Annotated in this window: 88 protein-coding genes, 12 tRNA genes, 3 rRNA genes and 3 pseudogenes (2 of these 106 cut by a window edge); 21 read left to right on the top strand and 85 right to left on the bottom strand. The window is 39.9% G+C overall.

Translation table 11 applies throughout. The features are described 5' to 3' along the window. Together BK581_RS09545 and BK581_RS09550 are read right to left on the bottom strand one after the other, a co-directional pair. Positions 1-2,244, bottom strand: the 5' portion of a protein-coding gene (locus BK581_RS09545) for a glycoside hydrolase family 3 N-terminal domain-containing protein (RefSeq protein WP_078577960.1). The gene continues 633 nt to the left of window position 1, outside the view; only the first 2,244 of its 2,877 coding nucleotides appear in the window; its start codon is at positions 2,242-2,244; its stop codon lies beyond the left edge, outside the window. Between the two features lie 245 nt (positions 2,245-2,489). Next, the gene (locus BK581_RS09550) at positions 2,490-3,380 is read right to left on the bottom strand and encodes a LysR family transcriptional regulator (protein WP_078577961.1); all 891 of its coding nucleotides are present in this window, start codon (positions 3,378-3,380) and stop codon (positions 2,490-2,492) included. 222 nt (positions 3,381-3,602) lie between these two features. Between BK581_RS09550 and glf the strand changes: the two genes are divergently transcribed. After that, positions 3,603-4,706 (top strand): UDP-galactopyranose mutase, encoded by a 1,104-nt coding sequence (glf, locus tag BK581_RS09555; protein WP_078577962.1) that lies wholly within the window; start codon positions 3,603-3,605, stop codon positions 4,704-4,706. Positions 4,707-5,075: 369 nt separating this feature from the next. Here glf and BK581_RS09560 read toward each other — a convergent pair whose 3' ends face one another. The 5 genes from BK581_RS09560 to BK581_RS09580 all read right to left on the bottom strand — a co-directional run bounded on the left by BK581_RS09560 (position 5,076) and on the right by BK581_RS09580 (position 10,746). Continuing rightward, a complete protein-coding gene (locus BK581_RS09560; protein WP_211273955.1) occupies positions 5,076-6,584 on the bottom strand; it encodes a glycoside hydrolase family 32 protein in 1,509 nt (502 codons plus the stop codon). A 1-nt stretch (position 6,585) separates the two neighbouring features. Beyond that, a complete protein-coding gene (locus tag BK581_RS09565; RefSeq protein WP_078577964.1) occupies positions 6,586-7,428 on the bottom strand; it encodes a carbohydrate ABC transporter permease in 843 nt (280 codons plus the stop codon). Then, positions 7,428-8,303 (bottom strand): carbohydrate ABC transporter permease, encoded by an 876-nt coding sequence (locus BK581_RS09570; RefSeq protein ID WP_078577965.1) that lies wholly within the window; start codon positions 8,301-8,303, stop codon positions 7,428-7,430. The genes BK581_RS09565 and BK581_RS09570 overlap by 1 nt, the downstream gene beginning before the upstream one ends. A 66-nt stretch (positions 8,304-8,369) precedes the next feature. Beyond that, on the bottom strand, positions 8,370-9,650 hold the full coding sequence (locus BK581_RS09575; RefSeq protein ID WP_078577966.1) for an ABC transporter substrate-binding protein: 1,281 nt from the start codon (positions 9,648-9,650) through the stop codon (positions 8,370-8,372). Positions 9,651-9,777: 127 nt separating this feature from the next. After that, on the bottom strand, positions 9,778-10,746 hold the full coding sequence (locus BK581_RS09580; protein WP_078577967.1) for a LacI family DNA-binding transcriptional regulator: 969 nt from the start codon (positions 10,744-10,746) through the stop codon (positions 9,778-9,780). A gap of 483 nt (positions 10,747-11,229) precedes the next feature. Here BK581_RS09580 and BK581_RS09585 point away from each other — a divergent pair, with 483 nt between their 5' ends. After that, entirely contained in the window at positions 11,230-11,886 is a 657-nt protein-coding gene (locus BK581_RS09585; RefSeq protein ID WP_078577968.1) for a hypothetical protein, read from the top strand. 187 nt (positions 11,887-12,073) lie between these two features. On the opposite strand, the gene betB is transcribed toward BK581_RS09585, so the two are convergent. The 8 genes from betB to BK581_RS09625 all read right to left on the bottom strand — a co-directional run bounded on the left by betB (position 12,074) and on the right by BK581_RS09625 (position 23,863). Beyond that, positions 12,074-13,543, bottom strand: coding sequence for a betaine-aldehyde dehydrogenase (betB, locus tag BK581_RS09590; protein ID WP_078577969.1), 1,470 nt, complete (start codon positions 13,541-13,543; stop codon positions 12,074-12,076). Positions 13,544-13,657: 114 nt separating this feature from the next. Beyond that, positions 13,658-15,343, bottom strand: coding sequence for a choline dehydrogenase (gene betA, locus BK581_RS09595; protein ID WP_078577970.1), 1,686 nt, complete (start codon positions 15,341-15,343; stop codon positions 13,658-13,660). Positions 15,344-16,400: 1,057 nt separating this feature from the next. Continuing rightward, entirely contained in the window at positions 16,401-17,441 is a 1,041-nt protein-coding gene (locus BK581_RS09600) for an NAD(P)-dependent alcohol dehydrogenase (protein ID WP_078577971.1), read from the bottom strand. Between the two features lie 498 nt (positions 17,442-17,939). Beyond that, positions 17,940-19,196 (bottom strand): L-rhamnose isomerase, encoded by a 1,257-nt coding sequence (gene rhaA, locus BK581_RS09605; protein WP_078577972.1) that lies wholly within the window; start codon positions 19,194-19,196, stop codon positions 17,940-17,942. Positions 19,197-19,222: 26 nt separating this feature from the next. After that, the gene (gene rhaB, locus BK581_RS09610; RefSeq protein WP_078577973.1) at positions 19,223-20,632 is read right to left on the bottom strand and encodes a rhamnulokinase; all 1,410 of its coding nucleotides are present in this window, start codon (positions 20,630-20,632) and stop codon (positions 19,223-19,225) included. 152 nt (positions 20,633-20,784) lie between these two features. Continuing rightward, positions 20,785-21,762, bottom strand: coding sequence for an AraC family transcriptional regulator (locus tag BK581_RS09615; protein WP_078577974.1), 978 nt, complete (start codon positions 21,760-21,762; stop codon positions 20,785-20,787). A gap of 227 nt (positions 21,763-21,989) precedes the next feature. Next, the gene (locus tag BK581_RS09620; protein ID WP_078577975.1) at positions 21,990-22,676 is read right to left on the bottom strand and encodes a DUF421 domain-containing protein; all 687 of its coding nucleotides are present in this window, start codon (positions 22,674-22,676) and stop codon (positions 21,990-21,992) included. Positions 22,677-23,374: 698 nt separating this feature from the next. Next, positions 23,375-23,863, bottom strand: coding sequence for a hypothetical protein (locus tag BK581_RS09625; protein ID WP_078577976.1), 489 nt, complete (start codon positions 23,861-23,863; stop codon positions 23,375-23,377). 447 nt (positions 23,864-24,310) lie between these two features. Here BK581_RS09625 and BK581_RS09630 point away from each other — a divergent pair, with 447 nt between their 5' ends. The 7 genes from BK581_RS09630 to BK581_RS09660 all read left to right on the top strand — a co-directional run bounded on the left by BK581_RS09630 (position 24,311) and on the right by BK581_RS09660 (position 32,528). Then, positions 24,311-25,165: a MurR/RpiR family transcriptional regulator gene (locus tag BK581_RS09630; protein WP_078577977.1), complete on the top strand. Its 855-nt coding sequence runs from the start codon at positions 24,311-24,313 to the stop codon at positions 25,163-25,165. A gap of 151 nt (positions 25,166-25,316) precedes the next feature. Next, positions 25,317-26,204, top strand: coding sequence for an N-acetylmuramic acid 6-phosphate etherase (murQ, locus tag BK581_RS09635; RefSeq protein ID WP_078577978.1), 888 nt, complete (start codon positions 25,317-25,319; stop codon positions 26,202-26,204). Between the two features lie 20 nt (positions 26,205-26,224). Beyond that, positions 26,225-27,586 (top strand): PTS transporter subunit EIIC, encoded by a 1,362-nt coding sequence (locus BK581_RS09640; protein WP_078577979.1) that lies wholly within the window; start codon positions 26,225-26,227, stop codon positions 27,584-27,586. Between the two features lie 80 nt (positions 27,587-27,666). Continuing rightward, positions 27,667-28,779, top strand: coding sequence for a DUF871 domain-containing protein (locus tag BK581_RS09645; protein ID WP_078577980.1), 1,113 nt, complete (start codon positions 27,667-27,669; stop codon positions 28,777-28,779). A 655-nt stretch (positions 28,780-29,434) separates the two neighbouring features. Further along, positions 29,435-30,391, top strand: a complete 957-nt coding sequence (gene pfkA / locus BK581_RS09650) for a 6-phosphofructokinase (protein ID WP_078577981.1) — start codon at positions 29,435-29,437, stop codon at positions 30,389-30,391. A gap of 438 nt (positions 30,392-30,829) precedes the next feature. Next, positions 30,830-32,044, top strand: coding sequence for an L-lactate MFS transporter (locus BK581_RS09655; RefSeq protein ID WP_078577982.1), 1,215 nt, complete (start codon positions 30,830-30,832; stop codon positions 32,042-32,044). 109 nt (positions 32,045-32,153) lie between these two features. Continuing rightward, positions 32,154-32,528, top strand: a complete 375-nt coding sequence (locus BK581_RS09660) for a Na-translocating system protein MpsC family protein (protein ID WP_078577983.1) — start codon at positions 32,154-32,156, stop codon at positions 32,526-32,528. 52 nt (positions 32,529-32,580) lie between these two features. Here BK581_RS09660 and BK581_RS20575 read toward each other — a convergent pair. The 17 genes and pseudogenes from BK581_RS20575 to BK581_RS09740 form a co-directional block, all read right to left on the bottom strand. Next, positions 32,581-32,762 (bottom strand): annotated as a pseudogene (locus tag BK581_RS20575) (Fic family protein); the annotation flags it as partial. A gap of 354 nt (positions 32,763-33,116) precedes the next feature. Continuing rightward, positions 33,117-34,613 (bottom strand): ABC transporter substrate-binding protein, encoded by a 1,497-nt coding sequence (locus tag BK581_RS09670; protein WP_078577984.1) that lies wholly within the window; start codon positions 34,611-34,613, stop codon positions 33,117-33,119. A gap of 86 nt (positions 34,614-34,699) precedes the next feature. Next, on the bottom strand, positions 34,700-35,554 hold the full coding sequence (locus BK581_RS09675; RefSeq protein WP_078579907.1) for a carbohydrate ABC transporter permease: 855 nt from the start codon (positions 35,552-35,554) through the stop codon (positions 34,700-34,702). A 146-nt stretch (positions 35,555-35,700) separates the two neighbouring features. After that, complete coding sequence (locus BK581_RS09680; RefSeq protein WP_078577985.1) at positions 35,701-36,639, bottom strand: ABC transporter permease; 939 nt, start codon at positions 36,637-36,639, stop codon at positions 35,701-35,703. Positions 36,640-36,792: 153 nt separating this feature from the next. Then, positions 36,793-38,334, bottom strand: coding sequence for a response regulator transcription factor (locus tag BK581_RS09685; RefSeq protein ID WP_078577986.1), 1,542 nt, complete (start codon positions 38,332-38,334; stop codon positions 36,793-36,795). Between the two features lie 6 nt (positions 38,335-38,340). Continuing rightward, positions 38,341-40,077, bottom strand: a complete 1,737-nt coding sequence (locus BK581_RS09690; RefSeq protein WP_078577987.1) for a sensor histidine kinase — start codon at positions 40,075-40,077, stop codon at positions 38,341-38,343. Positions 40,078-40,144: 67 nt separating this feature from the next. Further along, complete coding sequence (locus tag BK581_RS09695) at positions 40,145-43,279, bottom strand: alpha-mannosidase (RefSeq protein ID WP_078577988.1); 3,135 nt, start codon at positions 43,277-43,279, stop codon at positions 40,145-40,147. After that, positions 43,269-44,606: a glycoside hydrolase family 125 protein gene (locus tag BK581_RS09700; protein WP_078577989.1), complete on the bottom strand. Its 1,338-nt coding sequence runs from the start codon at positions 44,604-44,606 to the stop codon at positions 43,269-43,271. Before BK581_RS09700 ends, BK581_RS09695 begins: the two co-directional genes overlap by 11 nt. A 39-nt stretch (positions 44,607-44,645) precedes the next feature. Next, positions 44,646-47,348, bottom strand: a complete 2,703-nt coding sequence (locus tag BK581_RS09705) for an alpha-mannosidase (protein ID WP_078577990.1) — start codon at positions 47,346-47,348, stop codon at positions 44,646-44,648. Further along, entirely contained in the window at positions 47,345-47,983 is a 639-nt protein-coding gene (locus tag BK581_RS09710; protein WP_245829204.1) for a YesL family protein, read from the bottom strand. The genes BK581_RS09705 and BK581_RS09710 overlap by 4 nt, the downstream gene beginning before the upstream one ends. After that, positions 47,976-48,878 carry an ROK family protein gene (locus tag BK581_RS09715; protein ID WP_078577992.1) on the bottom strand — a complete coding sequence of 301 codons (903 nt, stop codon included), beginning with the start codon at positions 48,876-48,878 and terminating at the stop codon, positions 47,976-47,978. The genes BK581_RS09710 and BK581_RS09715 overlap by 8 nt, the downstream gene beginning before the upstream one ends. 5 nt (positions 48,879-48,883) lie before the next feature. Continuing rightward, a complete protein-coding gene (locus BK581_RS09720; protein ID WP_078577993.1) occupies positions 48,884-50,266 on the bottom strand; it encodes a glycoside hydrolase family 1 protein in 1,383 nt (460 codons plus the stop codon). A 172-nt stretch (positions 50,267-50,438) separates the two neighbouring features. Further along, a complete protein-coding gene (locus BK581_RS09725; protein WP_078577994.1) occupies positions 50,439-53,096 on the bottom strand; it encodes an endo-beta-N-acetylglucosaminidase in 2,658 nt (885 codons plus the stop codon). A 432-nt stretch (positions 53,097-53,528) separates the two neighbouring features. Continuing rightward, a complete protein-coding gene (locus BK581_RS09730; RefSeq protein WP_078577995.1) occupies positions 53,529-53,726 on the bottom strand; it encodes a hypothetical protein in 198 nt (65 codons plus the stop codon). Positions 53,727-54,004: 278 nt separating this feature from the next. Continuing rightward, positions 54,005-54,097, bottom strand: a pseudogene (locus tag BK581_RS20580) (nucleotidyltransferase substrate binding protein); the annotation flags it as partial. A 403-nt stretch (positions 54,098-54,500) separates the two neighbouring features. Continuing rightward, positions 54,501-55,769, bottom strand: coding sequence for an SLC13 family permease (locus BK581_RS09735; RefSeq protein ID WP_078577996.1), 1,269 nt, complete (start codon positions 55,767-55,769; stop codon positions 54,501-54,503). Between the two features lie 306 nt (positions 55,770-56,075). Further along, the gene (locus tag BK581_RS09740) at positions 56,076-56,291 is read right to left on the bottom strand and encodes a hypothetical protein (RefSeq protein WP_078577997.1); all 216 of its coding nucleotides are present in this window, start codon (positions 56,289-56,291) and stop codon (positions 56,076-56,078) included. A gap of 39 nt (positions 56,292-56,330) precedes the next feature. Here BK581_RS09740 and BK581_RS09745 point away from each other — a divergent pair, with 39 nt between their 5' ends. After that, on the top strand, positions 56,331-56,633 hold the full coding sequence (locus BK581_RS09745) for a hypothetical protein (RefSeq protein WP_078577998.1): 303 nt from the start codon (positions 56,331-56,333) through the stop codon (positions 56,631-56,633). A 493-nt stretch (positions 56,634-57,126) separates the two neighbouring features. On the opposite strand, the gene groL is transcribed toward BK581_RS09745, so the two are convergent. Both groL and groES read right to left on the bottom strand, forming a co-directional pair. Next, on the bottom strand, positions 57,127-58,773 hold the full coding sequence (gene groL / locus BK581_RS09750; RefSeq protein ID WP_078577999.1) for a chaperonin GroEL: 1,647 nt from the start codon (positions 58,771-58,773) through the stop codon (positions 57,127-57,129). Positions 58,774-58,866: 93 nt separating this feature from the next. Further along, positions 58,867-59,151 (bottom strand): co-chaperone GroES, encoded by a 285-nt coding sequence (groES, locus tag BK581_RS09755; protein WP_078578000.1) that lies wholly within the window; start codon positions 59,149-59,151, stop codon positions 58,867-58,869. A gap of 439 nt (positions 59,152-59,590) precedes the next feature. Here groES and BK581_RS09760 point away from each other — a divergent pair, with 439 nt between their 5' ends. Both BK581_RS09760 and BK581_RS09765 read left to right on the top strand, forming a co-directional pair. Beyond that, a complete protein-coding gene (locus BK581_RS09760; RefSeq protein WP_078578001.1) occupies positions 59,591-60,319 on the top strand; it encodes a CPBP family intramembrane glutamic endopeptidase in 729 nt (242 codons plus the stop codon). After that, complete coding sequence (locus BK581_RS09765) at positions 60,316-60,516, top strand: YdiK family protein (RefSeq protein WP_078578002.1); 201 nt, start codon at positions 60,316-60,318, stop codon at positions 60,514-60,516. Before BK581_RS09760 ends, BK581_RS09765 begins: the two co-directional genes overlap by 4 nt. Before the next feature lie 190 nt (positions 60,517-60,706). Here BK581_RS09765 and BK581_RS09770 read toward each other — a convergent pair whose 3' ends face one another. The 3 genes from BK581_RS09770 to moaC all read right to left on the bottom strand — a co-directional run bounded on the left by BK581_RS09770 (position 60,707) and on the right by moaC (position 63,842). Then, positions 60,707-62,134 carry an MDR family MFS transporter gene (locus BK581_RS09770; RefSeq protein WP_078578003.1) on the bottom strand — a complete coding sequence of 476 codons (1,428 nt, stop codon included), beginning with the start codon at positions 62,132-62,134 and terminating at the stop codon, positions 60,707-60,709. A 506-nt stretch (positions 62,135-62,640) separates the two neighbouring features. Beyond that, positions 62,641-63,279, bottom strand: coding sequence for a redox-sensing transcriptional repressor Rex (locus BK581_RS09775; RefSeq protein WP_078578004.1), 639 nt, complete (start codon positions 63,277-63,279; stop codon positions 62,641-62,643). Between the two features lie 83 nt (positions 63,280-63,362). After that, positions 63,363-63,842: a cyclic pyranopterin monophosphate synthase MoaC gene (gene moaC / locus BK581_RS09780; RefSeq protein ID WP_078578005.1), complete on the bottom strand. Its 480-nt coding sequence runs from the start codon at positions 63,840-63,842 to the stop codon at positions 63,363-63,365. Between the two features lie 144 nt (positions 63,843-63,986). Here moaC and BK581_RS09785 point away from each other — a divergent pair, with 144 nt between their 5' ends. After that, complete coding sequence (locus tag BK581_RS09785; RefSeq protein ID WP_078578006.1) at positions 63,987-65,924, top strand: ABC-F family ATP-binding cassette domain-containing protein; 1,938 nt, start codon at positions 63,987-63,989, stop codon at positions 65,922-65,924. Between the two features lie 662 nt (positions 65,925-66,586). On the opposite strand, the gene tsaD is transcribed toward BK581_RS09785, so the two are convergent. From tsaD to BK581_RS09880, 19 genes are all read right to left on the bottom strand, one after another. Further along, positions 66,587-67,603, bottom strand: a complete 1,017-nt coding sequence (tsaD, locus tag BK581_RS09790) for a tRNA (adenosine(37)-N6)-threonylcarbamoyltransferase complex transferase subunit TsaD (protein WP_078579909.1) — start codon at positions 67,601-67,603, stop codon at positions 66,587-66,589. Beyond that, entirely contained in the window at positions 67,600-68,052 is a 453-nt protein-coding gene (rimI, locus tag BK581_RS09795; protein WP_078579908.1) for a ribosomal protein S18-alanine N-acetyltransferase, read from the bottom strand. Before rimI ends, tsaD begins: the two co-directional genes overlap by 4 nt. A gap of 20 nt (positions 68,053-68,072) precedes the next feature. Next, positions 68,073-68,771 (bottom strand): tRNA (adenosine(37)-N6)-threonylcarbamoyltransferase complex dimerization subunit type 1 TsaB, encoded by a 699-nt coding sequence (gene tsaB, locus BK581_RS09800; RefSeq protein WP_078578007.1) that lies wholly within the window; start codon positions 68,769-68,771, stop codon positions 68,073-68,075. Beyond that, the gene (gene tsaE, locus BK581_RS09805) at positions 68,768-69,229 is read right to left on the bottom strand and encodes a tRNA (adenosine(37)-N6)-threonylcarbamoyltransferase complex ATPase subunit type 1 TsaE (protein WP_078578008.1); all 462 of its coding nucleotides are present in this window, start codon (positions 69,227-69,229) and stop codon (positions 68,768-68,770) included. Before tsaE ends, tsaB begins: the two co-directional genes overlap by 4 nt. Positions 69,230-69,611: 382 nt before the next feature. Next, complete coding sequence (gene thiL, locus BK581_RS09810) at positions 69,612-70,595, bottom strand: thiamine-phosphate kinase (RefSeq protein WP_078578009.1); 984 nt, start codon at positions 70,593-70,595, stop codon at positions 69,612-69,614. A 109-nt stretch (positions 70,596-70,704) separates the two neighbouring features. After that, the gene (locus BK581_RS09815; RefSeq protein WP_078578010.1) at positions 70,705-71,829 is read right to left on the bottom strand and encodes a trans-sulfuration enzyme family protein; all 1,125 of its coding nucleotides are present in this window, start codon (positions 71,827-71,829) and stop codon (positions 70,705-70,707) included. A gap of 412 nt (positions 71,830-72,241) precedes the next feature. After that, a complete protein-coding gene (locus BK581_RS09820; RefSeq protein WP_078578011.1) occupies positions 72,242-73,639 on the bottom strand; it encodes a PAS domain-containing protein in 1,398 nt (465 codons plus the stop codon). A 294-nt stretch (positions 73,640-73,933) separates the two neighbouring features. Next, positions 73,934-75,373 carry an alanine/glycine:cation symporter family protein gene (locus tag BK581_RS09825; protein WP_078578012.1) on the bottom strand — a complete coding sequence of 480 codons (1,440 nt, stop codon included), beginning with the start codon at positions 75,371-75,373 and terminating at the stop codon, positions 73,934-73,936. Between the two features lie 908 nt (positions 75,374-76,281). After that, positions 76,282-76,398, bottom strand: a 5S ribosomal RNA gene (gene rrf, locus BK581_RS09830). An 81-nt stretch (positions 76,399-76,479) separates the two neighbouring features. After that, positions 76,480-79,418, bottom strand: a 23S ribosomal RNA gene (locus BK581_RS09835). Positions 79,419-79,731: 313 nt separating this feature from the next. After that, positions 79,732-79,807 (bottom strand) — tRNA-Ala (locus BK581_RS09840). 90 nt (positions 79,808-79,897) lie between these two features. Next, positions 79,898-79,974 (bottom strand) — tRNA-Ile (locus BK581_RS09845). A 114-nt stretch (positions 79,975-80,088) separates the two neighbouring features. Next, positions 80,089-81,655 (bottom strand): 16S ribosomal RNA (locus tag BK581_RS09850). Together the 16S, 23S and 5S rRNA genes with 5 tRNA genes alongside form the textbook arrangement of a ribosomal RNA operon. 205 nt (positions 81,656-81,860) lie before the next feature. Continuing rightward, positions 81,861-81,937, bottom strand: a tRNA-Ile gene (locus BK581_RS09855). A gap of 69 nt (positions 81,938-82,006) precedes the next feature. After that, positions 82,007-82,080 (bottom strand) — tRNA-Gly (locus BK581_RS09860). 115 nt (positions 82,081-82,195) lie between these two features. Next, positions 82,196-82,272, bottom strand: a tRNA-Pro gene (locus BK581_RS09865). Between the two features lie 501 nt (positions 82,273-82,773). Beyond that, positions 82,774-83,097, bottom strand: a complete 324-nt coding sequence (locus BK581_RS09870) for a hypothetical protein (RefSeq protein ID WP_078578013.1) — start codon at positions 83,095-83,097, stop codon at positions 82,774-82,776. Between the two features lie 179 nt (positions 83,098-83,276). After that, entirely contained in the window at positions 83,277-83,990 is a 714-nt protein-coding gene (locus tag BK581_RS09875; protein ID WP_078578014.1) for a DUF6060 domain-containing protein, read from the bottom strand. A gap of 114 nt (positions 83,991-84,104) precedes the next feature. Next, entirely contained in the window at positions 84,105-84,590 is a 486-nt protein-coding gene (locus BK581_RS09880) for a hypothetical protein (protein WP_078578015.1), read from the bottom strand. A gap of 391 nt (positions 84,591-84,981) precedes the next feature. Between BK581_RS09880 and BK581_RS20295 the strand changes: the two are divergent. Next, a pseudogene (locus BK581_RS20295) lies at positions 84,982-85,084 on the top strand (hypothetical protein); the annotation flags it as partial. Positions 85,085-85,246: 162 nt separating this feature from the next. On the opposite strand, the gene BK581_RS09885 reads toward BK581_RS20295, so the two are convergent. From BK581_RS09885 to BK581_RS09920, 8 genes are all read right to left on the bottom strand, one after another. Beyond that, positions 85,247-85,332 (bottom strand) — tRNA-Leu (locus tag BK581_RS09885). Positions 85,333-85,352: 20 nt separating this feature from the next. Then, a tRNA-Leu gene (locus BK581_RS09890) sits at positions 85,353-85,437 on the bottom strand. A 7-nt stretch (positions 85,438-85,444) separates the two neighbouring features. Next, positions 85,445-85,520: transfer RNA gene (locus BK581_RS09895), tRNA-Asp, on the bottom strand. A 10-nt stretch (positions 85,521-85,530) separates the two neighbouring features. Continuing rightward, positions 85,531-85,606 (bottom strand) — tRNA-Val (locus BK581_RS09900). 62 nt (positions 85,607-85,668) lie between these two features. Then, a tRNA-Glu gene (locus tag BK581_RS09905) sits at positions 85,669-85,743 on the bottom strand. Positions 85,744-85,759: 16 nt separating this feature from the next. After that, positions 85,760-85,850 (bottom strand) — tRNA-Ser (locus BK581_RS09910). A 4-nt stretch (positions 85,851-85,854) separates the two neighbouring features. Then, positions 85,855-85,929 (bottom strand) — tRNA-Asn (locus BK581_RS09915). A gap of 471 nt (positions 85,930-86,400) precedes the next feature. Then, complete coding sequence (locus BK581_RS09920; protein ID WP_078578016.1) at positions 86,401-86,874, bottom strand: SprT family protein; 474 nt, start codon at positions 86,872-86,874, stop codon at positions 86,401-86,403. Positions 86,875-87,085: 211 nt separating this feature from the next. On the opposite strand from BK581_RS09920, the gene cmpA reads away from it, so the two are divergent. Continuing rightward, the gene (cmpA, locus tag BK581_RS19840) at positions 87,086-87,205 is read left to right on the top strand and encodes a cortex morphogenetic protein CmpA (RefSeq protein WP_095995542.1); all 120 of its coding nucleotides are present in this window, start codon (positions 87,086-87,088) and stop codon (positions 87,203-87,205) included. Positions 87,206-87,603: 398 nt separating this feature from the next. On the opposite strand, the gene BK581_RS09925 is transcribed toward cmpA, so the two are convergent. The 15 genes from BK581_RS09925 to acpS form a co-directional block, all read right to left on the bottom strand. After that, the gene (locus tag BK581_RS09925) at positions 87,604-89,787 is read right to left on the bottom strand and encodes a Tex family protein (RefSeq protein WP_078578017.1); all 2,184 of its coding nucleotides are present in this window, start codon (positions 89,785-89,787) and stop codon (positions 87,604-87,606) included. Positions 89,788-90,020: 233 nt separating this feature from the next. Next, a complete protein-coding gene (locus BK581_RS09930) occupies positions 90,021-90,623 on the bottom strand; it encodes a SpoIIE family protein phosphatase (RefSeq protein WP_078578018.1) in 603 nt (200 codons plus the stop codon). After that, positions 90,623-91,432: an RNA polymerase sigma factor SigB gene (gene sigB, locus BK581_RS09935; protein ID WP_078578019.1), complete on the bottom strand. Its 810-nt coding sequence runs from the start codon at positions 91,430-91,432 to the stop codon at positions 90,623-90,625. The genes BK581_RS09930 and sigB overlap by 1 nt, the downstream gene beginning before the upstream one ends. Beyond that, positions 91,392-91,886 carry an anti-sigma B factor RsbW gene (rsbW, locus tag BK581_RS09940; protein WP_078578020.1) on the bottom strand — a complete coding sequence of 165 codons (495 nt, stop codon included), beginning with the start codon at positions 91,884-91,886 and terminating at the stop codon, positions 91,392-91,394. The genes sigB and rsbW overlap by 41 nt, the downstream gene beginning before the upstream one ends. A gap of 1 nt (position 91,887) precedes the next feature. Then, the gene (locus tag BK581_RS09945; protein WP_322788431.1) at positions 91,888-92,220 is read right to left on the bottom strand and encodes an STAS domain-containing protein; all 333 of its coding nucleotides are present in this window, start codon (positions 92,218-92,220) and stop codon (positions 91,888-91,890) included. A 62-nt stretch (positions 92,221-92,282) separates the two neighbouring features. Then, complete coding sequence (locus BK581_RS09950) at positions 92,283-93,296, bottom strand: PP2C family protein-serine/threonine phosphatase (protein ID WP_078578022.1); 1,014 nt, start codon at positions 93,294-93,296, stop codon at positions 92,283-92,285. Between the two features lie 13 nt (positions 93,297-93,309). Next, the gene (locus BK581_RS09955) at positions 93,310-93,711 is read right to left on the bottom strand and encodes an anti-sigma regulatory factor (RefSeq protein WP_078578023.1); all 402 of its coding nucleotides are present in this window, start codon (positions 93,709-93,711) and stop codon (positions 93,310-93,312) included. 3 nt (positions 93,712-93,714) lie between these two features. Then, the gene (locus BK581_RS09960; RefSeq protein ID WP_078578024.1) at positions 93,715-94,071 is read right to left on the bottom strand and encodes an STAS domain-containing protein; all 357 of its coding nucleotides are present in this window, start codon (positions 94,069-94,071) and stop codon (positions 93,715-93,717) included. A 14-nt stretch (positions 94,072-94,085) separates the two neighbouring features. Continuing rightward, entirely contained in the window at positions 94,086-94,910 is an 825-nt protein-coding gene (locus BK581_RS09965) for an RsbT co-antagonist protein RsbRA (RefSeq protein ID WP_078578025.1), read from the bottom strand. Positions 94,911-95,298: 388 nt separating this feature from the next. Further along, on the bottom strand, positions 95,299-95,649 hold the full coding sequence (locus tag BK581_RS09970) for a type II toxin-antitoxin system PemK/MazF family toxin (protein ID WP_078578026.1): 351 nt from the start codon (positions 95,647-95,649) through the stop codon (positions 95,299-95,301). Between the two features lie 5 nt (positions 95,650-95,654). Then, entirely contained in the window at positions 95,655-95,933 is a 279-nt protein-coding gene (locus tag BK581_RS09975; protein ID WP_078578027.1) for a CopG family ribbon-helix-helix protein, read from the bottom strand. 315 nt (positions 95,934-96,248) lie between these two features. Next, positions 96,249-97,424, bottom strand: a complete 1,176-nt coding sequence (gene alr, locus BK581_RS09980; protein ID WP_078578028.1) for an alanine racemase — start codon at positions 97,422-97,424, stop codon at positions 96,249-96,251. Positions 97,425-97,670: 246 nt separating this feature from the next. After that, positions 97,671-98,705, bottom strand: coding sequence for an outer membrane lipoprotein-sorting protein (locus BK581_RS09985; RefSeq protein ID WP_078578029.1), 1,035 nt, complete (start codon positions 98,703-98,705; stop codon positions 97,671-97,673). A gap of 52 nt (positions 98,706-98,757) precedes the next feature. After that, positions 98,758-100,287: an NAD(P)H-hydrate dehydratase gene (locus BK581_RS09990; RefSeq protein ID WP_169837653.1), complete on the bottom strand. Its 1,530-nt coding sequence runs from the start codon at positions 100,285-100,287 to the stop codon at positions 98,758-98,760. A gap of 79 nt (positions 100,288-100,366) precedes the next feature. Further along, positions 100,367-100,729 (bottom strand): holo-ACP synthase, encoded by a 363-nt coding sequence (gene acpS / locus BK581_RS09995; protein ID WP_078578031.1) that lies wholly within the window; start codon positions 100,727-100,729, stop codon positions 100,367-100,369. A gap of 318 nt (positions 100,730-101,047) precedes the next feature. On the opposite strand from acpS, the gene BK581_RS10000 reads away from it, so the two are divergent. Then, positions 101,048-101,803, top strand: a complete 756-nt coding sequence (locus BK581_RS10000; RefSeq protein WP_078578032.1) for a rhomboid family intramembrane serine protease — start codon at positions 101,048-101,050, stop codon at positions 101,801-101,803. 81 nt (positions 101,804-101,884) lie between these two features. Here BK581_RS10000 and BK581_RS10005 read toward each other — a convergent pair whose 3' ends face one another. The 3 genes from BK581_RS10005 to BK581_RS10015 form a co-directional block, all read right to left on the bottom strand. Next, positions 101,885-103,567: an ABC transporter permease gene (locus tag BK581_RS10005; RefSeq protein ID WP_078578033.1), complete on the bottom strand. Its 1,683-nt coding sequence runs from the start codon at positions 103,565-103,567 to the stop codon at positions 101,885-101,887. 23 nt (positions 103,568-103,590) lie between these two features. Then, complete coding sequence (locus BK581_RS10010) at positions 103,591-104,691, bottom strand: extracellular solute-binding protein (protein ID WP_078578034.1); 1,101 nt, start codon at positions 104,689-104,691, stop codon at positions 103,591-103,593. Between the two features lie 198 nt (positions 104,692-104,889). Then, complete coding sequence (locus tag BK581_RS10015) at positions 104,890-105,948, bottom strand: ABC transporter ATP-binding protein (protein ID WP_078578035.1); 1,059 nt, start codon at positions 105,946-105,948, stop codon at positions 104,890-104,892. Between the two features lie 470 nt (positions 105,949-106,418). Between BK581_RS10015 and BK581_RS19845 the strand changes: the two genes are divergently transcribed. From BK581_RS19845 to mgtE, 4 genes are all read left to right on the top strand, one after another. After that, positions 106,419-106,574, top strand: coding sequence for a cytochrome c oxidase subunit 2A (locus tag BK581_RS19845; RefSeq protein WP_095995543.1), 156 nt, complete (start codon positions 106,419-106,421; stop codon positions 106,572-106,574). A 19-nt stretch (positions 106,575-106,593) separates the two neighbouring features. Next, complete coding sequence (locus BK581_RS10020; RefSeq protein WP_078578036.1) at positions 106,594-107,061, top strand: cytochrome c oxidase subunit II; 468 nt, start codon at positions 106,594-106,596, stop codon at positions 107,059-107,061. Then, positions 107,061-108,761 carry a b(o/a)3-type cytochrome-c oxidase subunit 1 gene (locus tag BK581_RS10025; protein ID WP_078578037.1) on the top strand — a complete coding sequence of 567 codons (1,701 nt, stop codon included), beginning with the start codon at positions 107,061-107,063 and terminating at the stop codon, positions 108,759-108,761. The genes BK581_RS10020 and BK581_RS10025 overlap by 1 nt, the downstream gene beginning before the upstream one ends. A 630-nt stretch (positions 108,762-109,391) precedes the next feature. After that, on the top strand, positions 109,392-110,735 hold the full coding sequence (mgtE, locus tag BK581_RS10030; RefSeq protein ID WP_078578038.1) for a magnesium transporter: 1,344 nt from the start codon (positions 109,392-109,394) through the stop codon (positions 110,733-110,735). Between the two features lie 166 nt (positions 110,736-110,901). Here mgtE and BK581_RS10035 read toward each other — a convergent pair whose 3' ends face one another. The 3 genes from BK581_RS10035 to pruA form a co-directional block, all read right to left on the bottom strand. Continuing rightward, the gene (locus BK581_RS10035; RefSeq protein ID WP_078578039.1) at positions 110,902-111,807 is read right to left on the bottom strand and encodes a proline dehydrogenase family protein; all 906 of its coding nucleotides are present in this window, start codon (positions 111,805-111,807) and stop codon (positions 110,902-110,904) included. A 182-nt stretch (positions 111,808-111,989) separates the two neighbouring features. Next, a complete protein-coding gene (locus BK581_RS10040; RefSeq protein WP_078578040.1) occupies positions 111,990-113,183 on the bottom strand; it encodes an ornithine--oxo-acid transaminase in 1,194 nt (397 codons plus the stop codon). 14 nt (positions 113,184-113,197) lie between these two features. Beyond that, positions 113,198-114,748, bottom strand: coding sequence for an L-glutamate gamma-semialdehyde dehydrogenase (gene pruA / locus BK581_RS10045; RefSeq protein ID WP_078578041.1), 1,551 nt, complete (start codon positions 114,746-114,748; stop codon positions 113,198-113,200). A gap of 222 nt (positions 114,749-114,970) precedes the next feature. Between pruA and BK581_RS10050 the strand changes: the two genes are divergently transcribed. Continuing rightward, positions 114,971-115,343, top strand: partial view of a sigma-54 interaction domain-containing protein gene (locus BK581_RS10050; protein ID WP_078578042.1) — the beginning only. 1,025 nt of this gene lie beyond the right edge of the window; 373 of the gene's 1,398 nt are visible here — the first part of the coding sequence; its start codon is at positions 114,971-114,973; its stop codon lies beyond the right edge, outside the window.

Genomic DNA, 115,343 nt, shown 5'->3' on the forward strand with positions numbered 1-115,343 from the left:
CTTACCAGACAGATATGGGTCCTCTGAATAGTACTCAAAGTTTCTTCCAGCAAATGCTGTACGATGGATGTTCATGGCAGGACCATACCAACCAGTTACGCCATACGCTTGTGCTTCAGCGCCAATTGCTTCACCCATTGCTTCAGCAAGATCGATGTTCCAAGTTGATGCTAGCATCACTTCTGCGGGGAATGGGATTCCCGATAATGGTGAACCTGAAATGAAATTACTAATCCCTGCTGGCCCATCATAATCAACTGAAGCTGGTTTCCCAACAGAGGCAATCTCAGCTGTTCTATAGCCCCCGTGTATGACAACATCAACTAACTCATCAACCGATAATTGATCAAGTAAGGGCTCCCAACTTTCGTCATCATAGGCTACCTCTTTAAAATCTTGTAACATTAACCCGTTATCTACGCCAGTTGTTGGGGCAGTATCATGCGTGTCAGCCGGTACATCATAACGCTTGCTATTAACCATATCGACAAATTTTTGGTCAACTAATTTACCAACTACTTCTTTCGTACTTCCGTCTTCATCGGTAACTGTAAACATGACATTTTGGTCAATCTCATCAATATTAGCAAAGCCGTCGGCTCGTGAAAGATAGGTGTCGATACTTCCTTCACCAGTCACCTGTTCATCAAATTGATTCACAGCTATTTGCTCGTCAGTAGAACGCCCCGTCTCATCGTATACGATTTCTGAGAGCGTTTGAGAGGCGACATCAGCGATTTTTTCATGAGAATTATTCATCAACATTACCTGATATTCGCCTGCTTCAAGGACATACGCACCGTCAGAACTGAATGCTTTGTTATGGTCATATGCTGCCATATCTTCAACCGCAAATGAGACTGTTACAACCTCTGATTCCCCTGGTTCCAGTTCATCCGTTTTTCCAAATGCTGCTAGGTTTATTGATGAACGTTCAATATTACCTGTGTAGGGTGGCGAGTAATAAAGCTGTACAACTTCTTTACCTGCTACAGCGCCTGTATTTGTCACTTCTACATCAACTGACACCTCAGTATCATTCCATATGACGCTGTCAGCAACTACTTCTTGGTCAAACGTGGTATAGCTTAGTCCATATCCAAATGGATAAAGGACCTTTTCATCATAGTCAATGCTGCCCTCTTCAGCTGCCGTTTCATAATAACGATAGCCAACATAGATACCCTCTGTTAAATCAACATATTTTAAAGGGACTCCTTGATCATCTGAGGCCGTTGAATACGTGCCGTCAGCATTCTCAACCACATAATCAAAGTCACCAAAGTTAGTCGCTGCCGGGGCATCCTGAAGATCATAAGCATAAACATCAACTGTCCTTCCTGAAGGATTTAAATCTCCAACAAGGACTTCACCTAAAGAACCAAAGCCACTTTGTCCTGGTCCTGCAATATTGACAACACTCTTGATTTGGTTATAATCTTCAATCCAATCAAGTTCAAATGTATTTGCACTGTTTACCACAAGAATGATGTTATCAAAGTTCTCCGTGACAGCCTCTAGCATACCGAGTTCTCTATTCGTAAGTTCAAGGTAATGTTTGTTCGGATCTTGATCATCTTCAAAGCCAAACTTTTGACCAGTTGGTCCTTGAGGACTACCATTTGGGTCATACGTATCTTCTCCGAATAAACTTTGTGGCAAGTCAGCTCCTTCACCACCTGAACGCGCAATAAAAAGAACGGCTGTGTCAGAAAATTCTTTCGCCTGATCTATTAATGCATCTGTGTAAAAGTCTTCAGGCTTCGGCTCCGGAATCGTAAAATCTTGACCTTCTATACCTATTTCCGGCCTTTCCAATTCTGTTTCCACATAGGCATTATATAATTCTTCATTAATTTCGATGCCCGCTGCCTCTAACCCAGCTTTAGGTGTAATGGCAGTCGAGGCATCTGTCCCACCGGAACCAGCACCACCGTAAATTGGGTCTGTAAAGCTCCAGCCAAACACGTTTACCTTTGTGCCTTCAACAAATGGTAAAGCGCTTTCTTTGTTTTGTAAAAGAATAATACCCTCATCAGCTATTTTGGCAGCCACTTCTGTTGAGTGTTCACGTGCTGCCACTGCTTCACTACTGGTAATGTCAATCTCACTAAAGTATGCGGTAATAACGTCCGAATAGTAAGCAAGTGCACCGTTTACACCAATGGCTAAAACTAGCAAAAGACTTAATACTGAACTCCAAATAATCCGGAATTTTTTCTTACTCATTTTCTTCTTTCCCATCTCTCTTCCCCCCTGTTAATAAAACGATAACTTGCTGACTTTTGTAATGATTTTAGACAATATAAATAAGTCCCTCCTCCAAAATATAAACCGCTATCATTTCTGAACTAATCATGTAACCGTTTTTATGACAGCAAATTAAGCTTAACCTAAAATATATGAATCGAGTATCAACGAACTGTTAGGGGGGGGTAACTTTTAGTTTGTTATAATAGAAAAAGTCGATTTAGAGGTTTTATAACCTATTAAATCGACTTGGTTTTATCTGTTTTATCCTTTATATACTTTTTGAACAGCACAATCGCCTTTGATTGAATTCCCCTTTTTCTAGACACTAAATAAATATTTTGGGGGATTTTCTCTTTTAATCTAATTATTTTTAAATCCTTCTGCTTTAGTGATGCTTCGACGAAATCTACCGATATAGCAACAAATCCATTTAATTGGCACATGCGATGGGCTGTTATAATGCTTCCAAATTCATGGACAACGTTCGGTGTAAAGCCTCTATCCAAGCATTTAGCCACAAAGATATGATCTTTGCCTTTCCCGACCGACTTAACAACTAAAGGCTCTTCTTTAAGGTCATCAATGGAAATCTCATCTTTGTCTGCTAAACGGTGCTTATGGGAAACGACCACAACCGCTTCTCCTAATGCAAGTAATTCATGTTCGCAGTTCTCTATATCTTCATAATCGTTTACTAACCCAATATCCACATCTTCTTGAAACATTTGATGAAATGATGAGTCATCAGGTAACTCTTTTATTTTTATTTGAATGCCAAGATAACTATCAGAGAACTCATACAACATTTCCACAGGTATTAACGCTGTTGATGAATACGTGACAACAACATTTAGCGTCCCTTTTCTACCGCTTATAATACTGATTTCTTTTTTTAAATCTTCCATCAGATACACGATATGCTGAGATCGTGCATATAGCAATTCACCTGCTTCAGTCGGTTCCATACCACGGGGGCCTCGATCGAATAGTTCAGCCTCTAATTCTAATTCAAGTTGTTTAATCGTTTTACTTAAGCCTTGAGGGGTAATAAATAGTTCTTTAGCCGCAGAGTTGATACTATTCATCTGATAAACCTTGTTAAAATGTTGTAGCGCCTCTATATTCATAGCTTCACCTTTTGTTTCACTCTAATTGTAAATCTAAGTATAGCACTCTATTAAATCTATTTGCAATGGACCCTCTTATTCGATAAGTAGTTGTTTTAGGACATTTTCCCTTGTCCATTTATCCTATTCTTTATTATTCTTGATTACTTTGTTATAATGCTCCCATTAATACTTACCTGTAGCAACCATCCTATATTATCCAAATTAGTAAGGAGATTTATGATGTATGATTATCTCATTGTGGGAGCTGGATTATTCGGCTCAGTCTTTGCCTATGAAGCTAAAAAAAGAGGAAAGAAATGCTTAGTTATTGATAAACGTGCACATATTGGTGGTAATGTTTATACGGAGAAAATTGAAGGAATCAACGTACATAAATATGGGGCACACATCTTTCATACAAATAATAAAGAGATTTGGGACTATGTCAATCAATTCGCGGACTTTAATCGGTATACGAACTCGCCAATCGCTAATTTTAGAGGCGAGATTTATAATCTTCCTTTTAATATGAATACATTTAACACATTATGGGGCACCTCTACCCCTGATGAAGCAAAAGCGAAGATTGAGCAGCAAAAAATGGCTGCTGGCATTACGGAACCGACAAACCTAGAAGAACAAGCGATTTCCCTTGTTGGAACAGATATTTATGAAAAACTCATCAAAGGATACACCGAAAAACAATGGGGAAGGTCAGCAAAAGAATTACCTACCTTTATCATTAAACGGTTACCCGTTCGGTTTACCTACGACAACAATTACTTTAATGATCGTTTTCAAGGCATTCCAATTGGTGGTTATACTGCCATTTTCGAAAAAATGTTAGACGAGATTGATGTTAAATTAAATATTGATTTCTTTAAACAACGCGAAAAGCTAGAACGACTGGCTAACAAAGTTGTTTATACAGGTATGATTGACCAGTATTATGATTACAAATTTGGCGTTTTAGACTATAGAAGCTTACATTTTGAAACAAACGTATTAGATAACACGCCTAATTATCAAGGAAATGCGGTTGTGAACTATACGGATAAAGAAACACCTTATACAAGGATTATCGAACATAAACATTTTGAGTTTGGTACACAAGAAGAAACCGTCATTACGAAAGAGTTCCCATCTGAATGGCAGCCTGGTGACGAACCTTATTATCCAATTAATGACAACAAAAACAATGAGATATTCAAAAAATACAAAGCTTTAGCGGACAATGAATCACGTGTGATCTTTGGGGGCAGATTGGCCAACTACAAATACTTTGATATGCATCAAGTCATCGGAGCTGCCTTAACTAAAGTCGAAAAAGAATTTCCTTCATAAATAGTCATGACACCATCGTCGATTGACATGGTGTCTTTTTTCTCGCCAAAAAATTTTTTACAGATAACTGTCCGTAAAACTCCCGCCTGAAAATAGAGAGCAAAGATAAATCTATTTAGACTGGAGATAGCGGACGCTAATGTCCTTATTCACTAAACGTTCACTGGTCGAAGGTTCGTTTTATAAAAGATCGTTTTTGAGCAAGTGTCCTGCTAGATGATCTGCTCAAAGGGAGAAAATAAAGAATTTGGTAGCGTTAATTTTGTTGCGGCATAAAAAGGCACCTCCTATATACATTTATGGAGGCGCTGCGTGTTAGTAGGCGTTATTTGATGAAGCAATGACTATCTTCTTTTTCAAGGTGAAATCTCAAACCTCAATATCCCATTTTTCTATACGCGAAATGTGGATATCACCTTCAGCACACATGGCGATGCCATCTGATTTTTTAGTTGGGTAGATTGTTGAAGTCAGCGTATATTCCCCTTCATTGACAAACACTTCTACAGAAGCACGATCAAAATAAATCTCTAACTTTAAATGATGATTTTGCGGATTCAATTGAATAGCCCTTTGATAAACAGGCTCCGGTTCTTTTCCAATCAACGCCACACCACTTTGCTTACGATCCACCTTTAATAGACCAGAGTGACAATCATAGCTCAAAATCGTTTTCTCGTTCTCGTAACTTCTTAATTCTAAGTCAAAATGCTGCCCTTTTGCTACATCTATATCCAGTTCTAGTACGCCTACCTCACAGGAAAGTTCTGAAAGGTCTTTTTTCTCGTTTGATAATATTATGTCAGACATTTTGTGGTTGTTCGTGTAGTATTTTTTCACTTCTGGAATCGGCCTTTGATAAAGGTGATTGTTTTTAATGACGAGCTCTCTAGGTAATGTCATCGCACCTGCCCAACCATGCCCCTCTGTATGAGTCGGAATGTTTCTACCCCACATTTGCATCCAGGAAATCATGATTCGGCGATTCTTATTGTCACTAATCGTTTGTGGTGCATAAAAATCCATACCATAATCTAACTCTTCGACGACCTCTTTATTAAAAATCCCTTTCTCCCAATCCATTTTTCCGATGATAGAAAGAACAGAATGTGTATTCGTGAAATTGTTCTCTTTTGTGGGTAATCCTTCGACAGAAATGATCAAGACATCTTTCCCATTTAATTCAAAAAGATCTGGGCACTCCCACATCGGCCCTTCATCCTTTTCTCCTTTCAGTAAAACTGAAACAAACTCCCAATCTAGTAAATCCTTTGATTTGTAAAGAAGAATCTGTCCGCCACCTTCTTTTGATTTTGAGGCGATTAAAGAATAATAGCATTCCCCATGTTTGAGTACTTTAGGATCCCTGAAATCTTGTGGTTTGGCATTATCCGGGAGGTCCTCTTCTGAAATAACAGGGTTTTGCTCTACTTTCTCAAAATGTATGCCGTCATCGGAAACAGCCATACACTGCACTTGCCTCACATCTTCTGGTCTTCTTCCTTCTATATGTCCTGTATACATGAGATACATTTTCCCATCTTTTTCAATGGCTGTCCCGGAAAAACAACCATCCTTATCATAGGTTTGATCAGGTGCTAAAGCCACTGGCGCGTTCTCCCAATTAATTAAATCTTTACTTTTCACGTGCCCCCAGTGCATTGGTCCCCATTGTGTTTTATATGGATAGTATTGATAAAATAAATGGTACTCCCCTTTAAAGTAAATAAAACCATTTGGATCATTAATCCATCCAACAGGTGCCATGACATGATAGGTATGTCGATAGTAATTGTTTACTTGGTTACTTGTCGTTTTTATATACGTGTTTGCTTCTTCTAATGAGTACATGCCGTTATCTTCTCCTTTATTGTTCACCCTATTTTATCCCTGTTCCAGAGCCACCAAGACCTTGTAATATATACTTTTGTGCCACAATATAAACGATTATCAACGGAATAGTCGAGATCGTTAGAATGGCCATGACTTGATTCGTATAAACAGGTTGTGTCGTATTAATATTCGTAATCGCTACTTGTAATGGAAACATACTTGTATCTGTTAAGACCATCAAGGGCCATAAATAGTCATTCCAACTAGCGATAAATGATAGCGTCCCCACTGTGGCGATTGCCGGTTTGGACATAGGTAACATTATTCTCCAAAATATTGTCCAATAATTGGCCCCATCTAATTTCACCGACTCAATGACTTCATCTGGTACTGCTTTAAAGAAGTTTCTAAACAAATAGATGAAGAACATGTTAGCTATCATTGGTAAGACAACCGCTAATCTTGTATTTAAGATACCTAATGTGTGTGCAACCGTGAATTGCGTAATAATAATCGTTTCCAATGGGACAATTAACAACACTAGTAATAAGGCAAACAGAAATTTTTTTCCGCTAAATTCAAACTTTGCAAATGCATAACCCGCCATCGCATTCACTACGATCGATCCACCTGTTATGACAACAGCGTAAGTGACACTATTGAATACATATTGAAGAATATCAAACCTTGAAAATAGTTCTTTATATGTGATGAACCATTGCGATGGGTCCATGGAAGGGAGGAAGGCCTTAATACTATTCATGTCCAAATAAATATGTGATTCTGGTTTCATAGAGGAAACAATCATCCATAACAAAGGAAAGATAAAAAGACAGGCTAATAAAATAAGAAAGATATACTCTACAATTTTTTTACCTTGTCTGCTCATTAGATGTCATCCTCCTTTGTTACTTTGCTTTGAATGAGTGTGACGATGCCAATTAAAATGCCAAATATCACCGTCATAGCACTTGCATATCCAATCATTCGATCAGAAAAACCAGTTTGATAAATATAATATACAGGTGTGATAGTTGAGTTCATTGGGCCACCTTGTGTCATAACCATCGGTTGAATAATTAATTTAAACGCTGCGATTAATGTTGTAATCATGATTAGGATCGAAGTAGGCTTAAGTAGTGGCATTGTAATATGAATGAACCTTTGCCACTTATTCACACCATCAATATCAGCAGCCTCATAAACAGTATTCGGAATATTTTGCAGACCAGCTAAAAAGATTAACATTTGGTACCCTGCACCTTGCCATGCGGACACAAACACAATCGTGTAAATCGCTTGATTAGGACTACTTAAAAAGGGCTGAGGATTCAAGCCAATGTTAACGAGTACATTATTCACCAACCCTTCGGATGGATTTAACAAGTACAGCCATAATACAGATATCACAACTAAAGATAAGACCACTGGAGAAAAAAATGCCACTTTAAAAAATATATTTCCCTTTCTTTGTTTGTTAATTAATAATGCTAACCCTAATGCTGATCCTACTTGAATAGGGATAACACACGTGACAAAGATGAGGATATTCTTCAAACTTTGCTTAAAGATCGGGTCTTTGAAGATTTCAATGAAATTGTCTAATCCGACGAACTGCCTTCTATCTGGTGTTAACAAATAGTAATCTGTAAAAGCATAGTAAATCGCTAGTACTGCAGGTATGATCAAAAAGAGACCCAACAAAATTAATGTCGGTGCTAAAAAACTATAAGCTGCAACATTCTCCCTTTTATTTATATTCATATCCATTAGCTCCTTTAAATCTTCCGGTTTAGAGAAGTGAACCAACTAAACCGGAACTACCCTCTTTTAATTCAAGACATTTTCCATTTGCTGAACTTTTTCATTCAATAATGCCTGAATATCATTGTTTTCCTCATAGTACGTAACATCACTAATTGTTTGCTGGAAGATACGGCTAATTTGTGGGTACTGGGATAATACTGGACGTGCATGTGCAGATGCTGCATTCTGTTCGATTAAAATGTTCATTTCATCCGATACTTCTCCTTGTACTTCTTCTATTACTGAGTAAGCAGCTGGAAGAACGCTATTTGCTAGTGTAATTTCGGTTAAGGATTCTGTTGACATCATGAAGTCGATTAAAGCACCTGCTGCTTCTTCCTTATCGGTTGTGGCAGACATGGCATACTGCCAACTTCCTGAGGGAGAAACAAGTTCATCTGTATCAGGTGAGGTTGGATACGGCATAATACCATACGCCACATCTGGATATTCTTCCATTTCTGCAATTGTCCATGAACCTCCTAGCTTCATCGCATACTCTTCAGTGTGGAATCCTTTTTCAACTGGGGTAATCGTGCTATAACCTTCTTCAATCATCGTTTGAATGAAAGTTAACGTTTTAACAGCATTTTCATCATTAAAAACACCTTCTGCCGTGGAACCATCTTCTGAAACAATATTTCCTCCTTGTGACCACAAAAACGGGGAAAACGCATACATTAACCATTCACTTTGATCATTAAAACCCATGTCAATTGCCGGTTTATCGTATTTAGTTACTAGTGTTTCATTTAACGCCATGAATTGATCCCAGTCCCAAGGCTCCTCTACTGTTGGTAATGTCGATAAATCTACACCTGCCTCTTCAAACATCTCCTTATTATAAAAAATGCCCACACCAGATTCAGAAAAACCAACTGCATATAATTTTTCATCATATGTTCCTTGCTGAATGATACTCGGAAGCAAATCATCTTTGTTCGTGATATACTCATCAATCGCTGCGATCATACCTGCCTCCGCATAAGCAGCGGTATTCGGCCCATCTAATGTCAAAACGTCTGGTAATGAATTTGTCGTTAAAGCAGCGTTTATTTTATCTTCATATCCGCCACCACTTTCACTTCTAGGAATAAACTCAATGTCTGCTGAATACGTTCCTTCATACTCTTGGTTAAATCGATCAACAATCGCTTGCATCGCTTTTCCTTCAGGAGTTTCATCAGAAGTATGAACCCAAAGAGACACCGCATTATTATCCTTGCTGCCGGCCCCATCTCCACCACACGCTGTAATAATTAAAGTCATAAGTGCCCATGCAACGAGTACAACCATTCTTTTCATTTCTAACTCCTCCTCGTCTTCAAATGTAAACGTATACATTTGAAGTGTATGTTATCCGGTTTCATATGTCAACCGGTTGACATAAATTCATAAAAAAATTTATTTTTTATGAATTTATTTATTTTGATCAAGTTGTTTCAGCATCAATTAACCTTACTGGGAGTATAGTGTGCTGTTGAATATCCTCTCTCTCACCATCAATTTGTTTAATAAGAATATCGACGCATTTTTCTGCAATGTCTTTAATAGGTTGTTCAATCGTACTTAATTCAGGTAACAGTATTCTGGTGGTTTGTGTGCCATCATACCCGATTAACTTAAGATCGTTTGGAATGCTAATATTTCTCTTTCTAGACTCTCTCATAACATTTGCGGCAATGAGGTCATCACTTGCAAAAATACCATCTACCTCGGGATGATCATCAAATAATCGTTTTATCACTTCTTCATTATCTCTCGTCGTTTCGTAAGTTATCGGAGTTAATTGATTATCTCGCATAACTTTCTCATAAGCTTCTCTTCTCAAGTTAGCTGGCGTTTCTAAATCAATCGGGCCGTTTATATGGATAATATTTTTGCATCCTTTATCTATTAGTAATTGGGACGCTAATCTCCCACCGTCATAGTTATCACTAGATACTACTGGCGTGTTTTTAGAGAGATAGCGGTCAAACCCTACTACGGGAAGGTTTGGAATATCGTATTCCTCAATTCCTCTGTTGTGCGCACCTGCGATAACCCCATCCACTTGATTTCGCTGAAGCATTTGTAAATAACTTTTCTCTTTATCTTCACGTCCCTGACTATTACATAATAAAACTTTATATCCTAGGGAGTTCGCATAGTTTTCTAAATGGAAGATCAATTGGCCATAAAATGGATTACTCGTGGTGGGAAAAATAACCCCAATTAAAAAAGTCTTTTTTATATATAAAGACCTCGCGATATCATTAGGATAATAATTGATCTTCTCCATTGCTTCATGGACCTTTTCTCTCGTTTCTTTACCAATATATCCTCGATTATTTAGCACTCTTGAAACCGTTGTTGGTGATACACCAGCAACTTTGGCTACATCTGAAATTTTCGGCTTCACAATAAATTCCCCTATCATTTAAAATCACTATTTAAGCACTCACGTGTCATCACAGTATTTGTAAGCGTTATAATTGATAATATATTACCATAAAATGAGGTATGAATAAAATAATATTAAGGAGCTCGTGTTCGAATTTTTATTTATTCTGGTATACCTTTGTTTTTGTCACAAATCAGAAAAATTGCAGCGTGGTGTATAAGATGACTATAAAAGTCACTATTAAAGATCACCAATACTAATTATTTTAAAAATAATTGCACGAGAACTAAGCCCTTCTGTTACCTCTCATATATGGGATACTTAAGCTGCGATGGCACCTTATCTATGGCCACTGATTACATGTTGAAAAATAGTGATTAAGCTGAACAGATAAAGACATACTAAAACACATATAGCTACTAAAGATTATCTCCTAACGAGAGGATTCACTTAAACTTACTCAAGTTATTTAGGATAAACAATATAAAGGGGGAAGCAATTGTGAAAAAAATGCTTGTAGGCGTATCATTATCTACTTTTCTAATTGTAGCGGCTTGCGGAGTTGGAAATGAAGGTGCTGATGGGGATAACAACGTCAATAATGAAGTAGAAAACGAACAAAACAATGTTAATGATGGAAATGAAGCCGAAAATGCCGCTGATGAGATTGCAGAAGGTGCTTGGGAAACAGAAGTAGGTGAAACAGTGGAGACAGAAGCAGGGACATTTACCCTTCATGCGAGAGCCGATGATATCGAGACGATCGAAACGGGCCCAATCGTCATGGAAATTGAACAACTTAACGCCCAGTCCGGTGAGTTATCAGACGAGATGGTAGAGATTTTGGACACTGAAGAACTTCATATGATTCAGCTTGATCTCACTGTGGAGAACACGGCAGATGAAGACATTATGTTCTATTCTGGACAAGCGACTATTGCCACATCAACTGGTGAGCAACTAGAATCTGACATGTGGCTATCAGATTATATTGATGGCGAGATGATGGCCGGAACGAAAGCAAACGGAACTTTTTTCTTTGTGCTTGAAAATTCAGATGCAGCAGATGTTGAAAGTGTCCGCTTAACATGGAATGCGCCACTAGATGAAGATTGGGAAAATGTTGGTGAAGATGTGGATATTGAAGTGGCGTTTTAAGAAGGCTCCACACAAAAGGATACTTAAAAATAGGGCAGCGTGGCCTGTTTATAAATGAATTCCATAACTACGCAGAAGTTTATAGATCTGTTACTAATTGAAGACAAAAAAGGACACTTTCGAGACTGTGAGGTCACCGAACGAAAGCGTCCTTTCTGCATTTCCCATACAAAACTAATATCAACAACTAGAACCAATTAATCGGTTCAGGTTTGAGGTTTTGGAAAATATGCTTTGTTTCTGTATATTCTTCAATACCTAGTTTTCCTAGTTCACGTCCAATTCCAGATTGCTTAAAACCACCCCATGGAGCATGTGGGAAGTATAAGTTAAATTCATTGATCCAAACCGTTCCCATACGCATCTTGGCGACACAACGTTCAGCTTTTGCAATATCGCTCGTCCAAACGCCACCAGCTAGCCCGTAAATAGAGTCATTGGCAAGTTTGACTGCTTCCTCTTCGGTACGGAATTTCTCGACCGTGATAACAGGTCCAAAAGCTTCCTCTTGAACTATCTTCATATCTGTCGTACAGTCCGTAAAAATAGTAGGCAAGTAGAAAAAACCTTTTTGAAGGTCCGAATTTTCTGGACGGTGACCACCCACTGCTAATGTCGCCCCTTCTTTCACACCTGTTTCAACATATTTCTCGACTTTTGCAAGGTGATCAGCTGAAATGAGTGGCCCCATTTGGGTCTCTTCGTCAAATCCGCTTCCTAGTTTAAACTTTTTCACTCGCTCTACAAGTGCGCTAACGAACTTATCGTGAATACTTTCTTCAACAATCAGTCTTGTACCAGCAGAACAGATTTGTCCTGCGTGGAAGAATACCCCGTTTAAAGCTTGATCTACAGCTATGTCAAAATCGGCATCTGCAAAAATGATGTTAGGGTTTTTGCCACCGAGTTCAAGGGCAAGCTTTTTCACGTTAACGCTTGCTGCTTGCATAATTTTCTTCCCAGTTACAATGCCGCCAGTAAAGGAAATAAGGTCAACATCACCATTGCTCGCTAGTTCGGCACCAACAGTTTGGCCAGCACCAAGTACTAGGTTTGCAACACCGGCAGGCACTCCTGCCTCTTCTATCAGTTCAAATACTTTAATAGTCGTAAGTGGGGTAATTTCACTTGGCTTCATGATTAACGTGTTTCCCGTGGCAAGAGCTGGTGCTAGTTTCCAAGATGCTTGTAATAATGGATAATTCCACGGTGTAATTTGCCCACAAACGCCAACAGGTTCACGAACGACCCGACTGATACCATTTGGCACTGGAGAATCAATCAGTTCTCCGCCATCTTTGTCGGCAAGTTCAGCATAATAGCGAAATACGCCAGCGATATCATCCATGTCGCCTCGGCTTTCTTCGACTGTTTTACCAGTATCTAACGATTCTAATCTGGCAAGTTCTTCTTTATCTCTCTCAATTAATTCAGCGATTTTTCTTACGATAGCCCCCCGCTCTGTCGCTGGGGTTGAAGACCATTCACCGTTATCAAAGGCTTCTCTTGCTGCAGTGATCGCTGCTTTCGCATCTTGATCGTTACCTTCTGGAACAGTGGCAATCACTTCCTGGTTAAATGGATTTATAATATCGCGTGTTTCGCCTGAAATCGCCGTCACCCATTCACCATTAATGTATTGTTGTTTTAGACTCACATCTATCAACTCCAATTTTTTAATAATGTTTTAGCAAAAAAGAGAAGGCACTCTTTCATAACATGTTTGTTTCAGTGATCACACATGTTGAAGGAGGCCTAAAAATTGGTTAGATTAACCTTTTATTGTGCCTGCATCGGCTGAATGTACCCCATGACGGTAAAAATCAGCATGAATAGGTGCAAGTGGTTCGCGTCCAAGGATAAGATCCGCTGCTTTTTCTGCCAACATTAACACAGGTGCATGGATATTACCATTTGTGACATAAGGCATAGCAGACGCATCAGCGACACGTACATTTTCAAGCCCGTGCACCTTCATCGTTTCTGGATCTACGACAGCCATCGGGTCTGAAGCTGGTCCCATTTTTGCTGTGCACGACGGATGAAGAGCTGTCTCCGCATCTTTCGCCACCCAATCCAAAATTTCCTCATCCGTTTTAACAGATGAACCAGGGGAAATTTCGCCTGAATTGTAAGGAGCCATTGCTGGCTGAGACATAATTTCTCTAGAAATGCGTACCGCTTCAATCCACTCACGTCGATCCTGTTCTGTTGAAAGATAATTATAGACCATACTCGGATGCTCTTTAGGATTTTTCGAACGAATCTTTAATGATCCCCGTGCATCAGAATACATAGGTCCCACATGGACTTGAAAGCCATGTGCAGTATCTGCTTTTTGTCCATCATACCGAACCGCTACTGGAAGGAAGTGGAACATTAAATTTGGATATTTCACATCTTCATTTGAGCGGACAAATCCTCCACCCTCAAAATGGTTGGTTGCCGCTGGACCTTTTCGGCCAAGTAACCACTGTAACCCAATCCAAGGCATCCGCAACTTATTTAAGTTAGGTTGTTCAGATACCGGTTTTGGACAAGAGTATTGAATATATGCTTCAAGATGATCTTGAAGGTTTTCACCGACACCAGGAAGATCAACGACCGGATTAATTCCAAGTGAGCGTAAGTGTTCTGCATCACCCACACCTGATAATTGCAAGAGCTGTGGTGTATTGATGGCACCACCTGCAAGGATCACTTCACCTGCATTAACTTGATGCGTTTTTCCGTTTCGGTGATACGTCACCCCTGTAGCACGGTTACCATCAAAATCGATACTTGCAACGAAAGCACGGGTTTGCACAGTAAGGTTTTGACGCTTCATTGCTGGGTGTAAATATGCTCGCGAAGCTGACAAACGTCTGCCTTTGTATACATGCTTATCAAACGGACCGAATCCTTCTTGACGGAACCCGTTTACATCTGGGGTCCGTGAGTAACCAGCTTCTACAGCTGCGTCAAAGAATGCTTGGAACAAAGGATTTTTTGCTGGACCGCGTTCTAATTTAAGCGGACCATCATGGCCACGATAGTCATCATCTGGATCGGCGGCTAACGCATTTTCCAAACGTTTAAAATATGGGAGACAGTGAGCAAAATCCCATTTTTCCATACCTGGATCAGCTCCCCAACGTTCATAATCCAATGGATTACCACGCTGATAAATCATACCGTTGATTGAGCTTGAACCTCCCAGTACTTTTCCACGAGCATGCTTGACACGTCGGCCATTCATATGAGGTTCAGGATCAGATTCATATTTCCAATCATACAACGATTTTCCTGCAGGAAATGGCAAAGCTGCTGGCATTTGAATTAATAGATCCCATGAAAAATCACTACGCCCTGCCTCTAGAACTAGGACATTGCGTGTACCATCTGCACTTAGGCGATCACCGAGTACAGAACCGGCACTACCGCCACCAATAATAACAAAGTCATATGTTTTAGTCATTTTCTAGACCTCCTTGATATTAAACATTGAATGAAGTGATAAAACCTTCAATCAGTAGGGGTTTTCGTTCCTCTCCCACTGATTGGTCGTATTGAAAACGAGTTATAGTTTAATAGTTATTAATGACATATCATTAACTCATTTTGTGACTTACAATCGAGGAAATAATAAACGTTTTTTAGTTTCTTATACTCTTTTATTCTAGATTTGCCTATCAGGGATCAAAGCCAGACGGTTTATAATGATACAAAAAAATAACTATAATAGCTTTTCACACTTGCCGTAATGTCCCGTTCCTTCCCCTCATGCATTAACCTATTACTTCATTTTTGTGTTTTGTTAAGAAATAATTTAACATTTTTAACGTTTTTAATTTAACATAGGATGTTTCTTTTGTAAACCGTAACTATCTTATGAAACTATTTATCTTATAAGGGATATGACGTAACGATTGCGTACTATTAAGCGAACCACGGATCGTTATACATATTGTAAAAAAACTAAAAAAGCTTCCCAAAAGTTTTACAACCCTTTGAGAGGCTTTTGATTGTCTATTGATGACTAGCTTCCTTAAATTCTTTTCATACAACACCTTAAACATTGAGGAATGAATGACCTAAAAAACATTCATTTCTTGCAAAAGAGGCTGGGACAAAACAAGGTAAATAAAAAATAGAGAGGCACTCCTCCCAATAAGTCTGGGTGGTGTCTCTCTTTCCTTTTTATGCTCTGCTAAACTTTGTTGTTGATTTCCGCTACAGGATGCTCGCTTGCCTCGGGCATTGCCTCAGCTTCCGCGGGAAAACCGCCCTGCGGGATCTTCGCCGAATGCTTTTCCCGAAGGCGTCTCGCCCCTTTCGCTACAATCATCTAATTTGTTGAAACCTAAAGGACACCTTCTGGTAAAACCAAACAATAACTTACCGGGGGTGTCCTTATGTTTAAATATTATAACCAAACATCTTATTTTGATGATCGGACCCTCTCTACAATTACTTCTTAGCTAGATTTGTCCCAGCCTCTAATAATACGAATTAAAATCTCTGATGAACGTCTCTTACATTGTACTAGTATCAATGACAAAACGATACCTTACATCAGAAGCTAATACCCGTTCATATGCTTTATCTATTTGATCAGCTGAAATGACTTCAATGTTAGGCATAATATCATGTGCTGCACAAAAATCTAACATTTCTTGAGTCTCACGTATCCCACCTATCATGGAACCTGCAAATGATCGCCGATGAGGGATGAGCGTGAACACATTGACGGATAAGGGTTCTGCCGGGGCACCAACGTTTACTAAAGTACCATCTAACGCCAATAAAGAGAAATAAGCATTAATGTCAATATTGGCACTCACCGTATTGATAATCAAGTCAAAGGAACCAGCTAGTTTAGTAAATGTCTCTGGATTACTTGTAGCATAATAGTGATGAGCACCAAACGTCAGACCATCTTCTTTTTTCTTCAACGATTGAGAGAGAACGGTCACTTCTGCCCCCATGGCATGTGCAATCTTGACAGCCATATGGCCAAGTCCTCCCATACCAACAACCGCTACTTTCTTACCTGGTCCTGCCTCCCAATGGTTAAGGGGTGAATAGGTCGTTATTCCTGCACATAGTAAGGGTGCCGCTGCATCAAGGGGAAGATTATCTGGGATACTAACGACAAAGTCTTCCGTTACCACGATATGTGTAGAATAGCCGCCTTGTGTTGGCTCACCATATTTGTCAACACCAGCATACGTAGGGACATGCCCTTTAAGACAGTATTGCTCCTCATCTTTACTGCAATTCACACATTCACCACAGGAGTCAACCATACAACCGACCCCTACCCGGTCTCCCACTTTGTATTTTGTTACCTCCTGTCCAACATCCGTCACAACTCCTGCAATCTCATGCCCTGGCACAAGAGGATAGGTCACTTCACCCCAGTCACCATGTGCAATATGGATGTCAGAATGGCAAATGCCTGCATATTTAATTTCAATTAAAACATCCTGTGCATCAAGATCGCGTCGTTTAATTTCAGCAGCTCGAAAACCTTTGTCCGGACCATCAACAGCTCTTGCTTTAACAGTTATCATAGAACCAACCTCCAACTGAGTTATATTTTACGAGAGTTAGGAAAGATGATAGTTCGGAGCGAAATGATGACTTGAAATAAGATTCTCCTTTATTCATCTCACACCCTTCTCTCTCTTATAACCCCATCATATTCCTAATGGTTAACTCTAAGTCAAGGGAAGTGTCTTGATTACTTAAAATTTTCTAAAGAAACAAGTTCATATTACCAATTCAAAATAAGGTATCAAGTTGGAGTAATAAATGTGACCTTCTCTTCAGGCTGCATTTAATCCTCAGTGAGTCGTCTTACGTTTCAGTCACTTTTCAACTTAAAAGTCATCGCCAGCAGACACACTTTTAAGAGTACAGAACAATCTAGACTATATAATGCCCATGCCTTAAAACGAGACAAAGCTCTCACATAACAATAGCCATACATCTGAAGCAGGCTTTAGATGTATGGCTATTGGAGATGAACCTGTATGACATAGCGCCATGATTAGTAGTATAGTCGGTGCTTACGGTCTATTTAATAAAATCTCCTGTTCATACTTTTTCACGTCTTCTAACCAGGCTTCTCTTACCGGAACACCCATTTCTTCACAGTAGTGATCCCACACGGCACCAAATGGATACGTTTTAAACTCTTCCATTAATGCTAGCCGTTTTGTGAAATCCCCTTCTTCTTGGAGCTGTTTGAGATAGTCAGTTGGCGTCAGCATAGCATAAAGCAATGCCTTAATCATATTACGTGTTCCGATTGTCCAAGCAGCGACGCGATTGATGCTTGCATCGAAAAAGTCTAAGCCGATCCGGACTTTATCGAGTGCCTCGTTACGGACAATTTCCAGGCCGATTTCTTTTAATTCATCATCTAAAATAACGACGTGGTCACTATCCCAGCGAACAGGTCTGGACACGTGTAAAGCTACCTTATCACTAAAGAGAAGCATGGAGGAGATTTTATCCGACACCATTTCTGTTGGATGGTAATGTCCTGTATCTAATAAACAAATCTTGTTATTTTTCAAAGCATAGCCCATATAAAATTCATGAGACCCCACAACATAAGCTTCTGATCCAATTCCGAATAGTTTACTTTCAACAGCATCAACATTGTAGCGGTCATCAACTTCAACCGCAAAAATCTCATCCAATGACTCTTTCAATCGTTTCCTTGGCGTTAAACGATCACTAGGCATATCCTTATAGCCGTCTGGAAGCCAAATATTTGTTAATGCAGGTGTTCCTAGCTCTTTACCGAAATATTCGCCAATTTTACGGCTAGCAATGCAGTGTCTAATCCAGAAGTCTCTGATACTTTTATCTGGATGTGCTAACGTTAAACCATCAGCGGCTTTTGGGTGAGAGAAAAGGGTAGGGTTAAAATCCAGTCCAAGTCCACGTTCTTTCGCCCAGTTCACCCAATTTTTAAAGTGCTCTGGCTTTAACTCATCTCTCTCTACCGCGTCACCATTCGTTTCGCCATAGATCGCATGAAGGTTCACCCGATGCTTGCCTGGTATCAGTGAGAGGGCCTTTTCTAAATCACGCCTTAATTCTTCTGGTGTTGTGGCTTTTCCTGGGTAGTTTCCTGTTACCTCAATTCCTCCAGATAATGCTTGCTGATTGACTTCGAAACCAGTTACATCATCTCCTTGCCAACAGTGGAGTGAGATAGGTATAGACTTTAGTTTATTAAGGACTTCTTCAACGTTTACGCCCCATTTTTCATATTCCTTTTTTGCACGTTCAAAGTTGTCTTTTGTAGCCATGATGATCCCTCCATTCTGAAAATCTTTTATGCAGTTCCTGCCTTATATCTTTTGATGCTAAACGAGTTTTTCACGAGATTTCTTGCCTGCTCTATTCCTTCTAACTCTCCATTTGCCATCATCTGAACAACTATATTGCCAATCGCTGTCGCTTCTACTGGACCTGCCAGCACCTCTTTACCTGTTGTATCAGCAATCAATTGATTCAACATCTCATTAAGGCTTCCTCCCCCAATCACATTAATCGTATGAAACTCTTTTTCATAGATCTCTTCAAGTTGGTTAATCGCTTTTTGATAACTAGCTGCTAAACTGTCAAAAACACATTTAGCCACTTCTCCTGGTGTAGTGGGGGGAACTTGACATGTTTCCATACAATATTTTTCTATCTCTTCGATCATGTTGTCTGGTTTTAGAAAGCGGTCATCATCAACGTTGACTATCGATTGAAAAGGATATGCCTCATGAGCGAGTGCGACCAATTCAGCAAAACTATACTGATTATTGTATTGGCGTTTCACTTCCTGAATCATCCATAGTCCCATGATATTTTTTAAGAATCGGTAGCGATACTCCACGCCACCTTCGTTCGTAAAATTGCCATCCAACGCTTTTGTCACACAAATCGGGAATGTATTTTCCACACCGATCAATGACCACGTCCCAGAGCTAATGTAAATTGTGTCGCTCACTTCAGGAACAGATACAACTGCCGATCCTGTATCGTGTGTGGCCGGTAAAATGACGTCTAAATCGAATCCTATTTCTCCTACTAGTTCTTTTTTGACATTTCCTAGCTTTGTTTTTGGTGGTAAAATCTCATGGAACATCTCTGGATTAATGCCTAACTTTTCTATTAAATCGGTGTCCCATTTTTTCGTAAAAGCATTCACTAATTGTGTGGTTGTGGCATTTGTGTATTCATTTGCTTTGACACCTGTCAGTAAAAAATTCAAGTAATCTGGGATCATTAAGAAAGAGGTTGCCTTATGAAGCAAATCAGGATAGGTCTTTTTCAAATAATACAATTGATAGATCGTATTAAATTTTTGAAACTGAATCCCCGTTTCTAAGTACAACCTTTCTTTACTAATGATCTCAAAAACGTCTGCCATCATGCCATCTGTTCGTGGATCACGATAAGCGACAGCATCTGTTAATAACTGATCATTTTCATCTAAAAGAACAAAATCGACTGCCCATGTATCAATACCAATACTTATAAGCTCTCCCTCCTCTTTTGCACATCGTTTCAAGCCCGTGATGATTTCTGCAAATAGTGTGTCAATCTCCCAACAAACGTAAGCACCTTTTTTAACGACCTTGTTTTCAAATCGGTATATTTCCTCTAACTTTAACTGATTCTCTTCTAAATAACCTTTGATTATCCGACCACTTGACGCCCCAATATCGACCGCTATACTACCTGTCGTCATTCCGCCACCTCTTTCTTGTAAGCGCTTTATTGTTAGCTTATGATAATTAGAAGGACATTTTAATAACGTCATTCACTTTGTTTTTGTCCATATTTGCATTAAACTGAACAAATTAAAAAAGGGTGTGTTCGTATTTTACAAACACATCCCTTTTACTTCTGCCTAAATTGTTCGCGACATTGTTTAGGCGTTACCCCATATTTCGTTTTAAAAATCCGATAAAAATGACTTACATTATCATAACCGACCTGTTCCACCACAGCAGATATGGCTATATCTTCACTTTTCAGTAATTCTCTTGCAACAGTTAACCGTTTTTCTTGTAATAAGTCTTTAAACGTTTTGTTCGTTACTTTTTTAATCTTTTTACTTAACCCATAATGAGTTTGATTAAGCTTATCCGCTAATTCATACAAAGAAGCATGCTGATAGTTCTCTTCAATATACTTTAAAGACGCCATGATCACCTGTTGTTGGCTAGTCGTATCAGTGAGCCTTTTCATTTTATCTGAATGCTTTATTAACTCAATCATAAGAAGACCCATGTACAGCTTTATGGAGGATTGTGAAAAAATATTTGGCTCCATGATTTCTATAATGATTTTTTGGAGAAGTGTTTGAATAGTTGTCACTTCAGATACAGCAAAATAAAGAAACTGCCCCTTTTGCGTATGTTCGAACAGACTATTAATGAGAAAATCATGAATGTTATGTTCAGTACTGTCCGCTGCTAGGTAGGTGAAAATGTAGTCAAAAAACTGTGGTCGGATAATAAAATTAATAATGATATCTTCTCTATTGCACGCTTTAATTTCATGCTCAATAAATTGATTTAACAGGAGTAATTCTCCGGTTTGCAACTCAAGTGGGACATCCCCCACTTGTTGCTCAAGTTTCCCGTTAAAAACGTAATTCATTTCAATATAATCATGTTTATGCTTTGGAAAATCTACAAACCTTGTATGCTTTCTAACCATAATCATCGTGTGAGGCTCCATCAGCTTATCACTTTGGATAATAAAATCACGATGATTCGTATACAAATCCTTCTTCACCTTTTTATCACGTTGTAAAATCGCCTGTTCTTCATCTGTTTCTTGAACTAACTGATGATAAATGTCGTGTGACAAGGATGATCCTCCTCTCCCATAAGAGTCACTAAACGATTATCATATTCTATTATACCAATAATTTTTCAGATAATTATACACGTGTTGAACGTTTAGATTTTCAGCATCATACTCAGTTTTTCCCGCATTAAATCTGGATTTCTGCTTGATACCCTATCTAATTCCGCATTAGACCCCTGATTTTCTGCATGATACTAAGATTTTTCAGCATTAACTGCTGATAAAATTTAAGAATAATCCTCTCTTTTATCAATATAAATAATGCCATTCCGATCGATTTGTGCAAAAAATACATCATCAAACTTGGAGATATGGTGATCCTTTAAAACAGCTTTTACCCACTCCTCATCTTTCCCTAATAGTTCTAAGCTTTTCTTTAATATTTTTCCATCGATAATGAACGCTTGACCTACTCCTCTAGATAGTTGAATATTAAATACATCCTTTTGCATGGCAGGTAAATAGGCTGGCTTTTTCAATACCGAAACTGTTCCATCCGTTTCTAATAAAGCTGTTTCCACTTCATCAATATTAAAGATGCCTTTTTTACGTAAGCCCGTTAAAAGGCTATCCATCGTAAGCAAAGTTTTCTTCAATCCTCCTTCTAAAACTTTGCCATTTTTAATAACCACTGTAGCCTCTGACTCTACTACTTTCCTTCCCTTAAAGCTTTTAATCGCAATAATATTACTTATATAGGCATAGAAACAAAATGAAATTAACCCTATCAGAGTAATGAGTATTGGAACATCCCTAGCCACAACCCCACTTGCAACAATAGAACCAATTGTAATACCTGCAACAAAGTCAAAGAACGTCATTTGGGCAATTAACTTCTTATTCAGAATACGGCACAATATGTATAGAAGTATAAAGGAAATTGTCGTACGAATTAAAATTTCCTCAATTGTCATTTTATATTTCCCCTTTACCACCTTGTTATGTTGTATCGTTCCCTTATTAAAGCTAAATATTTAAAAACGACTAGTAAAGTATTAATTGCTAAAAATTCAGTTGGGACTGTCATGCGATAAGTAAAAGAAAGGCTCACCTCTGTAGCCAGGTGAACCTTTGCATGCAAATAAATTTTACTGGAACTAGTTAGAATTTTAGTGATGTTGCATCATTGTACGTTGCAGGTGTTCGGCACCTTGGCGGTAGTACTGAGGACTTGATTACTGTTGAGCTTGGTGTAACCGTTGATTTTCTGAATAAGTTGAGAATATAACTGTGAAAGTTGCTGAACTTGTTGACTTGCCGCACTCTCGTTCTGAGCTATTTGATGCAACTGACTGGAAATTTACTTTAATTGTTCTCCATGTTGTTGTATTTGCTGTAGTATATTTTGAACCTGTACCCCTGAGTTTGTTAGGTTCGTCTGGTTATGAAACATGTACAATTCCTTCACTTTCATTTAATTAAACAAGCAAACCAATTTCATCATACAAAAAACATCGGCTAATCCGCTACAGCCGGACGCTCTCAGCTAAATGATGTGATAACACCTGGTAAATGACGTATGGCAAGGATAGTCCTTCTTTCCAATAAGGATCACGAGCAATTCTACAATAGAACACCTTCTACATAAAACGTTGGACAAGGCCTTTTAGCTTTATTGTTGAATATCTGTTATTCCGTAAGCATTGATATCCCAAAAGGTGATTACCAGAAATTCACGGTCCTCTAAAACGAGATCATAAGGGTCTTTAATATCTATCCATTGAACATGTCTCTTTTTCGAGAGTGCTAAGTCTTCCTCACTGTTCCAAGAAGTAAAATATTCTATCATACCACTATGTTGAATAGCTGCTTCAAGATAGGAATAAAGAATGCCTAAACACTTCTTCTCTTCCGCAGTTCCCTTCATGGCACTTCTTAGCGGAATTTGGTTAGCATCTGCCGTAACTTGATGCTTATATGAAAAGTGTGAACTGTAAGTGAACCTTTGTTTTGAATCGCTATCATAATTATTCTCAAAATATAAGTGAGTGAAATCTAATTCATCTCTAAAGACATTCGGTTGTTCAGGCGATACAGGTCGTTCACCGAATGATCCCACAGGTAATCTCATAGGTGATGCTATATAAATATACTGGGTCATTCATAACATCTCCTTTATATTTGAATGACTATCTCAATTAAATTTTCAAAACAAACAATGGGAATAGTCTATAACAATTATTTGTGTTTAAAGAAAGGTGATGATTCCTAGAGAGTGAGCAGTATCAGGACCATTATCTTGTGATATAACGCACCGTCAATCAGTCGGGGATTTCCGTCTTTATCTTACTTATAGTTGAGGTTAATCACGACATTACCGGCCGTTAGCTCCCACTTTAATAGATTTAGCTCCCTCTCTATGAACGGTTATCTGTGATAAATCAAAGGGTCGAGACTTAAAACAAGTGATCATAATGCTTCCTTGCTATGATCATTATACGACACATGTATTGAGTTAGCATGTAAATGTTAAGGGGTTGCTACTTGATTTCATCATCAAAATCACGCATGATTTAAATAAGAAATTTATAAAAAAGAAGTGATAACGATGTCCCAATCGGTGATCTTAACTAAAATAGAACAACAATTATCTTCTTTCTCCGCTGCAGAAAAGAAAGTCGCTCGCTATGTACTAGCACACCCTGAATTTATCCCTAACTTGACTACAAAAGAGTTAGCTCAACAAGCGCATGCCAGTGAAGCGAGTATTGTGCGCTTCTGTAGACGGGTTGGTGTCGACAGTTTTAGAATGTTTAAACTCGCCCTTGCAAAAGAACTGACACGGGGTAAAGCAACTATTAATAGTGCGTCCTTATTAGAGACAAGTGACACACCCCATATGCTGTTTCAAAAAGTGTCTTCTTTAAACCAATCCGCATTAGAGATGTCCTTTAATACGTTAAGTTCACAAGAATTCTCGAAAGCTGTTGATAAATTAAGTGCTGCTAAAAAAATTGGTTTTTTCGGTGTTGGCGGGTCCTATACCTCTAGTGTAGATGGTCAATATAAATTCATGCGTCTCGGTTTCCATAGTGTAGCCTCTACAGATTATCACTATATGATCCCTTTCATCACAATGATGGCACCTGAAGATGTCCTTATTTGCATCAGTACCTCAGGGAAAACAAGAGAAGTAATTGAACTGGCGGCCTATGCGAAAGAACAAGGAACTACAGTCATGGCGATTACTTCCTCCAACACGTCACCACTTTATAAACAAGCTGATATACCTCTTCTAATACCAAATATAGAAGTTGAACAACGAATCGGAAGCATCGCTTCAAGGACAAGTCAGCTAAACCTTATTGATAGCTTGTATGTGTCTGTCTTCCACCAAATCGGCGAACATCTATTGGAGCCTTTTGACAAATCACGTCAGAAAACAGAAGAGAAAAGACTATAACGGCGCAAAGACATGGGCTCATACCATGTCTTCTTTCACCCCTTTAATTGAAATTTAATTTCAATAATTAATGAAAATACATTGATCATTAATTTCATCTCAATTATAATGAAAGCGTAAACAAATTTTTTTGATAGGAATGAGGGTCGTTATGTTAGATAAGCTTCGTACAGAAAAAAGAAATGAAAATTCAATGGATTTAGATGAAAGAAGCACTTATAACGTTTTAAAGCTCATGAACTCTGAAGATCACTATGTGCCATCTGCCATTAAACAACAATTAAACCACATTTCAAAACTTGTTGAGCAAACGATCGAACGCATGAAAAAAGGGGGGCGTCTCATATATTTAGGTGCTGGCACGAGTGGGCGTTTAGGTGTATTAGATGCTGCCGAGTGTCCGCCTACATTTGGAGTTGATAAAACCTTAGTCATTGGCTTAATAGCTGGCGGTGAAAAAGCGTTTATTCATGCAGTAGAAGGTGCTGAAGATTCTCCAAGCTTAGGTGAAGCAGATTTAAAGTCGATTTCCCTAAACGCGAATGACACCGTCATCGGTATTGCTGCTAGTGGACGTACCCCTTATGTCATTGGCGGACTTCAATACGCTAATAGCGTCGGCTCATTAACAGGAAGCCTTGCATGTAATATCAATGCTCCTATATCTACAGAAGCAACGCACCCAATTGAAGTGAACACTGGAAGTGAAATCTTAACTGGCTCAACACGGCTAAAAGCAGGAACTGCACAGAAATTAGTCTTGAACATGATTTCAACTGCAACGATGATCGGACTTGGAAAAGTGTATAAAAATCTAATGGTAGATTTGCAGCCGACAAACGAAAAGCTTGCCTTGCGTTCTCAACGAATTATTATGGAAGCAACCGATACTGATGCCATGACCGCTTCTAAAAAACTTGAAGAAGCAAATGGCTCTGTGAAAGTGGCGATCATTATGATTTTAACGGGAAAAAGTGAACCAGAGGCCAAAAAAAGTTTAGAAGAAGCGAATGGATTTGTAAAATATGCCATTCAATAATACATTAGGGGGATTGTATCATGACGAAAGAAAACGTCATCGTTCAAGGGATTCTAGACCATACCGGTGGAAAAGACAATACTAAACGAATCGCCCATTGTATGACACGAATTCGCTTGGAAGTCCACGACTATAAAAAAGTCCGTTTGGCTGATTTAAAAAAAGTCGAAGGCGTAATGGGTGTTGTGGAAGACGACACGTTACAAATTATTGTTGGGCCAGGAACAGTCACTAAAGTAGCTGAACAACTCTGTCATATTACTGGACTTGAGCTTGGCGAAGTAGCAGATTCTGACCACGTTGCTGATGACGTAAAGAGAACCATTAAAAAAAAGAATAACACACCAGTCAAAAACTTTTTAAAAAGAATTGGGAACATTTTCATTCCGCTTATTCCTGCACTTGTCGCGTCAGGTTTAATTAACGGAGGGGCGAGTTTTGCGCAAAATGCTGGTGTTGATCCAGAAACAACGTGGCTTCAGATCTTACTCGTTATTGGCGGCGGTATTTTCACCTATTTAGGTATTTTAGTCGGATGGAATACAGCAAAAGAATTCGGTGGGACTCCTGCATTAGGCGCGATTGCTGGGATACTCATTATTAACCCTGCATTAGCAAATATTACGCTTTTTGGTGAAGAGCTAGTCCCTGGGACAGGTGGGCTATTTGCAATTATATTAGCCGCATGGTTTATGGCATTTGTGGAGCAGCGTATCCGAAAAGTCGTCCCATCTTCTTTAGATATTATTATGACGCCTTTCATAACCGTTTTATTAGTCGGTGTCACAACGATTGTTCTCTTACAGCCTGTAGGCGGATTTATAGCCAACGGGGTGACAATGGGTATTAATAGTGTATTAGATATTGGCGGGGTTGTCGCTGGTGCTATCTTAGCTGGAACATTTCTTCCTCTTGTTATGGTGGGGATGCATCATGGGTTAACACCTATTCACTTAGAATTTATCAGCGCACAAGGTGCAACACCGCTTCTAACAATCTTAGCTATGGCAGGAGCTGGACAAGTGGGGGCCGCTATTGCTGTATTAGTAAAAACAAAGAGTCAGCGGTTAAAAAACACCGTTAAAGGTGCCCTTCCTGTAGGTTTTTTAGGGATTGGTGAACCGCTTTTATATGGTGTCACCCTTCCGTTAGGACGCCCATTTATAACCGCTTGTTTAGGGGCATCTGTCGGTGGCGCTTTTCAGGCATTAACATCAACCGCTTCACTCGGTATTGGCGTTTCTGGTTTATCCCTTATTCCATTAATCGCTGATAACCAATATATCATGTATTTCCTTGGATTAGTTATCGCTTATACATGTGGATTTATCTTTACTTATTTATTTGGTTACAACGAGGAAATGGCTCAAAATCTCCAGTAAGACTTATATGAAAATTGAGAGACTGGAACTTCCTGGACGGTCTCTCTTTATCAATTTAAGCTGAAAAAGGAGTGTTCGTTTTGAAAGGCGTATCGATATTTTTAGGTCAACAAACCGAACTAGAACAAAAATATTATTTAGAACGTATGAAGCAATCAGGGTTCCAGTCTATCTTCACCTCCCTGCACATTCCCGAAGATGACCCACACATGTATATAGGCGCCATAAACATGCTTGGGCAACAAGCTAAAGACTTAGGTATGAGCTTGATTGCAGATGTTTCTCCTACTTCTTTATCTTACTTAAATGTTGATATTGATAGCGTTGATACGTTGATTGAGAAAGGAATAACAGGATTAAGGGTGGATTATGGCTTTAGCAATGAGGCGATCATCAAAATCTCAAAAGCAATGACAGTTGTTCTTAATGCCAGTACGCTATCTTATAAAAAGGCCTATAACTTATTGGATCAAGGTTTAATTAAAGATCATTGTGACGTCTGCCATAATTATTATCCACGCCCTGAAACTGGGTTGGATAAAGACTGGTTGATAGAAACGAATAAGTGGCTGCGCTCTTTTGGCTTTAAAACTATGGCGTTTGTGCCTGGGGATTTAACTTTTAGAGGCCCTCTTCATAAAGGATTGCCGACACTTGAAAAACATAGAGGAATTTCTCCATTTGCAGCTGCAAAAGAATTATGGGATCAGTGCGCCATCGACCATGTTTATATAGGGGACCCTGCCATATCAATAGAAACGAGCGAGCTCTTTCGCCAGTACGATGAAGAAGGTGTCATTGTCCTTCGTGCATGCTTTTTTGACATGGATGATGCTGAATACGCCGTGCTAAACCAATTGCACCGTCAACGGTTAGATCCTGCTCGTGACGTTATCCGATCAGAGACATCGAGGGCATATGCTCAAAAAGGGAAGATCGTCATTACAGCTCGTTCAACTAGGGGGAACCCCTCCACAGGGGAAGAAATGCGTCAGGCCGGATCAATTACAATCGATAACGAACGGTATGGCCGATACCAAGGTGAATTACAAATTGTCAAACGTGAGCTAGCCTATGATCCAGCAGTCAACATTGTTGGCAAAGTCATTGCAGAGGACCTTCCCCTCGTTCAATCCCTTAAGCCTGGAGAAACATTTAGCTTTAAACACGTTGAATCTCATAAAGAGACATAACGCGTTAGTTTGAGGAAAAAATTTTATTTTTTTCTAGTTAAAGTACCTTCATGGAAATTATATTAGGTGTAAAACTTTTAAAATATTGTGCGATAGGGAAAATTAATGACAGTAAGGAAGCTTGTTATTAAAGTCTAGCTCTGACATAATATAAGTCATCGAATGTCAAAGTTACTACCGCGCCATAGCCTCATAATGTGTAACAAATATATCGTTTATGAAAAAATGACTTTCATTAAAAGAGATTTTGTTAAGTGTTCTTATTTATAAAACCAACCTTCAATCAGTGGACATTTTCGCCCTTTAGCCGGGAGTTTTACGGACAGTCATCTGCGATAAAGCTTAAATATTAGTTTCATGAATCTTCTACTTCAGTGATAATATGACCATATAAATCAATGGGGAGTAGTTCCAACAAAAATAAAGTTATTGTTTGAATGAAATCCCATTGAAGAAAGCACGTTAACTATCAACGAGTTAACGTAGTATTAGAAGGAACAAGCCTCGGGAAAGCGTCCTCTATATGAAGATCACTTGTATGACTCGTTTTTCAAGTGTATTTTGTATAATGCAATTGGTTCAAATCAATACCCTTTAGTAAACTATGCTATATAAAGATTAAGAACTACATATACAATGAAAGGGCTGTTTTATAGTGAAAAAAATCGGAGTACTGACATCTGGAGGAGACTCTCAAGGTATGAATAGTGCGATTCGTTCTATCGTGAGGACGGGTATTGCCCATGGCTATGAAATGATTGGAATTAAAAGGGGATTTAACGGGCTAATGGAAAAAGATTTTGTGGCACTCGAAACAAAAGATGTTGCTGATATCCTTTATCGTGGGGGAACGTTTCTACAATCGGCTAGGTCCAAAGAATTTAGAAAAGAAGAGGGACAAATTAAAGCTACAAACAATTTAAGAGAAGCTGGAATTGAATACCTTGTGGTTATTGGAGGGGACGGTAGCTATCGTGGGGCCGCTAAACTTAATGAACGAGGTATTAAAACATATGGATTGCCAGGAACCATTGATAATGATATTCCTTTGACCGACTACACAATTGGCTTTGATACCACATTGAACGTTGTGACGGAGGCAATTGGAAATTTAAGAGATACTATGAGTAGTCACGACCGAGTAAGTGTGATTGAGGTAATGGGAAGAGACCGGGGTGATATCGCCCTTCATGCCGGGATTGCTAGTGGAGTCGACGCGATTTTAATTCCTGAAATACCAGGAGATATTCATAAAATTTCTGAAAAACTTAAAGATGGTTTTGAAAGAGGAAAAACGCATAGTATTGTTATAGTCGCTGAAGGAGTCGATAAGGCTGAAAAAATCGCCCATTTAATTAAAGAACAGAGCGACCTAGATACAAGAGCGACGGTTTTAGGACACATTCAAAGAGGTGGAACGCCATCAGCTTTTGATCGTGTATTTACTAGCCGTATGGGACATAAAGTGATTAAATTAATAGAAGAAGGAATTCATGGCGTTGCTTTAGGAATGGAGAAAAACGAAATTACTTACCATTCTTTCGAAGAGATTTTTCAAGCTAAAAACGTAGTCAAAGCTAACTTATATGAAATATTTGAAGACCTCGTATAACCAATAACGCCCTAGCCATTTTGCTACGTGTATTGATAAGTCATATGGAGGAGGAAGAGCGGTTCCCCATAACGTTGAGTTCCCTGTTGGTTTTTAAGACTAAGCCTTTCAGCCAGACTTGGATATCCCCCCAAAGGTGTTTAGGCGCTTTAACACTAGAGAGAAACAATAGGATTGACAATCGGGGGCTTCGTCACTTATACTAAGTTAAATGTGTGAATCGATAAGAGAGGCAGGATAGCTTTTTCCAATGTCCTTTAGGATAAGGGAATGAGAAGTCCAGTGCAAGCTTTCGAAGGAAATGACTAATTTTAAGATTTTGGTTGCTTACGTAATCACTTTTATAGTGCGTACAAAAGAGACCAACATTTGATGGATAACACCCTCAAATGTTGGTCTCTTTTTTTGATAATCAGTTTTTAAAGGGAGATGGATAGGATGAATCGTTGGTTAGTAGTACTTGGTGCTGTTATTATTCAAATTAATTTAGGAGCGGTATACGCTTGGAGTTTATTTAACCAGCCATTGATGGACAAATTTGGTTGGGATAGAGAAGCCATTGTGCTTACATTTTCGATTACGATTGCGACGTTTGCCTTGATGACCATTTTAGCAGGGAAACTTCAAGATAAAATTGGACCACGTTGGGTTGCAACGACCGGCGGCATTCTTTTAGGATTAGGATTACTTTTATCCAGCCAAGCAACAACAATAACGCAATTATATTTATTTTACGGTGTGATTGGTGGAGCTGGAATTGGTATGACGTACGTTTGTCCACTGTCAGCGTGTGTGAAATGGTTTCCTGAAAAAAGAGGATTAATTAGTGGTATTGCCGTTGCCGGCTTTGGATTAGGCGGTCTTATTTTTCAACCGATCATTCGCTTTTTCATTGAGAATTTTGGTGTTTCTTCGACGTTCATGTATGTTGGGGCTATCTATCTCGTTTTTGTTGTAGCAGGTGCCCAATTGCTGAAAAATCCACCTATTAAAGTGGACACGAAGGGGAAAGAAGGTCATGTTGCCTTAGAGGAGTCTACCCATTTTTCATCTAAGGAAATGGTCAAAACGTATCCATTTTACTTGTTATGGTTTATGTTTTTGTTCGGAAGTATGTCTGGATTAATGGTTATTAGTTTTGCTGTCGATATTGGCGTAGAAGTCGTTCAATTGGATGTTGAAAAAGCCGTTAATGCTGTCATGGTGATCGCTTTATTTAATGCAGCAGGGCGCATTATTTTAGGGAATATTTCTGATCGTTTCGGCCGAGTAAATACATTGATGTTTATTTATGGCATAACGGCAGTGACATTGCTATATATGAGTATCGGCTATATGAATTATCCGCTATTTTTAGGAACCGTTTCTGTCATTGGATTTTGTTTTGGTGGCTTTCTGTCTTTATTTCCTTCTATCACGGCTGATTATTATGGTACAAAAAACATGGGCAGTAACTATGGATTGATGTATCAGGCTTATGGTGTTTCCGCTTTTGCTGGGCCTTTTATTGTTAAAGTATTCCCATTTGGTCAAGCGTTTATTGTGGCATCTTTGTTTTGTATGTTAGCTATGCTGATGGCAAAAGCGGTTACTGCTCCTGTGAAAATAAAGGAACCGACAGTTTATAGAGAAGAAGTTATTAATGAGAAGTAAAAGAAGTTGAATTGACACAAAGCATAGTTCTCGATAAAATTCTTATTGTGGAAAATCTTATAAATCGATCTCACTTTAATAAGTAGCAGACGTTGATGAAGGTGGATATATGACTAAATCAAAAGGTTCTATAGAAGCAGAAATAAGTAAAGTCCTTACCCAATGGGAAAAAGATTATCTTGGAAGAGGGTCTGTCTCTGTTAAAACAGATATATTACGAGACATGATTATCGTATCGCTCAAAGGTGTTCTTACTCCTGCCGAGTATACTCTTTGTAAAACAAAAGAAGGAAAATCGATGATTAAAAAAACCCGCTCTGATTTAGTCGAAACAGGTGTCGATATTTTGAGAGACTATATTTATTCAATAACAGGTCAAAAAGTGATTAGTTTTCATACAGACCTAAGCACAATGACTGGTGAACGTATTATCGTATTTAAATTAGCTTCCGATCTTGAAGAGACGTTTAGATCAACAAAATAATTCGAACAAGGAGGAACCGTCATGTAGCGGTTCCTCCTTTTGATACAAGTCAATGTAAACTCTTAATTTGCCACTCTGACAAAGGTGCTCCCTTTTGAACAATCTCCTCTACATAGTGAATTGCAACCCGATGATTCAACCTTCTTCTAACGTTTTTCCACCGACCTTAATTCCTTCTAGAACTAACTTGGTTTCGTCGATAGTTAACGTAGTGCCTTCAATGGCATTTGTATTCTATGTTCATTCGAGCCAAAACTTTTTACGTAAACTTTTGACTTTCTATTTAGGTAATGATTTAAATGTTCGTGAATAACTTGGGAAGTTACGGATGAATTAATCGATGAGAGCAATCCAACATTTGATTTAAAGGTTTCACCAAAGACCTTTATCCCACTTGTTTCCACATAGGTGAATAACCTGATTTACCTGTTGTACTCAACTCCTATATTTGGGCAAAAACATCTGACCTCTCTCGAAATAGGTCGAGGCTGGAGTAACAGTCGGTTTTTTATAAACAATGGGACACCTTTATCCTACCAACTAATACCCACCTTATGAAACCTAAGTGGGTTCATCTAACCATTTTGATTATTGATTGTCTCTCCATTCGTCGTATTGACTTTGAATTTCGTCTAATACTTTTTGCATTCCTGCTTCATAAAGTTTTTTATTAAATTCAGGAATGTACTCCTCTGGGTCTACAGCACCTTTTAACAACGCTGGTGAAAATTCACTTGTAACGTTACTGATCGCTGCAATTTCTGTACGAACGGGGTTAGTATCAAAGTAAAACCCTAATACTGGGGATGGAATGGCATTTTCGTTAAACTCTTCAAAAGCATCCCATTTATCTGCTGGCTCGTCTTCATACAGTTTTAAAATTAACTGGTTTCCGATCGCAAAGCTTGGCATGTTAAACCTTTCAACTCGAGCAGGTAAGTCATTAATGGTCCCATCTTCATTTTCTTCGTAGTGAACACCTTCAATCCCTTTGTCAATTAAGTTCCTTAAATAAGGATCAGAGTTTAATAAGTTTAAGAACATCATAGCCCGTTCTGGGTTCTCTGATGTATTTGAAATCGCTTGCATAGAACCTGTCACTGAATTATTAAATACGTACGGCTCATGAAGAGGACGAGTAACAATTTCATATCCGGCTGACCTAGACCATACATGTTCTGCATACGGTTGATAGAGCTCTTTACGCACAAACCAGTTTGGTGTTTCTAATGGCCACGAGTCTGTGCTGGTTGCAGCATCTGGACGAATGTAACCTTTTTTATAGTAATCATGCATTACTTTCAGGGTTTCCATCGTCGCCTCTTCTTCATATTTATTTACTACTTCATCTGTATTTCCCTCTAACCTGAAAGCAAATGGCATTTCCTCTTGAAGAATAGAATCAAAAGGGAGGTATGCATCAAATGTGGCAATCGGGGTTACATCCGATTCCTCTTCTTTAATTACAGCTAAAAGTGGCTCTAAATCTGCTAGCGAGTTAACTGTTGAAATATCAAGATTGTGTTTTTCAACTAATTCATTATTGAATGAAAGGACAGCTTGCTGACCTACTTCTTTATTCGTTGGAACAGCATAAAGTTTTCCGTCAACTTGAGCTCCTTCTAAAAATGCAGGATCAATTAGTTCTTTCATCTCTTCCCCATATTCATCCATCAAATTATCTAATTCAATAAACGCACCTCGACGGGCATTTAGAGAGTAGTTATTTGCCCATGAACTTGTAAATGCAATATCATACTCTTCTCCGGAAGTGGTAATTACCTGCAATCTTTCATCAAATTCTCCCCAGTCCAGTAATCTAAGGTCAATGGTTGCATTAATCTTTTCTTCAGTATACTCGTTAACTTCCTCCATGACTACATCAAGGTCTTGTTGTGGTGTGCCAATTAAGTACCATGTAAGTGTCACAGGATCTAACACGTCGTCTCCTTTACCTGATTCACCATTGCCTTCTCCATTTTCACTCGCATCAGAATGACTTCCTACGTCTTCTTCACCTCCACATGCTATCAACAAGCTGACAGACCCTACTAACATGACTAGTAGTAAACATAGTTTTTTCATTTCTTTCCCCCATTTAATTTTTTATCATAAAAGGTGGGGATATAAAATAACGATATATTCCCTTCCTTTGATGAGCAATTCAGTCACTATTCCTTGACACTTCCGATCGTCAATCCCTTTACAAAGTATTTTTGAAAGAAAGGATATGATAACGCAATTGGTAAAGTTGCAATGACAACCATTGCCATCCTTGCTGAATCCTGCGGGATAGATCCTAATATACTGCCATTCTGAGTAGATAACATAGCGTTTTGTCTAATAAAATCTAAATTATTTTCAATTCTCATTAATAGAGATTGGAGTGGAACAAGATTAGGGTCATCGATGAAAAGCAATGCATTAAACCAGTCATTCCAATAGGCAAGTGTATTAAATAAGGCTATTGTGGCAATACCTGGGATAGCCAGTGGTATTACAATCCTTAAGAAAATTCGAAACTCTCCTGCACCGTCAATTCGTGCCGATTCAAGTATCGCCTCCGGAACTGAACGTTGGAAAAATGTCCTCATAATAATGATGTAAAAGGCATTTACCGTCATCGGTAATATGAGTGCCCAAATGGAGTTCTTCAATCCTAAAAATTGTGTCATTACGATGTAGAAAGGTACCATTCCACCACTGAATAACATCGTGAAAAAGGCGATAAACGTGAATTGCTTCCGATACAAAAACTGTTTCCTTGATATGGCATAAGCGTAAAGTGCTATCACCGACACACTGAGGATCGTTCCAACAATCGTAACAAAAAGTGTCACACCATAGGCACGAAAAATCTGTGATCTCACCTGCCATAAATACTTATAAGCTTCTAGGCTCCACTCTTCTGGTATAAGTCGATAGCCCTGCAAAGACAACGACTGTTCACTCGACAGGGAAATAATAATGACATAGATGAATGGAAAAATACATAGGAACGCAAATGAACCTAGTAAAATATGCATTACTACACTCGTCTTACCTGAAAAGCCATAAGGATTATATTCTTTCTTCTTTTTCCTTAGAGGAAGGACTTTTTTATGTTGAGATGATGTTGCTGATTTTGGTGGGAAATCCAACTTTTTCACTCTCCTTCCACCTAAATTTTTCTTTAAAATAATGCATTTTCTTCATCTATTTTTCTAACAATGTAATTCGTCAGTAAGATTAAGATGAATCCTACTGTCGCCTGATATAAACCTGCTGCAGTGCTCATCCCAATATCCCCCATCGACATGAGCCCCCGATAAACGTAAGTATCGATAACATTCGTCACTGAATATAATGGCCCTGAATCCCGTGGAACCTGATAGAACAATCCAAAATCTGCACTAAAAATACTCCCTATATTTAAAATCGTTAAAATAATAATTAATGGCATGATCATTGGAATAGTAATACGCCAAATTTGTTGCCATTTACTAGCTCCATCAATCATTGCCGCCTCGTAATATGTCCTATCGATCCCTACAATAGCTGCAAGGTAAACGATACTCCCAAATCCTACACCTTTCCATTGGCTGATTGCCACAAGAAAATAAGGCCAATAGGCAGATTCGTTATACCATGATACTGGCTCTATATTGAACATCTCCAGAACACTGTTAAACAATCCGCGATCAACACTTAGGAAAGCGAACACAAAATAACTAACAACTACCCAAGATAAAAAATGAGGAAATAACATTCCAGTCTGATAAATTTTAGCAAGCTTTTGTTTCGTTAATTCACTTAAGATGATAGCAACACCAACTGCTAATATAAGTCCTAATATGATAAAAACTAGGTTATATAAAACTGTATTCCTGGTGATAACATAAGCATCATTTGTACTGAATAAAAACCGAAAGTTATCAAACCCTATCCATTCGCTGTGATAAACACTGGCAAAAAATCCATCAGGATGGAATCTGAAATCTTTAAACGCCATGACCTGACCAAACATCGGTAAGTACTTCATGACAAGGAGCCAGATAAAACCAGGCATTATCATTAAAAGCCAGATTCGATTATCGTAGACGTTTTTACCAAATTTCTTTAAGCGCTGCATCTTCTTCCTCCTTCCAAATCTGACTTCCTTCTTTAATTCAATTATATGAAAACCCTTACAAATTAAAAAGTTGAGATAGCTTAGATTTAATGGCTAAAATAAATACACAATATTGCTGTTATTAAATAATAAAAAAGAAGAGCAACTCAAAGGTCATTTTTTCCTGTAAGTTGCTCTCCAATCACTGTTTCTTTTTCTCCATTCGGAAGGAGTGACACCCTCTAGCTTTTTAAATTGTTTATAAAAATAGGCAGAATCCATATAGCCCACTTTTTTCCCAATGACACCTGCTTTTTCATGGGAATAGAGAAGCAATTTCTTTGCTTTGTCAATCCTCAGATTATTTAAATATTTCGTAAAGGAGCACTTTACCTCCTTTTGGAACAGTTGTCCTAAATAAATAGGATTAATATGAAAGCTGTTACCTAATGTTTTGAGAGACATTTCCTCTGGAAGGTTTTGATGGATAAAATTCAATACGGTTTGAATAATAGGGCTATATTCCTGATTTCGCTGTGAATAATTTGTATCCAGCATATCAAGGCAATTATCGATTAATTTCAAGGCATCCGTTAATTCTTCTACATATAAAATTTTAGTTAACATCTCCACATAAACTTTATAATCAATATGCAAGGAAAAACTGTTCTTAACTTGAAAAAAGAACTCTAATAAAACACTTTTCATAAGTAACGGGCGATCTTGTTCAAACATAGATAACGTATGTTTCATGGAGGCCTTTACCACTTCATAATTCTGATTAGCAAGTTGCTCCATTATCACATGAGACACATAGTTACTCGAGTATTTTTTCGATGAATCATACCTGTCTGATGCACTGTACAACTGCTCAGCGAGACTGTGTTCCTTTTCTGGAAGCAGCATCTTTAATTCACTGTCCATTTCTAATTCCCGATACACATCCTGAATTTGACTTAGGCTATCAATTTTTTTACTGTGAACAAACACATAATCTTCTATCTTTTCTATGTTGTTAATTAGTCGATGTATTTTGGATATCCCCTCTTCCAAGTCTTCTGGAGCTACCCTGAACCATAGGAAAAGAAAATCACCTGATGGTGTGAGAACGGTAATTGCAGTTCCTTCACATTCGAAGGCCTTTCTCCAAGTCTGCCATCCCTCTTCATTCTGCTCGTTCACATCTACTTTCAATAAGCCTATCCATAGTGGTGTGGTTAGTTGTAACTCAGGATAAAAAGACATTCTCTGTCTTACCCCTTCATAGCTCATTTTGCCAATAATCCAGCGCCAAATAGTATGATCCCTTAACACTAAAGCTGATTTCTCCTCTAAAATAGCTTGATTTATTTTCTCCTTAACGAGTTGGAGTGAAGATACTAATTCTTCTTCTTTAACCGGTTTCAGTAGGTAGTTCTCTATCCCTAACTGCAATCCTTCTTTCACTAAACCAAACTCCTGAAACCCAGATAGTACGACGACGATTATTCTTTTCTGTTCATCTCGCAAATGACGAATCAGCTGAAGACCTGTCATCTCCGGCATTTTAATATCCGTAATTAACACGTCAAATGAAACTTCACGAGACTTCTCTAACGCTTCCAAGCCATTCCTCGCCGTTTCAATCACTCGAAATCCAAATGATTCCCAATCAATGATATTTTTTAACCCTTCCAGAATTAACGGTTCATCATCTACAAGCATGACTTTTATCATGATTTGTCACCTCTCTATAACGGGCAATTTCACCGTTACAACTGTTTTAACATCTGGAATACTCTCTATCGTCACCCCATAACCTTGTCCATATTTTAACTTGATCCGCTCATTTACATTTATTAAACCAATTGAATCAGATGTACTCTCTCCCCTATCCAGCTTACATAAAATCCGTTCTAATGTTTCTTCACCAATCCCCTTTCCATTATCCTCAATTTGAATCAGTAAGGTGCTATCCTTTTCTTTCATTCTAACTACGAGCCTATTATCATTGCTATTTTGTTTAAAGCCATGGATTAAAAAGTTTTCGATAAGGGGTTGTAAAATAAAGGGTGGAATTAAATAACGATTCAATTCTTCATTACCTGCAAAAAAACTGGTAAGTTGCTCTGGAAATCTAAAACTAAACAACTCAATATATTGCCGGGCATGATTTTGTTCCTCTTCCAATGTGACTAATTCTGCTGTTTGTAAAGAATGGCGGAATAATTCAGATAGTTGAACGATCATCTTCGCAGTCGTCCGACCACCTTCTGCTAAAGATTTCATCCTGATTGCTTCTAACGTATTATATAAGAAATGTGGATTGATCTGCGCTTGAAGACTTGCAAGTTCCGCCTCCTTCTCTTTTATTTTTGACGTATACACCTTATTAATGTAATTATTCAATTCATCTAATGTCTCATTAAATGTCTCTGAAATCACACTTAAATCATCATTGCCTTGTCTAGTATCAATCTTTATCTTTAAATTACCTTCTTGGACTTTGCGCATTTTTGTGACAATATGATCCACACGTTTCGAGTGACCCCTTAGAGAAAAGTAAGGTAACACAATAGCGATCACAGTTAACACGATAATGATTAATAAGATCGTAATTTTATAGGTGTATAATGAAGCCAATTCCTTTCTTGGTATAATGGACGTAATCATTAAATTGCCCACTGGTTCCACAGATGTTTGAATATAATATAAATCATCTAACTTAACCTCTTTTTGTACAGTCCCAAAACGGATGTCTTCTAAAACACCTTCCGTTAAATCTCCATGCAGAAAATACACATTCATCTCTTCATCAGTTACGAGAAATGTTCCTTGAATCGTATCGTCTCGAAGGGAAAGAATTCGTTCAACATTCTCGTAGGTAAAATGGATGGAGAGTGTACCTAATCTTTCTAAGTAAATAGGATCATTTATTATTTCTTCAACCGTATAAAGAGTCGAATTCCCCTTTCCATCAATATCTTTTCTTGTTCCTTGTTGTGTGTTTTCATACCAGCGTAAGTGATTAAACAAATAAAAATACTCGGTACCAAGAGTTTCATTTTTAATATCCAGAGCAACGACGGTGTCATCTCTAGAAAAATAATTTTTTACATAAATATCAAAGTTGTACGGAACAAAGGAGTCACTATTTGCAAATTTTTCGAGCCTGTAGCCGATATATTCTTCATAATCATGCTGTAAAGCAAATGCCAAGTCTTGTATTAAATCTTTCTCAAGATATAAATTGCGAACTCCCTGGGATACAAATTGATGCTTCTCATGAAAATCTGATTTTATTTCATCTATAATCGTTCCATGTTTATCTATCTCTCTCTGAACAATAAAATCAGAGTAATAATTGGAGAGAAATAAAAATAAGCTGGACATTGTTAAAATTATAATCGTGGAGTAGGTAAAAAACACTCGGTGAAATAATTTTCCGCTTATTCTTCGAAAAAAACTTAATGTTTTCATACTTTCTTCTCCTAACTTGTGAACGAACAGGGAAAAGAGACTAGATACTAGTCTCTTTTTCAAGTTTTCAGATTACTATTTCCACTGTTTTTATTTCATAGGGGGTAAAGTTTAATTTTATAGGGGCATTAGTGAACTCCCCCTGAGGAGATGAATACTCCTCCTCTATTAACGTTACTTCACGCCATTGTTTCACATTATAATAACTCCCCAACTGAACCTGTACCTGTGTTCCTTCCATTTCATGAAGTCTTACTATTAAGTGATCACTGTCTTCAGCTTTCTTTACTGCATCAATAATTACCTGGTCACTTGAAACCGTGAGAAATGACGCGGTAAACGGCACTGAAACCGCACCAGGAGTAGCCACCAGTTTGTTGTTTAAATAGGTTGCTTCCCGCTCTACGTCATGCTTATGTGTAACACCTGCGAATGGATAAAGGGAGTAGGTGAACTGGTGAATCCCCTCATCTGCTTTAGGGTCTGGATGGATCGCACCTTTTAATAAGGAAAGAGCGATAACATTATCTTTAATGGCGTACCCATACTTGCTATCATTCAGTAAACTGACGCCATAATTCGGTTCTGCGAGGGCTGCCCACTTATGCCCAACAGTTTCAAATCTCGCCATGTCCCATGATGTATTCCAATGGGTTGGGCGCTTCACATTTCCAAACTGAATGTCATAGATTGCTTCTGTCGTACGTACTGCAATTGGGAATTCTACTTTTAATAAGTTTTGGCGCAAAGACCAATCCACTTCCGTTTCAAAATCGATTCTTTTAGTATGATGATAGCAATGAATATGTTGGCTAATTTCTAAATTTCCTTGTTTCCAATTAAAATGAAGTGTTGTCCTCAACGGCCCATTATCTATTATTCTACACCCTTTGAATGTTTCAATAGTAGAATATTTCTCCTGATAATATAAATCGATATCCCAAGCATCATGTGCCAAAGGCTTATCTTCATATAATTTTAAGGTATTTCCTGTTTTTCCGGCCTCAATTAATTCTCGGTTGGAACTCTTATCAAAAATACTAGTAAACTGACCGTTAGCATTCCACCGAATCTTGTAATAAGGGGTGTCCCATGTCCGTTCTTCCAGAGAGACATGGCTGAGCACTGAATTCATCTGTTCCTTTTCTATTCTATTTACACGAATCTCCTGGAAGGCGAAAGGTTTACTCTTCTCAATTAATAGCAGGGACTCTCCATTAGCTGTTACCTGACTTACTAGGTTAGTTCCTTCCACTTCGAACCTATGTTTCTCGTAGCCATTCGGTACTGTTACAAGAATTGGGTTATGATATTGATGAAAATGTGAGAAAGTTAAGTTATTCTTTGCTTCATGCACTATTTCCTGTTGCTGGGATTCAACAATTCCCTTATTTATTCTAGCAACTTCGTTATAGTCTTTATAGGAATCTTCATACACCTCAGTAATGGAGGAGCCAGGAATAATATCGTGGAATTGGTTTAAGAGCACCATTTTCCATACTTTTTCTAAGGCAATGCTAGGATAGTGGTTCCAACCATTTTCAAGGCTGTTCCATGTGGATAGGATTTCTGTTTTTCTTAAGGCATTCTCTAATTTTCGGTTCATTTCTTTCATTTTTGCTTGGCTCGTATAAGTTCCACGATGATACTCCAAATACAGCTCGCCGTCCCATGTGTGAACATACTGATCAGTGTTCTTTACATTATCATGCAGTTTCTCAAAGTAATCTCCTACTTTCGTTGCAGTGATCTTTGGCAGACTAGGCATCTCATTATACTGCCTCTTCAACTCCAGCATCTCTCGATTGACTCCTCCTCCTCCATCCCCATACCCATAGGCTAAAAGCAGATCTTGGTTAATCTCCTTATCACGGTAGTTTTTCCAGATCCCCTTCACTGTTTGAGCAGTGATGAGACCATTGTAAGTATAAAACCAAGAGTCCTCCGCTCTTCCTGGTTCTGGTGTTGTAATAAAATGAGTTAATATTTCCGTCCCGTCGATCCCCCGCCAATAAAACGTATCATGAGGCATGCGGTTATACTGATTCCAGCTAATTTTCGTTGTCATAAACGTATCAATGCCAGATTTCTTCAAAATTTGAGGTAATGACCAACTATAACCAAACACATCTGGTAGCCAAAGGATTTTATTTATTTTTCCAAACTCTTTCTTAAAGAAGTTCTTACCATAGAGTAGTTGGCGGACGAATGATTCCCCTGACGGAATATTACAATCAGCTTCTACCCACATGCAGCCTTCCACTTCCCATTGGCCGTCCTTTACTTTTTCCTTAATCGCTTCAAACAGCTCTGGTTCCTCTTCCTTGAGCCATTCGTACAATTGTGGCTGGCTTTGTAAATACGTATAATCTGGATACAGCTCCATTAATCTCAAAACAGTTGAAAATGTTCGTTTTGCCTTTTCTTTCGTGTGCTTTGTTCGCCACAGCCAGGCAAGGTCAATATGAGAGTGACCGATCGTATGAATAGTAACATTATCGTGTTTTTCAATTTCTCCCATTCTTTTGTTAAGTAAGGCTAACGTCTGCTCAAGGGAGGTATAAAATTGATCGCTTCCAGGGTACGACCAATCCACTTTTTTAAAAGCAGTGTCCAGACTTGCAAGTAAAGAAGCGTATGCCGGGTCATTCGTATCTTGACTCCTAAGAGTATCAACGATGGCTTTGGATTTATAGTACAATTCATCTACCTCTTCATCCAAAAAGCCATACCACGCCTCTTTCAAACGGTAATATTGCTCTTGCGGGTGACCCCCACCTTCCAAGCCAGACCACATCATAATGTCAAGTTCTACTGTTTTTTCCTCAGCATCAGCTGGTAAAATCACTTCTTGATGATTGGAATCCACTCCTTGAAATGGTACTTTATTCACATAAATAAGGGATTCAAACCCAGAGTTATTCCCTCCTCCTGTCCGTCCTAAATCAAGATATACGACTACCTTTTTGCCTGACCAGGCTGCCGGTATCTTCAATGTCTTGTTTAGCCAAATATACGTATCCCTTCCACGCCAGCAGTCGTTCACTTTCATTTTTTTATCTGTGTAAGAGTTAGGAAGAATTGTCTCCTTCCCTGTCTCCGGCTCATACACGCGGAAGAAGTCAATGTTCTTTGATTCACGGTAGCGGTAGCGGTCCAATTCGTTTACACGATTTTGCAGCTTTTCGAACTTATAGAACACGGTTATCTAGCTCCTTACCTTTTTGACGTTCTAAAGGACTTCCGGGGACATAGATCCCCATCTCGCTTAAAATAAATTCACTGAACATGGAATTAGCCCAGGCAAACCACGAACGAGTATAGTTCTCTGGTCTGTCCGCATCAAATCCTTCATGCATATAATAAGTAGACCCATGAGTGTTTTTAAACGTAGCTAAAATACGATCCTTTTCTCCTCTTTCAACGGCAGTCATTCCTTGAATTGCTAAAGCAATATGCCATACATAATGATCTGGGGTATGAGGACTTCCTATTCCAGATGCTTTTCCCCCCTCATAGTAATAAGGATTATGCCGACTTAGAATAAACTCTCTCGTATTTAAGTAGGTTTGATCCGTCGGTGCAACATATCCAAGATAAGGCATGGAAAGTAAGCTTGGAACATTTGCATCATCCATCAGATTGACATGTCCGTCTCCATCTGTTTCATACACATAAATTTCTCCAAATACAGGGTGATCAACTTTCCCGTATGTTTCAATACCTGCTTTTATCTCCCGGGAAAGTTTCGTGACTTTTTCAGCTAGTTCTGTCTCTTTCATCACAGTTAGCATCTCTCTCGCGTAATCTAGTACTACTACCGCAAACATATTGGCAGGAATCAAGTAACCATATAGACACGCATCATCACTGGGGCGGAATCCAGACCATGTCATCCCCGTTTTGACAGAATATCCACCTTTGCCATTTCGAAGTAGGGTATCTGAAACGCGGCAATCATCCCGTTCAAACAGATAAGGGGAATTCTCCTCATGATTCTGTTCCACCTTCCAAACCTCATAAATTGCTTCCACGACTTTCTTCAAAGTCGGGTTTAAAATCGAATTGTCTCTCGTTGCCTTCCAATATAAATACGCCAATTGGATCGGATAGCATAAGGAATCCACTTCATATTTCCGCTCCCATATCCAAGGGCTCATTTTTGTTCTGTCCTGATGATGCCCCTTATTATCTGCCGTTCGATTAAACGCATTGGCATAAGGATCATGAAGGATATACGCCCATTGCCGCTCAATCACTTGCTTGAGCATGGAAGCAATTTCTCGATCTTCCGATGCGACAGTTAAATAAGGGCGTACTTGGGCAGAGGAATCCCTTAACCACATTGCTGGGATATCACCAGTAATGACAAATGTTCCCGCTTCATCTTCCTTTAAAGTGGTTTCATAGGTGTTAATAAAGCAATTTTCAAACAGTTTTTGTATTTCTTTGTCATTCGGATACATATCCTTTACTCGATTTATAACCCTTTTTAAGGATGCTGGAATTTTTTTGTACTCCGTTGTCATCTCATATTCCCCTTGTTAGTTTATTAAAAAATTAATCCGTTACGCTTCTATTAAAAGCGTTACTATTTCATATGGTTTCACCTTGATGTTAGCTGTACCTTCCCCAACTAAATCTAGCTTTTCTTCTAAAATAGTCGATCGATAAATACAGTTGTCATCTTCCGCTTTTAGGAAGAGTTGTTCTGTTTCACTCCCAGGATTAAACCAGCGCATCACCATACTTTCGCCATCAAGGGATGGTTTGCAAGCTGTCATAACAAGTTTGTCGCCTTCCCATGTGAACAGTTCTTTCACTTTTGAGGCGTTTCCTTTCTTTTGATTTGTTTGTATGACAATTGATGTTAATGGATAATGATAGGCTGTTAAATAGGCTCCAGATGAGAGAATGTCTTTTTGATGGGGAATCACCATATATTCAGCCTCATTCTCTCCAAGGCATTGTGCTTCTGGGGTATCAAAGACGCCCCAGTCTCCCAGTTCACCAACTGACCTTAATACTGTCAGGGCGATCGTGTTATCATCCTTAATTTCATATTCATGAAGTCCTTTTCCAGCAACAGTTAACCCTTTTTCTGAATTATTCAAGCTGACAAGCCGCTGCATATGGTGGTCGAAAGAAGGATTAAGCCACTGACTTTCAGGCTTATTTGGACGTATCGCTAGTTCATAAATGCTATCTGCATAATGGTTAGAGCAACTCCTACCAATTGGGAATAGAACACGAACACGATGATCTTTCGCACGATTATTCATGGTCATTTTTACTTTCAATCCTTCCCCTTTCCTCTCTAGGGTCATAACGGATTTCACTATTAGTTGTTCCATCTCTTCACTTCTACCAGCTTTCCGATCTGAATGCCAAACAAGGTTTTCTTTTTCAAGGTTTAAGCGCTCGTCAGCCTCCTTAGGAACAGAAAGGGAAGATGTTACTTCAATTGAAGCGATATCTCTCGTGTTTTCAAGCACGTTCATCGTGACATGACTATTCTCTGTTGTAACACGGGTATCATCACCTGAAGCTTTAAACATGTACTCATTACCGATATCCCCAGTATCCTCCAATATTCCAAGCTGGTTATATTCCAGCCCAGATCGTTTATCCACTAACGTATAAGAGCCATTGTCATGAAACTTAACGAAGATATTTTCATTTTCTAATTTAGTTTCGTCCTCCTTCCAAATGAAAGCTTCCTCTTCTTCCTTGTTACCTTGCTCAATTGGAACAAGGAAACATCTTTCATACCCCACCGTATTGGATGAGTGGTATAAGAAGGTAACTTCTATTTCTCGAGCGTAATAAGGTCTTCTGAACCTATCATGGGGAAGGTCATAACCAAAATTCACCCCTAAATCTTTTACCGTAACCGGTACTGTCGAATGATCTGCTCGTTCCAATATATAGGAAGGTAGTATTTCGCACTTAAGTTTCCCAGGTATATCCTTAAAATTAATTTCGTCAAAGTATATTTTATTAACTGCGACCTTCTTCTTGATCACTTCTGTCCTTGCTATTCCGAACGTTTGGAAGACTACTAACGGAATCGCGCCCTCCTTTTCATGGATCGTATCAATGGCCGTGGACATTCCCCTAGCTTCCTCCTCCACGAACTTTAAAGCTCCTTTTTCTACCTTGCTAAATCTAGTAATCATTTCGCGATGCACAGAGTCAACACTACAGCCACAAATACTGTCATGTGGGTGATTCTCCATCAACAGTTTCCAGTAATATTCTGTGAAGTCTTGATGAAATTTCTTATCAGAAATGAGCAACCCTAATGGCTCCAACACCCGTTCCAGTAATGTTTGACAGCGGTCATTAGCCTGCTTCAAGTAAATTCTTGATGACGCTGTATTTACAAGGGTTGACCATCCATCTGTTTTTTGATTGCGCAATTCTCCCCGTATTGTTTGCAGACTCTCCGGAAGTTCCTCCTTTAATTCCTCGATATACTGTTGAAAACTGGAATGTTTAAATTCTACTTCTGGAAAAAGCTCTTTTGCCACTTTAATCGCATCGGTGACATTTTTCTGCAGAGGCTGGTGGTCACACCCATTCATATAAAGGAGTTTCGAAGTAGAAGCGAATTTTTCCGATTCCTTCAACTTTTTCTTCCAATATTTTTTTGCCTTTTCTGTCTCCACCGGAATCTCATTTCCATTGGAATACCAGTTAGCAAATAATACCCCCAGTATAGAGGAACCATCAGGAGACTCCCAGTTTAATTCAGAATACGGTGAGGAATAACTGTCTTGATGAAATACCTGGTTATTAAATCCAGTCGGTGTCACTCCTCTTCCAAAGGCTGCAACATCGATTTTTGCCTGCTTCAATAATTGAGGTGCTTGGCCATATATTCCAAACGTGTCAGGATAGTAACCAAGATTCCCCTCTTGTCCAAAAGCCTTCGTTGTTTTCATCCCATAAAGAAGGTTCCTTACATTCGCTTCTGAACTTGTTAAAAATGCGTCCTGCAAAATATACCAAGGACCAATAATTAATCTTCCTTCCCGGATATATTTTTTCACTTCCACTTCTTTCTCAGGACGGACTTCGAGATAATCATCCACCATGATCGTCTGACCATCTAAATGAAAGCTGTGGAAGTTAGCATCTTCTCCTAATTTCTCCAACAGATCATCAAATAACTTTATTAAATAATACCTGTGTTCTTCTAATGACATGTACCATTCCCGGTCCCAATGGGAGTGGGATATAATATGAGCTGTTTTCTTTTGCATCATGTCGTCCCTCCAACAATAGATTCAGGTTGATTCTGTATCTCACGAAAACGATTTAAAGAGACTTTCATCACCCAATAGGATGGCATGACTCCAAGAGTAAACAGGATTAACCCTGGTATGTGATAGATTAAATAACCTACTAAAGTTAAACCGATGGCAATTAGTATATTTTGCTTAAAGCTTAGTAGTGTGATGATAAATGGTTGTATTAAATAGTTTTTAAATGTTTGGTTAAAATGAACGTAGTAAGAAAACAAGTAAAAGAAAGAGAACAAATAAACCAGTGACAATATTATTAGTAACATACTGCTCAATAAAGCAAACATGCCGTTGATTTGAGTCACCAGATAAAGGTCATACAGAAGAAATGTTCCTATTACTAAATAAACCCATCCTAATCCATTGACCTTCCAGAAATTTTGTCGATAATACTGATGGTATTCTCTATACATTGGCTGGTCCAGTTCTCCCTGGAGCCATTTTCTTGTTATAGCAAACATAGCCGCAGTTGCCGGGAACACTCCTAACACAACACCACCTAGTAAAATATGACTTAACCATAGCCAATTTAATTGCATCATTCTCCATATCCAAAAACTAGCTTCGGTGAAGAAACTTCCTATATGATTAAACATCTCGATCACCTCTTCCGTACTTCTCCATCCAAACATACGCAGCGCCAAATAACTGTGCTTTATCCAAGTGATGACAAAGTGTCACTTTCGGCCGTACTTTTGCAAATGGCTTTGCATCAAACAAAACATCAAGGTGGGCAGTTAACTCCCCCATAAAACATGCTTGGCGGGTAATTCCACCCCCGATGATTATTTCATCCGGATCAATCATATACTGAATCGTAAACACCCCAGTAGCCAATGTTCGAAAAAAGATATTGATTGATTCCTTCGCCTGTTCATGATCTTCAGCATGTTCAAATACAAGCGGTCCCGTCCAATTCTCATAGTAGGGAGCTGTCTGTCTTAATCTTCTCGTAAGAGCAGAAGCTGAGCCGATCTCACTCCAAGTGTGGAATTTCTCACTAGTGTTCGAAACAGGAACATATCCAAATTCTCCGCCATGTAAATTGGCTCCTTTATGAAGTTTTCCATTAATGACAATGCTCCCTCCAATTCCCGTCCCACAAACGATACAGACAAAGGTGCTCACCCTTTTCGCTGCCCCATTCCACATCTCCCCAAGCGCGACACAATTTGAATCATTTTCTACTGTGGTAGGGAGCTGAAAATAGTCCTCTACCCTCTCCCGAAAATTCCCCTCATGCAAGAAAGAAACGGCACTGTGTCCGTCTATCTCTCCTGATTCTGATACACTTCCTGGACTGCTGATGGCTATCCCCTGAATTGTTGAACGTTTTTTTTGGTGGGTGAAATAAGAATCTACCATGGAGTGAAATTGACTTAATGTTTCGGGAGTGGGGTACTCTTGTCTATCCGTTAACTCCCCATCCATCGAAACGAAACCAATTTTTGTAAACGTACCACCGATGTCTACTGTCAATAAGCCGATCATATCTCTCACCACTTTTCAGGAAGCTGATTTTTTTCTGCTACTTGTTTAAACCAATAAGCACTCTTTTTCTTTTTTCGAGTTTGTGTCTCTAAATCGAGTCGAAGCAATCCATACCTATTCTTATATTCATTAAGCCAAGACCAATTATCGAGAAATGTCCATACATGGTAACCAAAACAGTTGGAACCTTCTACTATCCCTTTCTGAAGCCAACGGAGATGATCTTCCATGAAGGTTATACGATAGTCATCCTGGACTTCCCCTACTTCGTCCAAAAATGCCTCTTCACCTTCCACCCCAATACCATTTTCAGCTACATACCATGGAATATTCCTGTAGTTATCTCGAATGTTTAATGCAATATCATACAATCCCTTCTCATAGATCTCCCAGCCCCGATGGGGATTGATCTTTGCCTCCGGCCATTGATATGGCTTAAAATACTTGTCTAATCCGCTCTCTGTTCCTTTATCCTTCCCAGCCTGCACTCGCCTGGGCTGGTAATAATTCACTCCTAAAAAATCAATAGTATTGCCCTTAATCACATCTAAATCCTCATCTGTATAGGGATCATCAATTGCTTCCTTCTCTAAAAACTCTGTCATTTCCAATGGGTATCGCCCTAACACCACCGGATCCAAGAAGCTTCGATTAAAGAGGATATCGGCCCATTTCGCAGCTTTCTTGTCCTCGGGCTGATCACTCTTTGAATAACTTGGTGTTAAATTTAAAATGATTCCTATCTCACCACTAAGACCAGACTTTCGAAAAGCACTGACTGCCTTCACATGGGCTAGTAAGGTGAAATAGGCGGCATGAACTGCCCGCTTTATATCATAAACACCAGGAAGGTGCTTATCATTTAAGTAACCCATTTCAACCGGTACAATCGGTTCATTAAAAGTTGTCCATGTATCTACCAGATCGCCGAACGTTTCAAATGCCACTTTGGCGTAATGTGTAAAGTCATCTACGATCCCCTTATTTTCCCACCCTCCTTTCAAATGCAGGCGATACGGCATATCGAAGTGATATAAATTGATGATAGGCTTGATCCCGTTATCTCTTAATCTACTGAATACATCCCGATAAAAAGTTACCGCTGCGGGGTTGATTGTTGTACCATTCGGCAGTAACCTCGCCCATGAGATCGACGTTCGAAATGAATTAAAGCCGATGGCTTTCATCGATAAAATATCTTCTTTATATTGGTTGTAAAAGCTTGAAGTCGTGTCTGGTCCAATCCGTTGATAGAATCTTTCAGGCTCCACCTCAAACCAGTAATCCCAAACTGTTTTCCCTTTTCCATGTCTACTTCCTTCACCTTCTAATTGTGGACTCGAGGCAGCTGCCCCCCACAAAAAGCCCTCTGGAAATCTATTGTTCATTTATCATTAACCCCTCCCTCAAAAGAAATCGCTTACACACTTATCATATAAAGAAAAAAAAGGACTTTGAATATATTTCATCTAAGTCCTTTAATAAACGCAGAAAAACTTTAAAATAGACATTAAATTATTTCTAGTTGGTGATTATTAAACATTTTGACGGGGATCTTAGCTAAAAGCCATATGTTTCAAACTCATATATTCTTGCTGCCTGATCGCCACCTTGTGTCGGTTGGTGAACCGTTAGGCGGACATATCTAGCTTTCGTTAATGGAACCGAATGTTCGCTCACCCCTGATATATTGTTTGTTACAGATACTGTATCTTCCCAAACCTCTCCATCTACACTCGTTTCGATCGTAAATGCTTTAGTATTGAATGCGGCAGGTTCTCCTCCAGCTTCAGCATGCTTAATGACAAATTGTGATAACTGATAAACATCACCAAGATCCACCATGAGCCAATGATTCAGGCCTATCGCACACCATTTACTGTTGCCCGAAACTTTTCCATCTACCGCGTAACTTGGACCCTCATTTGGAGCACATTGCCCACTTGCTGTAGCCTCCTGATGCAAAGAGAGATTTCTAACATCACCGGCATCCTCTGAAATAGTGATAAAGTTTTCCTTTAAAATTGTATCTTCTCCTTCACTATTTCTTGCATATAAGCGAACGCTGTACGTTCCCTCCTCTTCATAAATGACCGTTGGATTCAATTCCTCACTTGTGGAAGGTGTTGCTCCTTCAAAGAACCACTCTACTTCCTCTGTAGCTTCTGATGATTGATTAAAGAATTGAATTTCATCGCCAGGTGCGACAAAAGTTCGACTCACCGTAAAATCAGCCTTTGGTTTTGGGAACGCCGGCCATTCATATACCTCAGTTATTCCTGCACTTCTAGTGAAATCTTTGCTGACAGCAACTACTTCAATGCCCGTTGAAGTTTCATTTCCATCTCTTCTTAAGTCCGGAACAAATAGCACATTATTAGGAGTTGCCCCTAAAAACACTTTTTCACCATTCTCCAAATATCGGTAAACTTCATAATGACGTACTTCTCCACCACCTTCCCAAGACAAAGCAATGTCTGCATATAGCCCTTCAGTAAACGTTGTGCTTACATCAAAATTTTTTGGGGGTGCAGGGACGATCTTCTCTTGATTTTTACTAGTCACCTTTAGTTCTCCAACATTAAGCTGATAGTCTAAGATTACGTCGGCACTATCGAAAAATAAGGATAAGCTAGCAATCGTCTCCCCATCAAATTTCTTTAATTTAATCCGTTCTGTCACCCAGTCATTATGGCTTTTCTTACGAAGATCGAAGAATTCAAACTTATCCTCCTCTCCCTCAAGACTTATCCCTACTTTCATATTTGGTTTCTTAGTTGAAGCTTTATAGGTAATTAAAATCTCAGTATCTTTATCAACTTCTAAATTCATTTTATATAATTTTATATGAGTTGCATTTTCAGGCGATAACTCTCCATACACTTTTAAGGAACTTCCCCCGAAATAAGCTTCTTCCCAATCAAAATCGACTGACATTGCTTCACCATCACTTTCGCGAATCCAACGCCATGTGGGAAGAACATCCTGTAAGCTTCGATTATTCCACGATTGATCTGATTTCACTGCTCCTTCTACAGCAAAAAATTGCCCACTCCCTGTATTAAAATGTGTCACAAACGGCTTTTCGTGAATAGCCGTCGTTTCAGTGAAATAATGGGCCATTCCTTTCCAACTATCTGGATTGTCCTCAGTTTTCGTAGGATCACCTACTTGTCCTACCCAAAACGCCTGTTCCTTCACATAGAATTCTTGTATGTTACCTGCTGCTTTAAATGCCCAGTCTGGTCTGTATATTCCTAATGATGTATAAGCTGAGTCCCCCTCTGGAAATAGGTTAGCCCAGTTTACATACGTATTCGGCCCATCCCCCTCTACATCAATACCTGAGTACAAGTCATATGGATTTCGCCCCAATTCCAAAGCCTTATCGTGAGAACTCTTCTGACTGCTATTCCACCACCAGAAATTTAGGAACATACTATCCGCAACTTTAGTATCTCCCTCTTGTAAAAACATTTTGTTATTGTCGTTTAAATAGTTTTGCCAGCGAATTTCCCCAGAGGAAATCATCGAATCATACCACATAACATGCATTTCTTCTGGTTTGTTTTTTTGTAAATAAATGAGAAATTCTTGCATCTTCACTGCTGTCTCGGGAGTTCCACCTTCTGTTTCCTGATTGATAAACCATCCATCAAATCCATAGTAATCCGCTACTTCCAACAATTTATCCGCAGCAGGGAATGAGCCATCATCTCGTTGAACCAACATTTGCTCCACCCATTCCTCTTGTCCACCGTATACGCGTGGTGGAAAAAAGACGTTTCCCAAAATTGGTACCCCATTTCGGTGGGAGGCATCAATAACATCTGCACTTGGGGGCGTAATAATTCCCTCTCCTGCGGAGCCTGCCCAATAGACCATTAAATCAACGTACTGCCAGTAACTGAACGTGTTAGCAAAAAATTTATTATCCCCTTGCGAAGGAACGCCACTCGTATTAGGATTTAGTGCAGACAGTGCTACTAGCTTTGCATCTGTTTGCTGTGTTTCATTAACAGAAAACAACACTTCTCTCTCAGCTAGCGGGACCGTACTACGATTGTATTTAGAATGGGGATCGGCCTCCGGACTCCACTCTAATAACTGGTCCGGGTACCAGTAAGAAGATTCAGGTTGAGCTAATGTGTCTTCTGGAAGTAAGAAAGAAAACAAAATTATAAGTGAAGTTAATAAAAAATAACCTTTCAGTCTCATAATATCCCTCCTAGATTTAATAAAAATAAGTTTGACGTATCAGCCTTCTAACCTTCATTCACCTCCTTAAGTTAACCCCACACAAAAATAAAAGCGCTTACATTTTAACGCCCGTTAAACAAGAAAGCTCTCTTTATCAATCATTGTTGGAATTAAAAATCAAGTCAATGCTCTATAGAAAGTAATATGATTTTTACAATAAATCTATATTATTTACATTAAATTGAGTTATGGCCTTTTATAGTGCTGGAGAATAGATCTAGTTTTTGAATGTATATGTATCTACTGCATCGCACAGATTTGTTTCCCAAAACAATACAGCTCCCCAGACACCATTCATCAAACTGCATCAGTTTGGTAGAGTCTAGAAAACTGGATATGCGAACAGGTTCATTCAACTGTGGCCTCAGAGGCAAGAGTGATCTTTACGAATCAGCTCCTTATCAATGCGCTAATCGGTACATTTTCTACGGCTCTTAGTGTTTGAATCCCATAGTCACTTTCGTAATCAATTTTTATATCCTTTTCCACGCTATACTTTTTACTTGTACCATATCCATAACCTCCTAAGTTATGAAAAGAAGCCTTGAAAAAAGCACAGCATGGGGCTTCATCAAGCCATTCATCCACATGTGTGCTCTTTCTCTAGCTATTTTTTCGCTTATCACAGATAATCAAAATAGAGAGGGGTTTGCTAAATCTCTTAAGGTAAGAGCTAACGGACACTACTGTCCTGATTACTAAACGTCCAATCATTAGGAAAAGAACGAAAACTCTACTTCATTGAAGGTTTGTTTTACTAAGGAGAGTATTTAGTATGCGATTATGATTTTGAGAGGGATTGGGAAACTATTTTTTCAATCCACGAGTGTACTCGTGGATATGTAGGATGACATCTAAATGATGTATTAATTAATTGCCCTATATGTTTTCCAAGCTAGTTCAAATGTCATTTGGAAAAATTGAATCACTCCTGCTCTTTCTAGCTCGTTATTCACCTCTTTTTGAGATTCTAACGTACATCTTTCATTTCATCCATCAATAGGTTCCCCTCTCTAACTATAGCAAGTAAACAAGTCAATTACACTCTAATGGTTATTATAAGTATTTGTATTTTGCGTTGTCACGAAATACAAAGTATAAGATAGCTCCATATTAGAAGGAAATAGCTCGCGCTTATTTCAAAGGCGCAATTCTCTAATAGAATCAAACGTTTATATACTGACTCTGTTATATCCGCTGAACCTAAAACTCAAATTCACCAAGTGATATTTTATGTACTACAACTTGACACATTAATTAACTAACGTTACACCCATAACAATTCCATGTTTAATTCTAAAAAACAAACCTTCAATCACTGGGAGAAAAACAAAAACGCCCACTGATTGAAGGTTTACTTTATCAGCCAATAATTAAAACTATGAAGAACAAGACGGCCAAACCACCAAGTATAGATGGTCTTTGGAATTTATTCGCTAACTTTAGTTCCGACCCTGGCACTACTGGAACAGTAGTTGCTAGGGCAGCCACAGGGCCACCAGTGAGGTAATATTGCATAATTGCACACCCTCCGGCACCAGCTGCTGCGGCTGCTAATGGGGACACATCATACTGAAGTACAATGGTCAGAAATGGAATAACAATCGCTGCTGATGCTGCATTGGACTGCGTCACAAGTCCAGCCAAAGCAGAGACCGCCAGCATAACTAACACAGGTGAGTATGCAAGTAATGGATCGAACCAATCAGCCATAATATCGACAATTCCCACATGTTGAATGACGGATGACATAAAGAGAAAACCTAATGTTGCAATCAATGGAATGGCAACTCGTTTGACACCTTCAAGCATCATTTCTTCCGCTTTCTTTAAAGATACTTTAGCAAAAATAGCAACGAGAATTGAGGAAGCCACACCTACGATAAAGACTGGATATCCAACAGAAAAACCGATGACCAATATGATGAATGGGATAATAGCTAAAATGAAACTTTTCTCATTATCTATTTCTTCTAAATCTTTTAAAATACTATTTACTTCTTGTTCCGTAAGTTTGATATCATTTCTTTTCTCTTCTCTTTTTAATCGGAGATAACTTATTCCAATAATCGACAAAGCGACAAATGCCCCAATTAGATTAATCCAGCCAAAAGTAATACCTGCTGTTGCAATGACTGCTAATAGTGTTGGATGTGTGAATCCTCCAAAATTACCTAAGTGGCCTGCGTGAGCTTGAATACCGGCAACTTTGTTTGGATTGACCCCTAATTTTATAGCTGAAGGGCCTGTAATAACAGCTGTGATAGCAGGTTGAGTAAAGCCTGTTAGTCCGCCAATTACACCTGCTGCCGCACTTCCTGCTCCAGCTATTCCTGGTCCTCCGCCAATTTTGCTGCCAACCAAGATAATTTTTCTGATAATCGCATTTAGAAAACCTGTTTTTTCCATAACACCGATGAATAATAACACGCCCGCCATGTCCGCAATGACTGGGTGAAGGCTGCCATTAACCAAGCTTAAAACAGTTACTTCCTCATCTCCTGATAATGGAAAACCTGCCCCGATTGCAGCCAAAGTCGATCCGATTATGGCCGTCATATAAAGAGGGGTCTTACCTGAAATCATCAATATTAGTGTTGCCAGCATAATAAATTGAGCTAGTAGCATCATATAATAATTCAACTCCTTTTTAGTGACATTTCATTTGACTCACTTAATATTTTAAAACTTCATCATTCTACAAAGTTCTACTTACTATTTTCAACCTTTCATATTTCGACATAACCTAACACTTTTGTTCAACAATTCACTAATACACTAAATATATCAGAAAATCTCCATACAGTGATCTTTTTTTCTTCATATTTTCTCAATTTTTTCACTTTTCATATGGGAGATATATTCCTGTGACACTATTAGAAGTGAACTCGTTTCAGTAACTAAGAGAAAGCCTTACTTATTTAATGTGTTCCTTCATCATTTATCACATCTATCCCCTACTTCATGCTTATTAAAAGCCCCCATGCCATTTTCAGTAATAAATATTGGCATGTTATAGCAATTATGACTTTCACGCTCTGTTGGAATATTATACCATTTTAGTGTTATTGATTTATTCTCTACACTAGCAGATAAATGACTATTTTTCATTGGATAATAAAGTTCAAAACTATTATCATTACTTTCTATCATTATAGTATGCAACCTTAGTAATAAAGGGAGGTATTAACAATGTTTGAGGAAAAAGTTAGAACAGTTCTAGGTGCACGAGCATTACTAGATGATAATGATCCAAGAATTGAGCAAAAATGGGAAGAGTTAATTGATTTACTAAGTGAAGATGAAAACTTGACTCTGAATTTCTTACAGGTTTGTACAAAAACAGAACTTTCATTTTTAAGTGAGATTTTTGAAGAAGTGGCATATAATTTGCAAAGTAAAAAGTATATTGAATTACTATATTCCTTAAATCAAAGATACCCAGACTTAAACTTAAAGAGAAGTATACAAATTGCTGAGGAGCACATGGATTAAATTTGTGGTACAAGGGTTTTTAAATCCGAAAGTTTATGCGAAAAACATTTAATTTATACTGATTTTCTTTTTGTGATCATGATAATTTGTATCAATAGAAATTAATCCTAATTTTCAAACAAATCTTGATTAGTTAAATACCTTTCAAAGTTGGTTTAGTATAAGACACTCATGATAAAAAGAGCGGGGGCCAATAAAACCCCTGCTCTTTTTATTTCTTAAACAACACCTAAAACGTCGGTTTGCCTGCAATCCTATCTACTTGTAAGTTGGTTTATCGTTAAAAAGTACGAACGACCTCGCTATCCTTAATGATATAAGAGAGCATAAATAAAAATGAAAAAGGACGCTTCCGCAAAAGTGAGATCACTTTACGAAAACGCCCTTTCAAGCATTCAAATTTAATTATTGTGATATTCCCGTGACATTAAGTAGGAAATTAGGCATGATCCTTCTCACAAACGCTGTTATAACAACGTTTTAGAGAGATATATTACATCATGCCGCCCATTCCACCCATGCCTCCCATGCCGCCCATGTCAGGCATTCCGCCGCCGGCGCCGCCATCTTCTTCTGGAAGGTCAGCAACAACAGCTTCTGTTGTTAGGAACATAGCGGATACAGAGCTTGCATTTTGAAGGGCAGAGCGTGTTACTTTCGTTGGGTCAACGATTCCTGCTTCAACCATATCAACGTATTCGCCAGTAGCTGCGTTAAAGCCGATGCCGATTTTTTCACCTTTTAGGCGCTCAACGATGATAGAGCCTTCAAGTCCAGCGTTTTCAGAGATTTGACGAACTGGCTCTTCGAGGGCACGAAGAACGATGTTAACACCTGTTGCTTCGTCACCTTCAACTTTAATGCTGCGGACAGCGTCAAGGACGTTAACGAGGGCCGTACCACCACCAGCAACGATACCTTCTTCAACCGCTGCACGAGTTGAGTTAAGGGCGTCTTCGATACGAAGTTTACGCTCTTTCATTTCAGTTTCAGTAGCTGCACCAACTTTTACGACAGCTACACCGCCAGCTAGTTTAGCTAGGCGCTCTTGAAGTTTTTCTTTATCGAAATCAGAAGTTGTTTCTTCGATTTGCGCTTTGATTTGGTTAACACGGTTAGAGATTTCAGCTGCATCTCCGTTTCCGTCAACGATCGTTGTGTTGTCTTTTGTCACAACAACTTTAGACGCACGGCCTAGCTGAGTGATGCTTGCAGATTTAAGGTCTAAGCCTAAATCTTCAGTAATTACTTCACCGCCAGTTAGTGTTCCGATGTCTTCAAGCATTGCTTTACGACGGTCACCAAATCCAGGTGCTTTAACAGCAACTGCATTGAAAGTACCACGAAGTTTGTTCACAACAAGTGTTGCAAGAGCTTCACCTTCAACATCTTCAGCGATAATAAGGATCGGCTTGCTTTGTTGTACCACTTGCTCAAGAACAGGTAATACTTCTTGAATGTTTCCGATTTTTTTGTCAGTAATTAAAATGTATGGATCTTCAAGAACTGCTTCCATTTTGTCAGAGTCTGTTACCATGTATGGAGATGCGTATCCACGGTCGAACTGCATACCTTCTACGACTTCAAGCTCAGTAGAGAATCCTTTAGATTCTTCAACCGTAATAACGCCGTCGTTTCCAACGCGCTCCATTGCCTCTGCAATTAATTGACCGACTTCATCGTCAGCGGCAGAGATCGCTGCTACTTGTGAAATAGATTCTTTGCTTTCGATTGGCTTAGAAATTTTCTTAAGCTCTTCTACAGCTGCTGTTGTAGCTTTTTCGATCCCTTTACGAATGACCATTGGGTTTGCACCAGAAGTAACGTTTTTCAGTCCTTCAGTGATCATCGCTTGAGCGAGAACTGTTGCAGTTGTCGTACCGTCACCAGCGATGTCATTTGTTTTACTTGCAACTTCTGATACGAGCTGGGCACCCATGTTTTCGAAGTTATCTTCAAGTTCGATTTCCTTTGCGATTGTCACACCGTCATTTGTGATTAGTGGTGCACCAAATTTTTTCTCAAGAACAACGTTACGTCCTTTTGGTCCTAATGTTACTTTAACAGTATCAGCTAAACGGTCTACACCACGTAACATTGAACGTCGTGCATCTTCACGGAATTTAATTTCTTTTGCCATGCTAAATCAACCTCCTGTTAAATATGTAGTTTCGATTTATAAAAAGGGTGACCGGTCCATCCGGTCGCTGTGATATTGGCGTCTCTTCGGTTATTAGCCGATGATTGCAAGAACGTCACTTTCACGAAGGATCAAATATTCCTTGCCTTCATATTTCACTTCAGTACCTGCGTATTTTGAGAAAATAACAGAGTCGCCTTCTTTAACTTCAAGTGCCGCGCGTTCACCGTTATCTTTTACTTCACCTGAACCGACTGCAACAATTTTACCTTCTTGAGGCTTTTCTTTCGCAGAGTCTGGAAGTACGATTCCACTCGCTGTTTTTTCCTCCTGCTCCACCAATTCAATTACGATACGATCACCTAATGGTTTTAACAAGGAAAACACCCTCCTTTAATATTTGTGCACATCTAAGTATGCATAGTTAGTTATTATTTATTAGCACTCGGTAGCTTTGAGTGCTAACACAATTATTATAATAATCAACTGTCACCCAGATTGCAAGTATTTTAATGCAATTTTTTATCGCATTTTTCGACGTTAAATCTGAGGCCGCTTCACAGTATTCCCTCTTTTATTGAGATTAAAACAACGAATGGTTATGTCAGATAAAATAGTCATCCACCTTCCATAATATACCTATGCTACAGCGTTTACTTTCAGGTTTTTCACCTGGATATGATACAATAAGGGAGTTATATGGCCTATAAGGTGATACATATACATGAATGTAGTGCTCATCAGCACCGTATGAAAGATGGGGAATGATACATTCGTTTTTCATTTATTGAATTACAGGTATAAAGGAGAATATACGTTGAAGAAAAATTATTGGTTAATCATTATCGTCTTTATTTTGACACAGCTGTCCCCTGTAGTGTTCATACCACTTTTAGCTCTGGCTGGTTTTAGAGGAACAGAGTTGTATGGGATGACGCTGTTTGTCTGCTTTACAATCGGCTTCATCATTATTGCCTTGCTCGCTCGAAAAGCGGAACCTCAAAGAGAATTCATGGAAAATAGAGCGACAGCTAGCGAAACAGTGTTATGGTCAATTTTAGGGATCTTTATGGCTTTCGCCGGTCAAACGATCGCAGCCTTAATTGAAACGAACCTTTTCGGTGTGGAAGTAGGCTCTGAAAACACGCAAGTAATCGTTAATATAGCCAATGCTGTTCCACTCATGATTATTGTCGTGGCCGTTTTCGTTCCAATTATGGAAGAACTCGTGTTTAGAAAAGTCATTTTCGGGAGCCTGTATCCGCGTTTCGGCTTCTGGATTTCAGCTATTGCCAGTGGCTTAATCTTTGCCGTCGTGCATATGGAATTTGAGCATTTACTCGTGTATGCATCCATGGGGATTGTCTTCGCTTATCTATATTGGAAAACGAAGCGTATTATCGTGCCAATTTTAGCCCATGTTGGTGTGAATTCCTTCGTGATGATTGTGCAAGTCATTTTTGGTGATGAGATGCAAGAGATTATTGAACAACATGCGGCAATCGTACAGATCGTTCAAGCGATTATGAGAGGATTTTTATTATGAGATCTCCTAGATTTTCAGGCTACCTTTACTTTTTTCTAGGAACGCTGTTTTTGCTGATTGCTATTCAAACAGCTCAAGCATCACCTGGTTGGGATGCCATCACCATTCTCTTAATGGCTTTTGCAGCGTTTGATTACTTTCTAGCGTTTCGCATGTTCGCTATTGCCGCTCGGCAAAGACATAGTAAGAAAAAATAATGTCATAAAAAAGCAGCCGAGATGGCTGCTTTTTTGCTGTAAGAAAGTCTTGTTCTAGTTCATTGCTCAATAGATGATGATAAGAAGGGCAAAATAAATGCCTTGTTAGTTTCCACCAATCGACAGCGCTCATGCCCCTCTTTAAAAAAGTTGTTAGTTGTCGTTATTCTCATAAATGACTAATTTCACATCATTCGGCTGTTTCCGCTAATTCTGTTTTACGTTGTTTTTTAACCTCATGCCCTAGTAAGAATCCAGCTGGAACGGAAAGTACCGCTAAAACAGCTATGATAAGAAACCCTTCCGTAATAGCTGTTAAGCTCGCTTCTTCTATGCTTCCACCATTGCCGGTCATCACTTGGCCTCTGCGAACCTCAAAATAAATTGACACGAAGACAATTCCTAATGCTGAGCTCATTTGACGTAAGACATTATTCATCGCTGAACCTCGTGAAACAAACTTATCTGGGATCGCATTGATGCCTGCTGTCGTTGCAGGCATAGTACTTAACCCCATGCCAATCCCTCTCACAGCATTCAATAAGAAGACAACCCAGATGGCTGTTTCCATATCAATAAAGCCGAGAAGTGCTGTTCCAATCGCCACGATACAAAGCCCCGGCGTCACAACTAAAGCAGGTCCGTGCTGATCGAGGAGCTTTCCACCAATTGTCATAAATATCCCGGTAAGGAGCGCAGCCGGTAGAAACACCACGCCTGTCATTATCGCCCCATAGCCATAGACGTGTTGAATAAGCAGGGGGATTAAAAATATACCACCGAATAAACTGATTGAGCTAATCATCGCAATCCACACACTATACGCATATGCCGGCACACGCATAATAGATAAATCTAATAATGGTTGCTCTGTGCGATTTTCTATTTTCACGAAGCAATAAATTGCAATAACACCTAACACGACTAGAGCTAAATTCACTGGAGCAGTTAAATGCGCTAGTTCAGATACCCTCCCAAGTGCTAGTAAAATCGAGCCAACACCAAGCGTTACAGTGAAGAACCCCCATTTATCAAAACGGATACCTGACATTTTTTCAGACTTTTGAAGATACATATAAGAAAAGATCAATCCTAAAAGACCTGTAGGAATATTACATAAAAACAGCCATGGCCATGATCCAAGTTCAATAATGACACCGCCTAATGTTGGACCAATGGTTGGGGCCATCATGGCGGCCACTCCCCAAACACCTGTGGCTAGTCCTCTCTCATCACGAGGAAATACCTCAAAGATAAGGGCTAGAGAGAGCGGCATCATAACGCCACCACCTATGCCTTGCAGACCTCTAAAAGCAATTAAGGAGGGTAAATTCCAAGAAAGTGAACCTAGTAGTGATCCAAGTAAGAATACTGCGAGCCCAGCCATATAAAGTTGCTTCTTACCAAATTTATCACCTAAAAAACCGGTCAGCGGCATAACCATCCCCATAGTGACCATAAAAATCGTAATGACCCAGCCAGTAGCGACCGCATCAGCCTCAAACACAGTCATTAAATGAGGGACTGCGGGATTTAACATACTATTATTTAAAATGATGGTAAAAGTACCTAATAAAACGGTTATGACCACAAGCCATTTTTGCGAGATTTTTGCCATAAATAAGACAGCCTTCTTTCGGTTCACGAAATAGTAATCTATTTCTACTATACCATGAGTTTCATTAATTAAAATTAAAAATGCATATATATCTATTTGAACGAAATACAGCTGCAAAAAACGTTTTATCACATTGGTTTTTCGCTATAGACTGACCCGTTCCCATAGGTTCATCTTCAGTGACAGTCCTTTTTATTACAAAAATCATGTCTTCTGTAGATGGTTCGTTAATCATTGACGACTTTTAATTATTCCTGCGCTTGGATGTTCGTTCACTCATTTTAACAACAGTCTTCTTTACAGCGTTCAGTCATCCATTCTTTGTCTTACGAGCCTTGCGTCATTCAGGTACGGATGACCTGTCCAAATTACCCGCAGTCGTGTAACACTCATCTAGGTACTATATCTTCTCTAATGAACACTTTTCTCCTCTACAATGTTAAAAGCTGCCTATTATAAGGCAGCTTTTAACACGATGCAGCTCATATTTTAAGTATCAACTTTCTCTATAAAGGATAGTGCTTTAAAAAGTAGATGAGGGATTGAAGTTCCACTGACAGATCAATATGATGAACACGAACGTCAGACGGAACCGACAGTCTCGCAGGCGTAAAATTCAAAATCCCTTTAATACCTGCTTTTACTAAGTCATCAGCGATAGGTTGTGCCGCTTGAGATGGCACAGTCAAAATGACCACTTCCACACTGCTTTCCGCCACACGCTCTTTAAATTCATCCAGATGATAAACGGGCACACCACCTATTTCTTTCCCAACCTTATCTGCTGCTACATCAAATGCCATATCAATTTTTGTATTATTGCTTTTGCTAAAATTATAATTTAAAAAAGCCGTTCCTAAATTACCAACCCCAACAAGTGTCACCTTCGTTAATTCATCTTGGTCAAGCGTTTTTCTGAAAAAAGATAATAGATAATTCACGTTATATCCGTAGCCTTTTTTGCCGAGAGCACCAAAATAGGAAAAATCCCTACGTATTGTGGCTGAATCGACCTTTACCGCTTCACTTAATTCTGAAGATGAGACGCGGTGTTTACCTGACGCTTGTAAGCCTTCTAAAAATCGATAGTACAATGGCAATCGTTTTGCTGTTGCCTGAGGAATTTTTGCTTGATCTAGATCCATAACTGCTCCGCCTCCTTCTTAAATATAATAGCTACCTTGGCTAACCAACTAAGTATTAAAATGCATTCATTAAGTTAAGTATGTTATCGTTTAAAATCCCCATTTTTTCCACCCGTTTTCTCCACGAGAAATGTCTCACCAATGACCATCCCTTTATCCACTGCTTTGCACATATCATATATAGTCAATGCGGTCGCAGAAGCTGATGTTAGCGCTTCCATTTCTACTCCTGTATTCCCTTTTGTCTTAACTGACGCTTCAATTTTCAATTGGTATGTATCAGCATTCACATCCCAATCAAAACGAATATCGACTCCTGACAGTGCTAACGGATGACACATTGGAATCCACTGAGACGTATTTTTAGCAGCCATAATCCCTGCAACTTGCGCCACACTGAGAACATCCCCTTTAGCCATCGTCCCTTGTTGGATATTTTCATAGATTTCTTTAGTGACAAAAAGACTTGTTTGGGCCACTGCTGTTCGAACTGTTTCCTGTTTATCGGAAATATCAACCATACGTGCCCGACCTTGTTCATTAAAGTGTGTGAAGTCTCCCATGTTTATCCCCCTTTTTTCCACTTCTATTGTACACTATTTTTTCACAATCTGCATAATAAAGCATGGAAGTCTTGCGATAAACCTTTTCTCTCATGTACACTTAGCTTGTGAACGGTACGGAAATTGAATTGTGAGGTTACAGTGATGATTTTATTACAATGTACACAATTGTCGAAGTCATTCGGTACAGAGAAAATACTCTCCGATGTAAAATTAGAAATAAAAAGTCGGGAGCGTATCGCCCTTGTAGGCAGAAACGGGGCCGGTAAATCAACGCTTCTGAAAATTCTAACCGGTGAGTTATCGTACGACTCAGGGCAAATTGTCATTCCTAAGGATGTCAGTATGGGTTACTTAGCGCAAAATAGCGGCCTTCATACAGAAAGAAGTATATGGGACGAAATGATGACCGTTTTTGAGCCACTTCGGAAAATGGAAGCATCTTTGCGAGCACTTGAGGAGAAAATGAGTGATCCATCTCAAAAAGATCATGTTAAAATTCTTCAAGAATATGATCAGCTACAGCAAGACTTTAAAGATAAGGGTGGCTTTCAATACGAGGCTGATACACGAAGTATTTTATCAGGATTAAGTTTTAACCATTTTGATTATAATACGTCCATCTCATCGTTAAGTGGGGGACAAAAAACCCGACTTTCACTCGGTAAATTGCTTTTATCAAAGCCTGATTTACTCATTTTGGACGAACCTACAAACCATTTGGACATTGCCACTTTAACTTGGCTCGAACAATACTTATCTGGTTATGACGGAGCAGTGTTGATCGTCTCACACGATCGCTATTTTTTAGACAAAGTTGTGGATTATGTCTATGAGCTATCCTTTCATCAAACAGTTAAATATACCGGTAATTACTCGAAGTATTTAGAGCAAAAAGCTGCTCGATTAGAGCAAGAAATGAAGCTTTATGAAAAACAACAGGACGAGATGAAGCGACTTGAAGAATTCGTGCAAAAAAACCTTGCCCGCGCCTCTACTAGTAATCGTGCGAAAAGCCGGCGCAAACAGTTAGAACGTATGACGGTGATGGACAGGCCTAAATCGGATGATTATTCAGCCAATTTTCATTTTGATATCCAAAAGCAGAGTGGAAATGACGTGCTTACAATTGACGATCTCACACTAGGTTATGATGGACATGTTCTGTTTAAGCAGGCAAATCTAAGGCTTACTCGAGGGGAAAGCCTCGCTCTTATTGGGCCAAATGGTATTGGAAAATCCACGCTCATAAAGGCCATTGCAGGGAAACATAAGCCATTGAACGGAAATATTACTTATGGCAGTAACGTCACAATCGGTTATTATGATCAAGAGCAGGCAGCACTCAGCTCGAATAAAACGGTCCTTCAAGAGCTCTGGGATGACTATCCAGACACGAATGAAAAAGATATACGGACGGTCCTTGGAAACTTTCTTTTCAGTGGTGAAGACGTGTTAAAAATCGTCTACGATTTAAGTGGTGGTGAAAAGGCAAGATTGGCGTTAGCCAAATTAATGATGCAAAAGGCAAACTTGCTCATCCTTGATGAACCTACCAACCACTTAGATTTAGACAGTAAAGAAGTATTAGAAAACGCACTTATTGAGTATCCAGGGACATTACTCTTCGTCTCCCATGATCGTTATTTTGTTAATCGCATGGCCACAAGGGTAGCTGAATTATCTCAAACAGGGATGATGAGTTACTTAGGTGATTATGATTATTACGCGACTAAAAAAGCTGAGCAGGCAGAACTGCAGCGACTCAAGGAAAGTGAAACACCTGTTATTCACTCCTCCTCTAACACCAGTGATAAAACAGCTAAAGCCGACTATGCTAAAAGCAAAGAGCAACAAAAAGTAGCTCGTCAACGGCAGCGTCGTATTGAAAAAGTAGAACAGGCGATCGAAGAAAATGAGCTTACGATCAGTGAATTAGAAGAAACGCTTTGTGATCCGGCCATTTTTCAGGATCATGAAAAAGTGGCAGACCTTCATCAACAATTAGAAACAGCTAAACATACTCTTGAAGAACTAATGGAAGAATGGGAAACGTTACAGCTAGATGAGGAAGGATCATAAAACATCCCTTCGAAGTGGTGTTATCATTATTCTCGCACTGATTGGTAGTTGAGTTAAACAGGACGTTAGATCCCACCTAAATAGATGTCGTTCTCCTCTCTATTTTGAATAGGGAGTTTTATGAACGAGATTATCCGTCATAAAAACGACACCGCGACATCACATTTCGCGGTGTCGTTTTACACGTTAGTACCTGTTAATAACTGATGAATTAATAACTTTCTCATGTATGTCTACTGTGTATAAGTAATATAAAACGGTATGTGCCTTAAAGATTCACTGGAAAACGTCATTATTTTCTGACATATCCACACTATTCACAGGTTCATCCACAAGTAAATCACTTATATCTCTTTATTTTTGCATGTTATACACATAAAAATGAAGTTATCCACATTTTTTGTTATTAACATCACTCGACTTTATATGACAACTTTTTATTTAGTTATACACATTATCCACAAACTGTGGATAATGTGTTATTAACAGGAGCATATATTCGTATCTCCACTATTAGCTTGAGAGAGGCCATTGTTATTCAGTATCTTACCTAATTGTTACCCGATAATATAACTCATGACACATGCAAAAAAGCACTGTTTATGTCGAGGCGTTACTAGCCCACAACACACAGTGCTTAAATTATCCATATCCACAATCCTTTATTCAAGCTTTAATCCTGCTTGACCATTCAACCGCTCATCTGCTAAACATCCTTTATTAAATAAAAACGTCCCTGCTGCTGCTATCATTGCAGCATTATCGGTGCATAATGCAATAGGAGGAATGGTTAATGTGATTCCTACTTTCTCACAAGCTGCTGTCAGCGCCTCTCTTAGACCTTTATTAGCGGCTACACCCCCAGCAAGCACGAGTCGTTCAACACCTTTCTCTTCTACTGCTTTTAGCGTTTTTGTCACAAGTACATCCACGACACTCGCTTGAAAGCTGGCGGCAATATCTTCATTCGACCAACTCTCACCTCGTTGCTTAGCATTGTGAAGCGTGTTAATAACAGCTGATTTTAAACCGCTGAAGCTGAAATCGTATGAGTCTTCTTCAAGCCAAGCTCGCGGTAAATTGATGACAGGCTCACCAATTTGTGCAAGGCGATCGATGTGCGGCCCACCAGGATAAGGAAGACCTAATGTTCGAGCCACCTTATCATATGCTTCTCCCACCGCATCATCTCTCGTTTCACCAATAACCTCATATGACACATGGTCCTTCATGTATATTAATTCTGTGTGACCACCAGACACGACGAGAGAGAGCAGTGGGAATGTCAACTCGTCAACAATGTGATTCGCATAAATGTGACCTGCTATATGATGGACAGCCACGAGCGGCTTATTCCAAGCAAAAGCGAGCGCTTTAGCTGCATTCACCCCTATTAGGAGCGCTCCTACAAGACCTGGCCCTTCTGTCACAGCAATAGCATCCAGCTCATCTGGGGTTATCCCTGCTGTCTCCAATGCTTCCTCCACAATGTATGTCACTTGCTCCACATGATGGCGAGAGGCTATTTCAGGTACAACGCCCCCAAAACGTTTGTGACTATCAATTTGTGATGACACGATATTACTTAACACCTCTCTGCCATTTTTAACAACTGCGGCAGACGTTTCATCACAGCTTGTTTCAATTCCTAGTATTAGGGTATTCGTTTTATAACTCATAATAATTCCACCCACATGACAAGAGCATCCTCCTGATTATCTGTATAATAATTTTTTCTAATGCCACCTTCTTGAAATCCGTATTTTCTATACAAGGCCTGAGCAGTTGTATTTGATACACGCACTTCTAACGACATTTTTCTTGCCCCAAGTGTTTTGGCCATCGCCATCACCCCACGGAAAAGATAATCCCCAATACCTTTTCTTCGGTACGACGGATGAATTGCAATATTTGTAATATGGGATTCATCAATAATGACCCATAACCCACAATACCCGATGATCTCTTTATTCAATTCCACCACAAGATAATAAGCGAATTGGTTTTTGGTCATCTCATTGAAAAAAGCTTCCCGACTCCACGGCGTTTTAAAGGACAGCTTTTCAAGTTTTGTCACGTCATCTAAGTCACTTTCATCCATAAGACGAATTCGCACTATTTCTTCCATAAGCTTCTCCGCTTCCCCTGTCACTTCTCTTTATTCGCTTCCAACCACTTAGCTTCAGCTTCAGCTAATCTGTGATAGCGTGGGGAAAATGCATGGGTATTTTCCTCTACAGGTAAGGTCATACCCGCTAACGCTAGTTCAAATGGCCGTGGCAGATAGTGTATTGGACTGGCAAACACAGCTTGTTCGCCTAATATTTGATGGATATCATCGGCATGCTTATCCATATCTGGACTTAGAAAGAGAATAGATTCGTCTCGTTCTTTGATGAAATGAAGCCAGTCGTGATGCATCGTGATCCGATCTGTTTCTATTTCTTTGAGCGAATCGTCTTGATTTTGATACAATCCCGTGAAAACTTGCCCTCTTCTCGCATCGAAAAATGGTGAAATGAGGCCATTGAAGTATCGTCCGTTACCGGCGAGCATTGCCATACTAGAGACACCCACTATTGGGATGTTAAGCGCCCATGCCAGCGTTTTGGCTGTTGTCACGCCTATTCGAACGCCAGTATACGAACCTGGCCCTTGTGAGACCACAATTCTATCTAAATCCTCGGGAGACATCTCCGTTTCCTTAAAAAGGGTTTGTATAGCTGGCATAAGCCTAATTGAGTGATTTTTTTTCTGATGTGTGACGATTTCCCCAAGAGGTTCTCCATCTCTCATCAAAGCGACTCCCATCACATAAGTGGCTGTATCAATCGCTAACACATTCATTTATTAAACAGCTCCTTTCCCAATGTGATGTAACGTAATCCGCGCGCGTTTATGTGAAAGCGGCGCTCTGTGTTACCTAAATAAGAGATTTGAATCTCTAGGCGATCTGGCGGGAGTTGATCTTCTATCATTGAAGCCCATTCCACTACGGTGACGCCCCCACCTTCGAAATAGTCTTCCAGCCCGAAATCTTCTAATTCATCTTCAATACGATAAGCATCCATATGATAAAATGGTAGTCTTCCTTTATACTCTTTCAAAATGGTAAATGTCGGACTGTTGACATTCTGCGTGACCCCAAAGGCTGCTGCCATTGCTTTTGTGAAGGTGGTTTTACCGGCACCTAAATCGCCTTCTAGTGTGATCACATCGTTTTCATTTAAAAGCGTCCCGAGACGTTCAGCTAACTCAGCTGTCTCCTCTGTTGACCTCGTTATGATTGTCCATTCCTGATTCATAGTACGCACTCCTGAATTCATGACGAAACTTCATGTTGGTTTGATCCAAACCACAAAGTTTTCCTATTTTAATTGTAGCCGATTATATCACTTATCACACCTCGGCCCTACTATATACCTTTTATTAGCCACATTCTTAAAACGATCAACTCACCTCTGTCGGCGCCCTTGAGGCTTGCCAATCGGTGAGTATACTTTAGCGGACTGGGCTTTCCAGTTTACCTGTCCGTCTAAGGGCTACTTCACCTCTGTCGGCGCCCTTGGGGGCTTGCCAATCGGTGAGTATACTTTAGCGGACTGGGCTTTTCAGTTTACCTGTCCGTCTAAGGGCTACTTCACCTCTGTCGGCGCCCTCGAGGGCTTGCCAATCGGTGAGTATACTTTAAAAATGGTGGTAGCCTGCTTTTTTTGCGGGTTCTTTTTTTCCATTATGATGAATATAGACCCGGCCTTCTCCTTTTACGACGTCTCCTATTACATGAAACGATAAGCTGTTAGTTTTAAACGTATTCGCCAGCAGCACACTATTTTCCTTCGAAACTGTCCCGATTAGATGAAAGTCTTCACCGCCGTATAAAACCCAATCCATTTGTTTTTCTAATGAATACTTGGCCATCTGTTTACTGAGAGACAGCTTATCCCAATCGATCGTGATATTTACACCGCTCGCTTCTGCAATCTCTTTCGCTTCGTGTGCTAATCCATCACTTATGTCATTTAATGCTATGCGCATCTTTGATTCCGCTAGCAGCCGACCAGCCTCAATTTGCGGTTCAGGATATTGATGGGCTCTTATGAAAGGTGAAATAGTTGTATTTTCATTAGCTTTTAAACCTTTATCAAGGAGCTCTGCCAATCCATAAGCTGCCATGCCAGCAGGTCCAGTCATAAACACGACATCACCTTCTTTAGCATTCGCTCTTAGTAATCGTCGTCCACTTTCAATCGTCCCAATAACAGTCACTGTCAAGACTAGCTTTTGAGAGGTTGACACCGTATCACCGCCGATTAAATCAACATGCCATTTTTCAGCCAATGCATGGAGACCACCATAAATGTCCGTTATCTCCTGTTGCGACCAACCTTGTTTAGGCACAGCAATGGAGACAAGATAGTAACGTGGCATCCCACCCATAGCTGCTATATCACTTAAATTAGCAGTTAAGGCTTTATGACCAATCGCCTGTAACGGCATCGTCCTCCTTTTAAAATGAATGTCTTCCACCATCGTATCAACGGTGACAATTGTCTCCCGGTTACTATCATTGGAAATGATTGCTGCATCATCACCAATCCCTACTTGCACATTGTCATTAAAGTGCTTAACCGGTGCTATCGATTTGATCCACTCGAACTCATCTGCCATGTTTATCACCTGCCTTAAAGGAATACCTGCATAATGACTTTCCTCTATTTTTTCCGCTCTCCATTATATCAAACAACGTACAAAAAAAGGAGGGTTCCCCCTCCTCCTTTTACGCTAAAGCATTTTGAAAGACATCAATAATATCCTCTGCATCCTCTATTCCAACTGAAATTCGAATCATTCTGTCTGTCACACCAAGCTTCTCTCTCATCTCTTTAGGGAGAGGACGATGTGACGTTCCTACAGGATAAGAAATAGACGTTTCCACACCAGCTAACGTGGGCACAATTTTTATCCACTGTAATTTTTTTGAGAATGCAAAAATGTCTTGATCATCTGTTAACTCAATCGTGACGATAGCTCCGTTGCCGTTTGGCGCTGCCGCTTGTGGATAAAATACTTTCTTAACAGCTGAAAGACCCTTTAAAGCATCAGCTAATTTTTGAGCATTGGCACATTGACGCTCCATTCTCAAACTTAACGTCTTTAAACCCCGTGTTCCTAACCAACCGTCAAAAGGTCCTAAATTACTTCCCAACGTCGATATCTTATTTTTCGCCCTGGCCATCAATTCCTTAGATCCAGTGAGTACTCCTGCCGATACATCACTATGCCCTCCGATATACTTAGTGGCGCTATGAACGACCATATCGGCACCAACTTCGTGTGGACGAATCAAGTACGGTGTTGCAAACGTATTATCTACCATCGTTTTGAGATTGTGAACAGCTGCTATCTTAACAATACCTTCTAAATCCTCAACACGTAAAAGGGGATTTGTAATCGATTCTGTATACAGGAGAACCGTATTTCCTTTAATCTCTTTTTCAATAGCTTCACGATTTGAACAATCTACAAAGCTCACTTCTATACCAAATTCCTTTAATTCATGGGAGAAGAGCTGATATGTTCCTCCGTATAAGTCTTCAGTTGCAACAATATGGTCACCTGACTTAGCAACTGCTAAAACACCCGCCAAAATAGCTGATAAGCCTGATGAGGATGTCACACCCATTTCTGCTCCTTCAAGATCAGCTACTCCTTTTGCTAAATCATCTGTATTTGGGTTTCCCATTCTTGTATAAAAATAAGATTTATTACCTTCGTAGAAGCTCTCCATATCTTCTAAATCTTGAAAAGAAAATGCTGTCGTTTGATAGATTGGCTTCGTTTTACTTACTTCATGTGCGTTCATTTTTTCAGGAAAATGAACATTTTTTGTTTGAAATCGCACGTCACGTCAACACCTTTCAATTACAATCTTCCATTCATCATACCCTATTCTAGTCACTTTTTGAATCATAGATTGTGTTCTTTAGAAAATCATGAGTATGTAAAATCATAGTCATAAAAGGAAGATTGCGTTTTCATTCGTTTTTAATTTATTTTAAACGATTCCTTATGATGTCCAAATCCAACTAATACAATGTCATTTTTCTGGTAGATAACTTACTTTCTACTTGTCACTCTTCATAAGATGTTTACATTTTATTCAAACTAGCTTAACAATGATGCTCTATAGTAGAACTATAAGATTCATACCACTTTCATCATATGTTATGTGATCCCCCTTCTCATAGCATGACGAAACACCGGGCCATTGTAGGTGCCGGTGTTTCGTTGTTTTAAATTAAACGGTTGTGTATTCACAAATCTCTTTGACACTCTGATAGATATATTGGCAAGGTTATATAAAACGTTGTTCCTTTATTTTTACTACTAGATACATCATAATACCCTTCATGATTTTCTATAATTTTAAACGTCATCATTAAGCCAAGTCCTGTTCCTTGCTTGTTTAGTGAATAAAAAGGTTCTCCTAGCTTTTTCACCTCGTCTGATGTTAGTCCGACTCCTTCATCCCTAATTGAAATTCTTACTTTATCTTCTTCATTTCGAATGTTGATGAAGATGTTTCCACCGTCAGGCATCGCCTCAATAGCATTTTTAAAGACATTTAAAAATACTTGCTTGAGCTGATTGTCATCACCATTAATATAAACAGATTCATTTCCGTGGAGAAACTGAAAATTAATTCCTTTTAAATGTGCCTCTGCTTCTAAAAAATGAATGACATAATGAATGATTTCATTAATATTTACAGGAACATAGCTTACAGCATGGGGTTTGGCCAACATCATAAATTCATTTACAATCATATTAATGTGTTCTATCTCATCTAACATAATTTGTTTATACATATCTTTCGTTGGAAGGAGTTGTGTAAACCCCTTAATGGTCGTAAGAGGATTTCGAATTTCGTGGGCGACTCCCGCAGCTAATTCACCTAGCACAGAGAGCTTTTCAGATTTGTTTAGTAACTCTTCTGCTCGCTTCCTAGCTGTAATGTCCTGTTGAATAGCCACATAGAGATATGGCTGTTCTTCTTCCTTAAAAGGAACAACAGTGGAGTGAACCCAAAATTCTGCTCCTTCTTTATCCAGCTGCTTCACTTCGCCTTTCCAAACTTCCCCATCAGTAATACATTTGAAAAGTTCATTATAAAAGTTATCTGAATAGTCTGCATTGAGTACCCAGTAATCTTGCCCAATTAATTCGTCTTTACTATACTTTGACAGCTCGGTAAATTTCTCATTAACATAAACAATTTTACCCTTTTTATTAACAATAGTTAGAATGGTCGATTCATTCATAGCATCTCTAATGTCCGTTAACTTTTTTTCATATGATGTAACATCTTTCCACGTTAGGACGTAACCATTTATCTTATCGTTTTTATACAATGGATTAATAACAATATTAGCTGTATAACGATTGAATAAATTGATTTGTTTTTTATAAGGAAATGGGCCTTCACTTAACACTTTTTTAGGATCTGCCTCTTCTTCAGCATGAAACATTGCAATGTTTTTTCCAATCATGTCTTCCTTTGAATCTACTGGAAGATATCTGTTCAATTTAGTAATCAGTTGTGTCGCGTATTGGTTAATCCACACGATATCTAACTCTGCATCTACGATAAATACGTTTTCACCAATGGCCTCTAACACACTTATCGTTTCATTATAATCAAAAAAAGCCATAGGCTCCCTCCGATGCTAAGGTTATAGTGATTCCGACACGAGATACCATATTTACATAAATTTTAACATATTGTAATATAATGTGTCACCCTGTTTCTATTAAAAGAAAAAGCGATACACTTTGACTTGCCACCCTATTAAGAGTTGAAATCAAAGGTTGTAAGCCTCAATCTCGTACAAACACGTTTCTGGTAGAACATGAAGGCAAGTTTTTAATGTTTTTGGCACGTAGCATCTTCTTAAACCTGCTTTATGACATAAAGGGACGAGATACGCCCCTTTATACGTTTTGTTTTATTTTTCCTCTTCTTTCGTTCCCCAGCTCTCCACATTCTTAAGCCCTTTAATGCTATTACGATAAAATACAGGATCAATGCCTGCTTTACGTTGTTGCTGAAAATCCTTTAATGCGCTTATCGCTATTTTTCCTAATAGCAAGACAGCAATTAGGTTCACAACAGCCATGAGCCCCATAAATAAGTCTGCCATTTCCCAAATGATATCTAAATCACTCGTTGCCCCAATGACAACCATAGCAAGAAAGGCTAAACGAAATAAAGTGAGGTAGATCGGTTTTTCTGAAATAAAGCCAATGTTTGCTTCACCATAATAATAATTCCCTAACAATGAACTAAACGCAAAGAAAAAGATAGCCACGGTGACAAAAATGGTTGCCCAATCACCCATATGATGAGCCAATGCTTGCTGAGTCAATTGAATACCTTCCATTTCACCCACTGTATAAACATCTGTCAGTAATACAATAAAAGCAGTGGCACTACAAATAATTAGCGTATCAATTAAGACACTCAGCGATTGAATGAGCCCTTGTTTGACAGGGTGCTTCACATACACTGTGGCTGCTGCATTCGGCGCACTTCCCATCCCTGCTTCATTGGAAAACAAACCACGCTGCACCCCATTCATAATCACCGCACCAAGTCCACCACCAACTACTTCTTCAATGCCAAATGCATTGTTAAAAATAAGCGCAAATACAGCTGGAATTTCAGTGATGTTCATCATCATAATGATAAGTGCTACAACAATATATGTAAGAGCAAATACAGGAACAATCACTTCTGCTACTACAGCAATCCGTCTCACACCACCAAAGATAATGAAGGCCATCATCACAGCAATAACAACACCCACAAGACCAGCAGGAATATTGTACGCACCAACAAAGGCATCAGAAATCGTATGTGTTTGTACACCATTGAAAATTAATCCAAAACAAAGGACAATGAGTACAGCAAATACTAATCCCATCCCACGTGAACCTAACCCTTTTTCCATATAATAGGCCGGTCCACCTCTAAAGCCGTCTTTATCTTTCACTTTATAAATTTGCGCTAGTGTACTTTCGATAAAGCCTGTAGCTGCCCCTACTAAGGCCACTACCCACATCCAAAATATAGCTCCTGGACCACCAACGGAAATTGCAAGGGCTACCCCAGCTAAGTTACCAGTACCGACTCGTGCTGCAGTACTTATAGCAAACGCTTGGAAGGGAGAGGTTCCCTTTCTTTCCTTAAATGCCGTTCGATCTGTTCCTTTTATTAATTCTTTAAACATATCAGGCAGCATACGAAACTGTACGAAATTTGTTTTTACAGTTAAATAAAGACCTAATAAAAGGAGAAATCCTATTAATATATAAGTCCAGAGTAAATTATTACCTATACTTATTAATTCTCCAAACCAAGTATCTGTCGCAAACCATTGATCCAAATTCAATTCCTCCTTAGAAGTAAGTATTCAGGGATTTTTTCCCTTTTTAGAAAATTAGTAAACCTTTTCCGTCTTACATTTTCGCATACCTTTATAAGTATTAGCAACATTCACTATGGCGGAGTTTACAAATTATAAAAGCCTTCGCTAACCTTTACATCTAATATTCGCCCAAATCCTTATTATAATACTGCTTTAACGTGTAATAGACTTATCGTTCTTTGATTAATAGCTTCCTTTATATTTTCTAATTTTAAAGTGCTTTCCTTACATAACTCTAGCAGATATAAATATTTGGTACGGAAAAAGACGAAGAGTAACTGGTTTTTATTCGAACGTTATATAATCGGGCTTTAATCTCGTCTTCCAATCCCTCGTATCAGCGCATCATTCTATACATACAAAAAAGACACTCTCATAAGAGAATGTCCTTAGTCGCTCAGCGACGTCCTACTTTCACAGGGGGGCGCCTCCAACTTTCTTCGGCGCTCTGTGGGGTTGGCTGAACGGCGCATCTCTTCGTCACCTACATTCGTTCAGTGCTCATGCCCATAGGGCCACTCCGCGCTTCCCTCTCTTGCTTCCTCGACCTGCTTGTCCTTCCAATCCCTCGTATCAGCGCATCATTCTATACATACAAAAAAGACATCCTCATAAGAGAATGTCCTTAGTCGCTCAGCGACGTCCTACTTTCACAGGGGGACGCCTCCAACTATCTTCGGCGCTCTGAGAGATTGGCTGAACGGCGCATCTCTTCGTCACCTACATTCGTCCAGTGCTCATGCCCACAGGGCACTCCGCGCTTCCCTCTCTTGCTTCCTTGACCTGCTTGTCCTTCCAATCCCTCGTTTCAGCGCATCATTCTATACATACAAAAAAGACACTCTCATAAGAGAATGTCTTTAGTCGCTCAGCGACGTCCTACTTTCACAGGGGGAGAGCCCCCAACTATCATCGGCGCTGGAGAGCTTAACTACCGTGTTCGGCATGGGAACGGGTGTGACCTCTCCGCGATTGTCACTGAACATATCAAGGTCTTATCGACCTTTCAAAACTGGATAACGGGACTGATAGGACATCATGTCTTAGAGAAAAGACGACTTGCTTTGGTTAAGCCCTCGATCGATTAGTATCTCTCAGCTCCACATGTTGCCATGCGTCCACCCGAGACCTATCAACCTCATCTTCTCTGAGGGATCTTACTCACATAAAGTGATGGGAAATCTCATCTTGAGGGGGGCTTCATGCTTAGATGCTTTCAGCACTTATCCCTGCCACACGTAGCTACCCAGCCATGCTCCTGGCGGAACAACTGGTACACCAGCGGTGTGTCCATCCCGGTCCTCTCGTACTAAGGACAGCTCCTCTCAAATTTCCTGCGCCCGCGACGGATAGGGACCGAACTGTCTCACGACGTTCTGAACCCAGCTCGCGTGCCGCTTTAATGGGCGAACAGCCCAACCCTTGGGACCTACTTCAGCCCCAGGATGCGACGAGCCGACATCGAGGTGCCAAACCTCCCCGTCGATGTGGACTCTTGGGGGAGATTAGCCTGTTATCCCCAGGGTAGCTTTTATCCGTTGAGCGACGGCCCTTCCATACGGTGCCGCCGGATCACTAAGCCCGACTTTCGTCCCTGCTCGACTTGTAGGTCTCGCAGTCAAGCTCCCTTATGCCTTTGCACTCTACGAATGATTTCCAACCATTCTGAGGGAACCTTTGGGCGCCTCCGTTACCTTTTAGGAGGCGACCGCCCCAGTCAAACTGCCCACCTGACACTGTCCCTGAACCGGATCACGGTTCGAGGTTAGAATTCCAGTACAGCCAGGGTAGTATCCCACCAATGCCTCCACCGAAGCTGGCGCTCCGGCTTCCAAGGCTCCTACCTATCCTGTACAAGCTGTACCAAAATCCAATATCAAGCTACAGTAAAGCTCCATGGGGTCTTTCCGTCCTGTCGCGGGTAACCTGCATCTTCACAGGTAATATAATTTCACCGGGTCTCTCGTTGAGACAGTGCCCAAATCGTTGCACCTTTCGTGCGGGTCGGAACTTACCCGACAAGGAATTTCGCTACCTTAGGACCGTTATAGTTACGGCCGCCGTTTACTGGGGCTTCAATTCAGAGCTTCTCCCGTAAGGGATAACCCCTCCTCTTAACCTTCCAGCACCGGGCAGGTGTCAGCCCCTATACTTCGCCTTGCGGCTTCGCAGAGACCTGTGTTTTTGATAAACAGTCGTTTGGGCCTGTTCACTGCGGCTCTCGCAGGCTATTCACCCGCAAGAGCACTCCTTCTCCCGAAGTTACGGAGTCATTTTGCCGAGTTCCTTAACGAGAGTTCTCCCGCGCGTCTTAGAATTCTCTTCCCGCCTACCTGTGTCGGTTTGCGGTACGGGCACCAGTTTCCTCGCTAGAGGCTTTTCTTGGCAGTGTAGGATCGGGAACTTCGCTACTTTAGTTCACTCGCGGTCACAGCTCAACCTTACGACAAGCGGATTTGCCTACTTGTCAGTCTCACTGCTTCGACGCACACATCCAACGGTGCGCTTACCCTACCTTCCTGCGTCCCCCCTTCACTCAAATGGAAACGTGGTGGTACAGGAATATCAACCTGTTTGCCATCGCCTACGCCTTTCGGCCTCGGCTTAGGTCCCGACTGACCCTGAGCGGACGAGCCTTCCTCAGGAAACCTTAGGCTTTCGACGGAGGGGATTCTCACCCCTCTTTTCGCTACTCATACCGGCATTCTCACTTCCAAGCGCTCCACATGTCCTTACGATCATGCTTCTACGCCCTTGGAACGCTCCCCTACCACAGCCACCTGACGGTGGCCATCCATAGCTTCGGTGATACGTTTAGCCCCGGTACATTTTCGGCGCAGAGTCACTCGACCAGTGAGCTATTACGCACTCTTTAAATGGTGGCTGCTTCTAAGCCAACATCCTGGTTGTCTAAGCAACTCCACATCCTTTTCCACTTAACGTATACTTGGGGACCTTAGCTGATGGTCTGGGCTGTTTCCCTCTTGACTACGGATCTTAGCACTCGCAGTCTGACTCCCGAGGATAAGTGATTGGCATTCGGAGTTTGACTGAATTCGGTAATCCTGTGGGGACCCCTAGTCCAATCAGTGCTCTACCTCCAACACTCTTCCCTCGAGGCTAGCCCTAAAGCTATTTCGGGGAGAACCAGCTATTTCCGAGTTCGATTGGCATTTCACCCCTACCCACACCTCATCCCCGCACTTTTCAACGTGCGTGGGTTCGGGCCTCCATCCAGTGTTACCTGGACTTCACCCTGGACATGGGTAGATCACCCGGTTTCGGGTCTACAACCACGTACTTTGGCGCCCTATTCAGACTCGCTTTCGCTGCGGCTCCGTCTCTTCAACTTAACCTTGCACGGGATCGTAACTCGCCGGTTCATTCTACAAAAGGCACGCTGTCACCCATTAACGGGCTCCAACTACTTGTAGGCACACGGTTTCAAGATCTATTTCACTCCCCTCCCGGGGTGCTTTTCACCTTTCCCTCACGGTACTGGTTCACTATCGGTCACTAGGAAGTATTTAGCCTTGGGAGATGGTCCTCCCTGCTTCCGACGGGGTTTCACGTGTCCCGCCGTACTCAGGATACACTCCGGAGGAGTGACCGTTTCGGCTACAGGGCTTTTACCTTGTCCCGCGGACCTTTCCAGGTCGCTTCACCTACGATCACTCTTTGTAACTCCGTATGGAGTGTCCTACAACCCCAGAAGGCAAGCCTTCTGGTTTGGGCTGATTCCGTTTCGCTCGCCGCTACTCAGGAAATCGCATTTGCTTTCTCTTCCTCTGGGTACTAAGATGTTTCAGTTCCCCAGGTCTGCCTTCTCACACCCTATGGATTCAGGTGTGGATACCGCCTCATTACAGGCGGTGGGTTCCCCCATTCGGATATCTCCGGATCAACGCTTACTTACAGCTCCCCGAAGCATTTCGGTGTTCGTCCCGTCCTTCATCGGCTCCTAGTGCCAAGGCATTCACCGTGCGCCCTTTCTAGCTTAACCTCTTAAACCGCAGATCATCGACAGAGCGCGTCGTCAGCTGCGTTCGCTCACCATCCTCACGTACATCAGTACGTTCCGGTGTTGCGCTCACTTGCTTCCTCGATCTCTTTGATGCTCTTTGTTTAAGCACACTTCTGGCTTATCACCAGGTGGCTTAAACCCTTTCCTTTATTAAAAAGGCGGTTTTAGGCGTCTTAATGGCCTTTTTCTAAGACACTCGGTTCTCTCATCGTTTGATTAAATCAAGCGATTGTGAACCGGTGATGTCATTTATCAGTCTTTCGTTATCCAGTTTTCAAAGGTCGAAAATAAATGGTGGAGCCTAGCGGGATCGAACCGCTGACCTCCTGCGTGCAAAGCAGGCGCTCTCCCAGCTGAGCTAAGGCCCCAGGAATATTAAAAATTATCTTCACTTAAATTTCAAGAAAGATAATTTCCGCTTAATCTAAATTTCTATAAGCATAACGAATAATCCAATATGGTGGGCCTAAGTGGACTCGAACCACCGACCTCACGCTTATCAGGCGTGCGCTCTAACCAGCTGAGCTATAGGCCCATAATGGACTAGTGTGAATAGTATTATTTGAATTTTACTAGAAGGTTGACCCTTCAAAACTAAACAAAATAGCCAAAGCAAAGTTTTAATAAGCTGAGCTTAATAGCTCCTTAGAAAGGAGGTGATCCATCCCCACCTTCCGGTAGGGATACCTTGTTACGACTTCACCCCAATCATCTGTCCCACCTTCGGCGGCTGGCTCCAAAAGGTTACCGCACCGACTTCGGGTGTTACAAACTCTCGTGGTGTGACGGGCGGTGTGTACAAGGCCCGGGAACGTATTCACCGCGGCATGCTGATCCGCGATTACTAGCAATTCCGGCTTCATGCAGGCGAGTTGCAGCCTGCAATCCGAACTGAGAATGGCTTTATGGGATTCGCTTAACCTCGCGGTCTCGCTGCCCTTTGTACCATCCATTGTAGCACGTGTGTAGCCCAGGTCATAAGGGGCATGATGATTTGACGTCATCCCCACCTTCCTCCGGTTTATCACCGGCAGTCACCTTAGAGTGCCCAACTGAATGCTGGCAACTAAGATCAAGGGTTGCGCTCGTTGCGGGACTTAACCCAACATCTCACGACACGAGCTGACGACAACCATGCACCACCTGTCACTCTGTCCCCCGAAGGGGAACGCTCTGTCTCCAGAGGTGTCAGAGGATGTCAAGACCTGGTAAGGTTCTTCGCGTTGCTTCGAATTAAACCACATGCTCCACTGCTTGTGCGGGCCCCCGTCAATTCCTTTGAGTTTCAGCCTTGCGGCCGTACTCCCCAGGCGGAGTGCTTAATGTGTTAACTTCGGCACTAAGGGTATCGAAACCCCTAACACCTAGCACTCATCGTTTACGGCGTGGACTACCAGGGTATCTAATCCTGTTTGCTCCCCACGCTTTCGCGCCTCAGCGTCAGTTGTAGGCCAGAAAGTCGCCTTCGCCACTGGTGTTCCTCCACATATCTACGCATTTCACCGCTACACGTGGAATTCCACTTTCCTCTCCTACACTCAAGTCCCCCAGTTTCCAATGACCCTCCACGGTTGAGCCGTGGGCTTTCACATCAGACTTAAGAGACCGCCTGCGCGCGCTTTACGCCCAATAATTCCGGACAACGCTTGCCCCCTACGTATTACCGCGGCTGCTGGCACGTAGTTAGCCGGGGCTTTCTCGTGAGGTACCGTCAAGGTGCCGACCTATTCGAACGGCACTTGTTCTTCCCTCATAACAGAACTTTACGATCCGAAAACCTTCATCGTTCACGCGGCGTTGCACCGTCAGGCTTTCGCCCATTGCGGATGATTCCCTACTGCTGCCTCCCGTAGGAGTCTGGACCGTGTCTCAGTTCCAGTGTGGCCGATCACCCTCTCAGGTCGGCTACGCATCGTCGCCTTGGTAAGCCATTACCTTACCAACTAGCTAATGCGCCGCGGGCCCATCTTGCAGTGTGAGGATAAATCCCCACTTTTACATTCGGATCATGCGATCCAAATGATCATCCGGTATTAGCCCCGGTTTCCCGGAGTTATCCCAGTCTACAAGGTAGGTTGCCCACGTGTTACTCACCCGTCCGCCGCTCATTCCACCGGCTTCACCCCGAAGGGATCCGCCGGCTTCCTGCGCTCGACTTGCATGTATTAGGCACGCCGCCAGCGTTCGTCCTGAGCCAGGATCAAACTCTCCGAAGTACAGGATGTACAAGTGCAGACGGTGCGACAGGACGTCGCGTCTTTCGTCTGCCATCCTTAAACAGAGTTTAATGTCTCTGACATCATGTCCAAACTTTCGTCTGGCGTTGTTGAATGTTTCCACTCAACGCTTTGTTTCTTTGACGGGATATTTTCATATCCCACTTTGCTTGGCTTTTTGTTTAGTTTTCAAAGGTCAACATAATGGTGGGCCTGAGTGGACTCGAACCACCGACCTCACGCTTATCAGGCGTGCGCTCTAACCAGCTGAGCTACAGGCCCTCAAGCAACATCATCTACTATACCATGTAATGTATTGATAGTGCAAGAGTTTTTTTGAAATAATTTTTTTGGAGCGGGTGAAGGGAATCGAACCCTCGTCATCAGCTTGGAAGGCTGAGGTTTTACCACTAAACTACACCCGCATAGTTAATCTTTCTCTCTATATAAGCACTGTTCGCCGAGAGTAGATTTTGTTCACGACTTAACTTAAGTTTCATTCGTAAACTTTAAAATCACTTGGGGAAAATAACATAAAAATGGTCGGGAAGACAGGATTTGAACCTGCGACCCCTTGGTCCCAAACCAAGTGCTCTGCCAAGCTGAGCTACTTCCCGATATACCACACTATATACTATTAATATAGAAATAAATTGGTGCATTCAAGAAAAGGCTAACTTCCACAGGATTTATCCTGCCAAAGCTTTCAATATTTTAAAAGCATAATATCCAACACATATTCTTATACGTCCTACACCATTCAGTAACTATTCCATATTTTCATAATCACTATCAATTATTGTAGAGGAAAATTGGAACAACTATTATAGTATAATTTCCGGTTGTTCTTGTCAAGACTTTTATTTTCAGTCGATTACAGAAACAAGACTCGTTTTTGACATCTCTAAAAGCTCATCAATAATTTCACCGTCGGATATCTATAATAATCGCTTTTCACCCTTTCGTCAAGTCATTTTTATTTTTTATTAAGTTATAGTAGCTTATCTACTTTGAAGCTCTTTATTCTACTCTATTTAATTATATAATCGTTCATTGCAATTAAGTTAATTCATTAATTAAAGGCACTCATCTTATTAGATAAGCGACTTATATAAAAACTATCCTTTTAAATTTATTAATGTGCCGCTTGAATTAACTAAACCTAGTTCAAAAGCTTTATCAATATATGATAACGTGCTTTGTTCCCAGTGCGCGCCATTAAATGCTGCATTCGTTCTACTGTGATGGCGTTGGAGTTCGTTTGTCGGCCTAACATTTTCCTTCTTGACCACTTCGTTTTTTTCAAGAGCTTCTGTAAATTCTTTGAACGACATGTTTATTCCGTCTGGCTCTCTTCCCTCTTTACGGGCTAAGAAGTTATTAACAACCGTCAACCTTGAATATGCTGAAAAAGCTGGGTTATTTTGAATGGGTGATGACATCTTATAATATCTCCTCTCTATTTTATATTAATATTTTCGAGTGCTTGCTAATCATCCACATCATTTTTCCCTTGGGTCAATATGAAAGTTTAAATGAGCATATAAGTATGTTAGAGGTAAGTAAGTTATCAAAAACTCAAACCAACTAGTCCATATTTGCAGACTAGTTGGTTATATATTTATTTTCCTCTTTTAGTATAAACAAAAGAATATATTCCATCAGCTTGTCCATCTGATAATTTTTTAGGAAATGTGACTGATGCATTCTTTGAAGATATAAGACCCATACCTTGATTTCCTCTTAACTCTAGTTTACCTGAAACCTTCCAATGATACGGTTTGAAACTAATGTACCCTCTATCACCTTTTTTGATATTGTAATTGAAAGTCGATGAATTAGTTGCTGATTTAGTAACAGTGTAACCGGCATTAGCATTAATCGCTTTAATTTCTTGACTTCCAGAGACACTATAAGATCTAGATGTCGTCGCAGATACACCTACAGTAGCACTGCATGTAGGTGTATTGCAGTTTATATCAGCAGTAGCTTTTATACCCGATTTCGTTACTTTAGTTCTGTTACCTGAAGGTTTGAATTTGTAATAAGTTCTAAAATTAAGAATTTCAAAGGCATTCTCATCTTTTACAATTTCAAAATACTCTTCGTCATCCTCTAATTCAATAATAGATTTATATTCTTCTAAAGTTAACATTTTAACAGTACCATCTTCTTTAATTTCGAAAGGCTGTATCCAGTCGCCGGTAACAGGGTCTTCAAATCCTTCTTCACTATCGAATATGATGTCTGGTTCAACTGCTTTAGTCACATTTAAAACTGCAAATAAGCCCATACCTAGACCTGCTAACAATATAAGAAAAATTTTTTTAAACAATATAATTCCTCTTTTCTATTATATTTAGAAACAATTAAGCATTTTATAACTTGCGAGAAAAAAATTGTTTCCTAGAATATCATATCCTTATTTTAACAAATAATAAAGGATATTTCACAAAACAATTGAGATAATATACAATATTTCATCATTTTGGTATGTTTGAATTGTTCTCATGGAACTCCATTCATTGATTTTTTCCGACATTTTCTGTTCCACCTCGCTTTCATTCTTACCTATAGTAAATTCAACTTCCTTTTCATTGTAAAGTGAGAACCTAGTTCCTATTAATTCTCCCTCGTTCTCTAGTGCTATCTTCGCAGATGTCTTGTACCATATTAAATTACTACTTGATTCTTCATAAATTAAAGCTATACCATAAGTGTAAGGTTCGTTAGCTTGCTCAAAAATAATCAATCTTTCATCATCAATTAGTACTTCATTAATAATATCTTCTTCTGTAATATCTTCCTCTGAAAAAATAGCTGCTTTTAGACTTTCTAAATTTTCAAAATTATTTACCTCTTCATCTTTTCCATTTCCACATCCTGACACTAACAATAAAGTGAGAAAACATAATACTATTTTTGTTTTGATCATTTTTTTGCCCCTTACCAGTTTATTTAACTCCAATATTATATTATTGGTACTTATAAAAATCCGTTAAACTTCACCTTTATTTTCATGAGGAAATTCTATTGCACATTCAATATCACTGTCTCTTTCACCATATGCAACCAATACAATGGATAGTAGAATCTTCTGCAAGCATCACCTTTCATATTTTATTACTACTCACCATATATTTTCCTATCAACTTTTACCTTACCTATTTTTTCCTGTTTTTTCAAGTCTATAGTGTGTAAATGTAAATTTTTTTTTCCATTTCCCTTCAATTTCAGCAATAAACTGCTCTACATTGTCGCTTTAAACTTTACAACGCACCTTAATAGTTAATTGTAATGTATTTGTTTATTAGACCCTTTTTGGAGAACGCTCAGGACATGCTTCTATAAAGACTACTATCGATGTTTATGGTCACCTGTTCCCCAATAAACAATGAAACAGCAGACAGGCTTGATGACCTTTTTTAATTAATTCCCGAACATTGAACAGACGCAATTTTTAAACCATTTATTACCATGGAGTAAAACTGGAGTCAAAAAGCAAAAATAGGCCTCAATTTTTACTAATATATAAATACACAAAAAAATACCAAGGGCACTTAAACCCTTGGTATGACTGTGTTTATGTATTGGTGCGGTCGAGAAGAGTCGAACTTCCACGGGATTTCTCCCACTAGGCCCTCAACCTAGCGCGTCTGCCATTCCGCCACGACCGCATAAGCTAATAGAATATAAATGGTGCGGGTGAAGGGAGTCGAACCCCCACGCCCGAAGGCACTAGATCCTAAGTCTAGCGTGTCTGCCAGTTCCACCACACCCGCATATATATGGCGGTCCCGACGGGAATCGAACCCGCGATCTCCTGCGTGACAGGCAGGCATGTTAACCGCTACACCACGGGACCAACGTACTTATGGTGGAGGATGACGGGCTCGAACCGCCGACCCCCTGCTTGTAAGGCAGATGCTCTCCCAACTGAGCTAATCCTCCACGAAGTTTCAAACTATCATTCTTTTCGTTTAATCTTTAACAATATATTATGCAAACAAAAATGGTGACCCGTACGGGATTCGAACCCGTGTTACCGCCGTGAAAGGGCGGTGTCTTAACCACTTGACCAACGGGCCAGTAATAAAGGTTTACTGGCGGAGAAGGAGGGATTTGAACCCTCGCGCCGCTTACACGACCTACACCCTTAGCAGGGGCGCCTCTTCAGCCACTTGAGTACTTCTCCGTAATGGCTCCACAGGTAGGATTCGAACCTACGACCGATCGGTTAACAGCCGATTGCTCTACCACTGAGCTACTGTGGAATAATATTTATTGGTAATAAGCGGCGAACCTCTTCGTCAGCTTCGCTCTCTCGTTTCTTCACGTATGTCTAATACGCTCAGTCACTCTTTCTCTCGCTTCCTCGACCTTCTTGCTTCTTCCCAATAAAATAATATTGGCATAACTGGCGAATCTTCTTCGTCAGCTTCGCTCTCTCGTTTCATCACGTATGTCTAATACGCTCAGTCACTCTTTCCCTTGCTTCCTCAACCTTCTTGCTTCTTCACAATAAAATAAGAGGATTGGGGATAACCAGCGAATCTTCGACGCATACGACGTGACGCTCTTAGCCTGTATTCCTTATCTTCACCTGTTGAGAGTTACCTAAAGTAAATCATGGCTCTCAATAAGGACGAGTTACATTGTAAATGATAATAGACACAAAGTCAATATTATTTTTCACAACCTTTATGTCAGCGACTTTTATAATGTACCATATAGACTGGTAGGCGTCAATATTTTTCAGATGGTAAACTTTTAATTTTTTTCAGTTTCCCTTTACATGCTCCACAGACATATCGACTTGTATTAATTTTTCGTTTTCTTTTATAAAAGCGGTCACAGCTTGTACATTGATAATAATGAACGGTATGTGTCTTGTTATGAGAGCCAGGTAACGTTTGGCAATAGCGACTCCCCCCAACTGCAGCAAGCAGCGTTTTGAAATCTTTGTCTTTATGCTGATATCCTTTTCCTTCGAGATGTAAGTGATAGTGACATAATTCATGTTTTATTATTTTTATAAGCGCTTCTTTTCCATAAAACTCAAGTTGTTTCGGATTGATTTCGATATTGTGGCTATATAATGCGTACCGGCCTCCTGTGGTACGTAAACGTTTATTGAAATACGCCTTATGGCGGAATGGGCGATTAAAATGGATATTGGATATCTCTTCTGTTAATGCTTGTAATTCCTCATTTGTCACCTAACCATTCCCCTTCTCTTTAAAAATCAATGTCCCGGACAATCTCATGCACATATCATATCATTAAGCATGCAGGCGTTATCCGTATACCGTTACATCATTCATTTTCATTCTAACGACTACATGTTACTTTTTCCACATATCAATATAAAATAAATCTCTGCATGTAAACATTAATTATTTAGTGAAAAATAGGAAAGGAGAGAGTCCTATGCCGTCGTGGTTGAAACGGCAATTGCAAGAAGCGTATGATCGAAGGGATTTAAGGCGTATTCGTGTGTTAAATCAATGCTGGTTCTATTATAAAAATTCACAGACAGACACAGGATAAAGATATGATTACTTATCACTCTCTTCACCTTTAATTTCTTAAATCAATAGCTTCTTCAACAGACAGGTTGCTCAATACATTATGATCATGTCCGTTTAATTAACCTTAATGACGTTATAAATGAAAAGCACCTTCAATCAGTGGACGTTTTCGTACTGCTCTCACTGAGTTGGTCGTGGTCGTTGCGTGAATTAGAACCTGAACGTCCGTTAGCTCCCACCGAAATAGATGTCGCCCTCCTCTCTATTTTGAACCAGGCGTTTTACGGATGCTTATCTATGATATATCATTCCTGAACACCATATTAGTAATAGGAAAACCGCCGTCCACTTTCAGAGCAGACGGCGGCTATATATTTTCTTTGTGACATGCTTTTGCTACGCTATCTGACCGTTTAGTTATTTAGACTGATTAGCTGGCTCAAGCATCGTCAATGCTACTCTTCCTTTGGTGGCATCCACATCATCTACCCAGACGGTGACAAGATCCCCTACTGAAACAACTTCCATCGGGTGCTTAACAAATCGGTTCGCAAGTTTAGAAATGTGTACTAAACCATCTTGCTTCACACCAATGTCTACAAAGGCTCCGAAATCTACAACATTTCTTACCGTTCCTTGTAGCTCCATGCCTTTAGCTAAATCCTCCATAGATAAAATATCCGTTTTTAGAAGTGGTTTTTGGATATCGTCACGGGGGTCTCTCCCTGGTCTTGTTAACGCTTCAAGAATGTCATTCAAAGTCGGTATCCCCACATTATACCGCTCAGCTAAATCGTTAATACTAACCGTTTGAAGCTTATCCTTCACTTTTTCAGTTCCAATATCAGCGACACTCATTCCTAGTTCCTTCATGATGTCCTTTGTCACTGAGTAGGATTCGGGATGGATGGCCGTTTGATCTAACGGTTGCTCACCATCAAGGATACGAATAAATCCGATACTTTGCTCGTAAGTTTTTGCCCCAAGCCTTGGGACTTTCTTTAGCTGTGTACGGTTGGTAAACTTACCTTCTTCTTCTCGTCGTGTCACAATATTATCTGCTACACTTTTCGAGAGACCAGATACGTATTGAAGTAAGGAAGATGAAGCAGTGTTTACATTCACCCCTACTTGGTTAACGACTGTTTCCACAACAAACGTCAGACTGTTATTAAGCTTAGATTGTGTCACATCATGTTGATATTGTCCAACGCCAACAGACTTAGGGTCAATTTTCACTAATTCCGCTAAAGGATCCTGTATGCGTCTGGCAATCGAGACAGCACTCCGTTCTTCCACTTGAAGATTAGGGAATTCTTCTTTCGCTATTTTTGAAGCTGAATAAACACTTGCCCCCGCTTCATTTACTATAAGGTAGAATATATCATCCTCAATCTCTTTCAAGAGGTCGGCTATAAATTGTTCTGTTTCTCGGGAGGCTGTACCGTTACCAATTGCAATCATTTTAATTTTATAATTTTTAATAAGTTTAAACACTGCCTGTTTTGCTTCCTCAATTTTGTTCCATGGTTTCGTTGGATAAATGACACCGACTTCAAGCATTTTTCCTGTTTCATCAACAACAGCTAGTTTACAACCAGTACGATAAGCGGGGTCTACTCCTAAGACAACTTGTCCTTTCAGCGGTGGTTGCAATAATAAGTTACGTAAGTTTTCTGAAAAAATATGAATAGCCTGTTCTTCAGCTGTTTCACTTACCTCTTTACGAATTTCCCTTTCAACAGAAGGTTGAATGAGCCTTTTATAGCCATCTGCCACGGCATCTACTAACAATGGCTGAGCAATTGTATGGGCCCCCTTCATCACTTTATTTTCAATCCAAGACATGATTCGTTCATCCGGGGCTTTTACGGAAACTTTTAAAATGCCTTCTTTTTCTCCTCTATTGAGAGCTAATACTCGATGAGGAACAATCTTCTGGACCTGCTCCGAATACTCATAATACATTTCGAAAACAGCTTTTTCATCGTCTGCTTTTGTTTTTTTCTCTGACTCGATCGTTCCTTCTTTAAAGGTTAATTGTCTCACGTATTTGCGAACTTCCGGATCATCTGAGAGCATTTCACTAATGATATCTTGAGCACCTTGCAAAATCGGTTCGATTGTATGTAAATCGTGCTCAACGCTTATATATTTTTTTGCTTCCGCTTCAATATCCCCGCTCTTCGGCAAGGATAATAACCACATCGCTAATGGTTCAAGCCCTTTTTCTTTTGCCACTGATGCTTTTGTTTTTCTTTTCTGTTTATAGGGGCGATAAATATCCTCTAATTCCTGAAGTTTTGTTGCTTTTTCTATATCTTGCTTCAGTTCAGGCGTCAACTTCTCTTGTTCATCTATAAGACGAATCACTTCCTCTTTTCTTTTCGCCAAACTGTTAGCGTATTCCCATCCTTCTAGCACTTGTCTAATTTGATCTTCGTCCATACCACCCGTCATCTCTTTTCGATATCTAGCAATAAACGGGACAGTATTCCCTTCTTCAGCAAGTTCAATCACACTTTTTATCCGGCGTTCTTGTAATTGAACCTTAGCTGCTACTAATGCCAACAATTCGTTTAATTGGTCATTCCATTCCATTTTTATTTCCTCCATATCTCGTTTTCACGTCTCTTTGCATTATACTTAAAAAAGCTAGTAATCTCTACATGAGCCATTAAAATTCTCTTTCAACACATATGACGCTTTAAGTACGGGCGATCAAATTATCCTTTACATGTATAAAAAGCCCGATTATTAGGATATCCCCCCCTAAATAATCCGGCTTAGTAGCATCTTTATATTCATTTTCCATTTAAGTAGAAAGATGACAGTTAATTTACTTTGCCTATTAAAATTGTTGTATCATCCTTAGCTGATGCTTTGTTATCAAGAAGATTAGTCATCATTTGCTCAGGTATCTCACTTCTCGCAAATATCTTATGATCGTTCGGGTTAAATGCAAACCCGTCAGAATACATAATGAATACAACATCCTTAGAAAAAGGAATGCGTTGGGTACGATATTTCATTCTTTTCCCTGAGAGATAGCCGCGAACAGGGACAGGTCTAAATAACTTGCCTGATGGGTCATAAAAGATGCACGATATGTTACCTACATTTGTGTAATCTATCATTTTCGATGTGAAATCAAATTTTAGTATGGTGAGGACAACACCTCTTGTCCCACCCATTTTTTGATTGCACTTATCCATGATAGTCCCTGTATCAAGCTCATGTTCATTTTTTATAACATCCATGGCTATCTCAGCAGCGTTCATTGCTTCCTCACCGCTGCCAAGCCCGTCCGCCATAGCGCATAAAATATAATTTTCTGTCCTGATCGTATAAAAGGAATCTCCAGAACACCAATTTCCTTTTTTGGCTACTTTATAAATGCTAATATCCATCTCTTTTAAGTGATGATGTTCTATCATTACAAGCACTCCGTAGGTTCAATACGAATCGACTCTCTTAATTTTTGCAAGGCTCTTCTTTGCAATCTAGATACATGCATCTGCGAGATACCTAATGCATCTCCCGTTTCCTTTTGGCTTAGGTTCTCGAAGTAGGTAAGCTGTAGAATTTGTTTTTCTCTTTCTGTCAATACGGAGAAAGCTTTTTCCAATAATAGCTGTTGATCTGTTTGTTCATAACCTTCTTCACTTTGCCCAACCAGGTCTAACAAAGTGACCGCACTGCCTTCATCATCTGCTTCAATGGACCTATCAACAGATAGAGCTTGATAACTCTTTCCCATCTCCATTGTCTCAAGAACTTCCTCTTCAGAGACGTTCAAGTGATCGGCGATTTCCTCCACTTTAGGGGAACGCTGTAATTCCGTTGTCAGCTCTTCAACAGCGTTTTTAATTTTTGGACCTAATTCCTTAATACGCCTTGGAACATGGACACTCCATGTTTTATCACGAATAAAGCGTTTAATTTCACCTACAATAGTTGGGACAGCGAAGGATTCAAAGCTACGTCCAAATTCAGGATCAAACCGCCTTAAGGCAGCGAGTAAACCGATCATTCCTACTTGAATTAAATCTTCATCGTGTCTTTGGCCTTTAGAGAACTTTCGTGCTAATGAGTGAACTAAGTTTTCGAATTCTTTCACGAGTTTAGTTTGTAGCTCATCGTCACCTGTCCGCTGAAATTCTTCAATCCAATTGAGTACTTTTTCTTTGCTTTCGTTTTGTGACTTATTGCTGTTCCGGGACTTCTTCTGAGACTCTATCTCCATTCTGTTCCACCCCATCTCTTTGCAGGAACTTTGTCATGATAATCATAACACCGGACTCTCCTCTAATTTCTACTTCATCCATTAATGTTTCGATTAAAAAAAGCCCGAGGCCCCCTTCCTGCAGGTCTTCAATGGATTGCTCACTTTTTACAGGACCTCTTTCCTGTACAAGAAGATCAACGTCGATCGCACCTCCTTGATCAGAAACCACGAGTTCCAGGCGATCTTCATAAACACCAAAATTCAAATGCATGTTATTCGTATTCGATTCTTCCTTGTAAGCATGATTCACAACATTCGTACATGCTTCTGCCACAGCTATTTTAATATCTTCTATGTCATCATAAGAATAACCTAGCCGATTAGCAACGCCTGAGACAGTCAGCCTAACGACGCCTACATATTCAGGCTTAGCTGGAACTGTCATACTTATAAAATCAGAGGACCGTGCCATATTACGCTTCCTCCTTTTTTTCAGCGTCAATGTCAATAACTTCATTTAGCCCTGTAATTTCAAATAAGCGTTTCACTCGGTCATTTAAACCCGTTAAACGTAATAATGTATCACTCTTCTCAGCTGCCTTCAAGGTTCCGATGAAAATCCCCAATCCGGTACTGTCAATATAATTAACTTCTGACAAGTCGACAATTAAATCTTTTTCCACTTGTTCAGCCAGAGGTGTTATCGCCTCCTTTAGTTTTGTTGCCGTATATACATCAACTTCTCCTGACAAATAAGCGGTATTAGTCCGCTCACCTTCAGTTATATTAATTTCTAAATTCATCATGTCCCCTCCTCAAAATCTCATTCTTTTTGTCACTCTACCTTAATACCACTAATTTAATTTCACTAAACCTTTCGCCGTAAAATTAATAGGGTAAAATCATCCCTCAATTGGAACTCCTGTGCTTTTTCTAAATCTTGATAGATTTCTTCAACAATTTGTTGAGCCGAAAGATGTTTATATTGGCGAATCATTTGAACCAGTTGTTCTCGCTCAATAAACTCACCATTTACACGACACTCTGTCACGCCGTCCGATAATAACACGATAAAGTCGTCTACTTGAAGTGGAATGCTGTCTTCTTGATAGGAAACTTTTCGTGAAACACCAAGTACCAAACCTTTAGCTTCAAGGCTTTTGAATTCGTCTTTCGTAGCATTATAAACAAATCCTGGTTCATGGCCAGCACTGGCATAACAAAAATGATGTGTATCAGGGTTATAACACCCATACATCATTGTTATAAACATATCCGAATCAATATTTCTTTCCACAACTCGATTTAAACTTTCTAACATTTTTCCAGGTTTTTGTCTCTTCTCCGGCAAAGTATCCATAGCATATTTAATCATCGACATGCTCATGGCCGCCGGAACACCTTTCCCGATGACATCTGCAACAGCCACACCAATATTATGATCATCATCAAGCATGTAATCATAATAGTCCCCGCTCATTTTCCCCGCTGGCACACTTATAATTCCTAAATCCATTGAATCCAGCGAAATTTCGCCACTAGGGAGCAAAGACTTCTGCATTCTTGCAGCGACATTTAATTCCGATTCAAGCTGACGTTGACGATCACGGAGGCTTTGATGCTCACGATATGCTAGTCCGTAACCGATCATCACTTCCAATAACAAGTCAAATGAATCCACGACTTCTTCAGGTAATTCTTCTGCTAGCTCTTGAAAAACAGAAAGATGGAGACTCACCGTTTCCTCCGGCGACATATCTTTCTCCATCATTTCTTTACTAAATTGTTGGGCATGATACAAAGCATGCTCACTTTTATTTTTTAAATAGCTTGTTAACATATCTCGGTATAATTGGTACATTGAAACCTTCGTATCTTCCAATCACCAACACCTCCTATCGAAGCCACTTAATTGCAGTAATTGTTGTTCCTTCATTTACCTCAGACTCTATATCGAACGTATCCATTAAACGTTTCACTCCCGGTAGTCCAGCCCCGAGTCCGCCTGAAGTTGTGAACCCATCTTCCATAACACGGCGGAGATCTTTAATACCAGGGCCTTCGTCAACAGCGACTATTTTTATTCCTCGGTTTTCCGATGAAGTGACCTCTTCAATTTGTATTTGACCTTTGTTGGCATATAAATATATATTTCTCGCTAATTCGGAAATCGCTGTCGTGATTCTCGCCTGGTCAACGGAACCAAACCCGATTTCACGCGCAAGTTTACGACCTGCTTGTCTTGCAGCGACAATTCCCCACTCACTGTGGATATCAACATGGGTTTGGACTTGCATATATCAACCCTCCAATTCGAGTTGGAGTCTTTCCAACCCTTGCTCAAGGTCTAATGCCGTAGGGACCTCATCTAGAACGATGCCCATATCAATTAATGTAATGGCAACGGCAGGTTGAATACCGGTTAGCACCACTTTCGCGCCCATTAGGTTAGACATGTCCACCACATCCCCTAATACTTTGGCGATAAATGAATCAATCATCTCTACGGAAGTGAGATCGATGACAACACCTTTTGAACCTTCTTCGTGAATTTTCTCTAAAACATCCTCTTGAAATTGAAGAGCCGTTTGGTCATCCAGTTCCACCTGGACTGAAATTAGTAAATAGTCGTGTAATTTAAGTATGGGAATTCGCAAAACTAGTTCCTCCTTTAAACCTCAAGATCAACAATTTGCTTTTTAGTTATTTCTAAAGCAGCTTCAATTCCTTTTTTCAACGTACTTTTTGTGGGGAATTTCCCTAAATCAATACCAAGATTAACGATAGTTTGTGCGATTTCCGGTCTAATACCTACGAGAATACATTTCGCCCCTACCAATCTAACAGCCTCAGAAGCTTGAATAATATGATGCGCCACCATTGTATCCACAACGGGGACACCTGTAATATCTATCAGGACAACTTGAGAACGGTGCTCAATGACCCCCTCAAGCAAATTCTCCATAATAAGCTTCGCCCGCTCAGTATCAATCGTTCCAATTAACGGCATAACACTTATATTCTGAAAAACTGGAATAAGTGGTGCGGATAATTCTTTCAAAGCCATTTTTTGTAGAAAAACAGTGTTTTCCCACGAACCGGAGTATTGATTAACAAGTAGGTTAACAATATCATCAATCCAACTTTCTATTTCTTGGAAAAACTCGATACTTTTACAATAATTCTCTCCTGTTTCCGACAAAGATTCCACTATAATTTTGCGAAACTCTTGTAAGCCACGCGTAATATAATTAAGTGGCCACCCTAATTGAATAAGCCGTTCGGCAAATTGAATCAAATCATCGTGATATTCTTTCCCTTCAGTTTGAACAGTTAGAATGAGTTTATTTCCAAACTCTTGATTTGTATTTTCGTACATAGTATCAGATATATTTTGCAAAGAATCATCAGAGCGAAATTTTTTTATTTCTTTGGACCATCTTTCCATTATTTCGGTTTTATGCTCTAAAATAATATCTCGAATAAAAGGATTCATCCAGTCTTCCCCCATTTAAACAGTAATAATATTATTATTTCACTGATTAACCTATATTGCAACGGATGCGCAGTGTTTTTTCAGGCTGTTGTCTTATCTTCGCCTGACATTATGAAGGTGAGCTTTCATCAGCCCTTGCGACTTGTACCTCTAAGGATATTTAGCCTAGATTATAAAGCTAAGCTTCAATCAGTGGATGTTCTCGTACTTCTCCCACTGATTGGGAGTTACGTGAATCATGACTTTAGCGTCCGTTAGCTCACGCCTAAAATAGATGTCGCTCTCCTCTATTTTAAGCCAGGAGCTTTACGGACGGTTAGCTGTGATAAAAAAATGTTAAAAAGGCAGGCATTTTCACATTGGAAAACGTCTGCCTTTAGCGACACATTTAAAAATCAATTAACCCAATACTAATGTTTAGGGCATCGTTCACTTTTAACATCATGTCATCATCTAAATGTGTAATTTTGTCAGTTAATCGTTGTTTATCAATCGTGCGAATCTGTTCAAGTAGAATGACTGAATCACGGTCAAAGCCGTACCTTTTAGCGTTAATTTCCACATGAGTCGGTAATTTTGCTTTTTGAATCTGTGCTGTAATGGCTGCCACAATTACCGTTGGGCTAAAACGGTTACCGATATCATTCTGGATAACTAATACAGGCCTAACCCCGCCCTGCTCAGAGCCAACTACAGGTGAGAGGTCTGCAAAATAAACGTCCCCACGCTTTACTATCAAAGCCTTTACACCCCGCTAACCAGGCGATCCACCGTGCTTTCAGCCTCCTCTTCAGCTAAAAAAGACTCGGTTGCAATATTCAGGTTGATTTTCGCCATCTCCATGTAGCCTTGTTCCATCGTTTCACGGATTTGTAATTTTTTCTGTTCCTGTACATAAATCCTCGTAGCTCTTTGAATGACATCACATCGGTTAATGTCTTCACCTTCTGTTAGTGCATCGAGTTCATTCACTAAATGTTGCGGTAAATTAACCATAATCTTTTTTGTGTTTTCCATAGACACAAAAACACCTCCACCAAGCTATCGACCGATTTTTAATCCATTATTATCATATCATTAGGCTAAACGCATTGCAAAGTAACTTTTCATTTCTCTATATGATTCATTCGATAAAATTCGGTAATTTCCTCTTTTTCGTTCTTCACTAAGTCACTTTCAGCCATTTTATTAGCCGGAAAGCTCAATGTGGAGGCAATTCAGTAAAAGCCCTTTGCCATTCTCACAACATCAGAACTCACAAGCTTCTAGGCTGTATTGTTAAACTGTTGATACGACGATGGAACACACTAATCCAACTCTTTTTTACGTCGCCCCACATTATAATGACAATGTCTTGTTATATATTTTAATTATCTTTCCGTTTTTTCTAATAACACGAGGAACACGATAGCTTATAACACACGGAACCTCATAATTGATCGTTCCTAATCTTTCTGCCACTTCATCCATCGAAAGTAAAACACCGTTATTTTCTCCTATAAGCGTCACTGTTGTGCCAACTTTCACAGGCTTTTGCAACCGGATCATCATCTGATCCATGCAAATGCGACCGACGATTGGCGCTCGTTCTCCATTCACAAGGACATCTCCCGATTGATTAGCTCTAATCCAGCCATCAGCATACCCAATTGGTACAGTCGCAATCCATTCATCACGACGTGTCTCATAGGTAACACCATAGCTGACTCCTTCTCCTTTAGGGAGTTTTTTAATATGTGTAATATTACTTTGTAGCGTAAAAGCTTCTTGTAAAGGAACAGGTAGTAACGGCTTTATAGCCGGTGAGGGACTTAGACCATACATAGCAATCCCAAGTCTTACTAAGTTATATGACCTGTCTCCGAACCTTAAAGCTGCTGCACTATTGGCACAATGCTTTAGCGGAACCTCAGTCCCGTACTTTTCTTCAAACACATTGACAAGCCAAGAAAATCGCGTTTGTTGCTTCTCATAATAAGGCATGTCCACTTCATCCGCTGTCGCTAAATGAGTAAACAAGCCTTCGACAACTAAGTTTTGGGTCTGCTTTATGATAGGAACGATGTTATCAATTTCTTCAACTGTTCGCAATCCGATTCTCCCCATACCAGTGTCAATTTTTATATGACAGTGTAACTGAGCCTTACCGTCAAGATAAATCGAAGCTGTTTCGAGCCAGTCTTTTTGGAAAACAGTGACGGCGATCTGGTTATCAGCCGCCAATTGGCAATCCTCAGGCCGTACGAGTCCTAATACAAGGATAGGGGCTTTAATTCCTGCCTGTCTTAAAGCAAGGGCTTCATCTAGGATGGCGACACCTAAATAGGTAGCACCTGCAGCTAATGCCTCAGTTGCTACTTCTATTGCTCCGTGACCGTATGCATTTGCTTTAACAACCGCCATCACGTGAACGCCTTCTGGTAAATTCCCTTTAATCGTTTTGACATTTTCTGAAATGGCATCTAAGTTCACGTCGACCCAAGTATCTCTATAAAATGATTGATCTTCTTTCACAGCTGCTTCCTCCAACTAGGGTGATATCTTATTCTTTTTTCATTATTAGCTTAACAAATTGTGATGTCAATGAAGGTAGTCAAATTCCACCGAAAGAACTATTGAAATTGTTAATATTATTGCTGCCCGTGTCGTTTAATAGTACACGGATTTTATGTACGCAAGATGGTGATATAGCCTTTGAAAACTTTCTATTAATACTCAAAAACGCATGGAAACCTAAGAAAAGGTTCCATGCGTTACTGTTTATTTCTCATGTGTCCCATAAACACTGCGAGCTACTGACATCAATTCATCTTTATCCATCGCATCTGAGGCGAGGAAAAAATCTGTCCCTTCGAAAGACCATGAAATTGTGTTGGACTCCTCATCACCCGTCAGGACACCAAAGGTGAAGCCTAAATCAACTGGTTCTCCAACTGCTAAATCAATCGATGTACTCGCTTCGACTACCTGACTCTGTTGCTGAATAAGCGTGAACGGCTGGTCGCCATCATAGGTGAGTACGACTCTTAAACCATTGTCTGTCTCCACTTCTTCAGATTTAGAAAGCGTGGTGCCTTGTGGTTCATACATCGGGTAAAAGACAGCAAACTCCTCATCTGCTTCTTCCTCATCCGTCATTGCTGGTACTTCTGTCTCCAACTGTGCGCCTGTCATGTTTCGATCCATTTCAAAATCACCTTCAGAGAATTCTGCATTTAATTGAAAATCCTCAAAAGCCACTTCCACTAAAATAGAAAGTTCAGCATCCATTACCTTAACAGAGGCTGGGGTTAAATCCTTTTTATTCAGTCGAACTTCTTGCTGGTTTAAATTTTTATTGGTGTAGTTTGTATTTGTTTGAAACGTGTAATGGTCCTCTGTCGCTGTAAATGCCCGTTCAGGATCCATTAAAATATCATTCATAAGTGACTCGTACAAGTATACTTGACTATTATTCTCAGGCCAATCTGACTGGAATCTAAAACTCTTATTCAACGCCGGCGTGAGGACAAAAACACCTTCTTCATTCCGTAAAATGATTTGGCTTTGATCTTTTTCCGTATGATTTAAGGCGACTCTATAAAAGGAGGGGCTTTTGAACCAAACTTCTACGTCATATACCTGTGGTTCTTCCCCTGTTTGTAACGTCATTGAAGCCTTCGTTTTATAACCTGTCAGTTCATCGAGGTTTCTCTCTAGATCAGAGATGACATCCTCTTGAGTTTTTTCCCCACACGCTGTTAATAACAGTGATGCTACAACAACGGACATAATTAACCATAGGATTTTTTTCATTTACTCAACCCCTCTGTGTCATTTCGACGACAAAGGAGGGGAATATCATGTCTTAATAACGGAGTGATTTTAACACTTTAGGCAATACGGAGATGAGATCGGTCGCGTTCACACTAAAAATATCATGTGTTTCTAACAAATGATCAGCTGCTTTCCCATGAACATAAACAGCATTGCATAAGGCGTCCTCTATTTTTTCATGCTGTAACAGAAACCCGAGAATCATACCAGTTAACATGTCACCGGTCCCTCCTTTTGCGAGAGAGGCATTTCCTGTCGTATTGACCCATTGTTTGCCACTAGGCGTCGTGACGATCGTATGTGGCCCTTTTAAGACGACGTACATGTTATAGTCTTTCGCAAAAGCTTTAGATATCGAGAAACGATGAGTCTCAATCTCTTCAACTGAACAACCAGTCAACCTTGCCATCTCACCTGAATGGGGAGTTATGATCGTAGGGCCCAATCGTTGCTCACCACGCCAGGACGCTAATTCTTTTTGGAGATGATAGAGGCCATCTGCATCAATAACGAGAGAACTTTGGACATCTTTGAACTGTTCAAACAAACTTAAACGATGCTTTCTTCCCATCCCAGGTCCAAGCGCAATACCGTCAAATTCAGCCCAATTTATCTGTTTTAAAGCCTCATTCAAAATCTCACCTTGATCATCTTTTAAGGAAGCAAACATACTTTCTATCACATGTTGTGTCACCACATGGTGGATACTTTCTGGCACAGCCATTGTGACGAGTCCTGCTCCTGAACGAAGACATGATTTTGTTGTCATTATCGGGGCCCCAGTCATAGCAGATGAGCCTCCGAGGACTAAGGCCTTTCCTGCTCCTCCTTTATGAGTGTTAACATCCCTAGTTGCCAGTGTCGCTTTCACTCTTTCTTGTAGGATAAGCCGACGGGTGACACGTTGTTCAATAAACGCGCGATTCGGAATGCCGATATCGACCGACGTCACTTGCCCATAATAAGCGCCTTCTGGGTATAGACAGGCAGATAATTTTAACGCCTGTAACGTAAGCGTGTCATCAGCCTTTATAACCTCTGTGTAATGGCCACCTTCTGCTGAAGGGAGTCCGCTCGGGATGTCCACAGAAACCACTTGATTTTCTGACTCATTCACGAGACGGATGACATGGTCATAAGGCGATCTCAGCTCACCTGTCACACCAGTCCCTAGTAAAGCATCAATGATAATATTTTCACTCGCAAGCGCCTCTCTTAACAACTGGTTATTTGATTCATAGTCTTTAAATGAATAACCACATTGTTCATAAATATGTTTATGGTGAGCAGCTGTTCCTTTAATCCGACTCGCTGGTGGTATCACCCACGTTTCCACGCGATACCCTTTCTCTTGAAGACACCTAGAAATAACGAAACCATCTCCTCCATTATTTCCAGCCCCAATCAAAACAAGAAAATGAGCATTCTGTTCAACCATCACTTCCAGCTGTCTTACCACTGCTTGCCCGGCATTCTCCATTAGTGTGTGTTCACTTAACCCAATCTCATCCATGGTATAGCGATCTATTCGGTGCATCTCCTCACCCGTTACCACGTACATGTTTGTCCCTCCCATCCGCATTAACACTATATGAGGTCGTCCCACTCAATATGACCGTTTCACTTAAAAGCTCTTATTCTTAACTTTCTATCACTACTTGCGCAGCGGCAAATTCTTTCGTATGAGTAATGGATAAATGGATATTGACGTTTTCTTCATTTCGCTTTAAATCCGTTAAAATAGGTTTGCCCAACTGATTGGGGAGGATCTCCATATCTTTAAACGACAAGCAGCTCCCAATTCCTGTACCGATCGCTTTTGCATATGCCTCTTTAGCAGCAAATCTCCCTGCGAGAAATTCTACTTTTCTTGTATGAGACAATGACGAGAAAAGTTTATACTCTTTTCCCGTTAAAATTCTTTCAGCAAACGTTTCTTTTCGGTTATATGTTGCGTCAATCCGTTTCATTTCTACTACATCTAATCCTATTCCGATTATCATCTCGTCAGCCCCTTCTTTATGAATAAACCAACATCGTCCACTACCTTCATACATCTAGTTTATAGGAATATGAATGTGTTTCCTACTATTCTTAGTCATCTTTAAATTATTATATCGTAAGCTTTTACTAATCAACTGATTGTCAGCTAACATCTTTCTATAAGAAAGGGATACTTAACATGTCCTTAAATAAAACAGACTTTCTCCCATTTAACCTAATAGCAAAAAACTGGCCACGATCGTTTTATGGAGAGTGGCCTCTCACTTTTCTAACTGTATGCAAAGCTCTTGTGATAGACTAAAAAAGGGGTGAAGTGTATGTTTTTACGTAATGAGACATTTGAAAGTTTTATTAAATCATACAAAGTGGTGACATCACTTGTGATTATCCATATTTTCTTCTATATATGGATATATTGGTTTCCTTTTTTAGGCGGTGAAGAAATATACTGGTTAGGGATCGGTAATAACACACTTGTGGCTTCAGGCGACTTTTGGCGGCTTGTCACACCGATTTTTCTTCATGGTGGTTTGACCCATATGCTGTTTAATTCGTTCTCATTAGTTCTTTTCGGACCTGCTCTTGAGACAATGCTTGGAAGACTTAAATTTATAACAGCATATTTATCTACTGGTATTTTAGCTAACATCGCGTTTTATTTTCTCGGTTCGTCACACGTCATACATTTAGGTGCTTCTGGGGCCATATTTGGTCTATTTGGTATTTATGTATACATGGTTTTATTGCGCAAAGACTTAATTAACCGGATGAATTCGCAGCTTATTATGACAATTGTCGCGATCGGGGTGATTATGACGTTCCTAAACCCTGGTGTGAATATTCTTGCCCATTTATTTGGCCTTATAGCCGGTGCAGCCATTGCGCCATTATTCCTAAATGGCGTCTCAATTTACAGCCAAAGAAGGCCCGTCCATGATTCTGATGAGGTTAGCTTTGATCCTAACCGCTGGGCAAAACGTAATCACTTTAAAAAGAACCTCATCTTTTACATCGTTGGAGGCTTTGCCGCTATGGTTCTATTCTTCTATCTCGTATCCGCATTTCTACTCTAAAAAAAAGGATTATCTCATAAGTTAAATCTTATGAAGATAATCCTTTTTTATATCCTACAACATACACTTTACATATAATAATTAATACTTCTTTAATAAGAAGTGCAGGGGAATAATGGAGACGAGAACAATCAACAAAGCAGCTGGTGCTGCCTGATGATAAAGAGCTTCCGATGCCTCATAATACACACGAACAGCTAATGTATCAAACCCTGGCGGCCTTAACATAAGTGTTGCTGGAAGCTCCTTAATTGAGCTCACAAATACGAGTGCACCTCCAGCAAGAATACCGGGCAATATAGATGGAAAGATGACTGTAAGCATTGTCTTCCATGCAGGGGATCCAAGACTTCTAGCCGCTTCATCCACCCTCGGTGACACTAAGCTTAATGACGCTTCTCCTGACTGCATCGCTTGCGGTAAAAATCTCACTACAAACGCAATGGCGATCATATAAAACGTATTATAAAGAGCTGGGATGTGATTATTGAAAATAAATACCATACCTAAAGCGACAATGACACCTGGTAATGCATATCCAGCATAGCTCAATCTATCAATTCCCCTAGAAATAACCGATGGGTGCCGTGATTTTAAATAGATGATAGGTATCGCTAAAAGCATACACAAAATCGCTGCCAATCCTGATACTTTTATACTGTTCCATGCATATCCAAAGAAGGAGGCATCGATTGTTCCGAGTCCAGTTCCAATCACTGTCCAATAAATTAAAACGACTAGTGGCAACACAACAGCTAAACTAAAAATGACTGACACATACAAGAAAGCAGCCACTTTCCACTTTCCTAATTTTATAATATCCGGTTCCTTAAACGTATTTGACGTTTGATAGAAATGACGTTTCTTCCTCGTAAAGGATTCGAGCCATAAGATAAGGATTGTCAATATAATGAGCACGAGACTAAGGACAGAGGCCGATGGAATATCAAAGCCAGCTCTTTGATAATAAATCGCCGCTGTGAACGTCACATACCGTAACATAGCAATAGCCCCAAAATCTGATAATACATAGAGTGAAATGAGCACAGCGCCTGCCCCAATAGCAGGTCGTAAGAATGGGAGCGTTACTTTTAAAAAGACTTGTATGGGGCTCATCCCTTGAGATCTGGCTACCTCTTCAAAATTCCGGTTTAGCCTTCTAAGTGACGCAATAGCAATTAAAAAGGCATAAGGATATGTAAAAAGGGTTAAAACGATAAATACGCCAAAAAAGGAATAAATTTTAAAAGGAAAATCTCCAGCTATTGCTGTCAGCCAGTTCGTATCGTTCCACAAGTTCGTAAGCCAACCACTTGGCCCAAACACAATAATATAAGTGACAGCACCTACGTAAGGGGGAATCACAAGAGGCAAGGCAAGCATCCATTGCCACAGCTTCCTTCCTGGTAAATCTGTCCTTATGACAAACCACGCCAATGACAAGCCGATGATCACAGCAGCACCAGTGACAGCTGCGGTTAATGATAAGGTATTCCACAGCAAGTCAGGAATTCGGTTTCCAAGAAGCCGTCTCCAGCTTTCCTCGCCGGCTGATAACGATTGCCAAATCACATAGACGATTGGGATTGACATGATGAGTGCCACTAATATGCCAATGATCAGCAAAATCGTTCCAGGAGGGTTCCCATTCCACATAGATAGCCATTTTTGGTTCATAAAACGGAGAAAAGCCGGGGACGTTTCATCCCCAGCCCCTGGACTTTGCTTAGTATGATGGTTAGTTTTCTTTTTATCCTTAAGCATAGTACACTTCTCCTACGGTTCAATTATCTTAGTTCTAAATCAAGTCCAGCGTCTTCAATTAATGTTCGCGTATCCTCAAAGTAGTTACCCAACTCTTTCAAAGGCATATCCTGAACTGAGAGCTCACTGAATGGAACTGCTTCTTCGTAAGGTGGTTCTAAGTTAGTATTAATTGGCACTTCTAGGGATTCTCCAACGAAGGCCAGCTGATTCTCTTCTTCTAATACCCATTCAATAAACGCTTTAGCGTTTTCTTCATTCGGTGATCCCGCTACCATACCAAGTCCCGCTGCATTTGCAATGGCACCCATTTCTCCATCACCTTGGTCAGGGTAAATAAATCCTACATTGTTGTCTGTTGGTTCTTCTAATTGTTGGTGATAGTAATAGTTATTAACTAAACCGAAGGCATGCTCACCAGCTCCGACTGCACGGCGGATATCTCCATGCCCCTCAAAAATCCCAGCAGAATTCTCTTGAATAGCCTGTATCCACTCCGCTGTCTGATCATCGCCCCATTCATAACGTAAAGCAGACACGTTTCCTATCATCCCACCGTTACCGCCACGGGTAATAGCATAACCATTTTCAACATCTGCCCATTCAGGGTCAAGTAAATCTTCCATCTTAGTTGGCATTTCCTCTTCAGAAATCAAGTCTTTATTATATATGAATCCTCGTGCTCTTGCTGAAATAGCTATCCACTCATTATTTTCAGCACGAAATTGTTCGTCAATGGTATCTACATTCTCAGGGTCTGTTCCTTCAAGAAGCTCTTGTTGATTTAAATATTCTAATGCTCCCAAGTCATTTGAAATAAATACATCTGCTTGGACATTTCCTGCTTCTTCTTGAATTTGTAGAGGATCTGCATCATGGAGAGCTCTCACTTCAACACCGGTTTCTTCCGTAAACTTGTCCAACAAATCTTGTACAAACATCTCATTTCGTGAGGAGTAAACAACAAGTTCACCATCTAAAGCAGCTTCTTCTGTATTCGCGTGATTATCATCATTAGTGTTTGTGTTATTCACGCTGTTTGTGTTCTCTTCACCATTTCCCCCACAAGCAGCCATTACTGTGACTGCCATGCCTAAAGTTATTAATGAAAACCCCTTCTTCATATACAACGTCCCTCCATTTTTATAAAATAATAGCCACATAAGTGATAATGATTATCAATATCAATTGTGAGGCATTATTAGTGTACCTTAGCGTTTTGCTTCAAGTCAACTTATTTTCTAACTTTTCAGTCACATCACCTAAGCACATCGAAGGGTCTCAATGTAATTGTATACATTAAACAGTTCATTGACTTTTCACTAGTCTACTAACGCTACAAGTGCTGGATTTATATCAAACGAAACAACTTTTCCCACATCTATTTCTTGTTCCACAGGCGCGTAAATGAGCATCGTTTCCTCTGCATGGTTGACGTCATTTTGCAGTTGGACATACAACTCCTGATATTCACCGCTGTATGTGACACGCTGGACACGCCCACAAAAAGTCCCTTCTTGAACAAGTTTACACCCTTCTGGCCGGATTGAAAGCTTAACTGTTTCCAACTGCTTTTGTGATTCTACTGGAAGGGATACTTTGCCAATATGGGTATGAATATTTTTCAAATCTTCATCCATCATCCCTGTCAGAAGATTTGTCTTACCAACAAACTGGGCAACAAAGCAATTTTTAGGACAACGATACATCTCTTTTGGCGCAGCTACCTGCTGTATAATACCTTCATTCATGACAGCAACCTTATCGGAGACCGCAAAGGCATCTTTCTGATCGTGAGTCACAATAATGGCAGTGGTATTGGCTTTTCTAAGAATAGTCGTCACATCATAGCGCATTTTTTCCCGTAAGCCAGCATCTAAATTACTAAACGGTTCATCCATTAATACAACATGTGGATTAGGGGCTAATGCTCGTGCTAAAGCAACACGTTGCTGTTGACCACCGGACAGCTGAGCAGGATAACGCTTTGCATAGTCTTCCAACCCTACCAATTCCAGAACTTCACGAGCACGCGCTTTTTTTTCTTGTGTTTTCCATCTATTAAGTCCAAACATAACATTTTTTAAAATCGTCATATGTGGGAACAGAGCATAGTCTTGAAAAACCATCCCAATGCCTCTTTTTTCAGGTGGAAGTGAATGACTTTGTCCAGCAACAGCCTTACCATCTATGTAGATTGTACCGTTACTTGGCGTCTCAAAACCCGCTATCATCCTCAGTGTCGTCGTCTTCCCACAACCACTTGGTCCCAAAAGTGTCACTATTTCACCTTTGTCAATACTTAGATTAAGTTCCTTAACCGCTTCTCTTTCATTATGGTTAAAAGTTTTAGTTAAGTTTTTCAGATGTATAAAACTCATGACTTTCCCCCCACTTCATTACTAATCATCTTCATTTCAGAATGTTCAGCTTCTTCACCTATTCATTGACACATCTTTGCTAGCACCAACACCTCGGGTTAAAGAAAACGTGTGGACAGATACATTATGACGATAGCCCTTTTACAGTTATCGAATTTCCATCGCTTTATAAAACAAACTCTTAATACCCGTGACTATCATTTTCATATAAACGGTACAAATCCTTGGTCACAAATTTTAGTAGAAATCTATTTTTGTATTTATATATTTTAATTGAGAATGATATTCAATCTATCCGAATTATATCATCCATAAATGGGTTAAACAACACATACTTAACACCATGAACGCAGTGCTTATAGATTTTTTACAACTTTTCACTAATTCTTCACAAATTGCTTTTCATCACACCTATTTGTTCCTTTATGATAGAAATGCATAGCGAATTGATTTTGAGAGGGGGAGATTATATGGGGCAGGCTGGATTGGAAAAAAATAAAAAAACACTACCGGCTACAGAACAAGAAGCGTCACTAAAAGGGACACTCATTTTCGTTTTGTTTATTGGGTCCTTCATTCTCATAACATGGTTTGCAATCTTCTATTTATTTGTAGGAAGGATTTAACTAAGGGGGGCTTTAACCTATGCATTTACACAAATATGAAAAAATCTGGCTCGTGTTCGGTATCGGGTCACTTGTGCTATTTTTAGTTGTACTCGGTGTTGCCGCCTTTGCTTTTGGCCATCAGCCACCAAGTCACATGGCTTCAGTCGATTCACAAAATCTCGAAGAAAGCGTTTTCTCAAAACCAGGCCTAGAACAAATTAATGAGGATACGTATAGAGCTCGCTTGATAGCAATGGCATTCGGGTATAGCCCAGATACAATTGAGGTTCCTGCAGGATCTACCGTTATTTTCGAGGTGACGAGCCAAGATGTTGTTCATAGTTTCACCATCCCAGGTACAAATGTGAATATGATGATTACACCTGGTCATGTCAACATGGCTGAATATACATTTGATGAACCTGGGGAATATTTAGTTTTATGTAACGAATATTGCGGTACAGGCCATCATTATATGCAAATGAAAATCGAGGTGACACCATAATGACTCAATCGAATTTAGCATTTAAAAATGTTTCAAGTGACTTAGACATACAGCTAGACCCTAAAGATGCTAAGCTTTCTTTCGTACACATTGTGGTCGCTTTTTTTGCCTTCCTTCTAGGTGTACTCGGAGGCCTTTTGCAAGGGTTGGCCAGAGGTGGCATCATTGAATTACCTAGCTGGCTCACTTATTATCAAATTTTAACCGCTCACGGCGTCCTACTTGCACTCGTTTTTACTACTTATATTATTTTTGGATTCTTTTTTGCCGGGATGAGCAAAACTCATGGTGCTTTTTCTGACAGACTAAGAAAAGCTGGCTGGATAGGCTTTATCTTAACAACGATCGGTACCGCCATGGCAGCTACTATGATACTTGCTAATGAAGCATCGGTCTTATATACATTTTATGCACCATTGCAAGCACATTATATTTTTTATATTGGTTTAACTCTCTTTATTGTAGGGACCTGGATTTCCGGTGTAAGCATTATGATCCATTATTTTAAATGGAAAAAGCAGCACCGTGGTGAGCCAACGCCATTATTTGGTTTCATGGCCACAGCTACTATTATTTTATGGATCGTAGCCGGTCTCGGCGTTGCTGCCACTGTCCTTGCGCAAATGCTTCCATGGGCACTGGGCATGACTGATGAGATCAACGTTTTGTTGAGTCGTACACTTTTTTGGTACTTTGGGCACCCACTTGTTTATTTCTGGATTATGCCTGCTTATATGGTATGGTATCTCGTTGTCCCTAAAGTGATTGGTGGTCGGTTATTCAGCGGTTCACTTGCTCGCCTTGCCTTCGTATTATTTTTACTGTTTTCAATCCCTGTAGGCTTTCATCATCAATTAATGGAAGCAGGTATATCAGAGTTTTGGAAATACATTCAAACTGTGTTGACATTCGTGGTGGTAGTCCCATCTTTATTAACGGCCTTTTCTATTTTTGCTACATTTGAACAAACAGGTCGAGAAAAAGGTGGTAAAGGTGTCTTTAGTTGGCTTAAAAAGCTCCCTTGGAATGATGTGCGATTTTTCGCTCCGTTTATGGGAATGCTTTTCTTCATCCCTGCCGGTGCCGGTGGTTTAATTAATGCTAGCTTTCAATTAAATGCCGTCATCCATAACACATTATGGGTAGTAGGACACTTTCACCTCACTGTAGGAACAACAGTGGTGTTAACTTTCCTTGGGATGGCTTTCTGGCTCATTCCTGTTGTCACCGGACGAAAATTAACTAAATCTATGAACCGCTCCGGTATGGTAACGACATGGATGTGGTCAATCGGAATGTTTTTAATGTCAGGTGCTATGCACATTCTTGGTCTGTTCGGGGCCCCAAGACGAACAGGCTATACAACCTACCAGGATGCTCCTCAAGCATTAGAATGGTTTCAAGGGATCTTTGTCAGTCATACCACAGTAGCTGTCGGAGGAACTATTTTAACGGCTGCGGGTATTTTAATGTTCTATAATTTCGTCTATTTAGCTTGGTTTGCACCAAAAGGCCATACAGAGTTTCCAATGACACCTCCACCAACTGACACACCACATACTCCTGCTATTTTGGAGAATTGGAAATTGTGGATTGGCATTGCTGTTGTCTTAATCTTATTCGCCTACACTATTCCTATATATGATATGATTAACAATGCGCCTCCTGGTTCACCTGGTTTCAATAATATTATTAAGTAAGCATGCAAAACACCGTTATGAGACCTCCTCATAACGGTGTTTTTTGATTAAAATATCTACTAATACTTAGTCTAGTCATAACACCCTATTGATGCATGACTGTCACACTCAATATTTCAACACGAAAATAATAAGTGGTCTCTATCCCATGATTCCCTAATGATGAGCCACGTCTGAAAATAATCCAATGGTACAAAAGAGTTCAGCATTTAGCTGAAGAATCAAGCCTTTAGAAAGCCTCTCTTTGCTGTAGTAGCATACACATGTATGAGTCGTTTTCTACAAGTGTATATTATAATTTAGTTATCTGATTATGGATTTTTTAAAACGAACCTTCAATCATTGGGCATTGTCGTTCCTCTTCCACTGTTTGATCGTTGCGTGAATCAGGACATTAGCGGGTGTTTTACGGCCGACTATCTGTTATAAAGGGTAAAAATAGTTAAGTTACGAAAAAGGGTATATAGACGTGTGTGGATAATTATGTCCCCCTGAAACAGCTGGGCCTCCTTTAGAAATGCTACGATTTCTTTTTTCTCTTAAAAACGTGTGCATGAACCTTAAACGAGTGATAACATTAACAATGTAGTCATGGTTTTGATCGAATGAGCAGGAAAGGGTGATCCCTTTATGGATACTGATAAATTAACCGTTTTAACCATCAAGTATTTGAAAGAGCAAAATAGACCGGCATTACAGGATATGACAGAAGAGTTACACCCTTATGATTTAGCTGAATTATATAAAGCTCTTCCGGAAAAGCATCATTTTAAATTTCTGACCTTTATAACGTCTAAAGATATCGCTGACCTTGTCATGGAACTAGAGCCTGATATGCAAAAGGAAGTCCTTCAAAAGCTAGGGATCGAAAAGTCTTCCAAAATCATGGATATTATGGACAATGATGATCTTGCCGACTTACTTAGTGAAATTTCTCAAGAAAAGCTGGAAGAATACTTGTCAGCGATGCAAACAGATGAATCTAAAACGGTTCAACATTTAATGAGTTATCCACCAGAAACAGCTGGTGGGATTATGACGAACGAATTTGTTTGGATTAGAGATTATTACACTGTAAGAGATGCAGTAGACAAATTTAAAAGTTTCGCGGAGTATACGAGGAATATTTATTACTTATATGTTATTGATGAACATAAAAAGCTTGTAGGTGTTGTTTCATACAGAGATCTCCTTTTAGCAGATATGAATGAGAAAATTTTTGATATCATGTTCAATCGTGTTATCTCGGTAGCCGCCGATACAGATCAGGAGGATGTAGCGCAAATCATTCAGCGTTACGATTTTCTTGCTGTCCCAGTAGTTGATAAGCAAAATGTCTTAAAAGGGATTGTCACAGTCGATGATGTCATTGACGTTGTATTAGAGGAAGCTCAAGAAGATATTGAAAAGTTATCAGCTTCTGGTAAAGATATCGATTTTCAAACGAAAGCTTATGTGGCTTCATATCGACGATTGCCATGGCTCATTTTATTATTATTTATCGGACTTATTTCAGGTAGTATTTTAGATAGCTTCGAGGATACCCTCGAGCAAGTCGTAGCACTTATTTTCTTTATGCCGATGATTGCAGGGATGACAGGAAACACCGGCACTCAATCACTAGCAGTCGTCGTCCGTGGACTCGTCACAAACGAAACTGATCGAAAAACCATTTTAAAACTTGTATGGCGAGAATTTAAAGTAGGTATTATTATCGGGCTTGTATGTGGTCTACTCGTATTTTTTGTGGCAACGTTCTGGCAGTCTATTATGTTCGGTGTCGTCGTAGGTATTAGCCTTTTAGCCACCTTAATCATTGGTACGATGGCTGGTACAATCATTCCTTTGATTTTATACAAAATAGGACTGGATCCCGCCGTTGCTTCTGGTCCATTAATCACAACACTTAACGATATTTTCTCACTCCTTATTTACTTCGGTATCGCCACAAATCTTATGCATATGCTCATATAACCTTTGAAGAGGCTGTCCCACCTACCATTAAGGGGGACCCTCTTCCCATTTTTCCCTTTAATTCTTCTCAATGTCCTTTTCATTAAACTAATAGAGCCACACTCTTAAATTTTCAGATTTATCTGGATTTTTAAATCCGACTACTTTTTCACCTCATGCCTTGACATCACTTAGATAAGAGCCCTCTCAAAGCAAATGTTATATTCTGTGGGCGTTCAGCTAACCGTCTCATAAAATAACCATACCAATCGATACCGAACGGTACATAAACTCGCATTTTATAACCGTCTTCAACTATTTTCAATTGTAGGTCTTGTCTGAATCCATAAAGCATTTGGAATTCAAATTGTGTTTTTTCAATTCCCTGTTCCTTCGTATAAGTGATCACCTCTTCAATAATACGATGGTCATGAGTGGCAATAGCTGTATAGCTCCCATTTAATAAATGTGCTTTAATAATTTTTAGATAATTACGATCAACTTCCTCTTGCTTTTGATAAGCGACTTCTGGTGATTCTTTGTAAGCTCCTTTAATTAACCGAAGATTGACCCCTTTTAAATCGCGTATATCTTTTTCGGACCGATGAAGATAGCCTTGTATCGCTGTGCCTACATTATTGAAATGCTGGCGTAGCTCATGCAAAAGATCTAGCGTGGCATCAAGATGCGAATAATCTTCCATATCAATACGGACGAAAATACCGAGTTCTTCTGCTTTTTTTAAAATTTTCATCATATTATCACGGCATAGATGTGGATTAACATCGAGGCCTAGTTGCGTCAACTTTAGTGATAAATGACATGACACTTTATGCGTTGCAATCGCTTCTAAGGTTTTCACACAATAATTAGCTGAATCTATCGCCTCTTCTCTTGTGTAAACGAACTCCCCTAAATGATCAACAGTCGCTACGAGACCCTTTTCATTTAATGACTTAACCGTTTCCATTGCTTCTTCAATCGTTTCCCCAGCTATGACCGATTTAGCACCAAACTTCGGCCCCCATTTCATCGCCCGCGTTTTAATAAAGTTATTTTGAGACAAAAACAGAAAGAAATGTCGTGTAATCATCGTTTACAACTCCTTTCTAACGTTAAATATAAAACGAACCTTCAATTCAGTGGCATTCGTTCTTCCCCTACTGATTGGTCGTTGAGTCACTCTGGATATTAGCGGCGGTTATATGTGATAAAGGGAATCCGGCCACATCATGTGACCGGAGAGTACTAGAACAAGGGACATTAGCCTCCCTCTTAAGGGGTTAACACTTCACTAATCTGTTCAATTGCCCAGTCAAGATCTTCTTTTGAAATAACAAGAGGAGGGGCGAAGCGAATAACATTCTCGTGGGTCTCTTTACAGAGTAGCCCCTTTTCTTTTAGCTTTTCACAATAAGGTCTAGCAGGCTCCGTCAATTCAACTCCTATAAATAATCCTTTTCCTCTTACTTCTTTTATGTGTGGATTAGAAATTGTCTTAAGCCGTTCCTTGAGATAGTCACCTAGGCGATTGGATTTCTCTACGAGTTTTTCGTCTTCTATCACGTCTAGTGCAGCGATTGAAACAGCACACGCTAATGGATTGCCGCCAAACGTTGAACCATGAGAGCCAGGCTCAAACACACCGAGAATATCATCATTCGCTGCAATCACAGAGATAGGCATCACACCGCCCCCGAGAGCTTTACCAAGGATATATATATCGGGCTCTACTTCTTCCCAATCACATGCAAACATCTTACCTGAACGCGCTAATCCGCATTGAATTTCATCTGCCACGTACAACACTTGTTCTTTTTTGCAAATCGTATAAGCTTCCTTTAAGAACCCTTCTGGAGGAATGTTAATTCCCGCCTCTCCTTGAATTGGTTCAAACAAAAAGGCTGCTGTATTTGGGGTAATAGCGGCTCTTAAGGCGGCGCTATCACCATAAGGAATCACTTTTATACCCGGAAGCATCGGTCCAAAATCTTGTTTATAAGCATCATTCGATGACAACGAAACAGCTGTCATCGTGCGCCCATGAAAATTATCTTGGCACACGATTATTTCAGCTTTATTTGCTTCCACTCCCTTCACACGATAAGCCCAGCGTCGGGCTGTTTTTGCCGCGGTTTCAACAGCCTCTGCTCCTGTATTCATAGGTAATACCATGTTTTTCCCTGTTAATCGAGAAACTTTTTCATAGAATATTCCGAGCTGATCATTGTGAAACGCTCTCGATGTTAAGGTGATCCGATCTGCTTGTTTTTTTAAGGCCTCGATGATTTTAGGATGTCTATGTCCTTGGTTAACAGCAGAATAAGCACTTAGCATATCCATATACCGTCTGCCTTCCGGGTCCTCTACCCAAACACCTTCTGCCTTTGAAATAACGATAGGCAGCGGGTGATAATTATTTGCTCCATATGCTTCTGTCAGGTGAATAATCTCGGAGGATTTTGTCATCGTTCTCCCCTTTCTTAAAACATATCTGAGACTGTTTTCGGCTGTAAGAAATGAAGTAGATAGTCTGGGCCACCTGCCTTTGAATCGGTTCCAGACATATTGAAACCTCCGAACGGATGATAGCCGACAATAGCAGCTGTACACCCTCGATTAAAATAGAGATTTCCCACATGAAAATCTTCACGTGCCTGCTCTAGGTGGTCACGATTATTAGAAATGACCGCCCCTGTCAGTCCATATTCTGTGTTGTTGGCAATCTCTATCAATTCATCAAAATCTTTAGCTTTCGCAAATGCCACTACTGGACCAAATATCTCTTCTTGCATAATTCGGGCGTCCGGTGCCACATCGGCAAAAACTGTCGGCTTAATAAAATAACCTGTGGTATTATCTCCCTCACCACCAACCATAAGTTTCCCTTCCTGTTTACCAACCTCAATATAATTTAGTACTTTTTCAAACGCCGCTTGGTCGTTAACAGGTCCCATGAAGTTAGTGTTGTCTTGATAGACCGGCCCTACCGTCAATTCCTTCGTGCGATTAACAACTTTCTCAAGCACTGTGTCATAGACTTTTTCATGAATAACAGCACGAGAGCACGCTGAACATTTTTGGCCTGAAAAACCAAATGCCGAATACACGATTGATTCTGCTGCCAGATCTAGATCTGCATTGTCATCAACGATTATCGTATCTTTTCCGCCCATCTCAGCAATGACACGTTTCATCCAAATTTGGCCATCTTGTACTTTTGCCGCCCTTTCAGCAATATGAAGACCTACTTTTTTAGAACCTGTAAAGTTAATAAATCGGGTGCGAGGATGATCAACAAGATAATCCCCCATCTCAGCACTACTTCCTGGAATGTAATTAACGACGCCCTTTGGAAGACCTGCTTCCAATAACACTTCCATGAACTTATAGGCAATAACCGGTGTCGTACTGGCAGGCTTTAATAAAATAGTGTTTCCTGCTACCATTGGCCCCGCAGTGGTTCCAGCCATAATTGCAAAAGCAAAGTTCCAAGGTGAAATCGTTACTCCTACACCTAATGGAATGTAAGTGAACTGATTATGTTCACCGTCTCTGGAATTTATCTCTATCCCATCTTTTAAACGTAGGATTTGTCGGGCATAATACTCGAGAAAATCAATGGCTTCTGCCGTGTCTGCATCCGCTTCTTTCCACGGTTTTCCGGCTTCATAAGTTAACCATGCAGAAAATTCATGTTTCCTGCGGCGAATCATAGCAGACGCTTTAAATAAAATGTTCGCTCGTGCTGCCGGGTCCCACTTCTTCCAAGATTTAAAGGCTTCATCAGCAGCCTGCATCGCTTTTTCAGCCAATTCACGACTACACTTAGAAACGAAACCGACAACTTCTTTTTTGTTAGATGGATTTTCAGAAACTGTTTTATCCTCAGTAAACACTTTCTCACCATTAATAATAAGGGGATATTCTTGGCCCAATTGACCTTTGACAAAGTCAAGGGCTTCCTGATACGCCTTGCGATTTTCCTCAACTGTAAAATCTGTAAATGGCTCATGTCTGTAAGGTACTACCATGATCAAATCCACTCCTTTAAATCTCATAGTTAAAATCCTTCAATGTTATAATGTTGCAAAAATTGTGCCAACTTTTAAATCCTGTAACAAAGCCATTGGTTGGAGGTCACACCGCAAACTTATATGGCATGCAAAAAATAAAATATCGCTAACTGCAAAACTATTTTGCAGGAGGTTTATTTGTCTTTGTAGAATAAAACACTAAAGAGGAGGAATGACATGATGTTTAAGGAAATCCCTCAGTTACCGGGTGTTTACAGACAACTTCTCGATGCCATTGATATTGGCATACATGTTATCAACCACGAAGGAAAATCAATTATTTATAATAAAAAAATGTCCGAAATTGAAGACATGAATAAAGAGGAAGTTTTAAATAAGACTATTATGGATATTTTCTTATTCAATTCTGAGGAAGAAAGTAGGCTGCTACAAGCATTAAGTAATGGGAGCGTGCATCGTAACGCAAAACAAACCTATTTTAATTTTAAAGGTCAGGAAATTACAACGATCAACGATACCTTTCCTCTTGTTCATAACGACATGAGAATTGGAGCAGTGGAAATTGCAAAAGACATCACGAAGCTTGAACGCC

It is taken from the genome of Salipaludibacillus agaradhaerens, assembly GCF_002019735.1.
In the GTDB taxonomy this organism is placed as follows: Bacteria; Bacillota; Bacilli; order Bacillales; family Salisediminibacteriaceae; genus Salipaludibacillus; species Salipaludibacillus agaradhaerens.

Coding starts and splice junctions, on each gene's coding strand:
- sigB (WP_078578019.1), bottom strand. CDS start 91,432: ATGGAGATAGAGTCTCAGAAGAAGTCCCGGAACAGCAATAAGTCACAA.
- BK581_RS09710 (WP_245829204.1), bottom strand. CDS start 47,983: ATGTTTAATCATATAGGAAGTTTCTTCACCGAAGCTAGTTTTTGGATA.
- cmpA (WP_095995542.1), top strand. CDS start 87,086: ATGCCGTCGTGGTTGAAACGGCAATTGCAAGAAGCGTATGATCGAAGG.
- BK581_RS09705 (WP_078577990.1), bottom strand. CDS start 47,348: ATGATGCAAAAGAAAACAGCTCATATTATATCCCACTCCCATTGGGAC.
- groL (WP_078577999.1), bottom strand. CDS start 58,773: ATGGCAAAAGAAATTAAATTCCGTGAAGATGCACGACGTTCAATGTTA.
- rhaB (WP_078577973.1), bottom strand. CDS start 20,632: ATGACGACAGGTAGTATAGCGGTCGATATTGGGGCGTCAAGTGGTCGG.
- BK581_RS09955 (WP_078578023.1), bottom strand. CDS start 93,711: ATGCAAGTCCAAACCCATGTTGATATCCACAGTGAGTGGGGAATTGTC.
- glf (WP_078577962.1), top strand. CDS start 3,603: ATGTATGATTATCTCATTGTGGGAGCTGGATTATTCGGCTCAGTCTTT.
- BK581_RS09925 (WP_078578017.1), bottom strand. CDS start 89,787: ATGGAATGGAATGACCAATTAAACGAATTGTTGGCATTAGTAGCAGCT.
- BK581_RS09930 (WP_078578018.1), bottom strand. CDS start 90,623: ATGATAGAACATCATCACTTAAAAGAGATGGATATTAGCATTTATAAA.
- BK581_RS09870 (WP_078578013.1), bottom strand. CDS start 83,097: ATGTCATCACCCATTCAAAATAACCCAGCTTTTTCAGCATATTCAAGG.
- BK581_RS09620 (WP_078577975.1), bottom strand. CDS start 22,676: ATGACAATTGAGGAAATTTTAATTCGTACGACAATTTCCTTTATACTT.
- rhaA (WP_078577972.1), bottom strand. CDS start 19,196: ATGGCTACAAAAGACAACTTTGAACGTGCAAAAAAGGAATATGAAAAA.
- thiL (WP_078578009.1), bottom strand. CDS start 70,595: ATGGCAGATGAGTTCGAGTGGATCAAATCGATAGCACCGGTTAAGCAC.
- BK581_RS19845 (WP_095995543.1), top strand. CDS start 106,419: ATGGGGCAGGCTGGATTGGAAAAAAATAAAAAAACACTACCGGCTACA.
- BK581_RS09775 (WP_078578004.1), bottom strand. CDS start 63,279: ATGGATCTAGATCAAGCAAAAATTCCTCAGGCAACAGCAAAACGATTG.
- BK581_RS09965 (WP_078578025.1), bottom strand. CDS start 94,910: ATGAATCCTTTTATTCGAGATATTATTTTAGAGCATAAAACCGAAATA.
- BK581_RS09745 (WP_078577998.1), top strand. CDS start 56,331: ATGTTTGAGGAAAAAGTTAGAACAGTTCTAGGTGCACGAGCATTACTA.
- rimI (WP_078579908.1), bottom strand. CDS start 68,052: ATGGAAGAAATAGTGCGAATTCGTCTTATGGATGAAAGTGACTTAGAT.
- BK581_RS10035 (WP_078578039.1), bottom strand. CDS start 111,807: ATGATTACACGACATTTCTTTCTGTTTTTGTCTCAAAATAACTTTATT.
- BK581_RS09770 (WP_078578003.1), bottom strand. CDS start 62,134: ATGGCAAAAATCTCGCAAAAATGGCTTGTGGTCATAACCGTTTTATTA.
- BK581_RS09670 (WP_078577984.1), bottom strand. CDS start 34,613: ATGAAAAAACTATGTTTACTACTAGTCATGTTAGTAGGGTCTGTCAGC.
- mgtE (WP_078578038.1), top strand. CDS start 109,392: ATGGATACTGATAAATTAACCGTTTTAACCATCAAGTATTTGAAAGAG.
- BK581_RS09985 (WP_078578029.1), bottom strand. CDS start 98,705: ATGAAAAAAATCCTATGGTTAATTATGTCCGTTGTTGTAGCATCACTG.
- BK581_RS10025 (WP_078578037.1), top strand. CDS start 107,061: ATGACTCAATCGAATTTAGCATTTAAAAATGTTTCAAGTGACTTAGAC.
- BK581_RS09735 (WP_078577996.1), bottom strand. CDS start 55,769: ATGATGCTACTAGCTCAATTTATTATGCTGGCAACACTAATATTGATG.
- BK581_RS09630 (WP_078577977.1), top strand. CDS start 24,311: ATGTCCCAATCGGTGATCTTAACTAAAATAGAACAACAATTATCTTCT.
- BK581_RS10005 (WP_078578033.1), bottom strand. CDS start 103,567: ATGCTTAAGGATAAAAAGAAAACTAACCATCATACTAAGCAAAGTCCA.
- BK581_RS09740 (WP_078577997.1), bottom strand. CDS start 56,291: ATGATAGAAAGTAATGATAATAGTTTTGAACTTTATTATCCAATGAAA.
- BK581_RS10020 (WP_078578036.1), top strand. CDS start 106,594: ATGCATTTACACAAATATGAAAAAATCTGGCTCGTGTTCGGTATCGGG.
- BK581_RS09565 (WP_078577964.1), bottom strand. CDS start 7,428: ATGAGCAGACAAGGTAAAAAAATTGTAGAGTATATCTTTCTTATTTTA.
- BK581_RS09600 (WP_078577971.1), bottom strand. CDS start 17,441: ATGATAACTGTTAAAGCAAGAGCTGTTGATGGTCCGGACAAAGGTTTT.
- betA (WP_078577970.1), bottom strand. CDS start 15,343: ATGACTAAAACATATGACTTTGTTATTATTGGTGGCGGTAGTGCCGGT.
- pruA (WP_078578041.1), bottom strand. CDS start 114,748: ATGGTAGTACCTTACAGACATGAGCCATTTACAGATTTTACAGTTGAG.
- tsaB (WP_078578007.1), bottom strand. CDS start 68,771: ATGAATGTGTTAGCGATTGATACAGCCACTTATGTGATGGGAGTCGCT.
- acpS (WP_078578031.1), bottom strand. CDS start 100,729: ATGATAATCGGAATAGGATTAGATGTAGTAGAAATGAAACGGATTGAC.
- BK581_RS09675 (WP_078579907.1), bottom strand. CDS start 35,554: ATGCATATTTTACTAGGTTCATTTGCGTTCCTATGTATTTTTCCATTC.
- BK581_RS09820 (WP_078578011.1), bottom strand. CDS start 73,639: ATGGCTTTTTTTGATTATAATGAAACGATAAGTGTGTTAGAGGCCATT.
- rsbW (WP_078578020.1), bottom strand. CDS start 91,886: ATGGCACGGTCCTCTGATTTTATAAGTATGACAGTTCCAGCTAAGCCT.
- BK581_RS09550 (WP_078577961.1), bottom strand. CDS start 3,380: ATGAATATAGAGGCGCTACAACATTTTAACAAGGTTTATCAGATGAAT.
- BK581_RS10040 (WP_078578040.1), bottom strand. CDS start 113,183: ATGACAAAATCCTCCGAGATTATTCACCTGACAGAAGCATATGGAGCA.
- BK581_RS09765 (WP_078578002.1), top strand. CDS start 60,316: ATGAGATCTCCTAGATTTTCAGGCTACCTTTACTTTTTTCTAGGAACG.
- murQ (WP_078577978.1), top strand. CDS start 25,317: ATGTTAGATAAGCTTCGTACAGAAAAAAGAAATGAAAATTCAATGGAT.
- BK581_RS09715 (WP_078577992.1), bottom strand. CDS start 48,878: ATGATCGGCTTATTGACAGTAGACATCGGTGGTACGTTTACAAAAATT.
- BK581_RS10010 (WP_078578034.1), bottom strand. CDS start 104,691: ATGAAGAAGGGGTTTTCATTAATAACTTTAGGCATGGCAGTCACAGTA.
- BK581_RS09785 (WP_078578006.1), top strand. CDS start 63,987: ATGATTTTATTACAATGTACACAATTGTCGAAGTCATTCGGTACAGAG.
- BK581_RS09700 (WP_078577989.1), bottom strand. CDS start 44,606: ATGACAACGGAGTACAAAAAAATTCCAGCATCCTTAAAAAGGGTTATA.
- BK581_RS09725 (WP_078577994.1), bottom strand. CDS start 53,096: ATGAGACTGAAAGGTTATTTTTTATTAACTTCACTTATAATTTTGTTT.
- tsaE (WP_078578008.1), bottom strand. CDS start 69,229: ATGAATCAGGAATGGACAATCATAACGAGGTCAACAGAGGAGACAGCT.
- BK581_RS10000 (WP_078578032.1), top strand. CDS start 101,048: ATGTTTTTACGTAATGAGACATTTGAAAGTTTTATTAAATCATACAAA.
- tsaD (WP_078579909.1), bottom strand. CDS start 67,603: ATGAGTTATAAAACGAATACCCTAATACTAGGAATTGAAACAAGCTGT.
- BK581_RS09690 (WP_078577987.1), bottom strand. CDS start 40,077: ATGAAAACATTAAGTTTTTTTCGAAGAATAAGCGGAAAATTATTTCAC.
- BK581_RS09720 (WP_078577993.1), bottom strand. CDS start 50,266: ATGAACAATAGATTTCCAGAGGGCTTTTTGTGGGGGGCAGCTGCCTCG.
- BK581_RS09625 (WP_078577976.1), bottom strand. CDS start 23,863: ATGACCCAGTATATTTATATAGCATCACCTATGAGATTACCTGTGGGA.
- moaC (WP_078578005.1), bottom strand. CDS start 63,842: ATGGGAGACTTCACACACTTTAATGAACAAGGTCGGGCACGTATGGTT.
- BK581_RS09655 (WP_078577982.1), top strand. CDS start 30,830: ATGAATCGTTGGTTAGTAGTACTTGGTGCTGTTATTATTCAAATTAAT.
- BK581_RS10015 (WP_078578035.1), bottom strand. CDS start 105,948: ATGAGTTTTATACATCTGAAAAACTTAACTAAAACTTTTAACCATAAT.
- BK581_RS09640 (WP_078577979.1), top strand. CDS start 26,225: ATGACGAAAGAAAACGTCATCGTTCAAGGGATTCTAGACCATACCGGT.
- BK581_RS09880 (WP_078578015.1), bottom strand. CDS start 84,590: ATGATCAAAACAAAAATAGTATTATGTTTTCTCACTTTATTGTTAGTG.
- BK581_RS09575 (WP_078577966.1), bottom strand. CDS start 9,650: ATGAAAAGAATGGTTGTACTCGTTGCATGGGCACTTATGACTTTAATT.
- BK581_RS09660 (WP_078577983.1), top strand. CDS start 32,154: ATGACTAAATCAAAAGGTTCTATAGAAGCAGAAATAAGTAAAGTCCTT.
- BK581_RS09945 (WP_322788431.1), bottom strand. CDS start 92,220: ATGATGAATTTAGAAATTAATATAACTGAAGGTGAGCGGACTAATACC.
- BK581_RS09570 (WP_078577965.1), bottom strand. CDS start 8,303: ATGAATATAAATAAAAGGGAGAATGTTGCAGCTTATAGTTTTTTAGCA.
- BK581_RS09990 (WP_169837653.1), bottom strand. CDS start 100,287: ATGTACGTGGTAACGGGTGAGGAGATGCACCGAATAGATCGCTATACC.
- BK581_RS09685 (WP_078577986.1), bottom strand. CDS start 38,334: ATGATAAAAGTCATGCTTGTAGATGATGAACCGTTAATTCTGGAAGGG.
- BK581_RS09680 (WP_078577985.1), bottom strand. CDS start 36,639: ATGCAGCGCTTAAAGAAATTTGGTAAAAACGTCTACGATAATCGAATC.